General features: G+C 72.7%; 82 protein-coding genes, 1 tRNA gene and 2 pseudogenes (2 of these 85 only partly in view). 45 read left to right on the forward strand and 40 right to left on the reverse strand.

Annotated features, from left to right (window positions below):
* On the forward strand, positions 1–3,803 hold the 3' portion of the coding sequence (locus WME83_RS50440; RefSeq protein WP_437316861.1) for a DNRLRE domain-containing protein. The gene continues 2,860 nt to the left of window position 1, outside the view; 3,803 of the gene's 6,663 nt are visible here — the last part of the coding sequence; its start codon lies off the left edge, out of view; the stop codon is at positions 3,801–3,803.
* A 15-nt stretch (positions 3,804–3,818) separates the two neighbouring features.
* Entirely contained in the window at positions 3,819–4,232 is a 414-nt protein-coding gene (locus WME83_RS50445; RefSeq protein ID WP_437316862.1) for a hypothetical protein, read from the forward strand.
* A 128-nt stretch (positions 4,233–4,360) separates the two neighbouring features.
* On the opposite strand, the gene WME83_RS50450 is transcribed toward WME83_RS50445, so the two are convergent.
* Both WME83_RS50450 and WME83_RS50455 read right to left on the reverse strand, forming a co-directional pair.
* Positions 4,361–5,644: an adenylosuccinate synthase gene (locus tag WME83_RS50450; RefSeq protein WP_437316863.1), complete on the reverse strand. Its 1,284-nt coding sequence runs from the start codon at positions 5,642–5,644 to the stop codon at positions 4,361–4,363.
* A gap of 112 nt (positions 5,645–5,756) precedes the next feature.
* Positions 5,757–7,046 carry an ATP phosphoribosyltransferase regulatory subunit gene (locus WME83_RS50455; protein WP_437316864.1) on the reverse strand — a complete coding sequence of 430 codons (1,290 nt, stop codon included), beginning with the start codon at positions 7,044–7,046 and terminating at the stop codon, positions 5,757–5,759.
* A 282-nt stretch (positions 7,047–7,328) separates the two neighbouring features.
* On the opposite strand from WME83_RS50455, the gene WME83_RS50460 reads away from it, so the two are divergent.
* Entirely contained in the window at positions 7,329–8,048 is a 720-nt protein-coding gene (locus WME83_RS50460) for an RNA polymerase sigma factor (RefSeq protein WP_437316865.1), read from the forward strand.
* A gap of 104 nt (positions 8,049–8,152) precedes the next feature.
* Here WME83_RS50460 and WME83_RS50465 read toward each other — a convergent pair whose 3' ends face one another.
* Positions 8,153–8,848 (reverse strand): HAD family hydrolase, encoded by a 696-nt coding sequence (locus tag WME83_RS50465; RefSeq protein WP_437316866.1) that lies wholly within the window; start codon positions 8,846–8,848, stop codon positions 8,153–8,155.
* A 150-nt stretch (positions 8,849–8,998) separates the two neighbouring features.
* Positions 8,999–9,898, reverse strand: coding sequence for an Rpn family recombination-promoting nuclease/putative transposase (locus WME83_RS50470; protein ID WP_437316867.1), 900 nt, complete (start codon positions 9,896–9,898; stop codon positions 8,999–9,001).
* A 128-nt stretch (positions 9,899–10,026) separates the two neighbouring features.
* Here WME83_RS50470 and WME83_RS50475 point away from each other — a divergent pair, with 128 nt between their 5' ends.
* Positions 10,027–11,112, forward strand: a complete 1,086-nt coding sequence (locus WME83_RS50475) for a hypothetical protein (protein WP_437316868.1) — start codon at positions 10,027–10,029, stop codon at positions 11,110–11,112.
* Between the two features lie 71 nt (positions 11,113–11,183).
* Positions 11,184–12,422: a phosphatase domain-containing protein gene (locus WME83_RS50480; RefSeq protein WP_437316869.1), complete on the forward strand. Its 1,239-nt coding sequence runs from the start codon at positions 11,184–11,186 to the stop codon at positions 12,420–12,422.
* A gap of 72 nt (positions 12,423–12,494) precedes the next feature.
* Here WME83_RS50480 and WME83_RS50485 read toward each other — a convergent pair whose 3' ends face one another.
* From WME83_RS50485 to WME83_RS50495, 3 genes are all read right to left on the reverse strand, one after another.
* Positions 12,495–13,076 carry a hypothetical protein gene (locus WME83_RS50485; RefSeq protein WP_437316870.1) on the reverse strand — a complete coding sequence of 194 codons (582 nt, stop codon included), beginning with the start codon at positions 13,074–13,076 and terminating at the stop codon, positions 12,495–12,497.
* Between the two features lie 100 nt (positions 13,077–13,176).
* Positions 13,177–14,349 carry an aminotransferase class V-fold PLP-dependent enzyme gene (locus WME83_RS50490; RefSeq protein WP_437316871.1) on the reverse strand — a complete coding sequence of 391 codons (1,173 nt, stop codon included), beginning with the start codon at positions 14,347–14,349 and terminating at the stop codon, positions 13,177–13,179.
* 78 nt (positions 14,350–14,427) lie between these two features.
* Positions 14,428–15,180, reverse strand: a complete 753-nt coding sequence (locus WME83_RS50495; protein ID WP_437316872.1) for a helix-turn-helix domain-containing protein — start codon at positions 15,178–15,180, stop codon at positions 14,428–14,430.
* A 42-nt stretch (positions 15,181–15,222) separates the two neighbouring features.
* On the opposite strand from WME83_RS50495, the gene WME83_RS50500 reads away from it, so the two are divergent.
* Together WME83_RS50500 and WME83_RS50505 are read left to right on the forward strand one after the other, a co-directional pair.
* The gene (locus tag WME83_RS50500) at positions 15,223–16,416 is read left to right on the forward strand and encodes a cytochrome P450 (RefSeq protein WP_437316873.1); all 1,194 of its coding nucleotides are present in this window, start codon (positions 15,223–15,225) and stop codon (positions 16,414–16,416) included.
* A 389-nt stretch (positions 16,417–16,805) separates the two neighbouring features.
* A complete protein-coding gene (locus tag WME83_RS50505; RefSeq protein ID WP_437316874.1) occupies positions 16,806–17,588 on the forward strand; it encodes a hypothetical protein in 783 nt (260 codons plus the stop codon).
* A 58-nt stretch (positions 17,589–17,646) separates the two neighbouring features.
* On the opposite strand, the gene hisC is transcribed toward WME83_RS50505, so the two are convergent.
* From hisC to WME83_RS50520, 3 genes are read right to left on the reverse strand one after another with little or no spacing between them, the layout of a single operon-like run.
* The gene (gene hisC / locus WME83_RS50510) at positions 17,647–18,732 is read right to left on the reverse strand and encodes a histidinol-phosphate transaminase (RefSeq protein WP_437316875.1); all 1,086 of its coding nucleotides are present in this window, start codon (positions 18,730–18,732) and stop codon (positions 17,647–17,649) included.
* Between the two features lie 42 nt (positions 18,733–18,774).
* A complete protein-coding gene (locus WME83_RS50515; RefSeq protein ID WP_437316876.1) occupies positions 18,775–19,635 on the reverse strand; it encodes a hypothetical protein in 861 nt (286 codons plus the stop codon).
* Positions 19,626–20,738 (reverse strand): AAA family ATPase, encoded by a 1,113-nt coding sequence (locus WME83_RS50520; protein ID WP_437316877.1) that lies wholly within the window; start codon positions 20,736–20,738, stop codon positions 19,626–19,628. Before WME83_RS50520 ends, WME83_RS50515 begins: the two co-directional genes overlap by 10 nt.
* A gap of 601 nt (positions 20,739–21,339) precedes the next feature.
* Here WME83_RS50520 and WME83_RS50525 point away from each other — a divergent pair.
* The 4 genes from WME83_RS50525 (at position 21,340) to WME83_RS50540 (ending at position 30,761) form a co-directional block, all read left to right on the forward strand.
* Positions 21,340–25,281 (forward strand): protein kinase domain-containing protein, encoded by a 3,942-nt coding sequence (locus tag WME83_RS50525; protein ID WP_437316878.1) that lies wholly within the window; start codon positions 21,340–21,342, stop codon positions 25,279–25,281.
* Positions 25,282–25,609: 328 nt separating this feature from the next.
* On the forward strand, positions 25,610–26,956 hold the full coding sequence (locus tag WME83_RS50530; protein WP_437316879.1) for a phenylacetate--CoA ligase family protein: 1,347 nt from the start codon (positions 25,610–25,612) through the stop codon (positions 26,954–26,956).
* A complete protein-coding gene (locus WME83_RS50535) occupies positions 26,953–28,140 on the forward strand; it encodes a glycosyltransferase family 4 protein (RefSeq protein WP_437316880.1) in 1,188 nt (395 codons plus the stop codon). Before WME83_RS50530 ends, WME83_RS50535 begins: the two co-directional genes overlap by 4 nt.
* A 566-nt stretch (positions 28,141–28,706) precedes the next feature.
* Positions 28,707–30,761, forward strand: a complete 2,055-nt coding sequence (locus WME83_RS50540; RefSeq protein ID WP_437316881.1) for a M12 family metallopeptidase — start codon at positions 28,707–28,709, stop codon at positions 30,759–30,761.
* Between the two features lie 137 nt (positions 30,762–30,898).
* Here WME83_RS50540 and WME83_RS50545 read toward each other — a convergent pair whose 3' ends face one another.
* Positions 30,899–32,311, reverse strand: a complete 1,413-nt coding sequence (locus tag WME83_RS50545) for a sigma 54-interacting transcriptional regulator (RefSeq protein ID WP_437316882.1) — start codon at positions 32,309–32,311, stop codon at positions 30,899–30,901.
* 330 nt (positions 32,312–32,641) lie between these two features.
* Between WME83_RS50545 and WME83_RS50550 the strand changes: the two genes are divergently transcribed.
* The 3 genes from WME83_RS50550 to WME83_RS50560 are packed head-to-tail and all read left to right on the forward strand — an operon-like array spanning position 32,642 to position 38,987.
* Positions 32,642–34,996 (forward strand): glucosyltransferase-I, encoded by a 2,355-nt coding sequence (locus tag WME83_RS50550; RefSeq protein WP_437316883.1) that lies wholly within the window; start codon positions 32,642–32,644, stop codon positions 34,994–34,996.
* Entirely contained in the window at positions 34,993–37,950 is a 2,958-nt protein-coding gene (locus WME83_RS50555; RefSeq protein ID WP_437316884.1) for an nSTAND1 domain-containing NTPase, read from the forward strand. The genes WME83_RS50550 and WME83_RS50555 overlap by 4 nt, the downstream gene beginning before the upstream one ends.
* A gap of 32 nt (positions 37,951–37,982) precedes the next feature.
* Positions 37,983–38,987 carry a tetratricopeptide repeat protein gene (locus WME83_RS50560; RefSeq protein WP_437316885.1) on the forward strand — a complete coding sequence of 335 codons (1,005 nt, stop codon included), beginning with the start codon at positions 37,983–37,985 and terminating at the stop codon, positions 38,985–38,987.
* Between the two features lie 13 nt (positions 38,988–39,000).
* On the opposite strand, the gene WME83_RS50565 is transcribed toward WME83_RS50560, so the two are convergent.
* Positions 39,001–40,191 (reverse strand): hypothetical protein, encoded by a 1,191-nt coding sequence (locus tag WME83_RS50565; RefSeq protein ID WP_437316886.1) that lies wholly within the window; start codon positions 40,189–40,191, stop codon positions 39,001–39,003.
* A 264-nt stretch (positions 40,192–40,455) separates the two neighbouring features.
* Between WME83_RS50565 and WME83_RS50570 the strand changes: the two genes are divergently transcribed.
* Both WME83_RS50570 and WME83_RS50575 read left to right on the forward strand, forming a co-directional pair.
* Positions 40,456–42,693 (forward strand): substrate-binding domain-containing protein, encoded by a 2,238-nt coding sequence (locus WME83_RS50570; RefSeq protein WP_437316887.1) that lies wholly within the window; start codon positions 40,456–40,458, stop codon positions 42,691–42,693.
* 40 nt (positions 42,694–42,733) lie between these two features.
* The gene (locus tag WME83_RS50575; RefSeq protein ID WP_437316888.1) at positions 42,734–43,507 is read left to right on the forward strand and encodes an SRPBCC domain-containing protein; all 774 of its coding nucleotides are present in this window, start codon (positions 42,734–42,736) and stop codon (positions 43,505–43,507) included.
* Positions 43,508–43,602: 95 nt separating this feature from the next.
* On the opposite strand, the pseudogene WME83_RS50580 reads toward WME83_RS50575, so the two are convergent.
* Positions 43,603–43,815 (reverse strand): annotated as a pseudogene (locus tag WME83_RS50580) (LysR family transcriptional regulator); the annotation flags it as partial.
* Between the two features lie 384 nt (positions 43,816–44,199).
* On the opposite strand from WME83_RS50580, the gene WME83_RS50585 reads away from it, so the two are divergent.
* The gene (locus tag WME83_RS50585) at positions 44,200–44,829 is read left to right on the forward strand and encodes a hypothetical protein (protein ID WP_437316889.1); all 630 of its coding nucleotides are present in this window, start codon (positions 44,200–44,202) and stop codon (positions 44,827–44,829) included.
* Between the two features lie 220 nt (positions 44,830–45,049).
* Here WME83_RS50585 and WME83_RS50590 read toward each other — a convergent pair whose 3' ends face one another.
* Positions 45,050–46,057 (reverse strand): glycoside hydrolase family 11 protein, encoded by a 1,008-nt coding sequence (locus WME83_RS50590; RefSeq protein ID WP_437316890.1) that lies wholly within the window; start codon positions 46,055–46,057, stop codon positions 45,050–45,052.
* Positions 46,058–46,675: 618 nt separating this feature from the next.
* Between WME83_RS50590 and WME83_RS50595 the strand changes: the two genes are divergently transcribed.
* From WME83_RS50595 to WME83_RS50605, 3 genes are all read left to right on the forward strand, one after another.
* On the forward strand, positions 46,676–48,982 hold the full coding sequence (locus WME83_RS50595) for a substrate-binding domain-containing protein (protein ID WP_437322139.1): 2,307 nt from the start codon (positions 46,676–46,678) through the stop codon (positions 48,980–48,982).
* Positions 48,983–49,092: 110 nt separating this feature from the next.
* Positions 49,093–50,193 carry a hypothetical protein gene (locus WME83_RS50600; protein ID WP_437316891.1) on the forward strand — a complete coding sequence of 367 codons (1,101 nt, stop codon included), beginning with the start codon at positions 49,093–49,095 and terminating at the stop codon, positions 50,191–50,193.
* A gap of 294 nt (positions 50,194–50,487) precedes the next feature.
* Complete coding sequence (locus WME83_RS50605; RefSeq protein WP_437316892.1) at positions 50,488–51,837, forward strand: YciC family protein; 1,350 nt, start codon at positions 50,488–50,490, stop codon at positions 51,835–51,837.
* Between the two features lie 493 nt (positions 51,838–52,330).
* Here WME83_RS50605 and WME83_RS50610 read toward each other — a convergent pair.
* Positions 52,331–52,417: pseudogene (locus tag WME83_RS50610) on the reverse strand (hypothetical protein); the annotation flags it as partial.
* Positions 52,418–52,712: 295 nt separating this feature from the next.
* Here WME83_RS50610 and WME83_RS50615 point away from each other — a divergent pair.
* The 6 genes from WME83_RS50615 (at position 52,713) to WME83_RS50640 (ending at position 59,659) form a co-directional block, all read left to right on the forward strand.
* Entirely contained in the window at positions 52,713–53,831 is a 1,119-nt protein-coding gene (locus tag WME83_RS50615; protein ID WP_437316893.1) for an NAD-dependent epimerase/dehydratase family protein, read from the forward strand.
* Complete coding sequence (locus WME83_RS50620) at positions 53,828–54,928, forward strand: NAD-dependent epimerase/dehydratase family protein (RefSeq protein WP_437316894.1); 1,101 nt, start codon at positions 53,828–53,830, stop codon at positions 54,926–54,928. Before WME83_RS50615 ends, WME83_RS50620 begins: the two co-directional genes overlap by 4 nt.
* Positions 54,925–56,217 (forward strand): TIGR04295 family B12-binding domain-containing radical SAM protein, encoded by a 1,293-nt coding sequence (locus tag WME83_RS50625; RefSeq protein ID WP_437316895.1) that lies wholly within the window; start codon positions 54,925–54,927, stop codon positions 56,215–56,217. Before WME83_RS50620 ends, WME83_RS50625 begins: the two co-directional genes overlap by 4 nt.
* Positions 56,204–57,394 carry a glycosyltransferase family 4 protein gene (locus WME83_RS50630; protein WP_437316896.1) on the forward strand — a complete coding sequence of 397 codons (1,191 nt, stop codon included), beginning with the start codon at positions 56,204–56,206 and terminating at the stop codon, positions 57,392–57,394. The genes WME83_RS50625 and WME83_RS50630 overlap by 14 nt, the downstream gene beginning before the upstream one ends.
* Positions 57,385–58,584 carry a CgeB family protein gene (locus WME83_RS50635; protein WP_437316897.1) on the forward strand — a complete coding sequence of 400 codons (1,200 nt, stop codon included), beginning with the start codon at positions 57,385–57,387 and terminating at the stop codon, positions 58,582–58,584. Before WME83_RS50630 ends, WME83_RS50635 begins: the two co-directional genes overlap by 10 nt.
* A gap of 64 nt (positions 58,585–58,648) precedes the next feature.
* Positions 58,649–59,659 (forward strand): UDP-glucuronic acid decarboxylase family protein, encoded by a 1,011-nt coding sequence (locus tag WME83_RS50640; protein ID WP_437316898.1) that lies wholly within the window; start codon positions 58,649–58,651, stop codon positions 59,657–59,659.
* 34 nt (positions 59,660–59,693) lie between these two features.
* On the opposite strand, the gene WME83_RS50645 is transcribed toward WME83_RS50640, so the two are convergent.
* Complete coding sequence (locus tag WME83_RS50645; RefSeq protein ID WP_437316899.1) at positions 59,694–60,272, reverse strand: SgcJ/EcaC family oxidoreductase; 579 nt, start codon at positions 60,270–60,272, stop codon at positions 59,694–59,696.
* 135 nt (positions 60,273–60,407) lie between these two features.
* Here WME83_RS50645 and WME83_RS50650 point away from each other — a divergent pair, with 135 nt between their 5' ends.
* Complete coding sequence (locus tag WME83_RS50650) at positions 60,408–62,024, forward strand: carboxylesterase/lipase family protein (protein WP_437316900.1); 1,617 nt, start codon at positions 60,408–60,410, stop codon at positions 62,022–62,024.
* A 16-nt stretch (positions 62,025–62,040) separates the two neighbouring features.
* On the opposite strand, the gene WME83_RS50655 is transcribed toward WME83_RS50650, so the two are convergent.
* Positions 62,041–63,066: an aldo/keto reductase gene (locus tag WME83_RS50655; protein ID WP_437316901.1), complete on the reverse strand. Its 1,026-nt coding sequence runs from the start codon at positions 63,064–63,066 to the stop codon at positions 62,041–62,043.
* Positions 63,067–64,027: 961 nt separating this feature from the next.
* Between WME83_RS50655 and WME83_RS50660 the strand changes: the two genes are divergently transcribed.
* On the forward strand, positions 64,028–65,278 hold the full coding sequence (locus tag WME83_RS50660) for a glycoside hydrolase family 5 protein (protein WP_437316902.1): 1,251 nt from the start codon (positions 64,028–64,030) through the stop codon (positions 65,276–65,278).
* A gap of 70 nt (positions 65,279–65,348) precedes the next feature.
* Here the strand turns inward: WME83_RS50660 and WME83_RS50665 are convergent, their stop codons facing one another.
* From WME83_RS50665 to WME83_RS50685, 5 genes are all read right to left on the reverse strand, one after another.
* On the reverse strand, positions 65,349–65,945 hold the full coding sequence (locus WME83_RS50665) for a 50S ribosomal protein L11 methyltransferase (RefSeq protein WP_437316903.1): 597 nt from the start codon (positions 65,943–65,945) through the stop codon (positions 65,349–65,351).
* Positions 65,946–65,988: 43 nt separating this feature from the next.
* Positions 65,989–66,660, reverse strand: coding sequence for a DUF4291 domain-containing protein (locus WME83_RS50670; RefSeq protein WP_437316904.1), 672 nt, complete (start codon positions 66,658–66,660; stop codon positions 65,989–65,991).
* Between the two features lie 171 nt (positions 66,661–66,831).
* Entirely contained in the window at positions 66,832–67,866 is a 1,035-nt protein-coding gene (locus WME83_RS50675; RefSeq protein WP_437316905.1) for an NADP-dependent oxidoreductase, read from the reverse strand.
* Between the two features lie 171 nt (positions 67,867–68,037).
* Entirely contained in the window at positions 68,038–68,640 is a 603-nt protein-coding gene (locus WME83_RS50680; protein WP_437316906.1) for a TetR/AcrR family transcriptional regulator, read from the reverse strand.
* A 124-nt stretch (positions 68,641–68,764) separates the two neighbouring features.
* Entirely contained in the window at positions 68,765–69,097 is a 333-nt protein-coding gene (locus tag WME83_RS50685; protein WP_437316907.1) for a hypothetical protein, read from the reverse strand.
* Positions 69,098–69,464: 367 nt separating this feature from the next.
* Here WME83_RS50685 and WME83_RS50690 point away from each other — a divergent pair, with 367 nt between their 5' ends.
* The 4 genes from WME83_RS50690 (at position 69,465) to WME83_RS50705 (ending at position 75,264) form a co-directional block, all read left to right on the forward strand.
* Positions 69,465–71,612: a beta-propeller domain-containing protein gene (locus tag WME83_RS50690; protein WP_437316908.1), complete on the forward strand. Its 2,148-nt coding sequence runs from the start codon at positions 69,465–69,467 to the stop codon at positions 71,610–71,612.
* A gap of 701 nt (positions 71,613–72,313) precedes the next feature.
* Positions 72,314–73,612 (forward strand): group II intron reverse transcriptase/maturase, encoded by a 1,299-nt coding sequence (gene ltrA / locus WME83_RS50695; RefSeq protein ID WP_437313606.1) that lies wholly within the window; start codon positions 72,314–72,316, stop codon positions 73,610–73,612.
* Positions 73,613–73,734: 122 nt separating this feature from the next.
* The gene (locus WME83_RS50700; protein ID WP_437316909.1) at positions 73,735–74,664 is read left to right on the forward strand and encodes a phosphatase PAP2 family protein; all 930 of its coding nucleotides are present in this window, start codon (positions 73,735–73,737) and stop codon (positions 74,662–74,664) included.
* 378 nt (positions 74,665–75,042) lie between these two features.
* Positions 75,043–75,264 (forward strand): TOBE domain-containing protein, encoded by a 222-nt coding sequence (locus WME83_RS50705; protein WP_437316910.1) that lies wholly within the window; start codon positions 75,043–75,045, stop codon positions 75,262–75,264.
* Between the two features lie 30 nt (positions 75,265–75,294).
* Here the strand turns inward: WME83_RS50705 and WME83_RS50710 are convergent, their stop codons facing one another.
* On the reverse strand, positions 75,295–76,815 hold the full coding sequence (locus tag WME83_RS50710) for a Do family serine endopeptidase (protein WP_437316911.1): 1,521 nt from the start codon (positions 76,813–76,815) through the stop codon (positions 75,295–75,297).
* Between the two features lie 627 nt (positions 76,816–77,442).
* On the opposite strand from WME83_RS50710, the gene WME83_RS50715 reads away from it, so the two are divergent.
* On the forward strand, positions 77,443–81,324 hold the full coding sequence (locus tag WME83_RS50715; protein ID WP_437322140.1) for a DUF4215 domain-containing protein: 3,882 nt from the start codon (positions 77,443–77,445) through the stop codon (positions 81,322–81,324).
* A 47-nt stretch (positions 81,325–81,371) separates the two neighbouring features.
* On the opposite strand, the gene WME83_RS50720 is transcribed toward WME83_RS50715, so the two are convergent.
* Positions 81,372–83,123, reverse strand: coding sequence for a sensor histidine kinase (locus tag WME83_RS50720; protein WP_437316912.1), 1,752 nt, complete (start codon positions 83,121–83,123; stop codon positions 81,372–81,374).
* Between the two features lie 415 nt (positions 83,124–83,538).
* Between WME83_RS50720 and WME83_RS50725 the strand changes: the two genes are divergently transcribed.
* The 5 genes from WME83_RS50725 (at position 83,539) to WME83_RS50745 (ending at position 88,855) form a co-directional block, all read left to right on the forward strand.
* A complete protein-coding gene (locus WME83_RS50725) occupies positions 83,539–85,548 on the forward strand; it encodes a methyl-accepting chemotaxis protein (RefSeq protein ID WP_437316913.1) in 2,010 nt (669 codons plus the stop codon).
* A gap of 34 nt (positions 85,549–85,582) precedes the next feature.
* Complete coding sequence (locus WME83_RS50730) at positions 85,583–86,614, forward strand: FHA domain-containing protein (protein WP_437316914.1); 1,032 nt, start codon at positions 85,583–85,585, stop codon at positions 86,612–86,614.
* A 70-nt stretch (positions 86,615–86,684) separates the two neighbouring features.
* A complete protein-coding gene (locus WME83_RS50735; protein ID WP_437316915.1) occupies positions 86,685–87,134 on the forward strand; it encodes a 1,2-dihydroxy-3-keto-5-methylthiopentene dioxygenase in 450 nt (149 codons plus the stop codon).
* A gap of 14 nt (positions 87,135–87,148) precedes the next feature.
* Complete coding sequence (locus WME83_RS50740) at positions 87,149–87,517, forward strand: cupin domain-containing protein (RefSeq protein ID WP_020742051.1); 369 nt, start codon at positions 87,149–87,151, stop codon at positions 87,515–87,517.
* Between the two features lie 174 nt (positions 87,518–87,691).
* On the forward strand, positions 87,692–88,855 hold the full coding sequence (locus WME83_RS50745; protein ID WP_437316916.1) for a flavin reductase: 1,164 nt from the start codon (positions 87,692–87,694) through the stop codon (positions 88,853–88,855).
* 67 nt (positions 88,856–88,922) lie between these two features.
* On the opposite strand, the gene WME83_RS50750 is transcribed toward WME83_RS50745, so the two are convergent.
* From WME83_RS50750 to rnr, 9 genes are all read right to left on the reverse strand, one after another.
* On the reverse strand, positions 88,923–89,834 hold the full coding sequence (locus tag WME83_RS50750) for a methylenetetrahydrofolate reductase (protein WP_437316917.1): 912 nt from the start codon (positions 89,832–89,834) through the stop codon (positions 88,923–88,925).
* Positions 89,835–89,849: 15 nt separating this feature from the next.
* The gene (locus WME83_RS50755; protein ID WP_437316918.1) at positions 89,850–90,137 is read right to left on the reverse strand and encodes an MSMEG_0570 family nitrogen starvation response protein; all 288 of its coding nucleotides are present in this window, start codon (positions 90,135–90,137) and stop codon (positions 89,850–89,852) included.
* Positions 90,138–90,149: 12 nt separating this feature from the next.
* Positions 90,150–91,367, reverse strand: a complete 1,218-nt coding sequence (locus WME83_RS50760) for an MSMEG_0565 family glycosyltransferase (RefSeq protein WP_437316919.1) — start codon at positions 91,365–91,367, stop codon at positions 90,150–90,152.
* Positions 91,364–92,389 (reverse strand): sll0787 family AIR synthase-like protein, encoded by a 1,026-nt coding sequence (locus WME83_RS50765; protein ID WP_437316920.1) that lies wholly within the window; start codon positions 92,387–92,389, stop codon positions 91,364–91,366. Before WME83_RS50765 ends, WME83_RS50760 begins: the two co-directional genes overlap by 4 nt.
* A complete protein-coding gene (locus tag WME83_RS50770) occupies positions 92,389–92,895 on the reverse strand; it encodes an MSMEG_0567/Sll0786 family nitrogen starvation N-acetyltransferase (RefSeq protein ID WP_129580773.1) in 507 nt (168 codons plus the stop codon). Before WME83_RS50770 ends, WME83_RS50765 begins: the two co-directional genes overlap by 1 nt.
* A complete protein-coding gene (locus tag WME83_RS50775) occupies positions 92,792–94,144 on the reverse strand; it encodes an MSMEG_0568 family radical SAM protein (RefSeq protein ID WP_437316921.1) in 1,353 nt (450 codons plus the stop codon). The genes WME83_RS50770 and WME83_RS50775 overlap by 104 nt, the downstream gene beginning before the upstream one ends.
* The gene (locus WME83_RS50780) at positions 94,089–95,117 is read right to left on the reverse strand and encodes a Nit6803 family nitrilase (RefSeq protein ID WP_437316922.1); all 1,029 of its coding nucleotides are present in this window, start codon (positions 95,115–95,117) and stop codon (positions 94,089–94,091) included. The genes WME83_RS50775 and WME83_RS50780 overlap by 56 nt, the downstream gene beginning before the upstream one ends.
* A 14-nt stretch (positions 95,118–95,131) precedes the next feature.
* Positions 95,132–95,614, reverse strand: coding sequence for an MSMEG_0572/Sll0783 family nitrogen starvation response protein (locus WME83_RS50785; protein ID WP_437316923.1), 483 nt, complete (start codon positions 95,612–95,614; stop codon positions 95,132–95,134).
* Between the two features lie 346 nt (positions 95,615–95,960).
* Positions 95,961–98,342 carry a ribonuclease R gene (rnr, locus tag WME83_RS50790; protein ID WP_437316924.1) on the reverse strand — a complete coding sequence of 794 codons (2,382 nt, stop codon included), beginning with the start codon at positions 98,340–98,342 and terminating at the stop codon, positions 95,961–95,963.
* A 92-nt stretch (positions 98,343–98,434) separates the two neighbouring features.
* Here rnr and WME83_RS50795 point away from each other — a divergent pair, with 92 nt between their 5' ends.
* The gene (locus tag WME83_RS50795) at positions 98,435–99,826 is read left to right on the forward strand and encodes a vitamin K epoxide reductase family protein (RefSeq protein ID WP_437316925.1); all 1,392 of its coding nucleotides are present in this window, start codon (positions 98,435–98,437) and stop codon (positions 99,824–99,826) included.
* A gap of 63 nt (positions 99,827–99,889) precedes the next feature.
* Complete coding sequence (gene add, locus WME83_RS50800) at positions 99,890–101,071, forward strand: adenosine deaminase (protein ID WP_061622452.1); 1,182 nt, start codon at positions 99,890–99,892, stop codon at positions 101,069–101,071.
* Positions 101,072–101,125: 54 nt separating this feature from the next.
* Here add and nadE read toward each other — a convergent pair whose 3' ends face one another.
* Complete coding sequence (gene nadE / locus WME83_RS50805; protein ID WP_437316926.1) at positions 101,126–103,045, reverse strand: NAD(+) synthase; 1,920 nt, start codon at positions 103,043–103,045, stop codon at positions 101,126–101,128.
* Between the two features lie 11 nt (positions 103,046–103,056).
* A complete protein-coding gene (locus WME83_RS50810) occupies positions 103,057–104,028 on the reverse strand; it encodes a hypothetical protein (RefSeq protein WP_437316927.1) in 972 nt (323 codons plus the stop codon).
* A gap of 223 nt (positions 104,029–104,251) precedes the next feature.
* Between WME83_RS50810 and WME83_RS50815 the strand changes: the two genes are divergently transcribed.
* From WME83_RS50815 to WME83_RS50825, 3 genes are all read left to right on the forward strand, one after another.
* A complete protein-coding gene (locus tag WME83_RS50815; RefSeq protein WP_061622455.1) occupies positions 104,252–105,115 on the forward strand; it encodes a Crp/Fnr family transcriptional regulator in 864 nt (287 codons plus the stop codon).
* Positions 105,116–105,332: 217 nt separating this feature from the next.
* A tRNA-Leu gene (locus WME83_RS50820) sits at positions 105,333–105,415 on the forward strand.
* 241 nt (positions 105,416–105,656) lie between these two features.
* A complete protein-coding gene (locus WME83_RS50825; protein WP_437316928.1) occupies positions 105,657–106,484 on the forward strand; it encodes a DUF721 domain-containing protein in 828 nt (275 codons plus the stop codon).
* Here WME83_RS50825 and WME83_RS50830 read toward each other — a convergent pair.
* The 4 genes from WME83_RS50830 to purD form a co-directional block, all read right to left on the reverse strand.
* The gene (locus tag WME83_RS50830; RefSeq protein ID WP_437316929.1) at positions 106,375–107,223 is read right to left on the reverse strand and encodes an FHA domain-containing protein; all 849 of its coding nucleotides are present in this window, start codon (positions 107,221–107,223) and stop codon (positions 106,375–106,377) included. The genes WME83_RS50825 and WME83_RS50830 overlap by 110 nt on opposite strands.
* Positions 107,224–107,226: 3 nt before the next feature.
* Positions 107,227–108,105, reverse strand: coding sequence for an FHA domain-containing protein (locus WME83_RS50835; protein WP_437316930.1), 879 nt, complete (start codon positions 108,103–108,105; stop codon positions 107,227–107,229).
* Between the two features lie 177 nt (positions 108,106–108,282).
* On the reverse strand, positions 108,283–108,732 hold the full coding sequence (locus WME83_RS50840) for a hypothetical protein (protein WP_437316931.1): 450 nt from the start codon (positions 108,730–108,732) through the stop codon (positions 108,283–108,285).
* A gap of 190 nt (positions 108,733–108,922) precedes the next feature.
* Positions 108,923–110,215 (reverse strand): phosphoribosylamine--glycine ligase, encoded by a 1,293-nt coding sequence (gene purD / locus WME83_RS50845; protein ID WP_437316932.1) that lies wholly within the window; start codon positions 110,213–110,215, stop codon positions 108,923–108,925.
* Between the two features lie 310 nt (positions 110,216–110,525).
* Here purD and WME83_RS50850 point away from each other — a divergent pair, with 310 nt between their 5' ends.
* Positions 110,526–110,966 (forward strand): deoxycytidylate deaminase, encoded by a 441-nt coding sequence (locus tag WME83_RS50850; protein ID WP_437316933.1) that lies wholly within the window; start codon positions 110,526–110,528, stop codon positions 110,964–110,966.
* Between the two features lie 79 nt (positions 110,967–111,045).
* Here WME83_RS50850 and WME83_RS50855 read toward each other — a convergent pair whose 3' ends face one another.
* Positions 111,046–112,452, reverse strand: coding sequence for a sigma 54-interacting transcriptional regulator (locus WME83_RS50855; protein WP_437316934.1), 1,407 nt, complete (start codon positions 112,450–112,452; stop codon positions 111,046–111,048).
* A 345-nt stretch (positions 112,453–112,797) separates the two neighbouring features.
* On the opposite strand from WME83_RS50855, the gene WME83_RS50860 reads away from it, so the two are divergent.
* Positions 112,798–115,343, forward strand: partial view of a protein kinase domain-containing protein gene (locus tag WME83_RS50860; RefSeq protein ID WP_437316935.1) — the 5' portion only. Its footprint extends 1,777 nt past the window's final position; 2,546 of the gene's 4,323 nt are visible here — the first part of the coding sequence; its start codon is at positions 112,798–112,800; the stop codon falls past the right edge of the window.

Genomic DNA, 115,343 nt, shown 5'->3' on the forward strand with positions numbered 1-115,343 from the left:
TCCGCGAACCCGGCCGCGTCCGGCGGGTGGCTCCCGACGGGACCATCACCACCGTCGCTGGAAATGGCGATACAAGCATCACGACGGCGGAGGATGTCCCCGCCACCTCGGGCGCAGTCGGTGGGTATATCGAGCTCATCGCCTTGGCTCAGGACGGCAGCCTTTACACCGTTTCGGGCAGGCGCATTCGCAAGGTGGACCCCGACGGGATCATCACCACGGTGGCAGGCACCGGAGCGCAAGCATACTCCGGGGACGGCGGCCCGGCGCTGCAGGCCTCGTTCTGCGACATCCAGGGTCTAGCGATCGGGCCGGATGGCAGCCTCTACGTCGCTGAGGCCTCGGGCAACCTCGGAACCGAAGGTCCTGGCTGCCGGAACAGCATCCGGCGCATCGACGCGAACGGCATCATCACCACGATCGCGGGCGGGAACTGGAGTGGACCCACGACGGACGGGACGCCGGCGATGGACGCCTGGATCGGGATCCCCCGCAGCCTCACGCTCGGCCCCGATGGGAGCATCTATTTCGGTGTGCTGGCTTCCTTGGGCCCAACGAACGGCTCGCCAGTCGTCCGCCGCATCTCACCGAGCGGCCTCATGTACACCGTCGTCGGGAGCACTGCCTCCCGCACTGCCACCGATCCTTGTCGCATCAAGCATTGCAATCTCGGCGCTCCGGCGACCGTCGCCGCGATCCTCATGCCCGAGGCGCTTCTGGTATCGCCGGACGGGAGCCTCCTGATCGCCGACTCCCACCACGATGACAGCGGGCTCATCGCCCGCGTCGGCGCGCCGCTCCCGGGGCTCTCGACGAGCAACGTCGCTGTGGCCAGCAAGGACGGGTCCGAGCTCTACGTGTTCACCGACAAGGGGCGGCACCTCTCCACGCTCGACACGCTCCTCGGCGTGACGCGCTACCAGTTCGGCTATGACGCCGGAGGGAGGTTGACGACGATCACCGACGTCGACAACCAAGTGACACAGATCGTGCGCGACGCGAGCGGCGCGCCGACCAGCATCGCGGCGCCGACCGGGCAGATCACCACGCTCGCGCTGGACGCGGAGGGCTTGCTCTGGACGCTGACGAGCGCCGCGAACGAGACGACGACGCTCGAATACTACCCGAACAACGGCCTCCTCCGATCCTTGCGCGATCCGCTGAATCGACTCCATGAGTTCGAGTACGACGCGGACGGGCGCCTCACGAGCGATTCCGATCCGGCGGGCGGCTTCAAGGCGCTGAGCAAGACGGGGACGAAGACGAACTACCAGGTCACGATCGCAACGGCGGAGGGGCGGACGGAGGCGTACGGGATCGAGAAGCTCTCCGGCGGTGGCGAGCGGCGCACGCACACCGGCGCGGACGGCCTCACGACCGTGGTGCAAACCGCGACGAGCGGCGCCCAGACGATCACGAGCCCCGACGGCGTCGTGATCTCCGTCGAGGTCAAGGGGGACTCGCGCTTCGGTATGCAGTCGTCGTTCGTCAGCAGCGAGATCACGACGACCCCCCTTGGACGAACAAAGCAGATCACCAGGTCGCGCTCGGCGACCCTCTCGGATCCGCGTGATGCGCTAACCGTGAGTTCGACGACCGAGACCCTGACGATCAACGGGCATACGTTCTCCCAGGTATTCAACAAGGCCGCGAGGACGATCCTGTCCACATCCCCGGTCGGGCGACACTCGACCCTCTGGCTCACGGACCGAGGGCGGCCGGAGCGCGTCGAGATGCCGGGGATCTTGCCGATCGAGCTGACGTACCACGCAGACGGCCGGCTGCACACGCGCTCTCAGGGCGCCAGGACCTGGACCTACACGTACGAAGACAACGGCTGGCTCACGACGGAGCTCGACCCTTTGAACAATCTCGTCTCGTACCTTCACGATCCGGTCGGCCGCGTCACGCAGGTGACGAGTGCGGACGGCGAGGAGATCGGGAAAAGCTACCATCCTGGCGGGCGCTTGCACACGGTGACGCCTCCCGATCGATCCGCTCACACATTCAGCTACACTCCAGCAGACCTGCTGGATGCCTACCTGGCTCCGGACATCGGAGCGGCTCCGAGGACGGTGGCCTGGTCCTACGACCTGGACCGGCTGCTCACGGGCTTGTCCCGCGCCGGGGAGCCCGCGACAACCTACGTCCGGGACACGTCGACTGGGCGTCTCAGTCAGATGAACCTCCCGTTGGGGATGGGCACGGTCGTCACCGGGTACAGCCCGACGACTGGCAACCTCACAAGCTTGAGCGGCCCCGCGGGCATATCGCTCGCCTATGGCTACGACGGCGCGCTGCTGACGAGCCGGACGTGGACAGGCGCCGGGTTCGGGAGCGGCTCGCGCAGCGTGCAGTGGATCTTCAACAACGACTTCCGCGTCAGCAGCGAGACGGTGAACGGCGGCGCTCCGGTGAGCTTTGGGTACGACGCCGACGGCGCCTTGAACCAGGCCGGCGGCCTCACGGTGCACCGTCACCCCCTGAACGGGCTGTACACGGGGAGCACGATCGGCGTCGTCAGCGAGACGGTCACCCCCGATGCCTACGGCGCCACGGGGACGCACGTGGCGCAGGCGAACGGCGCAGCGATGTACGAGGCGACGTACGTGCGCGACGCGCTGGGCCGTATCGAGAGCAAGACAGAGGCGATCCGGGGCGTGACGCATACGTACGCGTATGTCTACGACCTCGCCGGCCGTCTCTCTGACGTGCACCGCGACGGCGTGCTCGCCGCCCACTACGACTACGACTCCAACGGGAATCGTTTGGCGCGGACGTCGTCGTCAGGGACAGAGGGAGGCACGTACGATGGCCAGGACCGCCTCGTGAGCTACGGGTCCAGGACGTACCACATGAGCCCGGCCGGCGACATCGCGAGCGTGACCGACACGCCCACGGGAGACACGACGGCGTTCACGTACGACGCGCGCGGGAACCTGCGGCACGTCGAGCTCCCGGATGGTACGCAGATCGACTACTTGGTCGACGGCGAGAACCATCGTGTCTGGAAGCAGAGAAACGGGGTGATGGTGCAAGGGTTCCTCTATCGAGGCGAGCTCCAGCCGGTGGCGGAGCTCGACGGCGCTGGAGACGTGCAGGCACGCTTCATCTATGGTCGAGATCGGAATGTCCCCGACGTCATGATCAAGGGTGGCTCGGCGTACCGCATCGTGACGGATCACCTCGGCAGCCCGCGGCTCGTGGTGGACGCGGCGACCGGCGAGGTGGCTCAGCAGATGGATTTCGACGAGTTCGGCCGCGTGCTCGTGGACACGAGCCCGGGGTTCCAGCCCTTCGGCTTCGCCGGTGGGCTCTACGATCGCGACACCGGGCTCGTCCGCTTCGGCGCGCGCGACTACGATCCCGAGACGGGGCGCTGGACGGCAAAGGATCCTATCCTGTTCGACGGCGGCAGCCCGAACGTGTATGAGTACGTCAAGAGCGACCCGGTAAACCATCGCGACCCCTCAGGGTTGACCGTGTACCAATGCGAGGCGCCGGCCGTCACGTTTGGCCCCCTTGGGGAATACATGCCTTATCACACGTGGGTATGCACCGATGACATATGCGCCGGCCTCAGCGGCGCGCCGTGGGCCACTGAAGTCGCGATTCACAGCGAAGACATCGTCGAAGACCTCTATCCAGACTCCAGATGCCACGAGATCCCTTCCGCCGACGAGGAATGCGTGACCCGACTCTTGCGGGAGGACGTCGCGGCGGGCGACACCCAGGGCATCTTCGCGCCGTGGAACAATTGTCAGGTGTATGCAAACGACGTCATATTCGCCTGCTTCAACTAGGCTTACCGCTGTTCTATGCTGAGCCTACTCTGGCCTATTCCGATCGGGATCGCGGTCGTGGCCGGGCTCCGGCTCCTGCGGCGATCCTGGGATCCGACGTACCGTTTCCGAGCGGTATCGTGGGTGTTCGCGGCGGTCGTCGGCGTTGCGCTTAGCTACGCGCCGCTCTCCCACGAGGACAAGCTGGCTGTGGGTCTGCCGTTCCCGATCGCGTACAGCTCTCAGCACCACGGGTTCCGCGAGCTGGCCTCGCTGGGCCCGATAGGCCTGCTGTCCGTTGTCGGGAACGCGCTGTTCGCGCGGGAGATCTGGTGGCTCGTCTCTCGCGGGAGACGGGCAGCCAAGGGGCGCCGCCAGGACGCGCCGGCGTCGCGTCGTTCGCCGGGCCCGCGGCGCTCTCGTCGGGTCGACTCAGCGCACGAGGATTGAATCAGCGCCTCGCCCCGCGCGCCCCCGGGAGCGCGCGGACGAGGCGTCTGCGCAGCTCACCTCGTCGCGATCCGGAGGCGGAGAGCCGGGCGCCCGCCTCGACAGCGGCGCCCTCCGCCCTGCCCCCCTCAAGCGAACGCGTTGCGCCGCACGATGGTCGCGTCGCGGTCCGCGCCGACCGACACCACGTCGACCGGCACCCCCGTCTCCTTCTCGACAAGCTCCACGTACTGCCGCGCCGCCGCCGGCAGCTCGGTCATCGAGCGGGCGGCGTCGATCGGCTCGCTCCACTCGGCCACCGGCTCGAGCACCGGCTGCGCCGTCGCGATCTCGTCGATCGGGAACTCCCGCGTCCGCCCCGACGGCGTGTCGTAGGCGACGCACACCTTGAGCTCCGGCATGCCCGTCAGCACGTCGAGCTTCGTCAGCGCGATGCCGTCGAGGCCGTTCACGCGCGCCGCGTAGCGCAGCGCCGGCAGGTCGAGCCAGCCGGTCCGCCGCGGGCGCCCGGTCACCGAGCCGTACTCCCCGCCGACCGACCGCAGCCGCTCGCCGAGCGGGCCGCCGAGCTCCGTGGGGAACGGGCCCTCGCCCACGCGCGTGCAGTACGCCTTCGCCAGACCGAGCACCCGGCGGATGCGCGTCGGGCCGACCCCGGCGCCCACGCACGCGCCGCCCGCGATCGCCGACGACGACGTGACGAACGGGAACGTGCCGTGGTCGATGTCGAGCAGCGTCCCCTGCGCCCCCTCGAGGAGCACGCGCTCGCCGCGGCGGAGCGCCCCGTCGATGAGCTGCGACGTGTCCGCGAGCAGCGGCGTGATGCGCTTCGCCAGCGGGGTGAGCTCGTCGATGATCGCGTCGAGCGACGGCGGCTCGCCGCCGAGCGCGCGCAACGTCGGCGTCCACGCCTCGAGCGACCGCGAGACCAGCTGCGCCAGCCGCTTCATGTCGCGCAGGTCGCCGAGCCGCGCCCCGCGCCGGGACGCCTTGTCCTCGTAGCACGGGCCGATGCCGCGCTTCGTCGTCCCGAGCCGCGTCCCGTCCGCCGCCGCCGCCTCGCGGAGCGAGTCGACGAGCGGATGGTACGGCAGGATCAGGTGCGCGCGATCCGACACGAACAGCCGCCCCTGCGTCGAGCAGCCCCGCGCCTCGACCGCGTCGATCTCGGAGACGAGCACCCCCGGGTCGACCACCATGCCCTGCGCCATCACGCACCGGGCGTTCGCGCGGAGGATTCCGCTCGGGATGAGCCGTACGATCAGCTTCTCCCCGCCCACCACCAGCGTGTGTCCGGCGTTGGGCCCGCCGGCGTAGCGCACCACGAGGTCGGCGCTCTCCGTATAAAGGTCGACGACTTTACCCTTGCCCTCGTCGCCCCACTGCGCGCCGACGATCACGATCGCGGTCATTCCGAAGCTCCTCCCGAATCACCTGGCCCGTCCTCGGCCCGCTCGTCCCTCCGAGCGGCTCCGTCCGGGTCCACGTCCGCCTTTACCCCAGGCTCGCGTGCCGAGCGAGCGTCTACTTGCCGCCCGGACGCCGCCCCCCCGTCTTCAGCACGATCGCCTGGGCGGCCGCGGCGTCGTCGAGGCCCGCCGGGACGACGCCCGCCTCGATTCCCCCGCCGCCGGCCGCCGCCTCGACCACGAGCGCCCCGTCCCGCTCGCGCACCAGGTGCGAGAACCGCCAGGACAGCGCGTACCCCTCCGGATCCTGGTCCGGCGCGTGCGTCACGACCGGGACGCCGAGCCCCCGCAGCGCCGCCGCGAGCGGCTCGGCGCGCTCCGCCCGCATCGCGAGGAGCACCCGCAGCGCCGGCTCGTCCGCGGCGCCCGCCACGTCGCGCGCCCACGCCACCGCGTCGAGGTTCAGGCCGAAGCCGACGGCCGGCATCGGCAGCCCGAACCGCGAGAGCAGCATGTCGTAGCGCCCGCCCGCCGCGATCGGCTCCCCGGGTCCGTCGGCGAGCACGTGGAAAATTGCGCCCGTGTAGTAGGCGAGGCCGCGGAGCTCGCCGAGGTCGACGCGGAGCGCCGGGCCGAGCTCCGGGCTCTTCCGCGCCGCGTCCCAGAGCGCGCGCAGCTCGGCGAGCGGCGCCTCGGCGGGCGTGCCGGCGAGGAGGCGGCCGGCGCGCTCGAAGACAAGGGCGCCGTCCGGGTCGGCCTCGCCGCCGCCCGCGAGGTCGGGGAGCGCGGCGATGGCGGCGACGATGCGGCGCGGGACGTCGGTCGCCCGCGGGCTGGCGAGCACGGCGGCGAGGCGCGACGCGTCCTTGAGCTCGAGCACCTCGGAGAGCTCGGCCGCGAGCCCTGCCGGGACCGCGTCGAGCAACGCGCGCGCGATCATCGCGTGGCCGAGGTCCACCACGACGTGCTCGAGGCCGGCCTCCCGCACCGCGGAGGCGGCGAGGCGGAGGATCTCCAGGTCGCCGTCGAGCGTGCCGACGCCGTACAGCTCGACGCCGGCCTGCGGGATCTGCCGGTGGCGCCGCGCGCGGCCCTGGCGCCGCCTGAGGACGGTGCCCTCGTAGCAGAGGCGGATCGGGCGGGGCGCGTCGGCGAGCCGCGTGGCCACGAGCCGGGCGATCTGCGGGGTCATGTCCGGGCGCAGCGCGGCGACCTCGCCCGACTCGGGCTCGATGAAGCGCAGCACGTCCGCGGCGTCGAGGGTGCCGAGGCCGCGCTCGAGCACCTCGGCGAACTCGAACGCGGGCAGCGAGACCGGCTCGTAGCCGTACAGGACGAAGTGATCGAGCACGCGCTTCGCGAGCGCGCGACGGCGCCGCGCCTCCTCCGGGAGGAGATCGCGCATGCCGGCGGGCAGCGGGTGCGCAAGCGCGCGCGGCGGCGCGGACACGGACGGCGCTGGCCGGTCCACTTCGGGCGTCGGAGCGTGGCGGTCTTCCCCTCGGGGGGCATCCCATCGCGGAGCGTCGCTGGACATGGTGGCCCCGCTTATACCGGCTGAGCACGCGGTGCGCACGCGGCGCGCACGTCCGTTGAGCTTGCCGTGGCAAGCGGTTTGCTCATCGGAGCGCACCACCGGGCCCGTGGGCCGGAAGCGCACGCGGCGCCCTCGACGGAGAGATGGCTCATGGCTCTGACCGCCGTTCCGACCGATGTTCCGAGCGCCAGCACGAGGCCCGAGACTCCTCTGGCGCCGTGCGGTCTCACCCCGCCGGGCGCGGTCGGTCCGCGTCCGGCGCCGCGGGCCGCGAGCGCGGGCCCGCTGGCCGAGGTGATCGGCAGGGCGAAGGAGGGGGACCGGGAGTCGCTCGACGAGCTCACGCGGCTCATCCGCCCGCACGTGGAGCGGCAGCTCGCGCGCTACCCGGTGTCCGATGAGGATCGTCTCGACCTCGTGCAGTCGACGCTGCTGCAGGTGGTGCGGACGATCCGCTCGTTTCGCGGCGACTCGAGCTTCACGACGTGGCTGTTCCGGGTGACGGCGAACGAGGCGCTCATGCTGATGCGGTCGCAGCGGCGGCAGCGCGCGCGCATCGTCGAGGGGCTCGACTTCGAGGAGCTCGGCCTGCTCCCGACGATGCGCAGCACGATCGGCGAGGACGACGCCGCGTCGGCGGCGGAGCGGGAGGCGTACGTCCGCGAGGCGCTCTGCGAGTTGCCGGAGGACTACCGCGACGTGGTGCTGGCGCACTACCACGAGGATCTCGGTCTGCAGGAGATCGCGCAGAAGCTCGCGGTGAGCGAGAGCGCCGTGCGATCGCGGCTCCACCGCGCGCGCGTGCGGCTGCGCGCGATCCTCAACGCGACCGCGTTCGGCCGGGAGATCGCCGAGGGCGTCGCGGCCTGAGGGCGGCGTGGACGGAAAGGCCGCGCGCGGCCTGAGGGGCGGCGCGGGCGGAAAGGCCGCGCGCGGCCTGAGGGGCGGCGCGGGCGGAAAGGCCGCGCGCGACGCTAGCGCAGGACGGAGATCCGGGCGGTCGCGTCGCGCCAGCGGCGGAGGACGTCCCAGAGCTCGTCCAGCGTGCGGAGGACCACATCGGGGTGGGCGCTGAGCAGCTCCTGCTCCGAGGCGAAGCCGCCGAGGACGGCGATCGACCGCGCGCCTGCGCGGCGCGCGCACTCGATGTCCTGGGGGCCGTCGCCGACCATCACCATCCTGCGCGGCTGGACGCCGAGGAGCTCCGCGAGGTGGAGCAGCGGCGCGGGCGACGGCTTCTTGTCGGCGACGTCGCCGCCGGCGACCACGGCGTGGAACCGCGCGCCGACGCCGAGCGCGGCGAGCACCGCGTCGGTGGTCGAGCGCGGCTTGTTGGTGCAGACGCAGAGCGAGAGATCGCCGATGTCCGAGAGCTTCTCGATGATGTCCTGCGCGCCCGGCATCCAGCGCGTGAAATCGAGCGGGTGCCGCTCGTAGTAGGCGAGGAAGTGCCGGAGGACCTCGTCGACGTCGTCGGACGACTCGGAGAGCCTGGCCGCGCGCGCGCACAGCGCGCGGGCGCCGTCGCCCACGTACCGGACGATCACCTGCCCCGGCAGCGGCGCGCGCCCGGTCGCCTCCAGCGCATGGTTCACCGCCGCCACGATGTCGCCTCGGCTGTCGATCAGCGTGCCGTCGAGATCGAACACGACCGCTGTAGGAGCCATCATCGCCCCGGAGCCTACGCCGGCGCCCTCGCTGACGGAAGGTGTGGCGAGCACCGAGGTCACAGCTCCGGGGAGTGAAATGTGGCGGGACGATTCGAGCGCAGCTGCCACGCTACGGCTGAGCTCGCGAGGGGGGCCGCGCGGCTCCGGGGCTCAGGGGCCCCAGCCCTGGCGCGCCTTGATCCGGGCGAGCAGCGCCGAGAGCCCCGCCGCGTCCAGCGCCGCCATCTCCTGCCGCCGCGCCTCGGTCAGCGCGATCCCCAGCACCTCGCAGAGGGCCTCGATGCCCTGCCGGAGTCCCTCCTCCTGCCCCTCCCTCCGACCTTCCGTCCGCGCCAGCGAGAGGGCCCCTCGCTCGTCCTGGAGCGCCATGCCCGCCCGGAGGTAGGCGTCCCACTCCTCCTCGGTGAAGCCAGCGGTCCTCGCGGCCTCGAGCGCGTCGACATAGGGCGGCTGCGCGAGCACCTCGGGGACCATGGTCAGGTTCTCCGCTTCGCGGAAGAAGTAGGCCCACCTCTCCACGACCGTCTGCGGCGGCCGGCTCACATCGTACTTGGGCAGCTCGAGGAACACGAACTGGAGCTGCCCGAGACCCCTCTCGCCGCCGTGCTGTTCCTGCATGCGCCAGCGGCTCAGCATCGGAACGCGGCGGCCCTCGCCGCTCGGCCAGAGCTCGAAGTCGCAGATCGTGATCCCGATGATGTCGTTGAGCTCGGGGTAGAGCTGGCCCCGGCCGAGCTGGCCGACATAGGCCTTCGCGACGTTGTACACGACGCGCTTCTCGAAGCCCTCCACGTTGAGCACCTGCATCTCGACCACGTACGTGACCCCGCGCGCATCGCGGCATTTGACGTCGACGATCGAGTGCTTGAGCTCGGCGACCGCGGGGCGCTGCTCCGGGGCGAGCAGCTCGACCGACACGATGCGGTGCGGCCCGTCCAGCTCGAGCAGCCCGTTCAGGAGCGCGACGATCAGGTCCTTCTGCTCCTCGCTGCCGAACAGCCTCTTGAACACGAAGTCGGTCTTGGGATCGGCGAAGACGGGTCGCGCCATCGGGCACCTCGGGCCGGCCGCGCCGCGGGGCACGCCGGCGGCGAAGGATACCGCGTCCTCCCGAGCCCGGAAGCGGGTCGCACGGGCCTTGGGCCGGCGCCACGTGGGGGCGTAGACTGCCAGGCACCATGGACGGTGCGGCACGCCTGCTCGCGTGGTTCCACGACGCCCTCGCGCGCCACCAGCCGGACGACGCGGCCTCGTTCACGGAGGCGCAGGCGCGCTTCACCGCGGTGCTGAAGGGCCTGATCGCGGTGGAGCGCGGCGGCGGGATGCTGTTCGGGATGGTCCTCGGCGGCGAGCACGTCGACGCGCTCGTGCGCGCGGCGCTCCCGGCGCTCGCGGAGGCGGCGCAGGCCTTCCGCGCGCACTTCGAGCGGCGCTACGGCGAGCGCGGCCGCAAGGAGGTCGCCCGCATCGCCGCCGACCTCCGCTACGCCCCGTTCCTCGACCGCGGCCCCCTCCGCGCCGACCCGGCCGTCGACGAGGCGCTCGCGCAGCTCATCGACGCTTGCCTCGACCCGCGCCGCGCCGCGCCCGGCGCGGGCGGGCGGGGCGCGGCGCCCGCGGACGACCGGCTGGACGACACCCTCCGCAGCGCCCTCGTGCGGGGCAGCTTCGCCTCCTCCGCGCCGCGCGCCGGCTGGTCCGTCGCGGTGAAGACCCCCTCTCCGGATCGCCGGCGCGAGGTGGCCGAGGTCGAGGCCCAGCGCGGGGCGCTCCACCCGCAGATCGAGGCGCTCTATGCCGCCATCGACGGCCTCGCCCTCCTCGACGCTGGTATTGCGCCCTCCCGGGTGCCGTGGCCCGCGGCGCTCCCGCCGGCGGCGATCGTCGTCCTGTCGCCGCTCGCGTGGGGGACCGTCCTCCGCAAATCGAGCTCGTCGAGCAGGATGGGAGCGATGGAGCTCCTCACGCTCGCCCGGCTGCCGGGGCACATCGTGCACACGGAGTCCGACCGCGGCGTCGAGATCGAGCACACGGTGGCGATGTACCTCGCGGTCCGCGCGGGGACCGCGGAGATCTACCTGACCGCCGGCGACTACGCCTCTCCAGCGCACTTGCTCGCGCCCGATCTCGTGACCTTCCTGCGCGCGCTCCGCGGCGCGGCGCCGCGCCTCGACGGCGTCCTCGTGGCCCTCTCGGAGGTGCTCGGCGGCGGCGCGTCGGCCCTCGCGGAGGTGCTCGGCGGCCGCGCGCCGGCCGGCGGGTGAGCCGGCCGCGCGCCCTCGCGGCGCCGCGGTCGGACAGGGCGCCGGCAGATCCGTTATCGTGCAGGGGCGCCATGACGATCGACGCCGCCCCTGACGCGCCCATCCCGTCGGTGCTGCCGAAGCTCGACGAGATCCGGCAGCGCATGGCCTCGCACACCGACCGGCAGGACGAGCGGCGGATCCTGGAGATCCTCGCCGGAGCGACCGCCGCCGAGCTCGACGAGCTGCTCGTCCTGCTCGATCTGCCCGCGTTGCTCGGCGACATGGACGATCGCCTCCTCGGCCCCGACAACCGCACCGCGCTGCTCGATCTCTTGACCGCCGAGCGCCTCGGCGACCTCGGCGTCCCGGCGCGCGCCGCGCTCGCCTCGGCGCTGCAGCGCGGCCGCACGGGCCGCCGCGACGAGCAGGCGCTGCGCCGCCTCTGGCTCGGCACGCGCGGCGCCGACCTCACGCGGCTCAAGAACGCGCTCGACGGCCGAGGCCGCTACCACGACCTCCACCAGCTCTTTTATCACGACATCGACGACGACGACCTGCGCGAGGAGCTCCTCGCGCACGTCGCGGCCGAGGCCGTCCCGACGGGCGAGGTGAAGATCCTCTCCGACATCGACGACACCTTCTATGCGAACTGGAAAGACGCGCGGTATCCGAAGAAGACCGTCTATCCCGGCGTCCTCCAGTTCTACGCGGAGCTCGACCGCGGGCCGGGCCCGGAGCCCGGGCGGGCCGGCGACCTGACCTTCGTCACGGCCCGCCCCGGCGACCGCCTCGGCCTCGTCGAGGACGCGACGCTGAGGGCGCTCGCCGCGCGCGGCCAGCTCGCCGCGACCGTGCTCGCGGGCTCGTTCACGCGACTCATCGGCAATCGCGCGATCGCGGAGAAGAAGCTCGAGAACTTCCTGGAATACCGGCGGCTGTATCCCGAATACGGCTTCGTCTTCGTCGGCGACAGCGGGCAGGGCGACATCCATTTCGGCCAGCGGATGCTCGAGCTCGCGCCGGAGTCGGTCCAGGCGATCTTCATCCACGACGTCGTCGCGACGCCCGAGCGCGCGCGGCAGGAGCTCGCGGTGGGCGGGGTGCACCTGTTCGACACGTACGTCGGCGCCGCCGCCGTGGCGCTCGAGCGCGGCCTCCTCGGCCCCGAGGGCGCGGCGCGCGTGGCCGAGGCCGCGCTCGAGGCGTTCGCCGCGATCCCGTTCCCGTCGCACGAGGGCCGCGAGCCGTGCCGACTCGAGGTGATGCGCGACGTCGCGCGGCTGAACGAGCTCCTGCCGCCGTCGCTGCGGATAGCGACGAGCCCGTGAGCCGCGCTCCGAGGGATTCGAGCTCGACGCGAGGAGGGAAGACGGCGATGTCGTCCTCCTCGAGGTGAACGATCAGGGGAGGTTGAAGAACTCCTGACAGCAGCCCTTCCTCACCCCGCACCAGTCGGGTAGGGGTTCTTCACAGGTCCCGACCTCCACGCTGTTGACGAGGCAGACGCACGTCGTCGTGCCGCCAGCGGGCGTCTCGCACCGCATCTCGTGCCGCTGGCCCAGGCACGTGGCCTCGCACGAGCACGTCGTCTCGCCGTCCACGCCGCCTCCGCCGGAGCACAGCTCGCCGCCGGCGCATCCGTGCGTCTCCATGCACGTCTGCACCTCGGCCATCTGCTCCTGGCACGAGGGGGGCACGTCGCGCGGACACGTGGAAGCGTAGGACAGGGCGCACGTGAAGAGCACGGCGGCCTTGTCCTCGCACAAGGCACCAGCGTCCTCCATCACCTCGTCGCAGAAGTCCTCGCAGTCCGACTCCGCATCTTCGCAGCCGTTCGCGTTGACCGCGTTGCAGTAATTCATGCACGCCTGCCGGGCGTCCAGGCCGTTTGCGCCGCCGCCACCCGAACCCGCAGGCTCCTTGTCGTCATCGACGGAGCCGCACGCCGCGAGCAGGCCCAGCGCGCCCACGCACAGCGTCATCCGAAGCTCATTCAGAAAGTTTCGCATCGCGCGATGCTAGCCGGGGCCGCGCGCGCCGAGAACGCCGAGCAACAAGCGGACGCCGCGCCGCGCGTCCCCCTCAGGCCGCGCCGACCGCGGCGACGAAGCGATCCACCTCGGACTCGTCGTTGTAATAATGGACCGAGGCGCGCACCAGATCGGGAATCCCGCGCGCCTCGAAGTCGAGCAGCGTCCCCGCCGCGGTCGACACGCTGACGTGGATCGCCCGGGCGCCGAGCCGCGCCTTGACGGCCGCGGCGTCCTCGCCGTCCCGGGTGAAGGTCACGATGCCGCAGCGCTGCTCCCCGAGATCGCGCACGGTGACCCCGGGGAGCTCGGCCAGCCGCGCGCGCAGGCGGTCGGCCAGCGCGCAGACCCGGTCGCGGATCGCCGGCAGGCCCAGCCGGAGCGCGTACTCGGCCGCCGCGCCGAGCCCGAGCCGGCCGGCGACGTAGCTCTCCCAGTTCTCGAAGCGCCGGGCGTCCGGCCGCAGCTCGTAGCGGCCCGGCGCGGTCCAGGTGGCCGCGTGGAGGTCGAGGAACGGCGGCTCCAGCCGGTCGAGCAGCGCGCGCCGCACGTAGAGGAAGCCGGTGCCGCGCGGCCCGCGCAGGTACTTGCGCCCCGTCGCCGAGAGGAAATCGCAGCCGATCGCCTCGACGTCGATCGGCAGCTGCCCCACCGACTGGCAGGCGTCGAGCAGGAACGGCACGCCCGCCGACCGGGCGCGGCGGCCGATCGCCTCCGCCGGGTTGACCAGCCCGCCGTTCGTCGGCACGTGGGTGATCGCGATCAGCTTCACCCGCTCGTCGAGCAGGCGATCGAGCGCGGGCAGCGAGACCGCGCCGCGCTCGTCGCTCGGGATCGGGACGATCTCCGCGCCGGTGCGCCGCGCGACCTGCAGGAACGCGATGTAGTTCGAGGCGTACTCGGCCCGCGCGGTCAGGATGCGATCGCCCGGGCCGAAGCGGAGCGCGTAGAACGCCATGTCCCAGGCGCGCGTGGCGTTCTCGACCAGCGCGATCTCGTCCGGCGCCGCGCCGACGAGCCGCGCGATCGACCCGTAGACCGCCGCGAGCCGCTCGCCCGCCTCCGCCTCGGCCTCGTAGCCGCCGATGGCCGCCTCGCGCCGCAGGTGCTCGACCACCGTGTCGACCACCGCGGCCGGGGGCAGCGACGACCCCGCGTTGTTGAAGTGCAGGACGCTGGCGCAGGCCGGGGTGTCGCGGCGCAGCGCGGCGATATCCATCGTCATGACGTCATCTCCTCGCCAGGCCGACACGCTGCCGGCAGGGCGGCACCCCGTCAACCGCAGAGGCCCCGCCGGCGCCGGCTACTCCATCAGCCCGGTGCGCAGCTCGGTCGGGGAGTAGCCGAGCATGCGGCGGCAGGTCCGCGAGAAGTGCGCGAGGTCGGCGAACCCCGCGGCGTGGGCGGCGCCCGTCGCGTCGAGGCGGGCGAACGCCGCCAGCGCGACGAGGAGCCGGCGCCAGAGCTGGAAGGTGCGGATCGGCACCCCCACGTCGCGCACGAACAGCGCCTGCAGGTGCGCCTCGGAGATCCCGGCGCGCGCGACCGCGCGCCGCCGGTCCCCCGCCGGATCGCGCAGCGCCTCGAGGACGCGGGCGACGCGCCCGTCCGGGGCGCGCCGCGGCGCCTGCTGCGCGAGCCAGGCCGCGACCTCCCGGGCGAGGCCGTCGAGGACGTCGGGGCGCGACAGGGACGCGCGGTGGGCCGCCACGGCCCCGTCGACGCGCGCGAGGAGGCGGCCCTCGAGCGGGCAGGCCCCGCCGCGCCGGCGCGTGTAGCCCGCCACGTGCGGCACCTCCTCGGGGTCGTACAGGAGCCCGATCGTGGGCCCGGGGCTCGAGGCGGCGTGCCAGAGGTCCGGCGGCACCACGACCACGCGCCCGCGCACGACGGCGCCGCCCGGCTCCGGCACGGTCACCGTGACGTCGCCCTCCAGCCCGACCAGGACCGCCGCGCCGTGCTCGGCGTGGAGGGACGACGCCATCGCCGTCGAGGCGCGCACCGCGAAGGACTCCGCGATCACGGCGCCGATCCGGGATTCGTTCAAGCGGCCCACGCCCCCGAATCCTACCCTGGCTCGCGACGGAGGTCGTGAGCGATGAACCTGTTCTCGGACGAGATGCGCCGAAACCCTTACCCCCTGTACGACCAGCTCCGGAGCGGCTCTCCCGTGCTCCATTACCCCCCCTCGGACACGTGGATGATCTTCGATTACGACGGGGTGAAGCGGGCGCTCCACGACCATGAAGCGTTCAGCTCCGTCGTGTCGCCGCCGGGCAACAGGACCTCCGAGTGGCTCATCTTCATGGACCCGCCGCGCCACACGAAGCTGCGCGCCCTCCTCCAGCGCGCCTTCACCCCGCGGGCCGTGGCGGCGCTCGAGCCGCGCATCCGCGAGCTGTCGCGCGGGCTCCTGGACGGGGCGATCGAGCGCGGCGAGATGGATCTCGTCGAGGACTACACGGTCCCGCTCCCCCTGCTCGTCATCGCCGAGATGCTCGGCGCGCCGATCGAGGACCAGCCGCGGTTCAAGCGCTGGAGCGACGTGATCCTCGACCTCAGCACCACGGTCTCGGGCACCGAGGAGGGGGCCCGGGCGATCGCCGCGTTCACCGCGGTCAGCGTCGAGATGCAGGCCTACCTGAGGGGCCTCATCGCCGAGCGGCGGGAGGCGCCGAGGGACGATCTCCTGACCCGGCTCGTCGACGCCGAGGTCGACGGCGAGCGGCTCGGCGAGGACGAGATCCTGGGCTTCTTCCAGCTCCTCCTCGTGGCCGGCCACGAGACGACCACGAACCTGATCGGCAACGCCGTCCTGTGCCTCCTCGAGGACGGGGTCGCGCTCGCCCGCGTCCGGGCCGAGCCCGCGCTCCTGCCCGCCGCGATCGAGGAGGTCCTGCGCTACCGCTCGCCGGTCCAGGCGATGTTCCGCGTGACGAAGCGCGACGTCCCGATGCACGGCCAGGTGATCCCGGCCGGCAAGCCGGTGCTGGCGATGATCGGCTCGGCGAACCGGGATCCCCAGCAGTTCCGCGATCCCCACCGCTTCGACATCGCGCGCGATCCGAACCCGCACGTCGCGTTCGGGCACGGGTTCCACTTCTGCCTCGGGGCGTCGCTCTCGCGCCTCGAGGCAAGGATCGCGCTGTCGGATCTCGTGACGCGGCTCGCGGACCTCCGGCTCGCGAGCGACGCGCCGTGGGAGCCGCGCCGGGCGATCCACGTGCTCGGCCCGACCCGCCTGCCGATCCGCTTCGCGCCGGGGCCGCGCCTCTCCCGGTCCGAGACGTAAGCGCCCCTCGACGCGCGGCGCGTCCGGCTCTCCTGAGGTCTGCCGGCCTGATGCCTGCGGGACGCACCCGCTCCGCCGCGCGATCCGGCCGGAGCGGCCGCGCCTCGACGGCCCGCATGTCCGGCGCGCCGCCGAGCGCGTTCAGCGCGGCGCGTGGCGCCCGCGGCGGCGACCCCTGCGCCGCCGACGGCACGATCGCGGGTCGCACACGACGCCTCCCACCCCTGGCACCTCCATTGCTGAACCTCGCTGACGCCGATGGCGCGCTCGACGCGGCGGCGACGGCGCGGCCCTCGGCGGCGCTCTCGTCGCTCGCGGCGCGAGGGCGCCGGCGAACCGCCGTCCCGCCGCCGAGGCGGCCGACAGGATGGGCAGGGATCGAGGAGTCCATGAGCGAGCAGACCTCCATCAAGGTCGTGGTTCCACGCGAGATGACGCCGGACGAAAAGCAGATCCTCGTCGACGAGCTCTACGCCCTCCGCCGCCGGGTCTTCGAGGGCTCGCAGCGGAAGCGGAGCTTCGCGAGCCACGTCGTGGAGGCCGGCGCGGAGCACGGCGCGGTCGTGCTCCACCGGGGCGCGGGCGGTCAGCTCGTCGGCTACTTCGCGATGGAGATCCTCGAGCGGGAGTGCGCCGGCGCGACGGTCGCGATCTTCCGCGGCGAGTCCGGCGCGCTCGGCGGGCGCTCCGGCGGGCGCTCCGGCGGCGACGGCGCCCTGCGCCTCGTCGGCGATGTCGTGCTGCGCCTCGTCCTGGAGCGGCTGATCCGCTACATGCTCGCCCACCCGGGCCGACCGGTCCATTGCCTGTGCTCGCTGGCGCACCCGTCGAGCTACGCGCTGTTCTCGCGGTTCGTCGACATCACCCACACGGGCCCGGTCGAGGGCCAGGTGGCGGCCGCCGACGCGCTCATGTCGGAGCTCGCCGCCTCGTTCGATCTCGAGTCGAGCGAGCACGGCAGCCCGCTCGTCTTCGAGGCCGGGCGGGCGGACGAGCCCGCCGACGACTGCGGCTTCCTGCACCTCTACGAGAACCCGTCGGTCCGTTGCTTCGTGTCGGCGCACCCCGGCGCGGCGGAGGGGCGCGGGCTCGTCACGCTCGTGCCGCTGAGCCTCGGCGGCATGGTGCGCGCGGCGGCGCGTTATCCGGGGCCGGCGTCGAGGCGCTGGTAGGGGGCGCCTCGCCGAGCGCGCTCCGGCGCGCCCGGCGGGCCGGCGCGCCCGGGGGGCGTCACTTCAGCACGTCCGCCAGGCTGTCGAGGAAGCGCTGGTTCTCGCGCTCGGTGCCGATGGTGACGCGCAGGCTGGTCGGCAGGTTGCCGAACGGCCGCACGATGACGCCCTTGCGGAGCAGGGCGTCGTAGACGGGGCGCGCTGGCCGCCCCACGTCGACGAGCACGAAGTTCGCCTGGCTCGGCGCCACCGACAGCCCGAGCCGGGTGAGCTCGCGCGTGAGCCGGTCGCGCTCGCGGAGGTTCAGCGCGCGGCTCTTCTCGACGTGCTCGGCGTCGTCGAGCGCCGCGAGGGCGGCCGCCTGCGCGATCGCGCTCACGTTGAACGGCGCGCGCGTCCGGTTCATGTAGTCGATGAGCTTGGCCGGGCCCACGGCGTAGCCGACGCGGAGGCCGGCGAGGCCGTAGATCTTCGAGAAGGTGCGCACGACGAGGAGCCGCTCGCGGAGGTGGCGGAGGCGCATGGAATCCGGGAAGTCCGGCGCGTCGGTGTACTCGACGTACGCCTCGTCCAGGACGATGACGACCTCGGGCGGCACCTCCTTGAGCAGGCGCTCGACCGCGCTGCGGCCCACGTGGGTGCCGGTCGGGTTGTTCGGGTTCGCGACGAAGAGCAGGCGCGTCTTCGGGGTGACGGCCGCGGCCATGGCCTCGAGGTCGTGGCGCAGGTCCCGCAGCGGCACGGCCGTGAACGGGACGCCGTACGCGAGCGCGGCGAGCTTGTAGACGACGAAGGCCGGGTCGCCGAAGACGATGTGCGCCCCCGGGGTCGCCGCGAAGGTGTGCACCATGAGGTCGAGCAGCTCGTTCGAGCCGTTGCCCTGGACGATCTCCTCCATGGCGACGCCGTGGACGGCCGCGAGCCGCTCGCGGAGCCGGTAGGCCGACGCGTCCGGGTAGAAGTGCATGTTCGCGATCTCCCGGCGCGCCGCCTCGAGGGCGCGCGGGCTCGGGCCGAGCGGGTTCTCGTTCGAGGCGAGCTTCACGGCGTCGGTCACGCCGAGCTCGCGCGCGAGCTCCTCGATCGGCTTTCCCGCCTCATACGGAGCGAGAGTCTCGACGGTAGGCAGAACAAGCGCAGACATGGGGGCGCACCGTATCACACCTCTGAGGCGTGAGCGGCGAGATCAAGCGCCCGCGCTCGTCGCCTCGGTTTCCGGCGCGGGCATCCAGGCCTCCACGGCCGACCGGAGCGCCGCCCACTCGGGGAGCCACGAATGGGGCTCTGCGTCGCGCTCCAGCGCGTCGAGGATGCGCTCCTCGAGCTCGGGTTGCCTCTTCAGCATCGGGTCGAAGGCGAAGCCCGGTGTGCTCTGGATCTTCGCGAGGATGTTCTTCCCGGCGAACACCTCCAGCGCGTGCTGACGGAAGCGCCCGCCGGTCAGGCAATCCGGCACATGACGTTCGAAGACCTGGAGCAGCCTGTCCTTGTCGAGCCGAGCACGCTCGGTGTACGTGTCGGCTTTCTTTCGAAGCTCCTCCGCGAGCTCCTCCTTGGTGGCGTCTAGGCGTACCTGGGTCTCGAGCCGGTTCCGTCGCGGCGCACAGCAGGTCAACGCGATGCGCGCCGCGGTGACGTGAGAGAGCGCATCGAAGACGCGCTCGAGCTGCACCACGTAGCGACTCTTCGCGGCTGCATCCCACCGGAGGGCGCGCGCCAGGACGTCGGGGTCGAGCAAATAATTCTCCACCTCTTTGCGCCGCCACATCCATCCGAGCACGAGCCGCTTCTCGCCGTGACGCACGGTCCACCGACGAGGGCCGGGGTCGGTGGCCTCCGCCCAGGTGCCGGGATCCCTGGGGAAGTCACCATCGACGAGCCCGCAGACACCAGGGTTTTGGCGGCGTCGGCCGCGGATCAAGCCTGCGAAGGCGTCCTTGCCGCCCGAGGGCTCGACCTGAACGCCGGTACCTCGGAGGATCGCGTGGAGGAGCCTGACGTCGGGACCGTTGTCTTCGCCCTCGCACAGCAGGACGCTCACAGGCACGGCCGTCCCTCCGGGAGCCGGTGGATGGTGTGAGGGCTGACGAGCGTCGAGACCGCGCGCGCGTGCGTCGTGAACAGGAATTGATTGTCCTCGCCGAGGCGGGGCAACAGGCCGAGCAGCGTCTGCGCGAGCGGCGGGTGCAGGTTCAAGTCGATCTCGTCGATGAGCACCACCGATCGGTGGATCTGCTGCCTCACAAACTCGAACAGGACTGGAAAGACGGATTGCTCGCCCGCCGACATCTCGCTCAGCGTGTAGGTGCGGCTTCCGTCCTTCAGCACGAAGCGATCGTCCGCCGGCGTGGGTCCGTCGAACAGGGTCTCGAGCCCCGCGAAGCTGCGACCCGGGAACGCCGTCCGGTAGAGAGCTTCCAGCTCGCCGAGGTAGTCGCGCTCCGGGTGCGGCCCGCGCTGCTCGCGGTTTCGATGCCAGATCTTGAGGATCCTATCGAGCCGCTCGACGGCGGTCTCGAACCGGACTCCCATTTCGTTCGGCGGAGCGGGGTCGGACGCGTCGCGCTCCGGCGGCTCGCGAGCGCCGGACAGCGCGATGTTGCGGAACTGGTCGTACCAGAACACCCCCGGTAGCCGAGAGAAAAGCGCGCGGAGCTTGGCGTCGTTCCGGAGCGAGGCTGCGACGTAGGAGCGCCCTCGGAACTGATAGAGCTCGCGCGCGGAGCCGGTGGTCCTCACCCGTGCTCCCTCGAGGCGCAGCGTCACGACCCGGCTGTCACCGGGCTCCCTGAACGACTCATGGCTGGTGGGGCTCACGAGGTCCCACCAGCGCCTCGCGGCTTCCTGCGTCGCGGCGATCTCGTCGTCCTCGAACTCGACCGTGAGCTCGACAACCGGATCTCCGTGCACGAAGTACCGCTCGGGTGCCCACCCGGTCCAGCCGAAATGGCGTATGTCGGGGATCTTCCGCTGCGCTAGCGAGAGCGTGAGTGCGATGGCTTGCAGGATCGTCGTCTTCCCTGACGCGTTGTCGCCAAGGATCAAGTAACGATCGGCCACATCCCCGGTCGCCTTGTTCTTGAAGTCCAGCTCGACGCCGGGAGGAGCGAATTTCTTGAAGTTCTCGATCGTCGCTCGGCTGATCTTCATGGAGAGAACCTCGTCACGGAGAACCGACGGCGCGACGTCTTACCACGCTCGATCGGGGCGGCCTACCAGCGCAGGGCCTCGCAATCGGGCAGCGCGCTGCCGCGGCGCCGCTCGGGCTCCCTCGACGAGGGCCGCGGCACCGGCGCGACCTCGGTCGACAGGCGCGACGCTCCGCGCCGAGCGGCCGGGCTGCTCGCGAACACCGTCACGACGACGCCGTCGAGCAGCGATGCGGCGCCCGCCGGGGGGCGCTGGACACGACGGAACGCAGCCCGTGTCACTTCGCAGGCCGGGCTGTAAACAGCGGGGCACACGTAGGGTCATTTTGCAGGCCCAGCTGTAAACGGCGGGGCACACGTAGTGTCATTTCGCAGGCCGCTCTGTAAACGGCGGGGCACACGTAGTGTCACTTCGCAGGCCCAGCCGTAACCCGCGGGCGTACATCGGTCACCCCCCGCAGCCCGGCGGCGCTCCTCCCACCTCCCCACGGCTCCACCGCCCTCGGCTCCCCGCGCCGCAAGGCCGCCGGCGGCCTCGTCCCGCGCCCGGACGCCGGGATCTCGCCTCTCGGTCCGCCCTCCGTGTGATACTCGCCGTCCCGATGAAACCCGGGGACATCGTCGCCGACCGCTTCCTGATCGAGCGCCTCGCCGGGTCGGGGGGGATGGGCTCCGTCTACCGCGCCCTCGACCGGCACACCGGCGAGACCGCCGCCCTCAAGGTCATGTCCGGCCGCGGCCTCGAGCACAGCGAGCGCTTCGCCCGCGAGGCGCAGGTCCTCGCCGAGCTCAGGCACCCGGGCATCGTCCGGTACATCGCCCAGGGCGCCACCGAGAGCGGCGAGCCGTGGCTCGCGCTGGAGTGGCTCGAAGGCGAGAGCCTCGCCGACCGGCTCCGCCGCCGCGGGCTCACCGTCGCCGAGAGCGTCACCCTCGGCCTCCGCGTCGCCGAGGCCCTCGCCGAGGCCCACCGCAACAACGTCGTCCACCGCGACCTCAAGCCGAGCAACCTCTACCTCGTCGACAAGGCGGTCGAGCACGTCAAGCTCCTCGACTTCGGCATCGCGCGCCTCACCTCGCTCGCGCCCCTCACCATGACCGGCGTCGTCATGGGCACGCCGTTCTACATGGCGCCCGAGCAGGCGCGCGGCGAGCGCGCCGTCGGGACCCCGGCCGACGTGTTCGCCCTCGGCTGCGTCCTGTTCCACTGCCTCACCGGACGCCCGCCGTTCGTCGGCGACGACATCCACACCGCCCTCCTCCGCGTCGTGCTCGACGAGGCGCCCCGCCTCCGCGACCTCCGCGCCGACATCCCCGAGAGCATCGACGCCGCCGTCGCGCACATGCTCGCCAAGGACCCGGCCCAGCGGCCCGCGAACGGCGCCGCCGTCGCCCTCGAGCTGCTCCGCGTCGGCGAGATCAAGAGCACCCCCCCGGCGCCCGTGAGCCGGCGCGCGGGCGCGCTCACGACCGGCGAGCGCCGGACCCTCTGCCTGATGCTCGCCCGGGTGGGCCAGCCGGAAGCGCCGGCCTGGCAAGGGCCCACCATGCCGATGACCCTCCCGATGACCATGCCCCTCGCGCGCACCGTCTCGGAGGACGAGGTGAAGCGCGTGGCCACCCGCTTCGGCGGGACGCTCCAGACGCTGGCCGACGGGCTCCTGCTCATCACCCTCGAGGGGCGCGGCCTCATCACCGACCAGGCGGCGCGCGCGGCCCGGTGCGCCCTCGAGGTGCGCGACCTCCTGCCCGGCGTCCAGATGGCCCTCGTCGCGGGCCGCGGCTCCGCCGACGACCGCCTCCCGATGGGGCCGACCATCGACCGCGCCGTGCGCCTGCTCGACCGCGCCGACGGCGGCTCCATCCGCCTCGACGAGGTCATGGCCGGCCTGCTCGACGCCCGCTTCGACGTCGGCGGCGACGCGACCGGGCTCGTGCTCCGCGCCGAGCGCGACCTCGTCGAGGCGGCGCGCACCCTCCTCGGCCGGACCACGCCGTTCGTGGGGCGCGACCACGAGCTCGCCATCCTCGACGCCGTGCTCGACGAGTGCCTCTCCGAGCCGACCGCGCGCGCCGTGCTCATCACCGCGCCCGCGGGGCTCGGCAAGAGCCGGCTGCGCTACGAGTTCCTCCGCCGCGTCGAGGAGCGCGAGCAGCGCGTGCAGGTCTGGCTCGGCCACGCCGACCCGATGAGCGCCGGCTCGCCGTTCGGGATGCTGCGCCAGATGCTCCGCCGCGAGGCCGGGCTCTCCGGCGGCGAGCCGCAGGAGGTCCGCGAGCAGCGCCTCCGCGCCCGCGTGGGCCGCACCCTCTCGGGCGGCGACCTCGCCCGCGTGACCGAGTTCCTCGGCGAGGTGGCGCGGATCCACTTCCCCGACGAGGGCCGGGTCGAGCTGCGCGCGGCGCGCAGCGACCCGATGCTCATGGGCGACCAGATCCGCCGCGCCTGGGAGGACTTCGTGCTCGCCGAGTGCCGCGACGAGCCGGTGCTCCTCGTGCTGGAGGACCTCCAGTGGGGCGACGTGCCCACGGTCAAGCTCATCGACGCGGCGCTCGCGCTCCGGGACCAGCCGCTCATGGTGCTCGCGCTCGCGCGGCCCGAGGTCGAGGCCGTCTTCCCGAAGGTGTGGGTCTCGCGCGGCGTGCAGGAGATCCGGCTGCGCGAGATCGGGCGCCGGGGGAGCGAGCGGCTCGTGCGCGAGGTGCTCGGCGACGCGGTGACGCCCGACCTCTGCGCGCGGCTGTGCGAGCGCGCCGGCGGCAACGCGTTCTACCTGGAAGAGCTCATCCGCGCCGCCGCCTCGGGGCGCACCGAGGCGCTGCCCGAGACCGTGCTGTCCATGGTGCAGGCCCGCCTGGAGTCGCTCGACGGCGAGGCGCGGCGCGTCCTCCGGGCGGCGAGCGTCTTCGGCCAGAAGTTCTGGCGCGGCGGGCTGATGGCGCTGCTCGGCGGCGAGCGCCGGGCCCCGCAGGTCGACGGGTGGCTCGCGGTGCTTGTCGATCGCGAGCTCATCGCGCGCCGCGGGGAGGGGAAGTTCCGGGGCCACGACGAGTACGCGTTCCGGCACGCGCTCGTGCGCGAGGCGGCCTACGCGACGCTGACCGACGCGGACCGCGCGCTCGGCCACCTGCTCGCCGGCGAGTGGCTGGAGGCCGCGGGCGAGCGCGACGCGGCGCTCCTCGCCGACCACTTCGAGCGCGGCGGCGACGCCGAGCGGGCGGTCATCTGGTTCCGCCGCGCGGCGGAGCAGGCGCTCGGGGCGAACGACTTCCGCGCCGCCATCCAGCGCGCCGAGCAGGGCGCCGCGAGCGCCGAGGTGGACGGGGAGCTCTACGCGGCGCTGCGCCTCGTCCAGGCCGAGGCCCACAAGTGGCTCGGCGAGGCCGCCGAGGCCGAGCGGTGCGCCGTGATGGCGATGAACGGCTTCCCGAGGAAGAGCGCGCTCTGGTACGCGGCGGCCGCGGAGGCGGCGTCGATGCGCGTGCGCCTCGGCATGGGCGAGAAGCTCGCGGACCTCGTCGACGAGCTCCGGGGCGGGCGGCCGAGCGGCGAGCGCGGCGGGCCGCCGGAGCTGCTCGACGAGGCGACCGGCGCCTCGGTGAGCGCGCTGGCGCGCATCGCCGGGTCGCTCCTGCACGGCGGCCAGTACGCCGCCGCCGAGGAGATCGTGCAGGAGCTCGCGCGGGTGGCGATGCCGCTCGCCGAGCGCGACGCGGCGGTGGCGGCGCGCATCCATGCGCTCCGCGCATCGCAGGCGCTCTGCTACGGCGACCCGGCGGCGTCGCTGGAGTGGACCGAGCAGAGCATCCCGGCGTACCTCCAGACGGGCGACATCCGGAACGCGTGCCTGAGCCGGGTGAACGCGGCGCACTGCCTGGTGCAGCTCGGGGCGTACGGCCGCGCCGAGGCCGAGCTGCGCGACGCGCTCGCCGAGGCGGAGCGGATGGGGCTCTACAACGTGGCGGCGTTCGCGAAGCAGAACCTGGGGCTGCTCTGGATCCAGCAGGGCGATCTCGGCGCGGCGCGCGCGGTCACGGCCGAGGCGGTGGAGGCGTTCACGGCGCAGGCGAACCGGCGGCAGGAGGCGCGGTCGCGCGCCTACCTGGCGGCGATCCTGACCCGGCTCGGCAGCCTGGGGGCGGCGGACAACGAGGCGGGCGCGGCGGTGGCGATGCTGGCGCACGTGCCGACGCTCCAGGCGCTGGCGCTCGCGGTGCGCGCGCGGGTGCTGCTCGAGCAGGGCCGCGCCCACGAGGCGCTCGAGGCGGCGCGGCGCGGGCTCGGGCTGCTCGTGTCGGTCGGCGGGACCGAGGAGGGGGAGGCGCAGATCCGGCTCGTGTACGCCGAGTCGCTCCGGGCCGCCGGCCACCACGACGCGGCGCGCGAGGCGATCGCGGTGGCGATGCAGCGGCTCGTCGCGCGGGCGCAGTGGATCCGCGACCCGGCGCGGCGGCAGAGCTTCTGCCAGGCGGTGCCGGAGAACGCGAAGACGTTCGCGCTGGCGGCGCTCTGGCAGCAAGAGGCGGAGCCCACCCTGCAATGAGGCGCCGAGTCGCGGGCCGGGCGCCGCGCGTCGCGTGCGGCGTGCGGCGTCGAAGCCCGACGAGCCCGTTCGCCCGGCCGCGCAGCGATGGCCGGCAACGCAGCGGTGGCCAGCCGCGCAGCGGTGGACGGAGCGCCCCCCGTAGCGGGCGTGTGCTTTCGCCGGCGCTGGAACAGCCGTGATCGGAAGTCCATCGACGACACTTCGGTTACCGTCCGCGGGCGCGCACGAAACGCGCGCGGCGCGGCGGCCAAGGCAGCTTGACTGTTTGTCGGAGCTCCGAAAGAATCGTCCGACAGCGGATATGTATTCAGTACTCTTTCGGAACGTGCTCTTTCCTGTTTACGAGACGAAACTCCGAAGGAGGGCGACGCTGACGTATCTCGAGGAGCTGAAGCGGTCCCAGTGGCGGCCAGAGAGCGAGCTGCGCGAGCTCAACTGGCGAAAGATGCTGGCGACCCTCCGCTTCGCCGAGCAGAAGGTCCCCTTCTACCGGCGCCGCTTCGCCGAGTACGGCGTGCGGGTGAAGGACGTGCACGCGCCCGAGGATCTCGTGCGCTTCCCCGTCCTGACCAAGGCCGATCTCCGCGCGCACGGCGACGAGCTCATCGCGGAGGGCTGGAACGGCAAGCTCTTCAGGAGCGGCACGGGCGGATCGACCGGGGAGCCGGCGCGGTTCTTCTACGATCACACCACGTACGAGTGTCGTCAGGCCGCCGCCCTGCGCGCTGACGCGTGGGCCGGCGGCCGCATCGGGGACAAGGAGCTGTACATCTGGGGCATACCGACCCACGAGCCCCGATGGAAGAAGGTGAAGCGCACGCTGCACGAGGCGTTCATCCGGAAGAAGACCGTCAGCGCGTGGAACCTGTCGGAGGCGCGGCTCGCGGGGGTGGTGGACGAGATCCTCCGCTACCAGCCGAACCTCGTCGTCGGGTACACGAGCCCGCTCTACTACACGGCGCGCTACGCGCTCGAGGCGGGGCGCAGGCTGCCGACGCCGAAGGGGATCATCGCCACGGCGGAGCGGCTCTTCCCGCACCAGCGCGAGGTCATCGAGAAGGCGTTCCAGGCGCCGGTCTACGATCGCTACGGCTGCAGGGAGATGATGCTGATCGGCGCGGAGTGCGAGCGCCGCGAGGGCAAGCACCTCAACATCGAGAACATCTTCGTCGAGGTCCAGTGCGGCGGCCGGCTCGCGCGGCCCGGGGAGCCGGGCGAGGTGATCCTGACCGACCTCCTGTGCCGGTCGATGCCGCTCATCCGCTACAAGAACGAGGACGTGGTGATCGCGGCCGACAAGTCCTGCTCGTGCGGCCGCGGGCTGCCGCTGCTCGCCTCGGTCGAGGGGCGGGTGCTCGACATGATCGTCGGGCCGGACGGCCAGCTCCTCTCGGCCGTGTTCTTCCCCTACTTCTTCAAGGACAACCCGACGGTGGAGCGGTACCAGGTCCACCAGGACAAGTCGCGGGCGATCACGATCCGGATCGTCCCCGGCGCGGGCTACCAGGCGGAGACGTCGCACGCGATCGAGCGCGATCTGCGCCGGTTCCTCGGCGAGCGGGCGGACATCCGGGTGGAGCTCGTCGACGAGATCCCGGTCACCGCGGGGGGGAAGTTCCGCTTCACGGTGTCCGAGGTGCCGATCGAGTTCGGGCGCGAGGCCGCGGCGTGAGCGGTGCCCCCGAGGTCCGGCCGGCGGGCGGCGAGGGGCCGCGCGCCGCGCCGGGCCAGCCCGCGAAGGTCGCCCACGTCGTCCTTTCGCTCAACGTCGGCGGGCTCGAGCGGGTGGTGCTGCGGCTGCTCGAGCGGACGGCGCGCGACCGGTTCGCGCCGATCGTGTGCGCGCTGGAGGAGCCCGGCGCGCTGGCCGAGGAGCTCGCGCGGCTCGGGGTGCCGCTCGTGGTGCTGCCGCGGCGGCCCGGGCTCGACCCGGGGCTGCCGGTGCGGCTGTCGGCGTGGCTGCGGCGCGAGGGGATCCGGCTCGTGCACACGCACAACCCGGGGCCGCACCTCTACGGCGCGCTGGCGGCGGGCCTCGCGCGGGCCGCGCGCCTGCCGGGGGGCGGGGGGCCGCGCGTCATCCACACGAAGCACGGGCGCAACTACCCGAAGCAGAAGCGGAAGGTGCTGGTCAACCGGCTGGCCGCGGCGCTCACCGACCGGGTGGTGGCGGTGAGCGACGACGCCCGCGCGGTGGCGCTCGAGGTGGAGCGGGTCGATCCGGCCAAGGTGGTGACGATCCTGAACGGCGTGGACACGGACGTGTTCCGGCCGGGCGGCGCGGGCGCGGCGCGGGCGCGGCTCGGGGTGCCGGCGTCGGGCTACCACGTGGGGTGCGTGGCGCGGCTGTCGCCCGAGAAGGACCACGCGACGCTGCTCGCGGCGTTCGCGCGGCTCCGGGAGGTGCGGCCGGACGCGCACCTCACGCTGATCGGCGACGGCCCGCTGCGGTCGGCGCTCGAGGAGCAGGCGGCGCGGCTCGGGCTCGGCGGGGCGGTCGCGTTCACGGGGACGCGCGGCGACGTGGCGGAGCTCTTGCCGGCGTTCGACGTGTTCGCGCTCGCGTCGCTGACCGAGGGGATCTCGCTGACGCTGATCGAGGCGGCGGCGGCGGGGCTGCCGATCGTGGCGACGCGGGTGGGGGGCAACCCGGAGATCATCGAGGAGGGGTCGACGGGGCTGCTCGTGTCGCCGGGGGCGCCGGAGACGCTGGCGGCCGCGCTGGAGGCGGTCGCGGTGCGGGACGACCGGGCCGCGATGGGGGAGCGCGGGCGGGCGCGGGTGATCGAGCGGTTCGGGCTGGACCAGATGGTCCGCGCGTACGAGGAGCTCTACGCCGAGGTGCTCGGGGGGTAGGGCGGCCGAGGCGGCGGGCCGAGGAGATGCCGGTCTCCTCGGGCCTGCCGTTACCCGACAGGATGTCGAGACGGCGGACCACGCCAGCGAGACGGCGTGTCCGCATGCCCGTGAACCGAGTTGCCCGCGTGCCCGTGTGCCCGTGTGCCCGCGTGTCCGTGAACCGAGTTGCCCGCGTGTCCGTGAATCGAGTTGCCCGCGTGCCCGCGTGCCCGCGTGCCCGTGTGCCAGCGTGCCCGCGTGCCCGCGCGCGCCCGTACTGCTGGTAAGTCCGCGGATTTGGGGTTCGGTACCTCGATAGAACGGCGGTCGCCGTGGTTGCGCCTCGTTCTCGCGCGCGGTGCGCCGATGGCACACGACTTGTTATAGCGGGCGCCGGCGCTGCCAGCCGAGGGGTGATGCGGCTCGCCGCGCCATGTCGTGCCTGCCGGAGCGGCCGAAACGACCCTGTTCACGAGAGCGCAGGGCCGCCCGGCGAGGAGCAGCTCGTGCCGAGGGGCTCGTGCTGCTCTCGTCATTGCTTTACCGAACGATCGCCATTGCGATCCCATTGAGGAGATTGGATTATGAAGAGGTCCAAAGGCATTATCTTGTCATCCATGCTCGTCCTCGGCGGAGGCCTCCTGGGCGCAGCATGCGGCGGCGACGGCGCGACGGAGGTCGCCGCGCCGGAGGAAGGCCGGTGCGGGATCGACTCGACGAGCCCGGAGTGCGCCGGGTCGCTGTCGGCCGAGCTCGGCGTCAAGCGGAAGGGCGAATGGCGATCGCTGGTCGTGCAGGGCAAAAACGGACCCGAGGAGCTCCATTACGAGGTGATCGACGGCAAGGCCATCTTCGAGGGCGACATCGTCCTGGGCAACGCGGACGAGCTGGAGTCGAAGGGGGTCGGCATCCGCGACAGAGACCTACGCTGGCCGAATCGGCAGGTCCCCTACGTGATCGACTCCGCGCTGACGCCGGAGAGGCAGACCAGCGTGGCGGACGCCATCGCCCACTGGGAGGCGAACACGGATTTCGATTTCTACGCGATCACCCTGCCGACGACCGAAGAGAACTACATCCACTTCATCAACAGCAACGGCTGCTGGTCCTCCGTCGGCATGCAGGAGGGGCCGCAGGAGATCGGGCTCGGCACGGCGCAGAGCGCGACCGATATCGTGGGGATGGGCATCGCGAAGTCGTCCGACAAGGTGTACGCCTGGTACAACGACGGCTACGTGTCCGCGGGGAGCAGCACGATCCTCGACTCGGAGCGGCCCCTGTATCCGTACACGCTCCCGACCGGCTACACGACGGCCGACATCGTCGGCATCTCGATCTCGCCGAGCGATCAGGTCTACGCCTGGTACGACGACGGCAAGTACTCGATCGGCACGTCGTGGGATCTCGACGCGCACCAGGGCCCCACGAGCTACTCGCTGCCTCCGGGCTACACCGTCGGGAACATCCGCGGCATCGGCATCGCGAGCAACGGCCGCGTCTACGCCTGGTACTCGGACGGCAAGCGCAGCGCTGGCACGGCGTCGGACCTCGACGCGGACCTCGCGCCGGCCACGTTCAGCCTGCCGCCGGGGCAGACCGTGAACACGATCGCCGAGATCGACATCTCCTCGACCGACGTCACCTACGCCTGGTTCACCGACAGGACGAGGACCTCCGGGAGCACCACCGATCTGGACTCGACGAGCGCGGCCCAGAGCTACACGACGCCGGGCGGGTGCGGCTTCGGCGCCACCGTGCACGAGATCGGCCACGCCATCGGGCTGTGGCACGAGCAGAGCCGCTGCGACCGGGACGACCACCTGACCGTCAACACGGCGAACATCCAGTCCGGCAAGGCGCACAACTTCGACAAGCACTGCGAGGGTCGTGATCTCTACCAGTTCGACTGGGGCTCGATCATGCTCTACAGCTCGTACTCCTTCTCCATCAACGACACGAGCCCGACCCTCGTCAAGGCGTCCGACGGCTCCACGTTCTCCGCGCAGCGGACCTCGCTCAGCGCCGGCGACATCCGCTCGGTGCAGGAGCTGTACGGCTACTCGCCCCCGTCGAGCAAGGTGCCCGGCGACATCGTGGCGATGGCCGTCGCGAGCAACGATCACATCTACGCCTGGTACTCGAACGGCACGAAGAGCTCGGGGTCCAGCTTCGATCTCGACGCCCACACCGCCGCCTCGTCGTTCTCGCTCCCGCCCGGGAAGACCGTGGCCGACATCATCGCGATCTCGATCGCGAAGTCGACCGACCACGTGTACGCCTGGTACGATGACGGTACGGTGAGCTCCGGGAGCAGCGGGGATCTCGATCTCCACACGTCCCCGACCAGCTTCTCCCTCCCGCCGGGCAAGACGATCTCCGACATCGTCGAGATCGGGATCACGCCCGATGACGACGTCTACACCTGGTACGACGACGGCACCGTGAGCGTCGGCACGTCGACGGATCTGGACAGCGAGTCCGCGCCGTACGCGTACAGCCTGCCGCCGGGCAAGACGGCGGGGAACATCCGGGGCATCGACATCACGGGCTCGAACTCCCTCGTCTACGTCTGGTACAGCGATTACTCGCTGTCGATCGGGACGAGCTCGGATCTCGATTACCACAGGGCGAACTGGTGAGTCGAACGGCGGCCTGACGGCGCGGGGGCGGCCTGAGCGGCGCTAGAGCCGCCAGGCCGCCCTGCGCCCGCGAGGCCCGCCGGCCCGCCGGGACGCGAGCGGCGCCGCCGCGCAGGCGGGGCATCCGCGCTGCGCGCTCAGCCCCCCGCGTCCTCGTCCCCGCCCGCCGCGCGCTGCGCGAGCCAGCGGCGGAGCTGGTTCCTGTGCATGCCGAGCGCCTTGGCCGCGCGCGTCACATTGCCCATCTCACGGCGCAGCGCCGCCTCGATCTCCTCCTCGGCGGGCCGCGACGCTGCCCGCCGCGAGGGCCGCTCCTCGGCCGCCGGCGGCCGCTCCTCGGCCGCCGGCTGCCGCTCCTCGGCTGCCGGCTGCCGCTCTTCGGCCGCCGGCTGCGGCGCTCGCGCGGCGGCCTTCGCCGCCCCGGCCGCGGCGACGGCGGAGACGACCGCGGGCGGCCCGGGGTCGGCCAGCCGCCCCGCCGACGGGGAGAGGTGCCGCTCGTACACCACCGGGCTGCCCGCGAGGTGCGCCTCCTGCGCTGCTGCCCGGATCTCCGCGGTGAGCTCTCGAATGTTCCCTGGCCACGCCCGCAGGAGGCACGCCTCGATCAGCGACGCATGCGCCCGAGGGGGCGCGCTCGCCTCGGCGCGCGCGCCGGCCGCCGCATGTCGCAGGGCCGCATCGACGAGCCACGGGACGTCCTCCGGTCGCTCGAAGAGCCGCGGCATGCGGACCGAGGGCCGCCCGATGCGGAAGAAGAGGTCGTCGCGCAGCTTCCCGGCGGCGATCTGCGCCCGCAGGTCCTTGTGGGTCGCCGACACCAGCGCGAAATCCACGCTCACCGGCCGCGAGGCGCCGAGCGGGATCACCTCCTTCGCCTCCAGCGCTCTCAGGAGCTTTGCCTGCACGCCGAGGTCGAGCTCGGCCACCTCGTCGAGGAAGAGCACCCCGCCCTGCGCGGCCTGCACGTACCCTTCGGCGTCGGCCGCGGCGCCCGAGTACGCCCCTTTGCGGGCGCCGAAGAGCAGCCGCTCGGCCAGCCCCGTCGGGATGGCCGCGCAGTTCACGGGGACGAACGGCCCGTCGCGCCGCGGGCCGAGGGCGTGGAACGCCCGGGCCGCGTGCTCCTTGCCCGTTCCGCTCTCGCCCGCGATGTGCAGCGTCGTCCCGAGGTGCGCCGCCCGGTCGATCGCGTCCCACGTGCGGGCGAGCGTCGCCCCGAGGATCGTGCCGCCGTTGCGCGAGACCCCCACGCGGAACGGCTCGACGTCGTCCAGGAGCAGGAACACCGACCAGCCCGTGCGCACGATCCGGAAATCGGCGCCGGCGCGCGCGCCGATCAGCGGGACGCCGTCGAGCCAGGTGCCGTTCCGGCTGTCGAGGTCCTCGACCTGCCACGCGCCGCCGAGCCGGCGCACGCGCGCGTGCCTCCGCGACATCCGCTGGTCGTCCAGGTGCACGCCCGCGACCTCGCACCGCCCGAGCTCGATCTCGCCGTCCTCCAGCGGGAGCACGTCGCAGCGGGGGCCGTCCGCCGAGAAGATGAGCAACAGCCCGGGTTTTGGCTCCCTGGGTCCGAGGTGCTCCGAAGGGAGGCCGGCAGCGTCTTCGAGGGTCGTGTTCCGTGCAGGGGGCACCACGTCCCTGCGGAGTGTAACGCGGCTCGCACGCCCTGTGCAGGGGGGCATCCGCCGCGGTGCAGGAGCGCAGCGCCGTCGCTGCCGTGCCGCGAGCGCGCGCGGGCTGCCCCGGACCCGGCCGTGTGTGCCGGTGCCCGTGTGCCGGTGCCCGTGTGCCGGTGCCCGTGCCCGTGTGCCGGTGCCCGTGCGCGTGCCATCCGACGTGCCGGCGCGCGGGACGCGGCGCTCGGGCTCGCTCCCGTGCAGGCATCCGCGGCACATGGATTGCTGTGGACTTGCCGCGGCTCGGAGAGGCACAGCGCCGGAGGCGTTCCGAGCCACGAATCACCCTCTGTTCTCGATCGAGCCATGACCCAACGCCTGTCCTTGATGTGGAGCCTCCTCGCGGCGCTCGCGGCCGCGTGTGCGGGCGACGCGTCCACCCCCTGCGGAGACGGCTACTGCCTCGGCGCCTACAGGTGCGTCACCCCGATCGGCGGAGCGCCGCAGTGCGTCTCTCCCGATACGCCGCGCGACGTTTGCGGCAACGGGATCCAGGAGAGCGGCGAGGAGTGCGACGAGGGCGATGTCGAGCCGGGTGACGGGTGCGGCGCGAGCTGCCGGCGGGAGATCTGCGGCAACGCGATCCTCGATCCCGGCGAGGAGTGCGACTGCGGCGCCGACGCCGCCGCGCCCCGGGACGCGTCATGCCGCGACCGCCAGAACGCGTCCGCTGGTGGGCTGTGCCGCCCGGACTGCCGGCGTCATTGCGGCGACGGCGAGGTCGCGGAGGAGGAGCTGTGCGACCCCGCCGCTCCGGCGGCCGTCTCCTGCGTGGATCTCCGCTTTGACTTCGGTCGCCCCACCTGCGCGCGCGCCTGCGACGCGCTGGACGTCGAGGGCTGCGGCGAGTTCGGTTGGCGATTGATGCGTACGGCGGGGTCACGCTTCAGCGACGTGTGGGGCAGCGGGCCGAACGACGTCTACGCCGCCGGGTGGGGCTCCCTGCTGCACTACGACGGCAGCTCCTGGACACCGGAGTCGATGCCGATCGAGGCGCGCCTGTCCGGTGTGTGGGGCAGCGGCCCGAGTGACGTCTTCGCCGTCGGCGACTCCGGCCCCCATGCCCCCGGCGTCCTGGTGCATCGTGAAGGCAGCTCCTGGACACCGGTGGATCTGCCGGCCGCTCTGCCGGGCAATGTGCATCTCTTCGACGTGTGGGGCAGCGGTCCGAGCGACGTCTTCGCCGTCGGAGGCTTGGGCCCCTATGGCACCGGCGCCGGCGTCGTGCTGCGCTATGACGGCAGCTCATGGACGCCGATGGATCTGACGTCCGGCCATGCCCTCACCGCCGTGTGGGGCAGCGGCCCGAGCGACGTCTTCGCCGTTGGGAGGGCGAAGACCTTGCTGCACTATGACGGCAGCTCCTGGAAGCCGATGGCTCCGCCGGTCGACTCGACGGACTATGTGCATCTCTCCGGCGTGTCGGGCGGCGGTCCGAGCGACGTCTTCGCCGTTGGGGAGCGGGGCGCCGTGCTGCACTACGACGGCGGCGCGTGGATCTCGATGGCTTCGCCGGTCGATGTGACCATCAACGACGTGCAGGGGGGCGGGGCCAATGTCTTCGCCGTCGGAGACTCCGGTGTCGTGCTGCACTATGATGGCGGCTCCTGGACGCGGATGGCCTCGCCGACCGATGCAGCTCTCCATGGCGTATGGAGCGATGGGGCCGATGATGTCTTCGCCGTCGGCGTCGGCGTCGTGATGCATTTTAGCGGTATGGAGCCGATGGAGCTGCCTTCCTCGGACCCTGCGCCGTCCGCTCTCCGCGGCATATGGGGCAGGAGATCGAGGGACGTCTTCGCGGTTGGGGACGCCACCTTGCTGCACTTCGACGGCAGCGCCTGGACCTCAATGCCTTCGCCGAGCTCTGGCCGTTTCCACGACGTATGGGGCGACGGCCCCAGCGACGTCTTCGCCGTTGGGGAGCTCGGCAGCTTGCTGCACTTCGACGGCAGCGGTTGGGACAGGATGGCTTCGCCGGTCGATGCGCCTCTCCACGGCGTATGGGGCAGCAACCCGAGCAACGTCTTCGCCGTTGGGGAGTTCGGCACCTTGCTGCACTTCGACGGCAGCGCCTGGACCTCGATGGCTTCGCCGGTCGATGCGTCGCTTTACAACGCATGGGGCAGCGGTCCGAGCGACGTATTCGCCGTCGGGGAGGAGGGCACCGTGCTGCACTATGACGGCAGCGCCTGGACCTCGATGGCTTCGCCGGTCGATGTTCCGCTCAGAGGCGTGTGGGGCAGCGGCCCGAGCGACGTCTTCGCCGTCGGCGCGGAGGGCACCGTGCTGCACTATGACGGCAGCGTGTGGACGTCGATGGCTACGCAGGGCGATGATGATCTCCACGACGTATGGGGCAGCGGCCCGCGCGACGTCTTCGCCGTTGGGGAGTGGGGCACCGTGCTGCACTTCGACGGGGTATCCTGGCTGCCGGTGCGATGGGACCTCGTGGATTTGACGGCCGTATGGGGCACCTCCACCGGCGACGTGTTCTTCGTGAGCGCGCAGGGGCGCAGCTACCGGCTCGTCCGAACGGCGCTCCGCCCATGAAGCCGGAGGACGGAGGCTCGCCGACCCTGATCACCGACGCGCCGCCGCCACGCCCGGCGCCGTCCGCCCACGATCCACGCGCCGACGAGCGCGCCGCGGCGATGGCGATCGGCGCTTCGCGACCAGCGCCGCAGGAGCTGCCCGTCGCCGCCGGGACGTTCCTCGGCCATTACGAGCTCATTCGCGAGCTCGGCCGCGGCGGCATGGGCACGGTCTTCCTGGCCCGCGACGTCCGGCTCGGCCGCCTCGTGGCCATCAAGCTCCTCACCACGCTGACCGGTCCCCGGCTCGATCGATTCCTCGTGGAGGCCCGCGCCACCGCGCGCTGCAAGCACGAGAACATCGTGACCATTTACGATGTCGACGAGCACGACGGATACCCCTACATGGTGCTCGAATACATCGAAGGCCAGAGCCTCCGCGCGTGGATGAAGCAGCGCAGGCCGGCTGGCGCGGCGAGGGGCGCCGCCGCCACCCCGCTGTCGACGAGCGCGGCGGCGGAGGTGATCGTGCCCGTGGTGCGCGCCCTCGCGTGCGCCCACAAGCTCGGCATCGTGCACCGCGATCTCAAGCCGGAGAACATCATGCTGGAGGCGTCCGGCGCCATCAAGGTGCTCGACTTCGGCATCGCCAAGCAGCTCGACGCCGCCCCCGCGCGCGACGAGCGCGCTCCTCCCGCGCTTCACGCCCCCACCGATCTCGCGGGCGCGCTTCCCCTGACGCGCGACGGCGCCGTCATGGGCACGCTCGCCTATATGTCCCCCGAGCAGCGGGCCGGCGAGGCGATCGACCACGCCACGGATATCTGGGCCGTCGGCATCATGCTCCACGAGCTCGTGACCGGCGCGCACCCGTTCGACGAGGCGGGGGCGCCCGGCGCCGCGCGTCCCGCCGCGCTCGACGCGCCGGCCCGGGCGCTCGGCGCGGGGCGGGGCGACCTCGGCCCGCTCGGCCCGATCGTCGAGCGGTGCCTGCGCCGGCGGCGATCCGAGCGCTTCGCCTCGGCCCAGGAGCTCCTCGCCGAGCTCACGCCGCTCCTGCCCGGACGTCGCGAGATCGTCCTCGGCGCCGCCGAGAGCCCCTTCGCCGGCCTGTCGGCCTTCCAGGAGGTCGACGCCGACCGCTTCTTCGGCCGCGAAGACGACATCGCCGGCATGGTCGCGCGCCTGAAGAGCCAGCCGCTCCTCGCCATCGTCGGCGCCTCGGGCGTGGGGAAATCCTCGCTGGTGAGGGCGGGGATCATCCCGGCGCTCAAGCGCTCCGGCGCCGGCTGGGCGTCGCTCGTCATGCGGCCGGGCCGCGCGCCGATGGCCGCGCTCGCCGATCTGCTCGGCCATCCAGCCCTCCGGGAAAAGACCGAGGCCAAGACCGATGACGGCGCGCCCGCGGCGCTCGCCCGCGACTCCGCGCGCGGCCAGCGGATCGAGCGGCTGCGCGCCGAGCCCGGCTACCTCGGCGCCGCGCTGCGCGCGTGGTCGGCCCGGAACCAGCGCCGCGTCGTGCTGTTCGTCGATCAGTTCGAGGAGCTCTACACGCTCTCGTGCGACGCGCGCGATCGCGCCGCCTTCTTCTCGTGCCTCGAGGGCGTCGCCGACGACGCGTCCTCGCCCCTGCGCGTCATCCTCTCCACCCGCTCGGACTTCATCGAGCGCGTCGCCGAGGACAGGCGCTTCATGGCGGGGGTGACCCGCGGGCTCGTGTTCCTCTCGCCCATCGGCCGGGAGGGGCTGCGCGACGCGCTCCTGAAGCCGATCCAGGCGGCGCGGTACGAGATCGAGGACCCGGCGATGGTCGACGGCATCCTCGATATGCTGGAGACGACCCACGGCGCGCTCCCCCTCCTGCAGTTCACCGCGGCCCGGCTGTGGGACATGCGCGACCGCGATCGGCGGCTCCTGACGCGGGCGAGCTACGAGGCGATCGGCGGCGTGGCCGGCACGCTGGCGAGCCACGCCGACGCGGTGCTGGCCGGGCTCGGCGGCCGCCAGGCGAAGCTCTGCCGCGCCATCCTCGAGCGCCTGGTCACGCCCGAGCGCACGCGGGCCATCGCCAGCCTGGAAGAGCTCCGCGAGCTGCCCGGAGACGGCGACCCCGACGAGCTCGAGAGCGTCGTCCACCTGCTGGCCGACGCGCGGCTCCTCGCCATCGAGACCGGGCGCGACAACGCCGGCAGCAAGGTGGAGATCGTGCACGAGTCGCTCATCGCGCGCTGGCCGACGTTGCTGCGCTGGCTCGACGAGAACCAGGAAGACGCCGTGTTCCTGGACAAGCTGCGCGCCGCGGCCCGGCACTGGGCGTCGAGCGGCGGCGCCGACGACCTCCTGTGGCGCGGCAAGCTCGCCGAGGAGGCGCGCCGCTTCCGGGAGCGCTCCGAGCGCCGGCTGCCCGAGCGCGAGCAGCGCTACCTCGACGCCGTGATCGGGCTGGCCGGCCAGGCGCAGCGCAGGAAGCGCAACCTCATCGTCGGGACCATCGCGAGCCTGGCCCTCCTGGTCGTCGGGGCCACCGCGGGCATCGTCACGGTGGTCCGCCAGAACCGGGTCATCAGCGCGCAGCTCGCGGACATCCGCCGGACCGAGGAGAGCCTCGAGGAGGCGCTCGCGAGAGAGACGGCGTCGCGGCAGGCCGCCGAGCAAGCGAGGATGAGCACGGAAGAGCAGCGGGAGCGGGCGGAGCTGCTGCAGAAGGAGGCCGAGGAGGCGAGGGACAGGGCCGAGGCCGAGGCCGAGCGGGCGCGCGCCGCGGCCGGCGAGGCGCGGACGGCGCGCGACGAGGCGCGGACGTCCGAGGCCGAGGCGCGGCGCGCCGAGGCGCAGGCCGACGACGAGCGGGCCAGGGCCGGCGCCGAGGCGCGGAAGGCCAAGCAAGCCGCGGACGACGAGCGACGCAGCAAGGAGGAGCTGGAGCAGCTCATCCAGCGCTCCGTCGGGCGGATCCGGGAGCGCTTGAGGTAAACAGCGCCCCGGGAGATCATCGAACATCCCCCGTGCAGAGGACGCCGACGAGCGCGCGCGCCGCGATCCGTTCATGGCTCTCGATCGCGATCCTCGCGTCCCGGGCCGCGCCCGCGTGGGCTCAGGCCGAGGCGGCGCTGCCCCCCTGGCACGAGGGCGTCCCGGAGGCGCGCAAGCAGGCGGCGCTGGAGCTCTTCATGCAGGGGCGGGACCTGCACCGGAGGATGGTGCTCGGCGACGCCAAGAAGAAGTACGAGGAGGCGCTCGCCCTGTGGGAGCACCCGGATCTCCGGTTCTACCTCGGCCGGGTGCTCAAGATGATGGGCATGCCGCTGCTCGCCTACGAGAACCTGCGCCTGGCGCTCCGGTGGGGGCCGGCGTCGCTCGATCCGGAGGACCATGAAGAGGCGCGCGCGCTGATGAAGGAGCTCGTCGAGCGGGAGCTGGCCGTCGTCGAGATGCGCTGCGATGAGCCCGGCGCCGCGGTGCTGCTCGACGGGAGGCCGTGGTTCGTCGGTCCGGGCTCGGCGCGCCGGTTCGTGACGCCCGGAGAGCATGTCATCAGCGCGCGGAAGGAGGGGTATTTCCCCCTCGTCGAGCCCGTCGTCGTGCTCGCGGGGGCGCAGGCCTCGGGCGCGCTCACGCTGAGCGCCGACGGCATCGTCACGGTGCGCCGGTGGGCCGCCTGGAAGCCGTGGGCCGTGGTCGGGGCCGGCGCGGGCCTCGGGCTGGCGGGCGCGGTGTTGCGCTGGCAGGCCGACGAGCACCTGGAAGGGGCGGAGCAGCGGTTCGAAGAGTCGTGCACGTCGAGCTGCGCTCCGACGGCGACGGACACGACCAGCCGGGGGCTCACGGAGGGCCGCGTCGCCACCGGCCTGTTCATCGCCGGCGGCGCGACCCTGGCGGCAGGCGCGGTCCTGGTGTTCTTCAACATGCCGCGGACCTATCGCAGCGAGGATCGCGGCGGCGTGAAGCTCCGGATCGTGCCCGCGGCGTCGGGCGCGATAGCCGGGCTGTCGGCGCGGCTCTCTTTTTGAGCCGCCGAAATGCCTATTCGCCGGGATCGAGCGTGATCCCGACGGTCCACGCGCCGCCCTTCCCCTCGTCGCGCAGGGTCGCCCGCGCCGCGGCCACGTCGAGATCGAGCGCCGGATCCCCGCCGTTCTGGGTCGTGTTCCCGTCGTGGACGCGGACGACCCGGCCCTCGTCCACCGCGCACCCGGACATGCCGGTCGTGCCGGCGCCGTAGAGCATGCGGCCGCCGCACTCGATGCGCGTGCGGCACTTGTCGGACCGCGGGATCGGCGACGCGCGCAGCGCGCATTTCGCGCCCGCCTTCACCGGGCTCGGGCCCGTGGCCTCGGTGACGCGCGCCGACCGGCGCAGCGCCTTCCCGGTGGCGTCGAGGAGCGGCTCCCCGCCCACGGGCGCGCTCTGCGGAGACAGCGTGAGCTCGACGCGGTACGCGGGCGCCGAGTCGCGCCAGACCGCGCCGGTCTTGCCGAGGCTGTCGAGCGAGACCTCGGCCCTCTCCCCCGCGCGCGCTCCCTTGTCGTCGTAGGAGAGCGCATAAACATAGGTGCCGGGCGCCGCGCCCCAGTCCTCCTCCACGCCGCTGCGGAACATCGACATGCCATTGAGCGGATCGCTCGATCGGTAGATCGCCCTCCCGCCGCAGACGACGTCGAGCGCGGGCACGCGGAGGTCGTCGCCCGAGCTCGTGAGCTTCGCCTCGACGGTGCACGGCGCGCCGGCCGAGAGGGGGAGCCCCGTGGCGCGCGCCACGGTCGCCTTCCACGTCGCGGTCCGGGTCCGCAGCGGCGCCTCCGGGGCCGGCGCGGGCTCCGGCGGCGCCGGCGCGCGCTCGGGCGGGGGCGCCGGAGGCACGGGGGCGGGCTCGGGCGGCGGGGCCGCGATCGGCCGCGGCGGGCCGTTGATCGCGTAAGACTCCGGCCGCATCATCGCGTAGCCCGCGACCATGGCGCAGAAGCCCAGGCCCGCGATCGTCGCCAGGACCGGCACGATCAGCGAGCGCCTCGGCCGGCCCCGCAAATCGTCGAGCTCGCGGCCGAGCTGATCGAGCACGTGGCGGGCCTCGTCCATCTGACGCTCGAGCTGCTCGACGCGCGCCGCCCGGCCGTCGTCCCGCTGATCCTCGAGCTCCTTCCTGGCCGAAGCGAGCTGCTCCTCGAGGCTGTCCACGCGCCCGCGCAGCGCGTCCCGTTCGTCGCGGTACCGCATCGCACGACGATAGCACCCGCGGCTCGCCCGACGCGCGGGCGCGCGGCTCGCCCGACGCGCGGGCGCCGGAGCGCCCCTCGCGCCGCGGGGCGACGGCGGCCCGGTATCGTGGGGTGGCCGTGTCCGCGGTCTGACGGTTCGCTCCGGATTCCACGGCAGAATGCCAGACTTCTCGCCCGGGCCCCCAGTCCAGCGTGTACGCTGGAGGGGTCCGCAGCCGTCGTGGGGAGGGCGACCAGGCATGACAGCAGGAGGCCGTCGGAAATGGGTCAGGGTCGCCAGCGCAGTGGGGTGCCGTTGCCGGAGCAGTGGGGCGACCTCCCCGGCACCGCGTCGCGGCAGGCCAGGGGGACCTCCGGCGCAGCGGCGCGCCGGTCCGACGTCCCGCGCGGGGCGGCCGGCCCTCGCACCATCGGCGTCGTCGCCCCCTTTCTCTCGGGCGCGTTCTGGGGCCCTGTCCTGATCGGCATTCACGAGGCGGCCCAGCAGCGCGGCCATCGCACGCTGGTGCTGCGCGGCACGCCGTCCGAGGTCCAGGCGCCCTCGCTCGGCAGGGACCAGGTGGACGGGTGGATCGTCATCATCGAATTCGACGGCCTCGCGGAGCTCGCGCGCGCGGGGGTGCCGTTCATCACGCTCGGCGCCCGTCCCGCCGACATCGTCTGCCCGGCCGTGCTCCCGGACAACCACGGCGGCGTCCGGAGCGCGGTGCTCCACCTGATCGAGCACGGGCACCGGCGCATCGCGTTCGTCGGCAACTTCGCCGCGTACGACGTGCGCGAGCGCCGCGACGCCTACAAGGACACGCTCGCCGAGGCGGGGATCCCCTTCGACCCCGATCTGGTCATCCCGTGCGATAACAACATGTACAGCGGCGGCCGGGCCGTCGCGCCCGAGCTCCTCGCGCGGCTGCCCGGGTGCACGGCGGCGGTCTTCGGCACGGACAAGAACGCGCTCGGGATGATGTCCGCGCTGAAGGCGGCGGGCGTCCGCCTCCCCGAGGATTTCGCGATCATCGGCTTCGACGACGTCGCGGAGGCGCAGAGCGCCGATCCGCCGCTGAGCACCGTGCGCCAGCGGTTCGAGATGATGGGGAGCGCCGCGTGCGAGCTCATGTTGACGATGATCGCCGGCGACCCCTTCCCGGCCGAGGGCGTGCGCACGGCGAACGCGCTGATCCAGCGGAGCTCGTGCGGATGCAATGTGATCCAGAACTTCCTCGACGCGAGGGACGAGGCGCCCGAGGAGGACGCCGTCGACGCCGTCGCCCGGCAGATGGTCGAGCTCTTGATCCTGCCCCGGCCGCTCCCGCCCGACACCCCGCCGACCGACGTATGGCCGGCGGTCACGCGGGTTGTCGACATGTATTTCTCGGCGCTGCGCGGCGCCGCGCCGGCGCCGGCCGCCGAGCTCGAGCGCGCTTATCGGCAGGCGGTCGACATCACCCCCGATCTGGGCGCGCTGCTGGCGACGGCGCGGCTCCTGGGCCAGCTCCCCGAGCGGCGCCGCGCGCCCCTGGACGCGGCGGCCAGGCGCCGGGTGGAGGACTTCCTGGAGCTCGCGCGCCTCGCGATCGCGCGGGCCCGGCTCGCGGCCGAGACGCAGTATGTCCACCAGCTCGGGGTGCTCGCGAGGACCAATTACGAGGTGAGCTTCGCCCTGCTCGGCGGCACCCAGCAGGAATACCGGTCGCTCTCGTGGCTCGAGACGACCACGGCGGTCTGGGGCTGCCTTGCCTTATGGGACGATCCGGCGGCGCGCGCGGAGCTCGTCATCGCCGGCGCGTACAGCCGCGACGGCAGCCCGGTCCCCCCGGACGGCAGCCGCTGCCGGCTGGAGGCGTTCCCGCCGGAGACGATGCTGCCGCCCGCGGCCACGGACGGCACGTATTCGGTGTTTCTCTTGCCGATCCGCTCTGCGCAGCGCGATTGGGGGATCCTGGCGCTGGTCGGCCCGACCATCGTCGCGATGACCGGCGACGAGGGCACGGTCGCGATCTGGGGGACGCTGCTCGGCGCGGCCCTGGAGCGCGACGCGCTGGTGGAGTCGCTGTCGGCGCAGCACGTCGACCTGCAGAAGGCGTATGCGAGCGAGCGCGCGCTCTCGGAGACGGTGCGCGAGCTGGGCTGTCCGCTCATCCCGCTGCTGCCCGGCGTGCTGCTCGTGCCGCTGATCGGGATGATCGACGCCGGTCGCGCCCAGCAGGTGCTCGAGAAGGTGGCCGAGGGGGTGAGCCGGCACGAGGCGCTGTGCGTGCTGCTCGATCTCACGGGCGTGCCGTTCGTGGACGCCCAGGTCGCGCATTCCCTCGGCATGACGAGCCGCGCGGCCGCCATGCTCGGGGCGCGGGTCTATCTGGTCGGCGTGCGGCCCGACATCGCGAGGAGCCTCGTCGACGTCGACCTCGGCGCGCTGGCCACGTTCTCGTCGCTGTCGGCGGCGCTCCGCGAGCTCGCGCCGGCGGGGGGGCGCTCGCTCAAGGCCCGGCGGGGCGCGCGCTAGCTCGCAATCTCGAATCGCTGCAGCGTCACCTGGAGGAACCATGACATCCAAGAGCATCCAAGCCTGTTCGATCGCCGATGTCGCGCAAGGGACGATCCTCGCTCGCGTCGAGATCGCCGCGCCACCGGAGCGCGTTTTCCGCGCGCTGACCACCGACGAGCTCACGGCGTGGTGGGGTCCTGCCGAGATGGTTCGCGCGACCGCCTTCACGATCGACCTTCACGCCGGAGGGGCCTGGCGGAGCGAGGGCGTAGGGGCAGACGGGAAGCCATTCCATGTCGGCGGCAGCGTCCTCGAGCTCGATCCGCCGCGAAAGCTCGTCCAGACATGGGAGCCGTCGTGGGACGCGCACGGGCCCCCGACGACGATTTCCTATCTCCTCGACGCGGTCGGGACGGGTACGCGCCTCACGGTCCGCCACACCGGGTTTGGCGCTCGTGCGGCGTCGTGCGAGAGCCATGCGGCAGGCTGGGAGCGTGCCCTGGGTCGGCTCGCGAGCCACGTCGCGCCGCAGCCGGAGCTGCGCTTCTATCTCTGCCGGCTCCTGCCGTCGCGCGCGACCTTCATGCAGGACATGACGGCCGACGAGCGCGCGGTCATGCAGGCACACGGCGGGTACTGGCGCGGCAAGCTCGCCGAGGGCCGCGTGATCGCCTTCGGGCCCGTCGCCGACCCGGCGGGCGTATGGGGCGTCGGCATCGTGGCTGTCCGCGACGAAGCCGAGCTCCGTACATTCCAGAGCGAGGACCCTGCGATCAAGGCAAACATTGGGCTGCGGTACGAGGCGCTGCCCATGATCACGGCCGTGTACTGACGGCCCATGCAAAGGCGGGCTGGCCACGTGGCCTCGCGCGGTCGAGCCATCTTCAACGAAACGCTGAAACTGTTTCCGCGTGCAGGTGGCGGGGAGGCGTAGTCCAGGAGGATCTGGCCCTCCGGCGTCAGGCGCAGCGCGCGCGTGGACCGCTCGAACAGCCGCTCGCCGAGCTGCGTCTCCAGCCGCTTGAGCATGGCGCTGGCCGCGGCCGGCGTGACGCCCAGGACCCGCGCCGCCGCCGTCAGCGTCCCACGGCGGGCCGTCTCCACCAGCAGGCGCAGATCTTCGATGTTCTCGATGCTCACGTGGATAGCTTCGCCCGGGGAGCGCTCCAAGGCGAGCGCGGGGCGACGCCGAGGACGGCCCAGCAGGTGGGCCCGGGGAGTTCGCGATGGTCGATCCGTCGCCTCGGGCGGCCGTCGTCGTCTCGCTCGCCAGCGGATCATCGGCTGAAATAACCCGTGTGTGCGGTCTGTAAGGGTTCCTCGCTGGCCCCGGCACAACGACGTACAGGCGACGCTTCGGGCATCTCCAACTGGTACGTAGATTGCTGAAAACGACATGCGATCCGTCTTCCTAGAAAATGAATCGCTACAGACGAGCTCGCTATGGTAGCGTCGGCGTGCGACCCGTCTCCCTGGGAGGTGAGTCGCTACAGGCGAATTCGCTACGCATCAACGAGGAAACGAATGAGAGCTTTGTTTTTGACGATCACGGCGGCGATGGCCGCGCTTACCATGGGCTGCGTCGAGGGTGGATCGCGCGAGTCGGAGCCCGCTGGCGATGAGCTCGGCGAGGCTGATCAGGCCTTCGGCGAAGCTGGATGCGGGACCATCAGCATGACAGGCCTGGATCCCGAGGATGGGATCAGCCTTTCGACCCTCGTTGCACAGGACAGCCCGGACTGGACTTACAACCCGGGCACCACTTGTCCTTATCAGTACATCGTGGAGTACACGAATTTGCCTGCTGACGACCCTAACAAGGCCCTGCGCATCATGCCCATGCTCGGCGGCGGAGTAACGTTTCCCGCTATCACGAACCAGGCGGACTGCGAGCGTACCCACCTCCAGGTGGGCTACTATGTCTGGAACACCAGCAGCAGCAGCCCCACCGTCACCACCTATGAAGAAGACGGCTTGTGGAGCGGCAGCACTTGCCTCAGGTGGCCCGTCCAAGGCGCGCTGCCGGCAGCCGACGGGAAGTTCAAGATTCGAGCCGCCGTGCGCGTGCTCTTCTGCGCTTTCTCCGATGGTTGCACGGCGACCCAGCGCACGAATCTCAAGGTGGGAGTCGACCCGCAGTGGTTTCAACTGTAGTACTGGTCCCCTCGCTGAACAGCACGCGTGATCGGGCGTGGTCGCGAGTGCGCCCGAGCGCCTGATTCGCGCGAGGCCGACGAGCCCTGGCCCGTTCCGCCGAGCCCTGACCGTCAGCGCGCCGTCATTCCCCCGTCGACACGGTAGCCATGCCCGCTCCGGCGGGTGCTGCGTTTGCCCCGCTCGCCCCATTGTGGATTGAGGCGCTCGGGACAGACGCTCAGTCCACGACGACCTTCGCCGTCGTGAACTTGACCGTCCCGCTGTTGTTCTGGGCCTCGACCAACAGCTTGACCTCGTGCAGGTTCCCCAGGGGGAGGCCGAGCGCCTCCCACTTGGTGAAGTGTTCGGAGATGGAGATGGTGCCGCACGTGCGCGCCGTCCGCCGGATGCTGAAGTACTGGTCGAACGTCTCGTTCGGACCCGTGATGGCCGGCTTGTTCACGCGGGTCTTCTTCCACACGTCGTAGGTCTCGCCATCGGCGGTGAGCGTGCCGACCTCGTCCCGCGGCGTCCCGTCGGAGGAGAAACCCGCCGGCTTCACGCTCCCCCAGTCGTCGAGGATGTAGAACTCGCGCAGCGGGTTGACGGTCCAGCCGTAGATGCCGATGTACGTCAAGCCGCCGCCCTCCTCCGTCTTGGTGTGCGCGAACTCCGCCGAGAAGGTGCCGATTTGGGCGTGCTTCTGGGTTTGGTTGAAGTCGAGCCCGACGCGCGCCAGGAAATCCTCGACGCCGTTCCATTCCGCGCTGAACGTCGCGTCGACGCCGTGCACGGTCATGCAGCCCGACCCGCCCCCTTCCGCCCAAAGCTCGTAGCCGTAACCATGGCCCGCATCGCCCCGGCGGTTCGAGCAATACTCCATGCCTCCGGTCAGGGGTGTCGCCGGCGGGCAGGCGTCCGCGCCGCTGCCCGTGGACCCGCCGCCGTCGCCGGTGGAGCCGCCGCCGTCGCCGGTGGAGCCGCCGCCGCCCGCGCCACCGAGCCCGCCGCTGCTGCTCGCGCCGCCGCCGCTCCCCGTGACGCCTCCGGTCGTGGCGGTACCGCCCGCGCCCCCGGCGCCCGGTTGACCTCCGCTCCCGCCTTCGCCGGTGGATCCTGCGATCGATCCGCCGCTCCCGCTCCCGTCCTTCCCCTCCCCAGAGTCGGAACAGCCCGTGAAGGCCGCGGCAGCCAGGCAAGCGGCGAGGGTACCCTGCGACCAACGGGACCGGACGAACACCTTCATGGGCGGAGCATGCCGGTTATGCACATTTTGATCAAGCGAGGCGAACCGTTGAAAGGATAGCTCGTCGCCGGGTTGCCGTATCGGGCAGAAGTTTCCATGTTAGCGCGAACATCCACGTCATTTCGTCGCTCCCGACACTGCCGAGCGAAGACCCAAAGGTCCTCACGCACCTGAAGCGGACGTGACCCTGGGCAAAGCATCGTTTCCTCCGGCGGCTACAACGGCAAGGTGGGCTCGTCCGGGTTCGAGGGTCCAAGCTTCGACAGCGCGGATGACGTCGTCAGACTCGGGTCTCGTCGACAATGCCATCTCCGTCGTCGCGTTCGCGCCGATCGACGTGGCGGGTGTCGTGTCCTCGATCGGAGCCGAGGCGGCCGCGAAGCGGACGCCGGGGCGCGGAGCGGGGCGGAGCCCCGAGGCAACAAGGCTGGGTCTGCCCGCGCAAAGCCGCGCGGAGCGGCGCGGAAGCCCGGCCATCCCCGGCCGGACTTCCGGCGAGCACGATGAGGGCATCGCTGCGTGCCACACCGCCCGCCCGAGATCGGCTAGGGATCGCGCTGGCCTCCGGGCCGGAGGCTGAGCTGGATGGGGTCGAGCAGACCGCGAGGGGGCACGGGGATGGGTCAGGGCGGGCGGGACAGCGGCGTCGCGGTGCCGGAGCAGTGGGGCGAGCTCCCCAGCGACCCGGGGCAGGGCTCGGGACGAGGGGCCAGCTCCCTCCCTCCCGCGCGCAGCACCCTCCCTCCCGCGCGCAGCACCCGCCCTCCCGCGCGCCGCACGACCGCCCCGCCGCTCCAGGGCACGGCAGCCGCCGCCGCGGCCCGCCCGCTCACCGTCGGCGTCATCACCCCCTTTCTCGACGGGTCGTTCTGGAACCCCGTCCTGATGGGCCTCCATGCGTCGGCCCAGGAGCGCGGGCTCCGCACGCTGGTGCTGCGCGGCACGCCGTCCGAGGTCCAGGCGCCGTCGCTCGCCCGGGAGCAGGTGGACGGGTGGGTCGTCGTCATCGAGCTGCACGGCCTCTCGGCGCTCGCGGCCGCGCGGGTCCCGTTCATCACGGTCGGCACCCGCGCCGCCGAGGTCGACTGTCCGGCCGTGATCCCGGACAACCGCGGCGGCATGCGGGGCGCGGTGCGCCACCTGATCGAGCACGGGCACAGGCGCATCGCCTTCGTCGGCTACTTCGACGCGTACGACGTGCGCGAGCGCTTCGCGGCCTACAAGGACACGCTCGCCGAGGCGGGCATCCCCTTCGATCCCGAGCTGGTCGTCCGGAGCGACAACAACTGGTACAGCGGCGGCCAGGGCGCCGCGCCCGCGCTCCTCGCGCTGCTGCCCGGGTGCACGGCGGCGGTCTTCGGGACCGACAAGAACGCGCTCGGCATGATGCCCCCGCTGAAGGCGGCGGGCGTCCGCATCCCCGAGGATCTCGCCATCGTCGGCTTCGACGATGTGGTGGAGGCGCAGGGCGTCGATCCCCCGCTGACCACCGTGCGCCAGCGGTTCGAGATGATGGGGAGCGCCGCGTGCGAGCTCATCTCGTCGATGATCGCCGGCGAGGCCTTCCCGGCCGAGGGCGTGCACACGGACAACGCGCTCGTCGTGCGGAGCTCGTGCGGGTGCCACGCGGTCGAGGACTTCCTCGACCGGGAGGACGCGGCCTCCGAGGAGGACGCGCGCGGCGCCCTGGCGCGGCAGATGGTCGAGCTCCTGCTCCTTCCCCGGCCGCTCCCGCCCGACACCTCGCCGAGCGACGTCTGGCCGGCGGTCGCGTCGGTGATCGACGGCTACTTCGCGGCGGTCCAGGGCGCCCCGCTGCCCTCGGCGGCCGAGCTCGGGGTCGCCTGTCGGCAGGCGGTCGGCATCACGCCCGATCTGGGCACCTTGCTGGCGGCGATCCGCCTGCTGGGCCAGCGCCACGAGCGGCGCGGCGCGCCCCTCGACGCCGCGGCCAGGCGGCGGGTGGACGCCTACCTGGAGCTCGCGCGCCTCGCGATCGCGCGGGCCCGGCTCGAGGCGGAGACGCACGTCGTCCAAACGCTCGGGGTGCTCGCGAGGACCAATTACGACGTGAGCTTCGCCCTGCTCGGCGGCACCCAGCAGGCGTCGCGGTCGCTCGCGTGGCTCGAGACGACCACGGTGGTCTGGGGCTGCCTCGCCTTGTGGGAGGACCCGGAGGCGCGCGCGGGCCTGGTCGTCGCCGGCGCGTACAGCCGCGACGGCAGCCCGACCCCGCCGATCGGCAGCCGCTGCCCGGTGGAGGCGTTTCCGCCGGGGGAGATGCTGCCGCCCTCGGCCACGGACGGCACGCACATGGTGCTGCTCTTGCCGATCCGCTCCGCGCGGCGCGACTGGGGGATCCTGGTGCTCGTCGGCCCGACGCACGTCGCGATGGCCGGCGACGAGGGCACGGTCGCGATCTGGGGGACGCTGCTCGGCGCGGCCCTGGAGCGCGATGCGCTGGTGGAGTCGCTCTCGGCGCAGCACGCCGATCTGCAGAAGGCGTATGCGATCGAGCGCGCGCTCTCGGAGACGGTGCGCGAGCTGGGCTGTCCGCTCATCCCGCTGCTGCCGGGCGTGCTGCTCGTGCCGCTGATCGGGATGATCGACGCCGGTCGCGCCCGGCAGGTGCTCGAGAAGGTGTCCGAGGGGGTGAGCCGGCACCGGGCGTTTCGCGTGCTGCTCGATCTCACGGGCGTTCCGTTCGTGGATGCCCAGGTCGCCGACACGCTCGGGTTGACCAGCCGCGCGGCCGCGCTGCTCGGGGCGCGGGTCTACCTGGTCGGCGTGCGCCCCGAGATCGCGATGAGCCTGGTCGGCGTCGACCTCGGCGTCCTGGCCACGTTCTCGTCGCTGTCGGCGGCGCTCCGCGAGCTCGCGCCGGCGGGGAAGCGCGCGCGCAAGGCGGCGCGGCGGGCGCGGTGAGGGCGGCCGCGGCCGCGATCCGGTCGAGGCCGCGCGATCGCGCGCCGCTGCGCCTGGCGCGCGGCGGGGCGCCTTGACGCGCCGAGACGCGGCTGGCGTAGAATCGGGCGATGCTCGCCGTGCACTGCCCGCGTTGCGGGCGTCCTGCGCCGGTATCGCTCGCCAGCCCGGATCTCATGGAGTGCGCGGCGTGCCACTACCGCGGTCCGCCGCCCGCGGAGGCGGCGCAGGGCCTGCGCGCCGCGGCGCACGTCGTCTTCCAGACCGACGCTCGCCGGCGCCAGCTCTCGGACGCGCTGCGGCGGACGCTGGTCACGGCGTCGCGGCGGCACGCGCGGCTCCTCGTGGTGTTCTCGCTCGCGTCGGTGCCGATCACGGCGCTTGCCGCGGTCATCCTGCTGGGGATCTGGGTCAGCCCCGATCCCGAGGGGAACCTGGTCACCGGCGGCATGGTGGTGGCGGCGTGGCTGGGCACGGTCGGGACGGGCGCGGCCGTGCTCGCGCTCGTGCGCCGGCGGCAGCGGCGGATCGAGGAGGCGTGCGCCGCGCGCCCGCCGGCGGCCCCGGGCGAGCCGGCGGCGTGCCACGTGTGCGGCGCGCCGCTCGGCGGCGGCGACGGCGCGATCGCGCGGTGCGGCTTCTGCGCCGCCGACAACCTGATCGCGCCGGCGGTCCTCGAGCGCGTGCGCGCGCGGCAGGTGGTGATCTTGCGGTCGTTCGAGCAGGCCGTGAGCGCCGAGCTCGCCTCGTTCGGCCGCGCGACGTCCGGCGCCGCCGCTGCGGTCGTGGCGACCGCGGTGGTGGTCCCGATCGCCGCGTTCGTCCTCGCCATCGCCGCCGTCCTCGTGGGCGAGTCGCGGCGGCGGCCGATCGACGCCACCGTGCGCTACGCGGCCGTCGGCACCCCGGTCGGGCAGTGCATCGGTAAAATTGTGCCACAGCCGGATGGCGGTACGGTGGTGCGGTTCGGGGGGTTCCGGCGCGCGGAGCTGCCCGAGGAGCAGGCGATCGCGCCGGGGGCGCCGGTCGAGGCGGTGTCGCCGGGGGCTCTCGTGGGCCGCTTCGTGACGGCGAAGCAGGGGGCCGGGGTCGTCGAGGGGGTGTTTCTGTCGCCGCTCACGGGCAACTCCGCCGCGGTGAAGCGCGAGGACGGGACCTCGTTCACGAGCAGCGTCGCCGGGCTCTGCCTGGGCGGCGTGCTGTCGAGGTGATCCGTCACCGTTTCGTGCTCTTCCGTCTCGTGCTGTTCCGTTTCGTGTGCGTGTCCCGCAATGGACCTCGATGGGTCGATTGCCGTCCGTCGAGAAGCGCCCTGCGCAATCTGTCGTGACGGCGCTGCTCGCAATGCCGGCAGGCTTTCGACGGCCGATCCTCCGCGGCGGTGCGGGGGGCTACGGGGCGCTGGCTGCGTAGGGAGAAGTTAGTTGTTCCGTGCCGGCGCCCTCCACGTATAGTGGCGGTGGTTGGGTCGGGCATCGTTGGAATTCACACCCGGTGGAGACAAGATGAGCCAAGGTGGCTGGGGCGGGGGATCAGGGGGCGGTCAGGGCGGTGGTGGTTACGGCCAGCCGCCGGGCGGCGGCGGTTACGGTCCACCGCCGGGGGGCGGTTACGGTCAGCCGCCGGGGCAGCCGGGGGGCGGTTACGGTCAGCCGCCGGGGCAGCCGGGGGGCGGTTACGGTCAGCCGCCGGGGCAGCCGGGGGGCGGCTATGGCCAGCCGCCGGGGCAGGCGGGCGGTGGTTACGGCCAGCCGCCGGGACAGCCGGGGGGCGGCTATGGCCAGCCGCCGGGGCAGGCGGGCGGTGGTTACGGCCAGCCGCCGGGACAGCCGGGCGGTGGTTACGGCCAGCCGCCAGGGCAGCCGGGGGGCGGTTACGGCCAGCCGCCGGGGCAGCCGGGCGGCGGCTACGGTCAGCCGCCGGGCGGTAGCTACGGCCAGCCGCCGGGGGGCGGCTACGGCCCGCCTCCTGGCGGCGGGCCTCCTGGCGGCGGCTACGGCCCGCCTCCTGGCGGCGGGCCTCCTGGCGGCGGCTACGGCCCGCCTCCTGGCGGCGGGCCTCCTGGCGGCGGCTGGGGCCCGCCTCCTGGTGGTGGCGGCGGCTGGGGTCAGCCGCCTGGCGGAGCGTTCGGCGCGCCTCCTGGCGGTGGGGGCTACGGTCCGCCGCCGGGCGGCGGCCCCTACGGTGCGCCGCCTGGCATGGGCGGCCCGACGTCCTGGGGAGCGGGAGATGCGGCGTCGTTCGGCTGGGAACGGGTGAAGCGCGACCCCGGGGTCATCATCGGCGCCGTGGCCGTCGTCGGGCTCGCGGCGAACGTTCCCAACGGCATCGGCACGGGCATCCAGGCGGCGCTCGCGAACGACGCGCCCGGCGTCGGGTCGGCCATCCAGCTCCTCATGCAGCTCTTCGCTTTCGTGGTCGGCAGCTACTTTGCCGGAGGCATGTCCAATTTCATCCTGAAGGTGGCGCGCGGCCAGCCGTACTCGTTCAACGACATCTTCAGCGGTGGGCAGTGGTTCATGTCGATCCTGGGCGCCCAGTTCCTGACCTTCATGGCCACCGCGGTCGGCATGGTCTTCCTGATCGTCCCCGGCGTCATCCTCGCGCTCGGCCTGAGCATGACGAACATGTGCATCGTCGATAAGAACCTGGGCACCATCGACGCGATGAAGGAAAGCTGGCGCATCACGACCGGGCACAAGGGCGGCATCTTCGTCTATGGCCTGCTCGTCTTCGCGCTCGTGCTGGCGGGCTTGCTCGCGTGCTGCGTCGGCACGCTCGTGGCCGGGCCGATCGCGGCCCTCGGCTACGCGTACATCTACCTTCGCCTGACCGGCCAGCCGACCGCGAGCTGAGCCTCGACGGCGCGCGTCCGCCCCTCTCCGCTCACCCCGAAGCCCGCTCTCCTCCAGCGCAGTCCCGGTTGATGTTCGGAAGGCCCGACCATCGCCGTCCGGGCTGAACGTTCCGCGCTGGTCGCTTCGATTCCGCTTCCCCCGAGCCCATCGCCGGTTGCGCGAAGGCGGCAGGGCAAGAAACGGGTTGAAATCGCCTGAAACGAGCAGAATTTCGAACCGCCGAGGCGCCAAGGACGCCAAGAAGCAGACAATGACTTGGCGTCCTTGGTGTCTTGACGGTTCATTTCTCGCTCGATCAGGGGATCGGTGTTCTAGAGCGGTTTTCGCTCGGGCTTCATGCAGACGTCGTCCGCCTTTCGTCTCCCGTCCCCCGTCTCCCGTCCCCCGTCTTCCCTCTTCCGTGCTCGTCCTTCGTGCGCGTGCGCGTGCGCGTGCGCGCTGACTCCGGGGGAATCGCGCACGCGCACGCGCACGCGCACGAAAGAGGGGAGATGGAAGAGGGAAGACGGAAGACGGAAGACGGAAGACGGAAGACGGAAGAGGGAAGAGGGAAGCGGGAAGCGGGAAGCCGGAGGGCGAATGACGCAGCCGAGAGACGGAGGACGGCGCACCGTCCGGCGCCTCCGTACCCCCGCTAAGGCCCGCGCCGCCCCGAGCTCCCTCCCGAGACAAAGCGCCTTCGATCGGTTTGCGACCCCAGACACCGCATGTTAATCGGTGTCCCCTCGGAGACTCCAGCGCAGCGAGGCGCGGAGCCGGGGGGAAATCGCGGCGCGCGGGCGCTCTGTCCGCCGCGCCGTCCTGCGCCCGCCCGCTCGCGAGGTGCTCTCTCGCGCCGCCCGCTGCTCGTCCAGACCGGAACGGAGCATGATATGCCTGACCATGTCCTGATCACGGGTGGCGCCGGATTCATCGGCTCCCACCTCGCCGACGAGCTGCTCCGCGCAGGCCACCGCGTCCGCGCCCTCGACTGCCTCGTACCCCAGGTCCACGGCCCCGACCGGCGACGCCCGGCGCACCTCGACCCGGCCGTCGAGCTCATGGTCGGCGACGTCCGCGACCGCGACGCCGTGAGGCGCGCCCTCCACGGCGTCGACGCGGTCGTCCACCTCGCCGCCGCCGTGGGCGTCGGACAGAGCATGTACCGCGTCGAGCGGTACACGTCCGTCAACACCGTCGGCACCGCCGTGCTCGCCGAGGCCCTCGCCGAGCAGCCGGTGCGGCGGCTCGTCGTCGCCTCCAGCCTGAGCGTCTACGGAGAAGGCCTCTACCGCCGGGCCAGCGGCGAGCTCGTCGCCCCGCGGAGCCGGCCCGTCGAGCAGCTGAAGCGCGGCGCCTTCGAGATCTGCGCCGCGGACGGCGAGCCCCTCGTCCCCGTGCCGACGCCCGAGGACAAAATTCCCGCCCTCGAGTCCGTCTACGCCCTCTCCAAGTACGATCAAGAGCGGCTCTGCTTCATCGCCGGTCGCGCCTACGGCATCCCCGTCGTCGCGCTCCGCCTCGCCAACGTGTACGGCCCGCGACAGGCGCTCTCCAACCCCTACACGGGCGTGATCGCCATCTTCGCCTCGCGCCTGCTCAACAACCGCCCTCCGCTCGTCTTCGAGGACGGGCTCCAGCAGCGCGACTTCGTGAGCGCGCGCGACGTCGCCGAGGCCTGCGCGAAGGCGCTCGACGAGGACGCCGCCGCCGGCAAGGCGCTCAACATCGGCGCCGGCCGCCCGCGCTCGATCCTCGACGTCGCCGAGGCGCTCTGCAAGGCGCTCGGCAAGCGCGAGATCGAGCCCGAGATCACCGGCCGGTGCCGCGTGGGCGACGTCCGGCACTGCTTCGCCGACACCCGCGAGGCGCGGCGCGTCCTCGGGTTCGCGCCGTCCGTCCCGTTCGAGCGCGGGCTCCTCGAGCTCGCCGGCTGGATCGAAGGGCAGATCGCGCGCGACGGCGCCGCCCAGGCGCGCGCCGAGCTCGAGGCGAGGGGGCTCTCGCTGTGAAGCCGCCCGTCCTCATCACCGGAGGGGCCGGCTTCATCGGCTCGAGCCTCGCCGATCGGCTCCTCCGCGAGGGGGAGCCGGTCCTCGTCCTCGACAACCTCTCGCGCGCCTTCGTCGAGCGGAACGTCGATCTCCTCCGGGAGCGCCACGCCGACGGCGTGGAGGTCCTCCTGTGCGACATCCGCGACGAGCAGGCCGTGAGCGACGCCGTGCGGCGCGCCTCGTTCGTCTTCCACCTCGCCGCGCAGGTCGCCGTCACGCGCAGCGTCGCGGACCCGGCGCTCGACTTCGAGGTGAACGCGCGCGGCACGCTCAACGTGCTCGAGGCGCTCCGCAGGCTCGATCGCCCGCCGCCGCTCCTCTTCGCCTCGACCCACAAGATCTACGGCGCGCTGGCCCACCTCCCGCTCGAGCGGCGCGAGGACCGGTACCAGCCCCTCTGCGAGCGCGCGCGCGAGCACGGCATCTCCGAGGCGCAGCCGCTCGACCTCCGGAGCCCCCACGGCTGCTCCAAGGGCGCCGCCGACCAGTACGTCCTCGACTACGCCCGCACCTTCGGCCTCCGCGCCGCGGTGCTCCGGATGAGCTGCACCTACGGCCCCCGGCAGTTCGGCAACGAGGACCAGGGGTGGATCGCCCACTTCGTCGCGCGCGCCATCCGCCGCGACCCGATCACCCTCTACGGCGACGGGCTGCAGGTCCGCGACGCGCTGTTCATCGACGACCTCGTCGACGCCCTCCTGCTCGCGCGGCGCGACCTCGAGCCCGCCTCGGGCCGCGCCTTCAACATCGGCGGCGGCCCCGAGCGGGCGGTGAGCCCGGTCGAGCTGCTCGATCTCATCGCCGAGCTCGACGGCCGCCGCCCGATCGTCTCGCTCGCCGCGTGGAGGCCGGGCGATCCGCGCTACTACGTCTCCGACTGCCGCGCCTTCCAGGCGCTCACCGGCTGGACGCCGCGCGTCGCGCTCCGCGACGGGCTGCGCGCGCTCTATCAATGGCGCCTCGGGGTCGAGGAGCGCCTCGGGGCCGTCTACGGGGACGTGCCCGCGTCCGTCCGGCTGAGCCGCGCGGACCGGCGGCTGGGGGTCGCCTCGTGAAGGTCGCGCTGGTCAACCCGCCGTGGCGCTTCGAGGGCAGCGTCTACGCCGGCTGCCGCGAGCCGCACCTGCCGCTCGAGCTCGGGTACGCGAAGGCGCTGCTCGAGCGCGCCGGCCACGAGGCCGCCCTCATCGACGCCCAGGCGCGCGGGATCGACCTCGGCGTCGTGCGCGCCGAGGTCGCCGCCCTCCGCCCGGACATGACGGTGATCACCACGGCGCCGAGCTACCTCCTCTGGCGCTGCCCGCCGCCCGAGCTGCGCGTGCCCATGGCGGCGGCCGCCGCGCTGCGGGCCCACGGCGGCCTGCTCGTCGCGGTGGGGCCCCACGGCTCCGCCACGCCCCGCGCGGCGCTCCGCAAGCTCGGCGTGGACGTCGTGGTCCTCGGCGAGTGCGAGGAGATCCTCGTCCTGCTCGCGGGCGCGACCGAGTCGCGCTTCTGGCAGATCCCGTCGATCGCCTACCGCAGGAACGGCGTCGATCACGTGCAGGGCGCCCCTTACGCCGCCTGCGTGAGGGCGCTGCCGGCCCTGCGGTGGGACGCCGCGACGATCGCGCGCCACGCCCACCACCACCACCGCTTCGACGCCGTGCCCGACGGGCCGAGCGCCGAGATGGAGGCCTCGCGCGGCTGCCCCCACCCCTGCGCCTCCTGCGCGGCGGCGCGCCTCCGCGACAAGCCCCGGCGGCGCCCGCTCGCGACCGTGCTCGACGAGCTCGACGCGCTCCTCGCCCAGGGCGTCCGCCACGTCTACTTCATCGACGAGCTCTTCCTGCCCGACCGGGCGCTCCTCGAGGCGCTCTGCGCGCGCGACGTCGTGTTCGGCGTCCAGATCCGGATCGACGGCTGGTCGCGCGAGATGCTCGACCTCCTCGGCCGCGCGGGCTGCGTCTCGATCGAGGCCGGCGTCGAGCGCGCCTCGGGGGAGGGGAGCGACGCGCCCGGAAGGCGGCGCGGCGCGTCGGCCGAGGAGCTCACCGGGCTGCTCGTCCACGCCCGGCGGAGCGTGCCGTTCGTCCAGGCGAGCCTCGTCCACGCGGACGCCGACGATCCGGCCGAGGCGGCGTCGTGGCGGCAGCGCCTCCTCGGGCTCGGCGTGTGGGCGAACGAGCCGGTCCCGATGTTCCCGTACCCCGGCTCTCCGGCGTACGCCCGGCGGTGGGGCGCGCCCGACGACGGCGCCTGGGAGCGAGCGCACGCCCATTACATCGCCGAGCACCGGGCGCTCAGCGACCTGCAGGACGGCCCGCCGCTGCCGCTCTCGGAGCTCGAGCATGGCGCGTGGTGACGGCGACCTCCCCGGCGCGGCGGCGCCGCGGCCCGGCCGGGTGCTCATGACGGCCGACACGCAGGGCGGCGTGTGGACCTACGCGCTCGAGCTCGCCGCCGGGCTCGCGCGCGCCGGCGTGGCCACGGCGCTCGCGGTCATGGGCGGGCCGCTGTCGCCCGCGGCGCGCGCGGCCGCGGCCGCGATCCCGGGGCTCGAGCTCGTCGAGAGCGCCTACCGGCTCGAGTGGATGGACGACCCCTGGGACGACGTCGCGGCCGCGGGCGACTGGCTGCTCGACCTGGAGGAGCGGACGCGGCCCGACGTCGTCCACCTGAACGGCTACTGCCACGCCGCCCTGCCGTTCCGGGCGCCGCGCGTCGTCGTGGCGCACGCATGCGTGCTGTCGTGGTGGCGCGCCGTCCACCGCCGGCCGGCGCCGGTCCGCCACGACCTCTACCGGGCGCGCGTCGCGGAGGGGCTCCGCGCCGCCGAGGCCGTGGTCGCGCCGAGCGCGGCCATGCTGAGGGCCCTCGCGGGCGAGTACGGCGCGCTCGGCCTGGGGCGCGGCCACGTCATCCCGCACGCGCGCGACCGCCGGCGGTTCGTGCCGGCCCCGAAGGAGCGGTTCGTCTTCGCGGCCGGCCGGCTCTGGGACGAGGCCAAGAACCTCGCGGCGCTCGAGAAGGTCGCGCCGCGCCTCCCGTGGCCCGTGCTCGTGGCCGGGAGCGACGTCGCGCCGGGCGGCGTCGGCCGCCGCGCCGGGGAGAGCCTCTGCTCGCTCGGGTGGATGAACGAGGGCGAGCTCGCGTGGTGGATGGGCCGCGCCGCGATCTACGCCTTCCCGGCGCGGTACGCGCCGTTCGGCATGTCGGTCCTCGAGGCCGGCCTCTCCGGCTGCGCGCTCGTGCTCGGCGACCTGCCCAGCCTGCGCGAGCTCTGGCGCGACGCCGCGGTCTACGTCCCCGCGGACGACCCGGGCGCGCTCCTCGGCGCCCTCGACCGGCTCATCCGGGACGCCGCGCGCCGCGACGCGCTCGGCGCGCTCGCCCGCCGGCGCGCGGTGCGCTTCAGCCCGCACGCCATGGCCCGCCGCTACCTCGAGGTCTACGCCGTCGCGCTCGCGGCCCGGCCGGAGGCCGCCGCGCGGGCCCGCCCTCCCTCGACGCCCACGCCTTGCGGGACACCATGCGAATAGCCCTCTTCTGCCACTCCTTGCTCTCCGACTGGGACCACGGGCACGCGCACTTCCTCCGCGGGATCGCGGCGGAGCTCGACGCCCGCGGCCACGACGTCCTCGCCTTCGAGCCGGAGGACGCCGCGGGCGCCGACGGCCCCGCGGCCGCCGGCGGCCCGGCCGCGCCATGGGAGGCCGCTGCCGTGTACCCGCGCCTCTGCCCGCGCCGCTACGCGCCCGCGGCGCTGGACCTCGACGCCGCGCTCGCGGGGGTCGACGTCGTGCTCGTCCACGAGCGGAACGACCCCGAGCTCGTGCGGCGCCTCGGCGAGCACCGCGCGCGCACCGATCGCTACCGCCTGCTCTTCCACGACACGCACCACCGCCTGCTCACCGATCCGGCCGCGATCGTGCGGCGCGATCTCTCGGGGTACGACTGCGTGCTCGGCTTCGGAAAGAGCCTTTGCGATCTCTACCTGCGCCGCGGCGTCGCGCGGCGCGCCGTGGTGTGGCACGAGGCCGCCGACGCGCGCGTGTTCCGGCCGCTGCCGGGGGTGGAGAAGGAGCGCGACCTCGTGTGGATCGGCAACTTCGGCGACGGCGAGCGGACGGCGGAGCTCCGCGAGTTCCTGATCGAGCCGGTGAGGGCGCTCGGGCTGCGCGCGCGCGTGCACGGGGTGCGCTACCCCGACCACGCGCTCGCGGCGCTCGCGGACGCCGGCATCGAGTACGCCGGCTGGCTCCCCAACCACCTCGTCCCCGACGCCTACGCGCGCGCGCGCGTCACCGTGCACGTCCCGCGGCGGCCGTACGCCGCGCTGCTCCCCGGCATCCCCACGATCCGGCCGTTCGAGGCGCTCGCGTGCGGGATCCCGCTCGTGAGCGCGCCGTGGACCGACGCCGAGCGCCTCTTCTCGCCCGGCCGCGACTACCTCGTCGCGCGCACCGGCGCGGAGATGGCGGAGCACCTGCGCGCGCTCCTCGCGGACCCCGGCTTCGCGCGCGGCGTCGCCGAGCACGGGCGCCGGACGGTGCTCTCGCGCCACACGTGCGCGCACCGGGTCGACACGCTCCTCGACCTCGTCGACGAGCTGCTCCTGCGGCCGTCGTCCTGGCTCGCCGGCGACGAGGAGGACGAGCTCGAGCGGAGCGGCGCGGCGTCCGGGGTCCGCCGCTGCGACCCCGCGCATCACCGGAGCCCGCTCGCGTGAGGCGCGGGCGGGCGTGGTCTCGGCGCCCCGCGAGGGGCGGGCTTGCGACAACGGAGGTGTTCCGATGGTGGACGCGAACGGGAGAGCGGTGGGGAGGAGCATGCGCATCCTGGTGACGGGGGGCGCCGGCTTCGTGGGCTCGCACCTGTGCGAGCGGCTCCTCGCGGATGGCCATGAGGTCATCGCGCTCGACGACTTCTCGACGGGCTCGCCGGCCAACGTGGCCCACCTGATGCGGAGCAGCCGCTTCTGGCTGGTCGAGCGCGACGTGACGCTGCCCTTCGATTACGAGATCGACCGGGTCTACAACCTCGCGTCGCCGGCGAGCCCTGCGCGCTATCAAGGCGATCCGGTGCGCACCACGATCACGAACGTGATGGGCACGCTGCACGCGCTCGAGTGCGCCGAGCGGCACGGCGCGCGGCTGCTCCAGGCGTCGACGAGCGAGGTGTACGGCGACCCGGAGGTGCACCCGCAGCCGGAGAGCTACCTCGGCCGGGTCAACCCGATCGGGGTGCGCGCCTGTTACGACGAGGGCAAGCGCTGCGCGGAGTCGCTGGTGATGGACTTCCACCGTCAGGGCCGGGCGTCGGGGCGGATCGCGCGGATCTTCAACACGTATGGTCCGAGGATGGCGCTCGACGACGGGCGCGCGGTGAGCAACTTCATCGTCCAGGCGCTGCGGGGGGAGGAGCTGACGATTTACGGGAGCGGGGCGCAGACGCGGAGCTTCTGTTATGTCGACGATCTCGTGGAGGGGTGTGTGCGGCTCATGGAGCACCCGGTGGAGGTGGGGCCTGTCAACCTGGGGAATCCGGTGGAGGTGACGGTGCTCGAGCTGGCGCAGGAGATCGTGCGGCTCACGGGCAGCGCGAGCCGGATCGTGTTCCGCCCGCTGCCGGAGGACGATCCGCGGAAGCGGCGGCCGGCGATCGATCTGGCCCGGCGGGCGCTGGGGTTCGAGCCGCGGGTGGCGCTCCGGCAGGGGCTCTACGCGACGATCCAGAGCTTCCGCGCGGCGCTCTCGGGGGCGGGGGAGGGGCCGCGGCGCGGGGAGGCGGCGCTGGCGAGCTGACGGCTCGGCGCGGCGGGCGCCGGCGGAGGCGGCCCTACTGGGCTGGTCCGGCCTGCGGCTCCGCGCCGCGCACCGCGCGGAAAGCGTCGGCGGTCGCCTGCGTGTTCTGCGTCGTCACGAGCCGGAGCCGGTCGCCCTCGAGCCGCGCCACGTGGACCAGGATGCCCTGCATGTCGGGCACGGGTTTGCCGTCGGGCGTGAGGATGCCTGTCAGCACCCATGCCCATCGGACCACCGCGACGTCCGGCGCCACGAAGCGCGTCTCGACACGCACGCTCTCGAGGCGGCTCTGCCGGAAGACGGTCTTGTGAATGCCAGCGTGATTTTCCCGGATGGTCGCGCGCCCGTGCCACCACATCCCGAAGATGTTCACGAAGTCCGCGTCCTCGGCGTGCAGGGCGGCGAACGCATCCATGTCGTGCCGGTTCCAGGCATCGTTGAACGCGGCGACGAGCTGCTCCCCCAGCGCCTGCTGCGCGCGCGCGTCGGGCGCTGCCGCGGCCGCAGCTGGCGCGGGCGCTGCGGGCGCGGCCGGCGCGGAGGGCGGCGGCGAGGCGGTTGCGCACGCGAGCAAGAGGAGCGGCAGTGCAGCGGTGGCGAGGATGCGATGCATCGCGTGCCATTACCTCCAGGCGGCGCGAGACGTCAACCAGCGTCGCGCGGCGATCCTCGTTCGCTGCGTGGGGGGACGGCGGCGCTGCGCCGGCGTGCGTGTCATGCTCTCGAACCCCGCGACCCGGAGGCCACGATGACGACCCACCGACAAGCGACGAGCACAGCAGTGCTGATCGGCGCGCTGGCGACCACCCATTGCGCCGACGGCCCGCCGACGACGGTCGAGTCGCCGCCGGAGCTCGTGCGGATCGACGCCGGGCCGGTGAGGGGCGCATTGCGCGACGATCATCGCCTGTTTCAGGGGATACCCTATGCCGCGCCGCCGCTGGGCGCGCTGCGCTGGCGCGCCCCGCAGCCGGTGTCGCCCTGGACCGAGCCGAGGGACGCGACGCGGCCGGGCAGCCCGTGCCCGCAGACACCGACGACGTACAGCCCGCTCGGCAGCGACGACGAAGATTGCCTGTTCCTGGATGTCGTCACGCCGCGTTCGGCGGCTCCAGGGCGCCTCCTGCCGGTGATGGTGTGGCTGCACGGGGGCGGCGAGGCCACGGGCGCCGGCAGCGTCTTCGACGCCCGTCGGATCGCGGTCGGCGGCGACGTGGTCGTCGTGACGATCAACTTCCGGCTCGGCATCTTCGGGTTCCTCGGTTATCCGGGCCTCGACGGCTCGGGGACGTTCGGTCTGCAGGATCAGCAGGCGGCGCTGCGATGGGTGCAGCGCAATATCGCGGCGTTCAGCGGCGACCCGGGCAATGTCACCCTGTTCGGCGAGTCGTGGGGCGCCTTCGCCGCGAGCGCGCAGCTCACCTCGCCGGCGGCGGCTGGGCTATTCCATCGCGTCGCGCTGCAGAGCGGCTTCGCGCTGGCGGACTATCCGGCGGGTACGTTCTATCCGGAGCTGCCCGCGCTGCCGCCGTTCTGGTCGCCGCTCGCCGAGCTGCAGTCGACGGGGGAGGCGCTCGCGGCCGAGCAGGGGTGGGTCGAGCCGGCGAGCGAGGCGGCGGTCGCGATCGAGCGCTTGCGCGCGCTGCCGGTGGCCGACCTCCTGCCGCACACGGCGCGCTTCGTGGCGCCCGCGTTCGGTGGCGACGTGCTGCCCGAGAGCCCGGCGGAGGCGCTGCGGGCGGGGCGATTCCATCGCGTGCCGGTGCTCTCGGGCGCAACGCAGGACGAGGGCCGGCTGTTCGTCGCGCTGTTTTACGAGCTCGCGGGCGCGCCGGTGACGGCGGAGCGATATCGCGAGCTGCTCGTCGAGGCGTTCGGCGAGGCGGCCGAGCAGGTCGAGGCGCGCTATCCCCTCGAGGCGTACGAATCGCCGGCCCTCGCCTGGGCGGCGGTGATCACCGACCGCGTCTGGTGGCGCGCCACGCAGGAGCAGAATCGCGCGCTGGCGGCGCACGCGCCGGTGTTCGCCTTCGAGTTCGCCGACCGCGGCGCCCCGGCGGCAGTCCCCGCGCCGCCGAGCTTCCCGCTCGGCGCGCATCACGCGTCGGACGTCGTGTACCTGTTCGATTTCGTCGGGGAGGAATCCGGGCTCGCGCCCGAGCAGCAGCGGCTATCGCAGCAGATGATCGCGTACTGGTCCCAGTTCGCGCGCGCGGGGGATCCGAACCGCACCGATCTGCCGCCCTGGCCGGGGTTCCGCGCGGGCGACGCGCCGCACGTGCAATCGCTCGCCCCGGGGAACGGCGGGATCCGCGGCGTCGACGTCGAGGCCGCGCACCAGCTGGATTTCTGGTCGGAGCTGTGACGCGCCCTCGCCGCGCTCACCAGCGCTTCTGGATGTTCCCGATGAAGTTGTAGGGATACCCGATCTCGAACGCGCTCGCGTCGTCCAGCTTCTGCACCTCTTCGGTCGAGAGCTTCACGTCGGCGGCCTTGAGGTTGTCGTCGAGCTGCTCGAGCGAGCGCGCGCCGAAGATGACGGACGTGACCGTCGGCTTGGCGAGCAGCCAGGCGAGGGCGATGGCCGCGGGCGTGGTCTGCTTCTCCTTCGCGATCGCGTTCACCGCGTCGAGCGTCCGCCAGCCGCGGTCGTTGTCGTAATCGGCGAAGCGCTGCTTCCATTTCTCGAGGCGCCCGCCTTCCGGCGGCGGCTGGTCCCTCGCGTATTTCCCGGACAGGAAGCCGGCGGCGAGCGGCGACCACGGGAGGACGCCGATGCCGAACTGCTTGCACACCGGGATATGCTCGCGCTCGAGGTCGCGCACGAGCAGGCTGTATTGCATCTGCAGCGCGACGAACCGATGGAGGTGCTCGGTCTTCGAGATCCACTGGCTGTCGGTGAGGCGGTACGCCGCGTAGTTGCTCGCGCCGAGGTAGAGGACCTTGCCCGCCCTCACGAGATCGTCGAGCGCGCGGAGGGTCTCCTCCTCCGGCGTGTCGATGTCTTGCATGTGGATCTGGTAGAGATCGATGCGATCGGTCTTGAGGCGCCGCAGGCTGTCTTCGACCGTACGGACGATGCGGTAGCGGGAAGCGCCGGAGGAGTTCGGCCCTTCGCCCATGCGGAAGCGGAACTTGGTGGCGAGCACCACGCGATCGCGGCTCTTGGCCTCCGCCATCCACGCGCCCACGATGCGCTCGGACAGCCCGTCTTGGCCGTAGACGTCGGCGGTGTCGATGAAGCTCACGCCCCGCTCGAGCGCTCGGCTCATGATCGCAAACGACGTCTTTTCGTCACAGCCGACCTTGTGCATGAACGACTTCTCGTCGGCCTCCCCGAAGGTCATGGCCCCGAGGCAGAGCACGGGGACCTTGAGCCCGCTGGTTCCTAGCGACCTGTACTCCATGGCGAGCAATCTCCTTTGAAATGCGCGGGAGTATAGCGCTGGGCCACGCGGCGTCGACGCGCGCATCGAGGCGCCCTGCCTCTGCGCCTGCCAACCGCTTACCTCGAGCTTCGCCGCCCGCCCCTGCGGCCGCGCCGGTACGGCAGACCTGCGCCGCATCGCGTCGGTGTGGCTGGCGTCGGTGACGCGAGCAGGAGGCTCGAGGGCGCGTCATGCCGCGCCACGAGATCCGTTCACCAGGCGCGGACCTCGCGCCCGCGGGCGACCGCCGCGCGCCAGTTTGTGATTGACGCCGGCCATGTTAACGTTCACATTCCGCATTACGGAACTCCTCCTCGCCTTGCCCTGAAAGGCCCTCACGCGCACCGGGCCCTGCGCCCTCATGCGCGTTCACCTCGACGGTCGCGCCATGGCCCCAGACGAGGCGCACCCAGGGGGAGGAGCAGCAGTTGGGGTCGGCTGGGACGATATCCGGGCGCACTCCATGGTGGAGCGCCTGGGAACCATCTTTCTGCCAATCTCGCCATCGTCGGCCTGAAGCGAGCGCTTCGCGCTGGCGTGACGCGACCAGAGAGGTCGTCAGGCGCTTCCATGTCTTCTGCTTGCTCTCGAGCGTCGCGCTGTTCTCGTGCGACGAAGATTCCGGCGACGCGGCGCGGCGTCCAGCGACCTGCGATCGTGGCCTGGCTCCGTTACTGGATCTACAACGACACCGGCGGGAAGCATTATTTCTATGGCGATGATTGCGTCATGTGCACCTCGCCCTGGGTGAATCCCCAGCGCAAGAACTGGGAGTGATCTCGCGTGGAGGGGGCTGGAGCGCCAGCTCCCGGCACCTCCGCGCTGCCAGGGGCGAGCTTGTACTTCGCGGCGGACTTCGGTATCCATGTCGTTCATGAACTGCTTGCAACTCTGCCGCTCTGCAGCCACGTTCTGGCTCAATCTCACTGCCCCCTTGTTGATGCTCGTTGCACTGGGGTGCTCCTCGGAGAGCAGCACGAGCGGGAACGCCGGCGGCAGCGGCGGAGGCATGGACACGAGCGGTGTCGGCACGGGCGGCGCGGGCACGGGCGCCGCGGGCACGGGCGGCGCGGGCACGGGCGGCGCGGGCGGCGCGGGCGCTGGCGACGCCGGCACGGGCGGCGGCGGCGCGGGGGGAACCGGGGGCTCCGGCGGGAGCGGCGGATCCGCGACGCCGATGGACGCCGCAGCCATGGTCCCCGACATGGGCATCGGGACCAACATCGGCAACACGCTGGAGAACACCACCGCGTGGGAGACGGGCTGGGGCCAGCCGCTGATCACGCAGGCGTTCATCAACGGCATGGCCAGCCATGGAATCAAGACGGTGCGCGTGCCCGTGGCCTGGGACACCTACGCCGTCAACGGCATGATCGACGCCGCCAAGATGGCCCGGGTCAAGGAGGTGGTGGGCTGGATCGAGGCGGCGGGCATGTACTCGATCGTGAACATCCACTGGGACGGGGGCTGGATCTTCAACGAGGCCAACGCCAACAAGTACAAGCTCACCGACGACGTCAAGACCAAGTTCGCGTCCTACTGGACCCAGATCGCCACGGCCTTCAGCGACGTCGGTCACAAGCTGATCCTCGAGGGGATGAACGAGGAGGGGAACTACTGGGTCAACGGCGTTCGCGACGGGGGGACGCCGGACTACGCCGCCCTGAACGAGATGAACCAGCTCTTCGTCACCACCGTGCGCGAGCAGGGCGGCTACAACGCGAGCCGCGCCCTGCTCATCTCCGGCTTCGTGACGGACATCGACAGGACCTGCGTGAGCGATTTCAAGGTGCCGACCGATCCGGCCGGCACGGGTAGCCTCTTCCTCTCGATCCACTATTACACGCCCTACACCTTCTGCGGCCTCGACACGGTGGAGTCCTGGGGCTCGCCCAAGACGACGTGGGGCACGGACGCCGAAAAGGCGGAGCTGAAGGGCCTGTTCGACAAGCTCGGCGCGTTCAGCGCCGAGCGGAGCATCCCGATCATCCTCGGCGAGTTCGCCGTCACGCTGGGCGAGAAGTACCCCCGTGAGCCGGCGTCGCGGAGGCTGTGGATGCAGTCGGTGGTGGAGGCGGCGCAGTCTCGCGGCATCGTCCCCGTGCTGTGGGACACAGGGTCGGAGATCAAGCGCACCGACGGCTCGTTCTCGCCGGAGTGGCAGGCCGTCATGGACGCCGTCGACCGTTAGCACCCCTCCGGGAAGGTCGCCCCTGATCAGCAGAAGAGCCTCCAAGGCGCCAGGGCGAGCGGGGAAGGAGCTAGGGCGCTCGCCGGTCGGCCAGGCGCCACACGAGCGTACGCCACGCGCCGCGCTCGAAGATCTCCGGCCTTCGTCCGGCGAGGAGGGGCGCATACCGCGCGACGATCTCCGGGACGTCGGTGGACACGAGGCCCGAGAGGATCAGCGTGCCGAGCGGCGCCAGGCGGGCCGCGATGAGCGGGGCGAGCTCGGTGAGCACGTCGCGAAGGATGTTGGCCACGACGATGTCGAAGCTTCCATCCGGCCACGTCGTCGCGAAGCGCACGCGCGCCTCCACGGCGCTCCGCCGGGCGTTCTCCGCCGAGATGGCGATCGCGGCGGCGTCGATGTCGACCCCGATCGCCTCGCCGCCGAGCTTCGCGGCGGCGATCGAGAGGATGCCGGTCCCGCTCCCGACGTCGAGGAGGCGGAAGCCGCCTCGCGGCGCGAACGCCGCGAGCGCCTGAAGGCACATCCGCGTGCTCTCGTGCCGGCCGTCGCCGAAGGCGTGGCTCGGGCCGAGGACGATGGTGCGCTCGTCGGCCTCCGCGTCCCACGGACCGGTGACCACGCGAAAGCGCGGCGGTACTTCGACGATGGTCGGACGGTCGCTCATGCGTCGCCGAGGCCTGCCGCCGCGCGGGCGGCCCTCCCGCCGTTCATCGACCTCGCTCCTCTCCGCCCGCCCAGCGCTCGAGCCCGACCCGCCTCGCCCCCTCCGCCTCCGCCGGCCAGTACACCTCTTCCCGCGGGGTCACGAGCCCCGAGGTGCCCCGGCCCCTCAGCGCCTCTCGCTGCTCTGCCACGAGCTCCGAGATGTCCTCCACGCCCACCGTCCACTCCTCGGCGAACCGCCGCAGCGTCGCCCCGCGCAGGCCGAGCTGGATCGCCCTCCGGTTGACCGGCGCGCCCGAGGGATGGTGATCCGGATCCCACTGGAGCCGCACGTCCGAGCGCTTCAGGTCGCGATTCCACGCCTCCTGGTCCGGGTGCAGCTCGGGGACGAAGCTCGACGGCACCGCGGCGGCCAGGATCGCGTCGAACCCCGCGCGCCGCAGGCGGATGGCGAGCACCGCCTCCTGGTCGGGCTTCGTGCCCCAGCCCGAGCGGTACATCATCCAGAGGAAGTTCGGCTTGATCCAGCTCATGCGGCCGAAGCTGAACTCCGGGCCTCCGAGGCGCTGGTGCAGCGCCGCGTGGCGGGCGATCGAGGGCCGGTACGCCTGGTAGACGACGATGGTCTCGGCGTCGAACTGCGCGAGGATGTGGCGCCCAACGGCGGGCCAGCGGGCGGCCTGCGCAGCGTACGGCTCGAGGACCAGCTTCTCCATCGCTCCCTCTCTCGTCCCTCTCCGGCTTCCCCGGCGAGCCGACGTCGGTCGCGCGAGGCCGCCAGCATAGCGCACCCGCGCTGCGGATGGCGCCGTGCACGGCAGAGCTGGCGGACCGAATCAGCGTCGCCGCGGATGGCCAACGTCGCGGCGCTCGCCGGCGGCGGCGCGTCAGCCGGCCGCGACGCGCACCACGAGCTTGCCGAAGTTGCGCCCCTCGAGCAGGCCGATGAACGCCTCCGGCGCGTTCTCCAGCCCGTCGACGAGGTCCTCGCGCAGCTTCACCCGGCCGGCGGCGACCCACGCGCCCATGTCGCGGCGGAAATCCTCGAAGCGGCCTTCATAGTGATCGAGGATGACCAGGCCCTGCATGCGGATGCGCTTCTGCAGCACGGCGGTCATCAGCAGCGGCAGCCGGTTCGGGCCGGGCGGCGGCGTCTCCTCGTTGTAATGCGCGATCAGCCCGACCACCGGCACGCGCGCGCCGACGTTGAGCCGCGGCAGCACCGCGTCGAACACCGCGCCGCCGACGTTCTCGAAATAGACGTCGATGCCGTCCGGGCAGGCGACGGCGAGGCGCTCGGCGAGCTGCGGATCGCGGCGGTCGAGGCACACGTCGAAGCCGAGCTCCTCGACCGCGTAGCGGCGCTTGTCGGCGCCGCCGGCGATGCCGACCACGCGCGCGCCCTTGAGCTTGGCGATCTGCCCGACCACCGCGCCGACCGCGCCGGTGGCCGCGGCCACGACCACGGTCTCGCCCGGCGCGGGCCGGCCGATGTCGAGCAGGCCGACGTAGGCGGTGAACCCGGGCATGCCGAGCACGCCCAGCGCCAGCGACGGCTGCGCCAACTCGCCGAGCTGGACCAGATCCTGACCGTCCGACAGCGCGTAGTCCTGCCAGCCGGCGTTGCCGAGCACCAGGTCGCCGTCGCGGAACCGCGGATGTTTGGAGGCGATGACGCGGTTGACCGTGCCGCCCACCATGGGGTCGCCCAGCCGCACCGACGGGGCATAGACAGGTCGGGTTTCGTCCATCACCTGACGCATGTACGGATCGAGCGAGAGGTACAGGGTGCGCAACAGCACCTGTCCTTCGCTCGGCGTCGGTATGGCGACCTCCTCGAGCCGGAAATCCTGCGGCGTCGGCAGGCCGCGCGGACGCGCGGCGAGGAGGACACGGCGGTTGACGCTATCGCTTCGAGGCATGGGCTACTCCGGGGGTGAGGTGTGGTTGACGTGGGGTGGAACATCGTTCTGCTCGCTCGCTCCGGCGCGCCCTCGGCGCGCCGGCACGGGCGAGGCGAGCAACTTCGAGTAGACCGGTCGTCTAGAAGACGGGCGCAGCGAGAGGCGGGGATGCATGCTCCTCATCCCGCCTCAGGCCGTCTGCGCCAGACCCAAGAGCTGCCGCGTGCCGGCCATGGCCGTGTCCAGCGGCGCGCGGTCGCGGGCGATCTTGGCCAGCAGACTGGCGCCGAGCCAGCTCTGGTAGAGCGCGATCGCGACCGCGAGCGCGTCCGGCGCGGCCGCCAGCGAGCCGTCGGCGCTGCCCGCCTCGATGCAGCGCGCCAGGCGTTGGGTGATGCCGCGGGTACCGCGCTCCAGCGCGGCGCGCATGCTCTGGGACAGATCGGAGACCTCCGCGCCGAGCTTGACCACGAGACAACGGCTCTGCGCCTCCTCGCCGGTCTGCGAGTCGAGCCAGTCGTGGAAGTAGGCGATCAGCCGCTGCGCGGCCGTGCCCGGCTGCGCCAGGAGCGCGTCCATCCGCGCGAGGTAGCCGGCGAAATAGGCCTCGAGCACCGCCTCGCCGAAGGCCTCCTTGGAACCGAAGTAGTGATAGAACGAGCCCTTCGGCACCTGCGCCGCCGCCAGCACCTCGGCCAGGCCGACGGCGGTGAAACCCTTACGGAGCAGCAGCGGCTGGGCCACGTCGAGGATGTGCCGGCGAACGTCGGTGGCGGCGGCGGTCCCGTTCATGACGCCCCACCGTAGCAGCTAGTAGACCGGTCGTCTAGGGAGACGGACCCGACCCCGGTTGAGGCACCCCGGGGCGGGACGAACTCGACCCCGGTTGAGGCATCCCGGGGCAGCGTCCCGCGCGTCAGGGCGAGGCGTCCCCCTCCTGACAGCGGCCCGCGGTGCACTCGAGCGGGCCCGGCGCGACGCACTCGTACGCGCAGTACCGCCCAAAGCTGTTGTAGTCCTCGATGAGCGCGCGCGCCTCCTCTTCCACATACGCCTTCTTGGCGCTGTTCACGGCCACGAAGCACCCGAGCGGGCAGCCGGGCGTCGCATAGACGCATTCCGAGGCGTCGTTGCAGGCGTTCGACTCGGCGACGATCGCGTCGAATTCTTCCTGGATCTCTTCCTCGCTCTTCGCGCAGCCCGCGCCCATGAGGCCGATGATAAAGGGCACCATCCCTTTCGCGCGCATCGACATGCTCCACCTCCGGCAAGAGACCGCGAGCCCCACGCCTTCAAGGAGCGTTCGCCGCGGCGCTCTGTCCGGAATACATCACCCTTCTCAGCCCGAGCCTCGCCAGCACGAAAGCGGCACGTGAGGCGGCGAGGCGTTCAGCCCTCCAGCCTGGCGCGCCGCCGGCGGCGCACACCGGTGAGCCCCGAAAGCGCCTGTGCCGCCGTGTGCCAGCTGGAGCCGACGGGGTGTGCCAGCCGGGGGATGCTAACCCTTCACAACCGCTCATGATGTGGCCGGCACGTCGCGTGCCTGTCTGCCGCCCATCGCTTCTGAAGACGGACTGACAGGGAGGCTTTTCATGCGCTCGTTCCCCAGGACAACCGTGCTCGTTCCTCTGCTGGCGCTCGGCGCCGGCTTCACCGCCTGTTCGGTCGGATCGAGCGAACAGGGCAAGCCCCCGCAGACGACCGTCGCGCAGAGCGCCCTCACGCCCGCGGCGAGCTGCGATGACGTCGAGGGGATGCTGCGCGAACGGCTGAAGCAGGACATGCTCGACACGATCGAATCGAGGCGGAAGCTCGCCCTGGAGGAGCTCGAGACCGGGTGTTTCTGGTGGGGCGCCGGCGGCGGCTCCGCCGACGGCGCCTCGACCGGGGCGGGAGGCCCGGTTCCGGACGACCTTCCGTCCCCGCCCGCGGACGACGACGGGGCCGCCACGGAGCACTCGACGACGAACACGCAGGAGGCGGACGTCGATGAGGCGGACTTCATCAAGAACGACGGCGAGCACGTCTACCTCCTCGCCCACGGACAACTCCAGATCTTCGACGCGTGGCCCGCCGCCGACACACACCGGATCGCGGCGGTGCCGATCGAGGGCGAGCCGAAGAAGCTCTTCGTCCACGAGGATCGCGCCCTCGTGTATTCGTCGGCGCCCCCAGCGCCCAACGAGCCCGCCGAGTACCGCGAGACCGCGGAATGCACCTATGGATACGACTGCGACTTCACGGGCGACGGCACGCCGCTCCTCGTCACCGAGCTCGACATCAGCGATCTCACGGCGCCCACCGTCGTGCGGACATTGAAGTTCTCCGGGTCGTTCATCAACGCCCGGCGCATCGGGAGCGCGGTGCACACGGTCGTATACTCCCCCGGGCCGACGGTGGAGGGGCTCGCGCTCTCGCCGGAGGGGCTCGACCTCTGCGCCATGGCCGAGGAGGGGCCGACCCCGCAGAACGTCGCCCTCGTGAACAGCGCGTTCGACGCGATGGCGCAGAAGAACCTCGAGGTCATCGACGCGGCCCCGATCGAGGTCGATCTGCCCACCGTCGAGGAGACGGTGTACCGGGACGGCGAGGCGATCGCGACGGGCGCCGAGCCGTTCGCGGGCTGCGAGGGCTTCTATCTGTCGAACACCGGCGACGGGCAGAGCTTCCTCTCGGTCGTCTCGACCGAGCTCGGCGGCGAGGCGATCGGCCAGGCCACGATCGTGGGCAGGCCCGGCGCCGTCTACGCGACCGCGGCGTCGCTCTACGTGGCGAGCCGGCACCAGTTCGGGAGCACGTACGGCTGGTTCTACGAGGACGGGGGGACGACGCCCGACGCGACGACGATCCACAAGTTCGCCCTGAGCGATCGCGCGCTGCCGAGCGCCTACCTCGGGAGCGGCGTCGTGAAGGGGCGCGTGCTCAACCAGTTCGCCCTGAGCGAGCACAAAGGCTATCTCCGCGTCGCGACCACGACAGGCCGCCTCCCCGACCCGGACACGCACAACACGGTCGCGTCGCTGAAGCTGGAGGGCGGCGAGCTCGTGGTCAAGGGCATGGTGGACAACCTCGCTCCCGGCGAGGACATCCGGTCCGCGCGCTTCTACGGCGACGTCGGGCTCGTGGTGACCTTCAAGAAGACCGACCCGCTCTTCACGCTCGATTTCTCGGATCCCGAGTCCCCGAGGGTGCGCGGCGAGCTGAAGATCCCCGGGTTCTCGACGTACATGCACATGATCGACGAGGGGCACGTCATGAGCATCGGCTACGACGCCGACGATCAAGGGGAATTCGCCTGGTTCCAGGGGATCATGCTCCAGATCTTCGACGTCACGAACCTCGACGCGCCGAAGCTCATGCACAAGGTGGAGATCGGGACGCGCGGCTCCACGAGCGACGCGGCGACCAACCACCTCGCGTTCAACTACTTCGCCCAGCGCGGCCTCCTCGGGATCCCCATGGTGATCTGCGAGGGCGGCGACGGCGGAGAGTACGCCGACACGATGACGTTCAGCGGGCTGCTCGTCTACAAGGTGGACGTCGGCGAGGGCTTCACCTCCATGGGCGGCGTCGCCCACCCGCTGCCCGATGCGAGCGCCGACCCGTACACCAGCTGCGGGAACTGGTGGACCCGGGGCAGCTCGCACGTGAAGCGGAGCGTCTTCATGGAGGACCACGTCTACTCCGTGTCCGACGACGAGATCCGCGTCGCCGACGTGCGCGATCTCTCGGCGCCGGAAGCCATCGTGCCGCTCACCCCGTGAGCGCGACCCGCCGCGCGCGCTGCGCCGCAGCGCCGCGCGCCGGCGAGGGGCGCGGCCGCGCCGGATCGGGCGGGCCGCGTGCTAGAGCTCCGGCCATGGTGCGTCGTGACGAGACCGAACCCGGACCCCGCTCGCGGGGCGAGGGAGCGGTCTCACGCTGCACGTCTCCAGCGGGTGCGAGTCCCGTCCGGGTAAGCGCCGGAGCGCCCGGTAGCAGGCCCCAGGTTCGCGGGGGAGACCCCGCGGCCCGAGCGGGGCGTCGAAAGCCTCCACGGAGGGAGCAAGAACGCGGGCCGCAACATGAAGTGAAGCCTGCCGCCTCGACAGAGAAACAACGAGGGAGCCGAGCCGCGCATGCCACGGCGAAGGCCACGTCCGCCGCGCCGCAGTCCGGAGCAGAACGCGCGGCGGGTCCCTCCGGGGTACGGGGAGCAGCACGCGTTCAGGGAGAGGTGCGGAACACGGGAGACCCGTCTGCGTTGCCGTCGTCGCGGCAAGGTGGCTCGTATAAGCCGAAGGTGAAGTCGAGCGCTGCGCAGCGGGAGTCCGAGGGGGCCGTAGTACCGTCGAGGGCCGCGACGAACAACGCGGTCGGAGGGAGAGGCCCCTGCGGTGGTCGCGTCGGTCGAGGAGGTAAGCGCGAGGGCATGGCCGGCAAGACCGGTCCCAACCACCCCCGCGGGCGCGAGCCCGAGGACAAAGTGCGACAACTCCAACGCCGGCTGTGGGTCGCGGCCAAGCGGCATCCGGGGCGCCGGTTCCACGCGCTGTATGACCGCATCGCGAGGCGTGACGTCCTCGCGGAAGCGTGGAAGCGGGTCAAGCGGAACCGAGGTGCGGCGGGCGTCGATGCCCAGACGCTCGCCGACATCGAGCAGCACGGCGTGGAGCGCTTCCTCGAAGAGCTCGGCGTCGCGTTGCGAGCAGGCACGTACCGGCCAGCAGCGGTGCTGCGCCGGTACATCCCGAAGGCGGACGGAAAGAAGCGGCCGCTGGGCATCCCGACGGTCCGGGACCGGGTGGTACAGATGGCGGCGAAGCTTGTGCTGGAGCCGATCTTCGAGGCGGACTTTCGCCCGAGCTCGTACGGCTTCCGGCCTCGTCGCAGCGCGACGCAGGCGCTGGAGACCCTCCGCAGGCTGGGAGCTCGCGGAGGCAACCACGTGCTGGACGCGGACATCCGCGACTACTTCGGCAGCATCGACCACGACAAGCTGATGAAGCTGGTCGAGCGACGCGTCTCGGATCGGCGGGTGCTCAAGCTGCTGCGCCAATGGCTCCAGTGCGGGGTGATGGAGGAGGGTCGCGAGGTAGCGACGCTCTCGGGTACACCGCAGGGCGGCGTGATTTCGCCGCTCCTGTCGAACATCTTCCTGCACGTGCTCGATGCGGCGTGGGAGCGCCACGGTGCCCATCTGGGCACGCTGGTGCGCTACGCGGACGACTTCGTGATCGTGTGCAGCACGAGGTTGGCATGCGAGCAGGCCGAGAAGCGCGTGCGCGAGGTGCTCGCGCGGCTCGGGTTGGAGCTGCACCCGGACAAGACGAGGCGGGTGGACCTCTCCTGGGGCAAGGAGGGCTTCGACTTCCTCGGCTGCCACCTGCGCAAGCGGCTGAGCGGGCGGATCTGGGAGCAGTCACGCCGACGCGTGTACTTCCTCCAGCGCTGGCCCTCTCAGCGCAGCATGAAGCGGGTGCGGCAGCGCGTGAAGGAGCTGACCGGTCGAGCCAGGAACGGGGTGAAGGACGTGCGGGTGTTGATCCGCGACCTGAACCCGGTGCTGCGCGGCTGGGGCAACTACTTCCGCACCGGGAACGCGGCGGACAAGTTCAACCAGGTCGACGGCTACGTGTGGCGGCGTCTCCGCGGCTTCCTCGTGAAGCGCAAGGGGCGCAACCTGCGCGCGGCCGAGGCCGAGGGGTGGACGAGCGACTTCTTCGTCGAAGGCCACGGGCTCTACCGCCTGCGCGGGACCGTCCAGTACCCGGAGGCTGCGTAATGCAGCGGCCCGAGAGACCGCCGGTAAGCCGTGTGCGGGAAATCCGCACGCACGGTTTGAAAGGGGGTCTTGCCCTTCATCGCCCGGCTTCGCAGCCGGTCAGGAGAAAGTAGGATCTACCAATGGAAGCGCTGGATCTCCGCGCGGAACAGCTCGCCTCGGCGGTCGGCGCGCGGCCCGTTCTGCTGCTCGCGTTGCTCTTGACCGGGACCGTGGGGGTCCTCCTCGGGCTGGTGGCGGTCGCGCGCCTCTCCGAGCGCCACGCCCGCGCGCTGTGGGGGCGCGCCGCCGGGGCTTACCGCGCGGCGGCCGAGCACCCGATCACGCAGCGGCTCTCCGCCCGGTTCCCCGCGATCGCGCGGGTGCTCCGCGATCTCTCTGCGTCCGAGTACCTCGTGATCCACCTCGGCCTCGGCCTCGCGCTCACCCTGGCCGCGCTCGTGTTCGTCGCGATCGCGCAGGCGGTGAGCGGCAACGCGTGGATCGTTCAGGTCGATCTCGCGCTCGCGCGCGCCCTTCATGCGTCGTCGAGCAGCACCGGCGTGACGGCGCTCGGCGCCTTCACCCACCTCGGCAGCGGCTGGGCGCTCACGGTGCTGGCCCTCGTCGTGGCCGCGCTGCTGCTGAGCCGGCGGCAACGCGTCCTCGCGGTCGGCTGGCTGATCGCCCTCGCCGGGGGCGGGCTCCTCAACCAAGCCCTCAAGGCCCTCTTCGCGCGGCCGCGGCCGCTGTTCGACGAGCCGCTCGCGGTCGCCGCCGGGTGGAGCTTCCCGAGCGGACACTCGATGGGCACGTTGGTCACGTTCGGCATGCTCTCCTACCTCGGTCTCCTGTTTCTCCGGACGCTCCGCGCTCGCCTCGCGCTCGTCGCGTTCGCGCTCAGCTGGACCGTGGCGATGGGCTTCAGCCGGATGTACCTCGGCGTGCATTACCTGAGCGACGTGCTCGCGGGGTTCGCCGCGGGCAGCATGTGGCTGGCCGTCTGCATCTCCGGGATCGAGGTCGCGCGCCGCCGGCCGGGCAGGGCCGGCAGCCAGCCGCTCCCGGCCTGAACGCCCGCGGCGCCCGTCGGCCGTCGGCGCCGCGCGCGGGAACAATCAGTTAGGCATCCTAACTTACTCGCGGCCGCGAGACTCCTGGCGGCGCTCCGCGCATGGCTACGGCCTGCGCGGGACAATCAGTTAGCCATCCTAACTGACTGGTGGCCGTGAGGCCTCTCGACGGCGGCCGCGCGTGCCGACGGCCTGCGTGGTACAATCAGTTAGCCATCCTAACTGACTGGTGGCCGTGAGGCCTCTCGGCGGCGGCCCGCGCGTGGCGACGGCCTGCGCGGAACAATCAGTTAGTCATCCTAACTGACTGCTGGCCGTGAGGCTTCTCGGCGGACCGCGCGGGGACGATCGGACCGCTCGGCACTACGATCCCCCCAGGTGAGGGTGGGGATGCAGATCAGCGGCAGGAACAAGATTCCCGGGAAGATCACGGAGATCGTGGTCGGCGACGTGATGGCCAAGGTGGTGATGGAGGGACCGGGAGGTACGGAGCTCGTCGCGGTGATCACGAGCGATGCGGTGAAGGAGCTCGGGCTCTCGGTCGGCAAGGAGGTGCAGGCGCTCATCAAGGCGACCGAGATCATGGTGATCGCCGGGTGAGCGGGGCCGGCGCGGGGCGCGCGTCCGGGCTCACCGCTCCACGAGCACGAACCGCGTCCGCCCTTCCCGCCACGCCAGGAGCAGCACCGGCCGCTTGTCTGTGGCGTCGACCTCCTGCTTCAGCTGCTCGGGGCTCGTCAGCGTCTTCCGGTTCACCTCCAGGAGCACGTCCCCCGGGCCGAGCCCCGCCCGCGCGGCCGGGCTGCCCGGGCTCAGCCCCACGACGAGCGCGCCCTTCACGTCGCCGGGGATCTCGAACCGCCGCCGCAGGTCGTCCGAGAGCGCGGCGATCTCGAGCCCCAGCGCGCCCGTCGGCGCCGGCGCGGGCGTGGGCGCCTCCGCCTTCGGCTCCGGCAGCTCGTCGAGGGTCGCGGTGAGCTCCAGGCTCCGCCCGTCGCGGAGCACGCGCAGCTCGACCCGGGTGCCCGGCTTCGCCTCGGCGATGCGCATCCGCAGGTCGCGTCCGTCGTCGAGATGCTCCCCGCGCAGCGCGACGATCACGTCGCCGCGCCGGAGGCCGGCCTTGTCGGCGGCGCTCCCCTCGGACACGTCGCTGACCACCGCGCCGCGCGTGTCCGGCGGCAGCCCGAGCGCCTCGGCGAGCCCGGGCGAGACGTCCTGGATCGCGACGCCGAGCGCGCCGCGGATCACGCGGCCGTGCTCCACGATCTGCTCCATCACCGCGCGCGCGAGCTTCGAGGGCACGGCGAACCCGATGCCCTGGTTGCCCTGCGCGCCGCGCGCGAGGATGGCCGTGTTGATCCCGATGAGCTCACCCGCCATGTTGATGAGCGCGCCCCCCGAGTTGCCCGGGTTGATGGCCGCGTCGGTCTGGAGGAAGTCCTCGTAGTCGACGATCCCCATGTTGCCGCGGCCGACGGCGCTGATGATCCCCTGCGTGACGGTCTGGCCGATGCCGAACGGGTTGCCGATCGCGAGCGCGAAGTCGCCCACGCGCACCGCGTCCGAGTCGCCGAAGGGCGCGAACGCGAACTCGCCCCCCTCGAGCTTCAGCACCGCGACGTCGGTCTTCGCGTCCACGCCGACGACGGTCGCCTTCATCTCCTGCCGCCCCGGCACGGCGACGCGCACCTGATTGGCGCCCTCGACCACGTGCGCGTTGGTGATCACGTGGCCCTCGCGCGACACGATCACGCCCGATCCGAGGCTCTGCTCGCGCTGCACGAGCGGGCCCGGCGCCTGGCCCTCCTGGCCGCCCCTGTCGTCGCGCCCGTCGCGCCCGTCGCCGCCCATCCCGAAGAGCTCGCGGAAGAACGGGTTCGAGAAGAACGGGACGCGCTCGGGCGCCGGCGGGCGCACGAACCGCACCGAGGAGACGTTCACGACCGCGGCGCTCACGCGCGAGACGATCGGCGCGAAGCCTTCCTGGAGCGAGACCGCCTCGCGGGCAGAGGGCGGCACGTCGAGCGGCCCCGGAGCGGGCCGCGGGGTCGCCTCGGCGATCTGCTCGACCCGGCGCTCCGCCCGATCCAGGCAGCCGAGCGGAAGCGCGGTGATCACGGCGAGAGAAAGGGCCCAGCGTGCATGCATGCCGGCGCGGTATTCATCTCCCGTGCCCCCGGGCGCCGCGCCCGACCGCCGGCGCGGAACATGGATGAGCTGGCCCGCGGCGCGAGGCGGCGGCGTATGCATGTCCCTCCGTCCTCCGGCGCGAGCCAGAACGACGCGGCCCCCGGCCGACTTCGCCGCGGCGATTTGTCTCAAGCTCCCCCCGCTGCTCGCGGCACTGTGGCGCGAACGCCGCGCCGCGCGCGGGCGCACCGAAACGCCGGCGCTGTCAAGCGCGAACCCCTGCCGCGCTCGCCTCAGCAGCTCTCCGTCAACCCCCGTCAGCACCCTGCGTCGCGTCAGGTGCGTCATCCCTTCGCACGGCTCTCGGCCTACGTGGGTAGGACGCACGCACGCACGCACGACGATCACGACGACCAGGAAAGGCCGAGGGCGGCGAGGCGCGCCGAGCACAGCCGCACGGGCACGGCGAAACGGCGCAGAAACGGCGAAGACGAGCGAAGATAAGCCGGTGTGATTTACCGCTAGAGGTGTGAGGCGCGTTTACGATATGGTGCGTCCTAGCGCCGTTGGCCTCTGCTGAGCGCAACGTGCGTTATCGAGGTGGCTGTGGGCTTGAGAACCTCTTATCTGGCTTTGGCGTTGGGATTGCTTCAAATCACGGCGGCTTGCGGCGGGGACGTCTCGTCCCCGGGCGACGCCACGGGCTCCGGGAGCGGCGCGGGCTCCGGGACCGGCGGGCCCGGCTCCGGCGGCGCCGGCGGCGAGCCGGAGTTCACGGTCGGCAGCGGCCCTGGCCTCGGCGGCAGCGGCGCGGGCGAGCCGGATCCGTGCGACGTCGATGAGCCGCCGCCCGAGTGCTTCCTGCCGCCCGATCCCGCGTGCGGCGACGGGGCGAAGAACCAGGAGGCCGAGGCCTGCGACGACGGCAATACGCTGCCGGGCGACGGCTGTTCGGGGCAGTGCCAGGTCGAGCCTTACTGGGAGTGCACGACGCCCGGCCAGCCCTGCCGGCTGACCATCGCGTGCGGCGACGGCATCCTCCACCCCGGCGAGTTCTGCGACGACGGCAACACCGCGGACGGCGACGGCTGCAGCGCCGATTGCCTCTACGTCGACTCCTCGTACGTGTGCCCGAGGCCGGGCGAGCCGTGCATCCTGCTCTACGACTGCGGCGACGGCCGCGTGAACGGCTCGGAGGAGTGCGAGGACGGCGACGATCCGCCCGCGTCCGGCGACGGTTGCGACGCCGAGTGCAAGCGCGAGGCGGGGTATCAGTGCAGCCGGCCCGGTCTGCCGTGCACGCCGCTGCCGGTCTGCGGCAACGGCGACAAGGAGACCGGCGAGGGGTGCGACGACGGCAACGCGACGAGCGGCGATGGCTGCTCGAGCCTGTGCCGGCAGGAGCCCTATTACTACTGCCCGACGCCCGGCTCGCCCTGCGAGCGGCTGATCGAGTGCGGCGACGGCGAGGTGCAGCCGGGAGAGCTCTGCGACGACGGCAACGCCGCGGGCGGCGACGGCTGCAGCGCCGACTGCCAGGTGCGGGACCCGAACTACGTGTGCCCGGAGCCGGGCGAGCCGTGCATCCTGCTCTACCGGTGCGGCGACGGCCGCGTGAACGGCGCGGAGCAGTGCGACGACGGCGAGGCGGTGCCGGAGAGCGGCGACGGCTGCACCGCGGACTGCCGCCTCGAGGAGGGCTGGGTCTGCAGGCCGGGCCAGCCCTGCACCGTGAGGACCTTCTGCGGCGACGGGGTGGTGCAGGTCGGCGAGCAGTGCGACGACGGCGGCGGGGCGTCGCCCGCGGGCGGCGACGGCTGCACCGCGCAGTGCAAGATCGAGCTCGGCTGGACGTGCCCGCCGGCCGGCGGCGCCTGCACGCCGCCCCCGCCCCCCGTGTGCGGCGACGGCGTGATCGGCGGCGACGAGGTGTGCGACGACGGCGACGACACGCCGGCCGGCGGCGACGGCTGCAGCGCCGATTGCCGGACCATCGAGGAGGGGTGGGACTGCTCGCGCGTCGGGTTCGCCTGCAAGACGGTCTGCGGCGACGGGATCAAGCTCGGCGCCGAGCAGTGCGACGACGGCGACCTCGTCTCCGGCGACGGCTGCGACAATCGGTGCCGGATCGAGCCCGGCCGGGTGTGCGACGACGGCGAGCCCCAGGACTGCACGGGCCGCTCCGTGTGCGGCGACGGCGTCCGCGAGGGCACCGAGGTCTGCGACGACGGCAACGGCGACTGGCGCGACGGCTGCACGCCGGACTGCAAGCGCGAGCCCAACTGCGGGGGCGGCGCGTGCCTCTCGATCTGCGGCGACGGCATCCTCCTGCCCGGCGACGCCACCGAGCAGTGCGACGACGGCAACACCGAGAGCGGCGACGGCTGCTCCGCCACGTGCCGGATCGAGGCGGGCTACACCTGCTCCGTGGCGCCCACCGAGATGCGGCTGCCGATGGTCCTCCGCGACTTCATCGGCTGGTGCCCGAGGGAGACCACCGCGAGCAACACCGAGTGCGACGCCCGCCTGACGGACCGCCTCATCGGACACTTCGATTTCGAGATCACGCCCAGCGGTACCACCTTGCAGACCGACGGCACCGTCGAGTCGACGCTCGACGCCGACGGCAAGCCGGTGAACGCCCACGGTGACGGCTACTTCGAGCCGGCCAGCACCAACGGCTGGACCACGGGGCAGGAGAACTTCCAGTGGTGGTACCGGGACAACCCGGACTTCAACAGGACGCTCGTCACGAGCATCCAGCTGACCGAGGCGCCCGCCGGCAGCGGCAGGTACGTGTACCAGCGGAACCCGTTCTGGCCGGTGGACCTCGACCCCCCCGGCGCCGATCCCGCGCTCGACAGCCTCGTCGCCGACGGGCTGGAGCGGACGCGCGACAGCGGGCACAACTTCTACTTCACGAGCGAGGTCCGCTACTGGTTCCAGCACCGCTCGGACGCCAACGCGAGCAACAACCCGGTGCTCACCTTCTACGGTGACGACGACGTCTGGGTGTTCATCAAGAACACGCTGACCGCGGACATCGGCGGCATCCACGGGCAAGCCCAGGAGAGCGTGACCATCCTCGACAACGGCGACGCCCAGGTGACCCCCTGCCCCACCTCGTCCGGCTGCCCGAACCGCGCCGCCTACACCGTCGACCTCAACCTCGAGAACGGGAAGGTCTACGAGATCGTGGTGTTCCAGGCCGAGCGCCACGTCACCGGGTCGAACTACCAGCTCACCCTGGCGGGCTTCAGCGCCGGCAAATCGGTCTGCACGCCGCAGTGCGGGGTCAACCCGCCGGTCGTGACGCCCGGCGAGGAGTGCGACGACGGCACCGCGAACGGGACCGGCTACGGCCAGTGCAACAACTGCCAGCTCGGGCCCTACTGCGGCGACGGCGTGAAGAACGGCCCCGAGGCCTGCGACAACGGCGTCAACAACAGCACCTACGCCAACTCCTCGGGCGCCTGCGCCCCGGGGTGCGTGGCCCCGCCCCGCTGCGGCGACGGCCTGGTCAACGCGCCGTACGAGGCGTGCGATCTCGGCTCCGGCAACACGGCGAACGGCTACGGCGGCTGCACGACCGAGTGCGAGATCGGGCCGTCGTGCGGCGACGGCGAGGTCAACGGCCCCGAGCAGTGCGACGACGGCAAGAACGACGGCTTCTACGGCACCTGCAACCCGAACTGCACGCGCGCCCCGCTGTGCGGCGACGGCCGCGTCGACGAGGAGTGGGGCGAGGAGTGCGACGACCCCACCGACGCGAACTGCGTGGGCTGCCAGCTCGGCGTGCATTGCGGCGACGCGGTGGTGCAGTCGAACTACGGCGAGGAGTGCGACGACGGCCGCAACGACGGCGGCTACGGCGAGTGCGCCCCGATGTGCCTCTACGGCCCGCGGTGCGGCGACGGCGTGGTGCAGCCCGACGAGGAGGACTGCGACCTCGGCGAGGGGATGAACACCGGCGCGTACAACGGGTGCAACGCCTCCTGCACCTACGGTCCGTACTGCGGCGACGCGGTCATCAACGGCGCCGAGACCTGCGATGACGGCGTGAACGACGGCTTCTACGGGAGCTGCTTCCCCGACTGCACGCCGGCGGCCCAGTGCGGCGACAGCCGCGTCGACGAGGCGTGGGGCGAGCAGTGCGATCCCCCGAACGAGGCGACCGGCTGCAGCGACAACTGCCGCCTCGGCGCCCAGTGCGGCGACTCCGTGGTGCAGGCCCACCTCGGCGAGCAGTGCGACGACGGCAAGAACGACGGCGGCTACGGCGAGTGCGGCCCGCAGTGCAAGTACGGGCCGCGCTGCGGCGACGGCGTGGTCAACGGCGCCGAGCAGTGCGACGACGGCGACGGCAACAACACCGGCGGCTACGGCAAGTGCGCGCCGGGGTGCAAGTACGGGCCGCACTGCGGCGACGGCGAGCGGCAGAGCGCCTACGAAGAGTGCGACGACGGGAACAACAAGAGCGGCGACGGCTGCAGCTCGGCCTGCGAGTACGACAACCAGCCGCTCTAGTCACAGCGCCGCGTGACAGGGGCGCGCGCCCGCGGGCGGCGCCCCTGTCACGGCACGTCCGGCGCCCTCGGCCGCACCGTGGTGTCCCCCGGCGGCTTCTCCAAGAGCGGCGGGCCCCCGACCGGCAGCCAGATCTCGAAGACCGCGCCCCCCTTCTGGGCCTTGCGGTAGCCGATCTCCCCCCCGTGCTCGAACACGATCCGCTGCGCGATCGCGAGCCCGAGCCCCGTCCCCTTCTCCTTGCTCGTCGCGTACGGCTCGAACAGGCGCGGCACCATGTCCTCGGCCACCCCCGGCCCGTTGTCGCGCACCACGATCCGCACGCGATCGTTCGGCAGCGGGCCGATCGTCACCGAGACGCGCGGGTCGCGCCGGACCGCGGCCGCCGCCTCCAGCCCGTTCTGGACCAGGTTCGTGAGCACCTGGATCAGCTGGTCCCGGTCCGCGGAGACCTTCGGGATCGGCTCGGCCACGAGCTCGACCCGCGGCGACGCCGCGCCGCCCGTCCCGCCCGTCTCCTCGCCCGCCGGCGCGGCGTGCAGCGTCACCACCCCGCGCGCGATCGCCACGAGATCGACCGGCTCCGGGTTGGGCGCCGGCAGCCGGGCGAACCGCGTGAACTCGGTCACGATGTTCGCGATCCGGTGCACCTCGTTCAGCACCGTCGACGTCGCCTCCTCGAAGTAGTCGTCGAACGCCGGGTCCTCGCGCTGCCGCAGCCGGCGCAGCGTCTCCACCGCCGCCCGGATGGGCGCCAGCGGGTTCTTGATCTCGTGGGCGATCTGCCGCGCGACCTCGCGCCGCGCCGCGATCCGCTCCGTCGCCGCCAGGCGCTTGCGCATCGCGGCGAGCTCGTCGATGGTCGCGTTGAACGCCGCCGCGAGATCCGCGATCTCCCGCCCCCCGCGCCCCTCCACCCGCCGCGGCGCGCCGCTCATCACCTCGCGCGTCTCGCGGGCCAGCGCCGCGATCGGCCGCGACAGGCTGCGCGCCAGCACCACGGCGATCCCGAGGGCGATCGCCAGCACCGTGGCGCCGGTCAGCGCGATCGAGCGATCGAGCCGGGCCAGCGCCTGCCTCAGCGGCTCGCGCGACACCGAGGCGACCACGTCGAGGCCGGGGATCTCGGGGAAGTCGAGGACGCGCACCACCTCGGCCTCGCCGCTCCGGGGCGCGGGCCCCCCCTCGGGCGCCGCCGTGAGCCGCACGTGGTACGCGTCGCCGATGCGCGCGAGCACCGGGCCGATCCGCCGCGCCCCCACGAGGCCGATCGTCACCCCGTGCCGCGACAGGGCGCAGTGGACCTCCAGCGACGCCTCGCCGCCCGCCTTCGCCGGCCGGAGCCGCGGCGCGCCCCCCGGGGCCTTGATCGCCTCCGCGAGCCGCGGGTCGCGGGCGCCGATGCGCGAGGCGTCCTCGGCCGCGAGGACGCTCCCGTTGCCGGCCACGAGCGACAGCGCGTCGAGGCGCAGCGCCTTGGCCTGGCTCGGGACCAGGCGGCGCAGCGCGATGCGGCTCGTCGGGTCCATCGCGTCCGGGTCGCCCTTGGCCCGCTCCAGCTCGACGTGGGCCTTGTCGACGAACGTGTCGTGCTGGCAGAACGGCGGCAGGAGATCGCGCAGCGCCTCGGCCTCCCACGCGAGCTGCTGCCGGACCCCGGCGTGCGCCGCGTCGATCCGATCGGCGAAGCCGCTCTCGATGATCTCGCGCGACGCCTCGCGCAACGTCAGGCCGACGAACGCGGTCGCGATGATCGCGACGAGCCCGAAGGCGAGCAGGAGGCGAGCGGCGAGGGGCATGGCGGGGCGGCCACGGCCGCCCGGCCGCGTGGCCACCCCGGCGGCCAGGACGGCCGGGCGGCCGCCGCGGTCTGCGGCGGTGTTCAGGGTCGAACCAAGAGGAACCGGCGCCCGCGCCGAGCCCCCGCGGCGGTCCTTCTCCGCCGCGTCTCCGTGCATACGCCATCGGGTCGAGGTCGTCCAAATTCATCGCGACTTCCCCACCCGCCGGCCCTGGCCGCGCGGCCGCCCCTGCGCCCCTGCCCAGGAGCGCTCGGTCCGCGGCTCGCCTGCCCGCGGCCCCTCGGCGCGCTTCTGCCGCGCGCTCTCCTTGCACCAGGGGGCACTCGCCTCTTACGCTCGGTCGTCCTCGGGGTCGTCGGGTGCGCGCTGGCCCACGCGCGCGCCGCCGCTCGACCGCGCTGGAACGCACGAAATGAACTCCAAGCAGCTCTCCATCCCCATCGCCGTAGTCCTCGCGCTCGTCGGCCTCGGGTTGAGTTTCGCGTCGAGGTCGCTGGCGGAGTTCTCGGGCCAGCTGTTCATGTTCTTCGGCTTCTCCGCGGCGGTGGCGGTGGTGTACGCGAGCCTCGCGGGCAAGGGAGGCGTCCCCCTCGGGGGCCTGCGCGACGCGCTCCGCGCGGCCGCGCGGGGCAAGCGGCCCAAGCTGCCCGAGGGCGCCCCCGCCGACATCGCGGAGACCTACGAGCAGATCGCCGAGCTGGCCGGCCGGCAGGCCGAGCTCGCGGAGGAGCGCCACGCGCTCGCCGAGGAGCGCGACAAGCTCGCGCGGGAGCGGGACGGCCTGAGCCGCGAGCGCGACGGGGTCGAGCGGCAGCGCGACGCCCTGGAGCGGGAGCGGGACAGCCTGAGCCGCGAGCGCGACGGGCTCCTGAAGGAGCGCGACGGGCTCACGAAGGAGCGCGACACCCTCGAGCGGGAGTGCGCGAACCTCACCCGCAAGGTGAACGACCTCGCGCAGCGCGGCCCGGACATCGACGTCGACGCCCTCGTCGACGCCGTGCTGCGCGCCACCGCCGGCGAGCGGGTGCGCGTCCCCCCGGGCGCGCCGCCGGAGCTCTCGCGCCTCTACTCGGAGCTCACCGGCATCGCGGAGCGGGTCACCCAGTCCGAGCTGCGCGACAAGCAGCGCCGGTCGGAGCTGGCCCAGGCCACCGTGCTGCTCGACGAGCTCCTGCCCAAGCTGAGCGACGGCGTGAGCAGCGTCATGCACGCGAGCGAGCAGGCGACCGTGTACATCCGCGACATGACGACCGCCCTCGCCAACATCGCCCAGTCGGTCGAGTCGCTCGCGTCGAGCGCCGAGGAGTCGAGCTCGAGCATCCTCGAGATGACCGCCACGAACGAGGAGGTCGCCGAGAACGTCGGCGAGCTCGGGTCGAGCGTGCGCGAGACGGTCTCGTCGATCGAGGAGATGGCCTACTCGATCCGCGAGGTCGCGAAGAACGTCGACGCCCTGGCGCTGACGGCCGAGGAGACGAGCTCCTCGATGAACCAGATGGACGTCTCCATCGACCAGGTCCAGTCGAACGCGAACGAGACGGCCCGGCTCTCGGAGGAGGTGGCGACCGACGCCGAGAAGGGCGCCGAGGCCATCCTGAAGACGATCGGCGAGATCTACCGCATCAAGGAGTCGAGCCAGGAGGCCGTGGCCGTCATCTCGAACCTCGGCTTCCGGATCGAGGCGATCGGGCAGATCCTGGCCGTCATCGACGACGTCGCCGAGCAGACGAACCTGCTCGCGCTGAACGCCGCGATCATCGCCGCCCAGGCCGGCGAGCACGGCAAGGGCTTCGCCGTCGTCGCCGACGAGATCAAGGACCTCGCCGAGCGCGCCGGCGGCAGCACGAAGGAGATCGCGGAGCTCATCAAGACGATCCAGTCCGAGTCGAAGAACGCGATCGCCGCCGTCGAGCGCGGCGCGCACAACGTCGACCGCGGCGTCGAGGTGTCGAACGAGGCCGAGCGAGCCCTGAAGAAGATCCTCGAGAGCTCGCAGAAGTCGACGAACATGGTGCGCGCCATCGCCCGGGCCACGGTCGAGCAGGCCAAGGGATCGAAGCAGGTCACGGACGCGATCGGCCGCATCGCCGAGACGGTGCAGCAGATCGCCGCCGCCACGGCCGAGCAGGCGCGCGGCTCGGAGCTCATCATGAAGAGCGCGGAGAAGATGCGGACCATCACGCAGCACGTCGAGCGGTCGAGCCAGGAGCAGGCGCGCGGCGGCCGCCAGATCACGAGCGCGATCGAGCAGATCTCGAACCAGGTCCACAGCCTCAACGCCTCGCACCGCAGCCAGACGCGCGGCGGCGAGCAGCTCATCGAGGCCGGCAAGCGCATCGAGGAGGCGGCGCGGCAGCAGGATCAGGCGGTGCGGCAGCTCGTCAGCGCCACCGAGCGGATGCGTCGCACGGCGGCGATTTGACCCCCCGCGGCCCTTCCGCGCAGAGGCAGCGTCGATGGCGCTAACGATCGTGGTGCTCTCGCCCGGCGGGGCGGGGAATCCGCCCGGCGGGGCGGGGAAGGAGGGCGAGCTCTCGCTGACCCTGGACGCGCCCCGCATCATCCTCGGCCGCGCCGAGGGCTGCGAGGTCCGCCTCCCCGACACGAGCGTGAGCCCCCGGCACGCGTCGATCCGGCAGCGCGGCGCCACCTACCTGCTCCTCGACGAGGGCAGCGAGAACGGCACCTTCCTCGGCAAGACGCGCATCGCCCCGCGCACGGCCATGCCGCTGCGCACCGGCGACCGCATCCGCATCGGGCGCGTGTGGCTCGCGCTCCGGATCGAGCCGGCGGTCCCGAAGGCCTCCCCCGCCGCGGCCGCCAAGGAGCTCGCCCTCGAGCTCGTCGCCCGCGGCCTCGCGGCCCAGGGCGAGGATCCCACGCCGCGCGTCGTCGTCGTGGACGGCCCGGACCGCGGCCGCGCGCTGCACGTGGAGGCGCCCGGGCGGCCCTACTTCGTCGGGCGCGCCCAGGACGCCGACTTCACCCTCGACGACCCGGACGTCTCCCGCCGCCACGTGGCCATTACGCGCAGGGGCGACCAATTCTCAGTTCAGGATCTCGGATCGCGCTCCGGCGCCTCGCTCGACGGTGTTCCGGTGCCTCAGTTCGATACGGTCTGGCGGCCTGGACAGGTGCTGGCGATCTCGGCCGATCGGCTTGTGTTCGAGCATCCGGCCGCCGAGGCGCTCGCGGAGATCGAGCGCAGCCCGTGCGAGCCGCTCCCCGCGGACGCGGCCGTCGAGCCTCCTTCGGCCGCTGAGCCGTCCGCGGCGTCATCCGCGGCGTCATCCTCGCCGACTTCCACGCCGACGCCTTCGCCTGCCTCCGCGAGCACGTTATCGCCGCTCGCGCGGCCTGCCGCGGCGGCGCCGCGCGTTGCGCAGGGCGGCGGGTGGGGGTTCACCGAGGCGCTCATTGCGTTGCTCGCGCTGGGTGTGCTGGCTCTCAGCATCGCGGGTCTGATGTGGCTGCTTGGACGCGGTTAGCGTCTTGACGTCGCGCGCGCGCAGAGGTCGAAGAGCCCAGTCCCGGAGGGTGCGCATGCGTGCGATCCGAATGAGCGCTGAAGGCGAGATCGAGTTCACCGAGGCGGAGCTCCAGGCGGAAGGGATCCGGTGCGGCACGTTTGACCCGGGCGCAGCTGCGCTGGCCTTGCAGCGCGTGCACGCGGAGCGCGGGTGGACGGAGCACGACGAGGTCCGCCGCGACACGAGCAATCCTCGCGATGAGGCGGAGAGCGCGCGGGAGGCGGACGAGCACTGCCACCTCGGCGACGAGGTGCGGCTCTTCCTCGAGGGGCAGGCCCTTTACGACATCCGCTGCATGAACGACGAGTGGATGCGGATCTGGGTCGGCGCGGGCGATCTCGTGGTCGTGCCCGCGCGGCGCTACCACCGCTTCGTGGCGAGCAAGGCCGAGGCGCTCCGCTACCTGCAGCCGTACGGCGGCCGCCACCTGCTCATGCAGCTCTACCGCGTGTCCGACGATCGGACGCGCGCGTTCTGATCTGGAGGTCCCCGATGGCGCGCCCTTACCGTCTCGTCACGTCCGCCACCCGCATCCCCGTGCCTGGCGGCAAGCTGATCGAGGAGCTCTTCGGCCGCGTGAACACCGGCACGGACGGCTTCAGCCTGGCGCACATGGTGGCGCCGCCCGGGTGGAGCGAGCCGGCGCAGACGCCCGCGTTCGGCGAGCTGACGCTGATGATCCGCGGCCGCATGCGCGTCGAGATCGCGGGCGAGACGGTCGACCTCTCCGCCGGGCAGGCCATCTGGACGGAGCCCGATCAGCGCGTCCGCTACAGCAATCCGTTCGACGAGGAGAGCGAGTACTTCGCCCTCTGCATACCGGCGTTCGCGCCGGACCTCGCGCGGCGCGACGCGGGGTGAGGTGCGCGCGGGGCGGCGATGGCCGCGCGGGGCGGCGATGGCCGCGCGCGGGCGGCGATGGCCGCGCGCGGGGGACGATAAACGAGCGCCGCCCGCGCGGGTGGCGATGGACGAGAGCGCGCGCGCGGCGCAGATCGTGGATCCCGGGTGCGCGCCGAGCGCGTACTATGGCCTATGCTCTTCGATCCCGCGGAGTTCCGGAAGGTGCTGGGCCAGTTCGCGACCGGGGTCACGCTCGTGACCACGGTGCAGGACGGCACGCCGCAGGCGATGACGGTGAACTCGTTCAGCGCGGTCTCGCTCGATCCGCCGCTCGTGCTGTTCTGCGCGGACCGGCGCTCGCGCACGAGCGCGGCCATCGAGGCGTCGGGCGTCTTCGCGGTGAACATCCTGCGGGAGCAGCAGCGGGACCTCTCGGATCTGTTCGCCGGCAAGGGGACGGACATCGATCGGCAGGCGGTGCTCACCGAGGCGCACGTGGCCGAGTCCGGCAGCCCGATCCTCAAGGACGTGCTCGCCTTCATCGACTGCAAGGTGGAGCACGCGTACGACGGCGGCGATCACATCATCTATGTCGGCCGCGCGCTCTCGTCCGGCCGGGGCGAGGCGGGCGCGCCGCTCCTGTACTACCGGGGCACGTACCAGGCGCTCGACGACGTCTGGCGGTGGCGTGACCGGTACGCGGCGAAGGAGCAGGCGACCCCGTTCCACGAGCTCGTCGACTTCTTCGATCGCATGCAGGCGGAGGGCCCGTACGCGACGCTCATCGACGAGCTCGTCACGCTCGTCGATCCCGGCGTCGAGGAGCGGTGCCTCGATCTCGGCTGCGGCACCGGCCGCCTGACGCGCGAGATGGGGCGCCGGTGCCACGAGGCGGTCGGGATCGACGCGACCGCGGCGATGATCGAGCGCGCCGCGCAGCGGGCGAAGGCGCTCGGCCTGGACAACGTGACCTTCCGGGAGGCGCTCGCGACGCGGCTCCCGTTCCCCGACACCTCGTTCGACGTGGTGACCGCGTCGAACCTGCTCCTGCACGTGCCCGAGCCGGGCCCGGTGCTGGCCGAGGCGGCGCGCGTGCTCCGCCCGGGCGGCCGCCTCGCGCTCCTGGAGCCCGCGCCCGGGATGAACCGCGGCGCCATGGCCGGCTACCTGCGCGGCCACCGGTACAACCCGCCGACCGCCCACGCGATGCTCGCGTGGGCCGACGCGGCGGAGGTCACCTACCGCCACACCGAGGACCGGCTCAACGCCGATCTGGGCGGCACGGGCTTCGCGATCGATCGCCGCGAGCGCCGGATGAACGGCCTCGCGCTGCTCTGGATCGCGCACAAGGGGTGAGCCCCCGGCCGGAGGGGCTCACGCCGCCCGCCGGCTCACGCCGCCCCGGCTCACGCCGCCCGCCGGCTCACGCCGCGCGGCGGAGCCCCGCCTCCTCGACCAGCCGGGGCACCCAGTCCTCCGCGCCGATGGAGCGCATGTGGATGCCCGAGAGCCCGGGGACGTCGCGGAGCCCGCGGATGAGCTCCAGCGTGATCCGGTAGCTCTCCCCCTCGGCGTCGCCGCTCTGGCGGACGCGCTCGATCAGGTGCTCCGGCACCACGAGCCCCGGCACCTTCTGCAAGAAGCTCAGCCGGTCCACGCCGGCGAACGGGAAGATCGCCGCGATGAAGTGGGCGCGCTCGTGGAGCCCGCGCTCGACCACCGCGGCCATCCAGCGGCGCATCGGCGCGAGCTCGAACACCGCCTGCACCTGGATGAAGCTCGCGCCCGCGTCGATCTTCGCGCTGAGCCGGTCCATCGCCCCGGCGATCGCCTGCTCCCCGCACGGGAAATCGATGGTCCCGACGTGGAAGTAGGGCGCCGGCGAGATGACGTCTCCATTGTAGAGCTTCCCCTCGCGCGTCATCCGGCGGGTCAGCTCGATCGCCGCGTAGCTGTCGACGTCGCTCACCTCCTTGGCCTCGGGATCCGAGCCGATGGCGCACGGATAGCCGCCCAGGATGATGATGTTCGAGAGCCCGAGCGCCGCCATCCCGAGCAGGTCGCCCTGGAGGGCGATCCTGTTCTTGTGGCGGAGCGAGAACTGGAGCACCGGCTCGAGCCCCTCCTGCTTGACGAAATGGCCGACTGCCATGTTGGCGCAGCGCGCCTGGGAGAGCAGGTGATCGTTGATCTGCACCACGTCGACACACCCGGCCATGTTCCGGGCGTGCTTCAAGAGCTTCTCCAGGTCGTAGTGACGCGGGGGCGTCAGCTCGGCGGACACGAGGAACTGGCGCTCGCTGAGGAGGCGCTCCATCTTCGACTTCGACACCATACCGTGCTCCTTCCGTCACTCGACGAACTTGAGGACCCGGACCTTGGCCCCGCTCTGGCCGTGGAATCGCGCGGCCGCGCTCGCGATGCGCGCCGCCTCCGCCCGCGCCAGGCTGCAGGGGAACCCGTACTTCTTGAAGACCCGCTCGCTCGCGATCTCGAGCGCCTTCCGGCAACGCGACACGAAATCGTCGATGAAGTAGCTCTCCCCGACGTCGAGGTGCTCTTTCACCACGAGCGACGGAGAATAACAGACCTGCTGCTCGCCGCTCGGCCACTCGATCACGAAGCGCATCTCCGGCATACGTCGCTCGTCCTAGTTTTGGCGGGATCCGAGGAACTCGCGGTAGACGCCGGCCGCGATGCGCGCCGAGCGCTCCCACGTGTACCGCGCCGCGGCCTCGATCGCCGCCGCGCGCAGGCGCCGCCTCACGCCTCCCTCCAGGATAGCCTCCATCGCGGCCGCGAGATCGTCTGTTCTCGAGGGATCGACGAGCAGCGCGCTCTCCCCGTCTCGGAGGAACTCGGTGAAGGGAGGTTGAGCAGAGCTCACCACCGGCGCGCCCGACGCCATCGCCTCGAGCAGGACGAGCCCGAACCCCTCGCGGACGGACGGAAAGACGAACGCGTCGGCGAGGCGGTAGAGCGGCGGGATCAGCGCGTCGGGGAGCACGCCCGCGAGGACCAGCGGCGGCGGCGCGCCCGCGGCCTGCGCCCTCGACGCGGCCGCGGGCGCGGGCCAGACGCCGTGCTCCCGCGCGATCGCCTCGAACTCGCGCTGGTAGGGCGCGTAATCGAACAGCGTCTCTCCGCCCGCGATGATCAGCTGGGCTCCCGGCAGCCGCCTCCGGACCGACAGGAACGCCTTGAGCAGACCGATCGAGTTCTTGCGCGGCTCGACGCCGCCCACGGTCACGTAGAGCGGCGCCCCGGTCGCGTTGAGCCGCGCCCGGAGCTCCGCGTCGCGCGCGTCCGGCGCCGGCGAGTACCGCCGCAGGCTCACGCCGTTCGGGACGATCGCCGCGTCGACGCCGAGATCGGCCCGGAGCGTCCTCCGCCACGCCTCGCTGACGACGAGGCACGCGTCCGCCTCGCGCACCGAGCGCTCCTGGCAGGCGCGCAGGTAGGGGCTGTCGTAGTCGTCGAGGTGGTGCACGGTCCGGAGGAAGTGGGGCACGCCCCCCTCGGCGCGCAGCGCGGCGAGCGCGTTCGCGCTGATGCAGTCCTGCGAGTGCCAGATGTCGTGCCGCGCCCCGAGGCGGCGCAGCCCGGCCTCGAACTCCGCGATGCGCTGCCGCACGACCGCGTCGATCCCCTCCGGCGGGGGCGCGGCGGGCACGAGCACGGCGGGGCAGCGCGGCGGCCGGTAGAAGCCGCCCTGGTCCTTGTTCAGCGCGTAGATGCAGACCGAGACGCCGAGGTCGTGGAGCGCCTCCGCGAGCTCCACCGTGTGCACGACGCCGCCGCGCGGCTTCGTCGAGTAGGTGAGCAGCGCGACCGAGAGCGGCGCGCCGGGCGCGGCGCCGGCGCTCATCGCGCGCCCTCGCCCGCGAAGCCGGTGAGCGGCTCGGCCGAGAGGTCCCAGAGCGTCTGCCGCTCGCCGGCGGCCTCCAGCGTGAGCCGCCGCGAGCCGTCGACGGCGCCGACCGCGGCGCTCGCGATGCCGCGCCGGGCGAAGGCCGCGAGGACCGCGCCGGCGGCGTCGGGGCGCACGCTGAGCAGGAAGCCGTAGCTCGGGAACGCGAGCAGCCAGCGCGCGATCGAGAGATCGCGCACGTCGCCCGGCCGCGGGACGGCCGCGACGTCGAGCACCGCGCCGACGCCGGACGTCTCCAGGAGCATGAGCAGCGTCCCCGCGACGCCGCCCATGCTGATGTCCTTGCCCGCGTCGCACAGGCCGGCCTCGGCGAGGGCGGGCAGGACCTCGAGGTCGCCGCGGAGCCGCGCCGGGTCGGCCCCCGTCGAGGCGTTCCAGAAGGGGTGCTCCGCGTGCATCCTGCCGCGCAGGTCGATCGCCGCGACGAGCACGTCGCCGGGGCGCGCGGCGAAGCTCGTGATGAGCCGCCGCGCCCGCCCCGCGATGGCCACCGCGAGGGCGTTGTAGGGGCTGCGCGCGCTCGTATGACCTCCGACGATCGGCACCCCGTAGGCGCGCGACGCGGCGACCATGCCCTCCCAGACCGGCTCCAGCGCGCCGGCCGAGGTCCCCCAGACGACGTCGACCACGGCGATGGGGCGGCCGCCCATCGCGTAGATGTCGCTGACGTTGACCATCACGGCGCTGTAGCCCGCGAACCGCGGGTCTCCTTCGAGGAACGTCGGCCAGATCCCCTCGGCGGCGAGGAGCAGGTAGCCGTCGCCGTCGGGGATGGCCGCGCAGTCGTCGCCGAGCGCGGCGGGCCGATGGACCGCGTCGCTCGCGCCGGCCACGCCGCTCGCGCCGGCCACGCCGCCCGCGCCCGGCTTGCCGGACAGGTACCGCGCCGGGATCTGCACGTCCCGCTTCGCGAGGATGCCGAGCGCGCCCCGCAGCTCGGCCGCGATGCCGGCGAGCATCAGCGGAACCTCTGCCCGGGCGGCGGGCGGGGCTCGTCGCTCGGCGGGTAGCTCGCGAGGTCGGCCTCCATCAGGTGGTGCGGGCGATCGCGGAACGACCGCTCCTCGAGGGAGCGCCAGTGGATGCTCTCGAAGAACGGCACGTTGGCCGCCTGGACGAGCGCGAGGAACCGCTGGCACCCCCAGCCGTGGGCGGTGGTGACCGCCTTGTGGACGAGGCCGCGGCCGACCACGCCCTGCTTGCGGTGGGCGCGCTCGACGGCGAGCCGGCCGCCGTACCAGAGGCCGGGCTCCGCCTCGTAGATGCGCACCGTGCCGACGACCGCCTCGCCCCCCGGCGCCCCGCGCAGCACGGCCGCGATGGGGAACGCCGAGGCGTCCCAGTCGTCCTCGTCGGTGGTCTTAAACAGCCCTTGCTCGTCGCAGAAGGTGGCCCGGCGCAAGCGGAGGTACGCGAGATACGTGTCCCGCGTCTGCACAAGCTCGAAGCTGTACTGAGGCGTCATCGGAGCTCTCCGAGGTTGATGTCCATGCCGCGCCCGCGTCCGGCGGCGCCGCGGCCCGGCCCTCCGCCTCGAAGCCCGAGAGCCCCGAGCAGGCGCCGCAGCGGGCGCAGCCCGCCTTCACGTCGTTCGATCGCAGCCCCGCCCGCGCGAGCAGCGGGCCGATGTGCGCGTAGAGCGCCCGCATGAACTCCCCCGAGGGCGGCGCGCGATCGGCCGCGGGCGTCCCCGGGATGGGCACGAGCGGGACGAGGAACGGGTAGACCCCCATCGCGATGAGCCGCTCGCTCGCGTCGAGCAGCGACGCCAGCGAGTCGCCGAGCCCCGCGATGAGGTAGGTCGACACCTGGCCGCGGCCGAACACGCGCACGGCCGCCTCGAACGCCTCGAAGTACCGGGCCACGCTCACCTCGGCCTTGCCGGGCATCGCGGCCGCGCGCACCTCGTCCTCGACCGCCTCGAGGTGCATGCCCAGGCTGTCGACGCCGGCCGCGCGCATCCGCTCGAACCAGGCGAAATCGTCGGGCGGCTCGCACTGCGCCTGCACCGGCAGGTCGACGCGCGCCTTGATGCCGCGCGCGCAGTCGGCGAGGTGCGCCGCCCCGCGATCGGGCGACCGCGGCGTGCCCGTGGTCAGCGTCACGTGCCGCACCCCGTCGAGCCGCGCCGCCGCCTCGGCGACCTCGCCGAGCTGCTCCGGCGTCTTCTTCGCGGTGGTGCGCCCGGCCGCGAGCGACTGCCCGATCGCGCAGAACGTGCAGGCCTTGTCGCGCTCCGTGTACCGGATGCACGTCTGGAGCACCGTCGAGGCGAGGACGTCCGCCCCGTGCAGGAGCGCGATCTTGGGGTAGGGGATGCCGTCCTGGGTCGAGAGGGCGTAGAAGCGCGGCGCCTTCACGAGGGCGATCGGCGCGAGCTCCCTGCCGTCGCGCTCGACGGTCCCCGCGCCGTCGCGCCCGATCCGCGCCACGAACGGCGACGCCGCGGCCTGGTCGGTGTGGATCGGGATCATCACCGTGGCGCCGCGGAGCGTGGCCGCCACGTGCTGGGTCGGCCCCGCCCCGCCGCGGCGCGAGGTCCACGCCGCGCGGCCCTCGCCGTCGGTCGACGTGGGCGACGTGGGCGACGCGGGCGACGCGGGCGACGCGGGCTCGCCCGGCGCCGCGGCGCCCGCGCCCGGGGCGCCCTCGGGGGCCTCAGCCAGCCTCAGGCCGAACGACTGGAGCTCGGTGATCAGCGTCTGGGTATCCATGGTCCACCGCCGCAGGATCGAGGGAGGAGGCCTTGGGGCTGCCCGCGCCGAGCACCATCGGTCGCTCTGCCGTGTCCATCCAAAGCCGCAGCAAGTCGGGCCGGGCGTAGTGCCCCGCCGCATCCATCATCCGTTTTCGCTTCGTGATCAGGGCGAAGTCGAGGTCCGCGACGGCCATCCCCTCGCCGTCGGTCACCGGCGGGCACGCGTGCGCGCCCTCCGGCGTCACGATCGCCGTCATGCACCCGCCGCGCAGCACGCCCTGGAGCTGCTCGTTCGGCGCGACCTCCCGGACCTGCTCCGGCGTCAGGAAGGCCGTGGCGTTCACCACGAAGCACCCCGACTCCAGCGCGTGGTGCCGGATGGTCACCTCCATCTGCTCGGCGAAGATCGGCCCGACCAGGGAGCCGGGGAACTGGCTGCAATGGATCTGCTCGTGCTGCGCGATGAGCGCGAACCGCGCGAGCGGGTTGTAGTGCTCCCAGCACGCGAGCGCGCCGAGCCTCCCGACCGCGGTGTCCACGGTCCTGAGGCCCGAGCCGTCGCCTTGCCCCCAGATCATCCGCTCGTGGTAGGTCGGCGTGATCTTGCGCCGGTGGAGCACGAGGGCGCCGTCCCTGTCGAAGACGAGCTGCGCGTTGTACAGCGTGCCGTGATCGCGCTCGTTCACGCCGAGCACCACGACCACCCCGTGCGCGCGCGCGGCGGCGGCCACGGCCCGCGTCACCGGGCCGGGGACGGTGACCGCCTCGTCGTAAAGGCGCATGTGCTCCTTGCCCATGGCGGGCGGCGGGAGCACGAAGGAGAAGTACGGGTAATACGGGACGAACGCCTCGGGGAAGACGCAGAGCTCGGCGCCCTCCTTCGCGGCCCTGGCGATCGCGGCGACGACTCGCTCGGTCGTCCCGTCCCTGCTGCCGAGGACGGGACTGGCCTGCACCGCGGCCGCCCGGACTTTGCGGTTGTACTCCATGGACGGCGCTCGGGTCAGAGCGTCCAGGAGTGGACCATGAACGCGTTCTCCCGGCGGTGGATCAGCTGGATGTCGAGCACGTCGAGCGGGCTGATGGGCTTGATTCCCGGGATCAGCGCGTGCTCGCCGTGGCCGTAGAGCGCCTGCAGCGCGAACCGACACGCGTACACCTTGCCGCCCTCCTCCATGAACCGTCCGAGCTGCTGGTTCACGGCGAGATGCCCGGAGAACGCCTCGCTGCCGAGCTTCGGAAAGCCGCGCTGCAGCCCCAGCGTGACGCCCGGCCCGTACAGCAAGATGGATGTCTCAAACCCTTTACGCTGAAGGCGGATCGCCGTCAGCACGTTGACCAGGCCGATCGATCCCTCGAAGGCCACGGTGTGAAAGGTGACCAGCGCCTTCTCTCCCGGCTTCGCCTTGACGTCTTCGAAGACCTTCTCCTCGTAATCGACCAGGAAGTCACCAGCGTTGTAGGCGGGATACGTCGGCTTCGGCATTGGTTACCTCTCTCCTAGAATGATTAAGTTGAGACCATAGTGATTTTCTGAACGCAAGGAAAATGCAGGAGCCCGTCCTCTTTTGATCGGGACTCGGTTCTGAAGGAGGCGCGGAGGAGGTGCGATTGTGGATCTCGCGTCGACGGTCGATGCGAGCGAACCGAGCCGCGCGCGGGGCGGGCTCGCCTCGTTGATTTCGAGGGCCTATCTCTGCGATTTCGAGGAGGTTTCGCGCGCTTGTCCGCGCGCGTGAGCGCGGCTCGATCGGTGTCGCGCGCTCGTGCGTCCGAGCGGCAAAGGCCGCGGGGATGAATGCCGGCGGGGCGTCGCGCCCCCGGGCGCCCTGCTATCGCTGCTTCTTTCGCCCCTTGGCGCTCTTGCCGCCCTTGCCACCGCTGCCGCCCTTGCCGGCCTTCATGCCCTTGGCGGGCTTCGTGCTCTTGCTGGTCTTGACACGACGAGTTGTCCGTGCGTCCGCCGCGTCGCGCCGCAGCCGGCGCGGCTTCGGCTCGTCCGACATCCCGTCTCCGGCGAGCCGCCGGCCGTAGATGGTGCGCCGGAGGATGGCCACGTCCTCGATCTGCACGAGCATCGCGTCGCCGATCGCGATCCGGTCCCCCGAACGGCGGCCGATGACGCGCAGCCCCTCGTCGTCGATCTCGTAATCATCCGGGCCGAGCGACTCCATGCGGACGAGCACGTCGACGAAGGGATCCTCGATGTTGACGTAAACGCCCGTCCCCACGATGCCCGTCACGGTGCCCTCGAAGGTGTCCCCGAGCCGGGAGCGCATGACCAGCGCGCGGTGCAGATCGACCACCTCGCGCTCCACCTCCATCGCCTTGCGCTCGCGCTCCGACGCCAGGATGGCCGCCTCGCGCAGCCGCTCGAGCGCCGCCTCGCTCCGGTCGACGCGCTCGCCGCGCAGCACCGCGCGGATCGCGCGGTGGGCGGTGATGTCCGGGTACCGCCGGATCGGCGAGGTGAAGTGCAGGTACGCGCTCGAGGCCAGCCCGAAGTGGCCCACGTTGGCCACGTCGTACACCGCCTGCTTCATGGCGCGGAGCAGGAGCATGTGCAGCACCTGCTTCTGCGGGTGCGCGTCGAGCTTCTTCAGGAACACCGACAGCCGCTTCGGATCGGCCGCGTCCTCCGGATCGAACGCGAGCCCGAGCTCCCCGCACATCGTCGCGAAGCGCTCGAGCTTCGCCTGGTCCGGGGGCGCGTGGTACCGGAACACGGTGGGGATGCCCTGGTCGACCACGAACTGCGCGCAGGTCTCGTTCGCCAGGAGCATCAGCTCCTCGATGAGCTGGTAGGCCTTCGCCACCCCGGGGTCGTGGCTGCGCTTCTGCACGTCGACGGGCGCGCCCGTCGACGGATCGAGCACCACCTTCGCCTCGGGCAGGTCGAGGTCGAGCGCGCCCCGCCGCATCCGCCGGCCGCGGAGCAGCCGGGCGAGGTCCCACATCACCTGGAGGTCGTTCCGGAGCGCCTCGGCCTCCGGGCTGCGCGGCGGATCGGGCGTGAAGCCGAGCGCGCGCGCCACGCCGGGGTAGGTGAGCTTCGCGATCGACCGGATGTACCCCTCGATGACGCGCGCGCGCCGCACCGTCGCCGTCGGGTCGAGCTCGACCTCGACGCACAGGCAGAGCCGGATCACGCCGGGCAAGAGGGAGCAGAGGTTCGACGACAGCGCCCGCGGCAGCATCGGGATCGCGCGATCGGGCAGGTAGATCGAGTTGCCCCGCCCGAGCGCCGCCTGGTCGAGCGCGCTGCCCGGCCGCACGTAGTGCGACACGTCGGCGATCGCGATCCAGGCCCGGTACGAGCCGTCGTCCTCGCGGATCACCCAGACCGCGTCGTCGTGGTCGCGCGCGTCCTCCGGATCGATCGTCGGCATGGGCAGGTGGGTGAGGTCGGTGCGCCCCTCGAGCGCCTCGGCCGGCACCTCGCCGCCGAACGCCTCGGCCTCGGCGATCGCCTCCCGCGTGTGCTCCTCCTCGATCCCCTCGCGCAGCAGGATCTTGGCGACCTCCACGTTCGGGTCGCCGGGCGTCCCGAGCACGGCCTCGAGCACGCCCTCCGGGTTCTCGTCGGGCAGGTCCGGGAAGCGGGCGATCGACACGACCGCCGCGGCGCCGTCCTCCGCGTCGGGCGGCGCGATCGGCCCGCCCGGCTCGCGCGGCACGATCACGATCGGCCCGCGGACGCGCCCGTCGTCCGGCTCGAGCCACGCGCTCCTGCCTCGCCGGCGCAGCACGCCCGCCACGCGCGCGTGACGCCGCTTGACGACGCGGACGATCTCCCCCTCCACGCCGCGCCGCGAGCGCGTCGCGATGCGCACCGCGACGGTGTCGCCGTGGAGCGCGCCGCCCATCGCCTCGGGCGAGATGTAGACGTCCTCGGCCGCCCCTCCGAGCGACACGAACCCGAAGCCGCGCGGGTGCACGGTCAGCGTCCCCTCGTGCTCGGCGCCGCGCGCCTCGACCTGCTGGCGGCTCACGCGGAACCGCTGGCCGGGGAGGGCGACGATGCTGCCCTCCGTCGACAGCTCCTCGAGCAGCCGCTGCAGCTTCGTGTAGCGGCTCGGCTCGACCCCGAGGCGCTCGGCGATCTCGTTGGCGTGCAGGGCGCGCTTGAATGACGATAGCAGATCGACCACGGCCTCCCGGCGCCGCGCGCCGGAGCCGGTCGTCGGGGAATCTCCGCGAGATGAGGAACGCATGAAACTCGACTAGCACGAGTCTCCTCTCGCTGGCTGTCGCCGCCCGGGTCCGGTATGCCTCGAACCCACGCCTCTAGCGCCGCCACCGACCGATGCTGCTGAACTCGATCGCCCTGCTCCTCGCGCTGATGCTCCTCGTCTTCCTCGCCGGGAGGGGCAACGTCTTCGCGGTGCGTCCGGCGCGCGACAGACATGACGCGCGTGATTCCTCGGAGGCGCATCGGGCCGGCCCCGAGGGGCCGCCCCGCGAGGGGCCCGCGACCCAGGCCGCGGGGCCCGCGACCTCGACCGGCGAGGCGCAGGCCGGGCGCGCCCGGTTCGTCGTCACGCTCTTCCGGCTCGCGCTGTTCGTCGCCATCGCGGCGAGCGCGGCGCTCGTCGTCGAGTACCAGAACGCCGGCGACCCCGCGTTCTGCGGCGTCAGCTCGGGCTGCTTCGCCGTCCGGGTGTCGCCGTACAGCCGGCTCTTCGGGGTCCCGCTGCCGAACCTCGGCCTCGCCGCCTTCACCACGCTCCTCGCCGCCTCGCTGCTCGCGCGGGAGCGCTGGCACCACGTCGCGATCGCGGCGGCCTCGGCCGTCGGCGGCCTCGCCGCCACGGTGCTCCTCGGGCTGCAGGCCTTCGCGATCGGCGCGTTCTGCGCGTGGTGCGTCGCGGTCGACGTCGCGGCCCTCGCCGCCGCGATCACGTCCGCGCTCGTCGCCTGGCAGGCGTGGCGCATGCCGCGCGCGGCGTTCGATCGCGCCGCGCAGGGCGGGCTGCCCGGCACCACGGTGTGGGGCGCGGCCGCCGTGGCGGCGATCGGCCTGCCGTTCCTCTGGGGCAGCTACCCGGTCATCCCGCCGCTCCCGCCGGAGCTCGCGGCGCTGCAGGAGCCCGGCAAGATCACGGTCGTCGCCTTCACCGACTTCGAGTGCCCCTTCTGCCGCCGGCTGCACCCCGAGATGAGCCAGATGGAGGAGCCCTACGGCGACCGGCTGCGCCACGTGCGCAAGATGGTGCCGCTGCCCAGCCACCCCGGCGCGCTCCCCGCGGCGAAGGCCTACGTCTGCGCGCCCCCGGACAAGCGCGAGCAGGCCGCGGCGCTGCTCTACAGCGCGTCGCCCGGCAAGCTCACGGACGACCGCGTCGCGTCCGTCCTCGCGCCGCTCGGGCTCCCCGCCGACTTCGAGGCCTGCCTCGCCGCGCCGGAGACCCAGGCCACGATCGACGCGGACGTCGCGCTGTATGGGCGGATGGAGGCGCGCGGGCTCCCCGCCACCTACGTCGGGCGGCGGCTCGTGGTCGGCTACAACCCCGATCGCCTCCGCGATGCGCTGCGGCGCGAGGCCGCCGGGGATCCGCTCAGCCTGCCGCTGCCGCTGCTCTTCGTCGCCCTCCTCGGGGTCTCCGCGGCCGCCGTGGTCGTGGGCAGCCGGGATCGCTCGCGCGGCGCGTCGGGCGGGGCCGCCGCGCCGCCCCCGTCATCGGCGGCGGCGCCGTGAGCATCGCCGCGCCGCGCCCGGCTGCCGCCTTTCGCGGCCGGTCGGCGGGTGACAGAATAGCTCATGAGTGATCATCCCGAGCTAGCCGGCAAGCTCCCGCTGGAGTTCTTCCGGCAACTACCCAAGACCGATCTGCACGTCCACCTCGACGGCTCCTTGCGCCTCGAGACGATCATCGATCTCGCCCGCAGCAACCGCGTCGAGCTCCCGACGTACGAGCCGTCGGAGCTGCGCCGGGTGATGAACCTGGGCCAGAACTGCGGCTCGCTCGTCGAGTACCTCAAGGCGTTCGACATCACGCTGCGCGTCCTCCAGACCGAGGAGGCGCTCTACCGCGTCGCCTACGAGCTCGCGGAGGACGCCGCGCGCGAGAACGTCCGTTACATGGAGGTCCGCTACTCGCCGATGCTGCACACCCGCCTCGGCCTGCGCCTCACGAGCGTCGTCGAGGCGGTGCTCTCGGGGCTCCGGGCGGCGCGCGACGCGCTGGGCATCGAGAGCAACGTCATCGTCTGCGGCATCCGGAACATCTCGCCGGAGTCGTCGCTGGAGATGGCGGAGCTCGCGGTGGCCTACAAGAGCCGCGGCGTGGTCGGGTTCGACCTGGCCGGCGCCGAGTACGACCACCCGGCGAAGCACCACAAGGCGGCGTTCCAGCTCGTGCGCCAGAACAACATCAACTGCACCATCCACGCCGGCGAGGCCTACGGCCCCGAGTCGATCGCGCAGGCGCTGCACGTCTGCGGCGCGCACCGGATCGGCCACGGCTGCCGCCTGCGCGAGGACGGGGGCCTGCTCCATTACATCAACGATCACCGGATCCCGCTCGAGTGCTGCCCGTCCTCGAACGTGCAGACCGGCGCCGTGCGCGACCTCGCCTCGCACCCGCTCAAGCTCTACCAGAGCCTCGGGCTGCGCGTGACGGTCAACACCGACAACCGGCTCGTCACCGACACGACGGTGTCGCACGAGCTCTGGCACTGCCACACGAAGATGGGATTCGGCCTGAAGGAGATCAAGTCGACCATCGTGGCCGGCTTCAAGAGCGCCTTCCTGCCGTTCCACATCAAGCAGGGCTACCTCCGCCGCGTGACCGAGGAGCTCGAGCGCTTCTCCGCCGACGGCTCGATCCGCCCCGCCCCGCCGCCGGCGCCCCCTGGCCACGAGATCCTCGAGCTCACCCCGATGGACGGGAAGGACGGCCGGCAGGCGGCGCAGACGCCCGTCGAGAAGGCCCCCAACTGACGCGCTGGCCGCCCCGCGCGGCGAGGGCGGCCGCCGGGCGCGCCCGGGTGGAGCTCAGCCGCCCTTCCACTCGGTCCGCTGCACCACGGGCAGCTGCAGCGCGCGCTCCCGGTCGAGATCGAGCGATCCGAGGTGGATCGCGATCGGCGACTGCACCCACTTGAAGATCGATCTCGAGAACAGGGTCGCGAACTTCTCGGCCCACGCCCGCAGCGCGGCGGGGTCCTTGTCCGGGAACAGGCTGGGGAGCGCGGCGGCCAGCTCGTCGGCGGCGAGCTTCTCGGCGCCGTAGAGGTAGAGGCACGCGTCGAGCACCTCGAACGGCATGAGCTCGGCTTCCCCCGACTGGTTCTCGGCGAGCTCCGGCCCCGCCGTCGTGGCGAGCGTCTGCTGGATCCCCTTGAAGCCGAAGCGCTGCGAGAGGCGCTCGATCAGGGCGATGACCACGGTCTTCGGGAGGTTGGCGATCACGCTGAACGCCCCCTCGAGATCGCCGCCCACCGTGGTGTAGCCGAGCGCCTTCTCGCTCATGTTCCCCGTCTGCAGGAACAGCGCGCCGCTCGTGTTCGCCCAGTTCCACATGCGCCCGCCGCGGATGCGCGCCTGCACGTTCTGCCGCGTGAGCTCGGTGAGCTGCCGGCCCTCGCCGACCATCGCCTGGGCGGCCTCGAGCTCCCGGGGGAACGCGTCCTCGATCGGGATCACCGCGAACGAGGCGCCGAGATCGTCGGCGATCTGCGCGGCGGCCCGGTGCGTCGCGTCGCTGGAGTAGCGCGACGGCATGAAGAACGCGTGGAGCGACGCCTTCATCTGCGCGCGCAGCGCCTCGCCCTCGAGGCCCGGGTGGAGGAGCTGCACCGCCCGCCAGGCGACGAGCAGCGTGAGGAGCGAGTCGCGGCCGCCCGAGAGCGCGAGGCCGATGCCCTTGAAGGCGCCGATCTTGCGGTAGTAGTCGGCCACGCCGAGCGCGAGCACCTCGTAGAAGTCGTCGAGCAGCTCGTCGCGCGCCGAGATCGCCGGCAGCGCCGCCGAGGGCAGGAACGGCGTCGTGCCCGGCGGCGGGGCGGGGTAGGCGAGCCGCGAGCGGTCCGCCGTCTGCCCGGGCGCCCGGAGGACCTCCACCATGTGCGGGGAGGCGCGGCGGAACTCCTCGAGGTCGCTGCGCCAGGTGCTCGCCTCGCGGCGGCAGCGCGTCGTCCGGTCGAGGTCGACCACGGCCGCGGCGTACCCCTCGCGGAAGCGCGGCGCCTCCAGCATCGGGCGGCCGTTCTGGTTGATGAACCCGCCGCCGTCGAAGACGAGCCCGTCGTTGCCGCCGACCAGGTTCGCGTAGGCGATGGTGCACTGGTTGTCGGCCGCGCGGGTCGCGATCATCTCGCGCCGGGTGCCCGTCACCCCGGCGCGGAACGGCGACGCCGAGATGTTGCAGACGATCTCGGCGCCCGCGTAGCAGCGGCGCCGCATCGGCCCGTCGGGCGACCAGATGTCCTCGCACACCTCGACGGCGATCGTCCCGAAATCGAAGGCGAGGATGCGGTCGCCGCAGATCACGCCGTCGGCGTCGAGCTCCATGAACGGCATGCCGCGCGAGAACGTGCGCGCCTCGTAGAAGATGTTGTAGGTGGGCAGCTTCTCCTTCGGGGAGAAGGCGAGCACCTGGCCGGCGTGGACGATCGCGCCGGCGTTGAAGAGGTCGCCCCCCACGCCGACGGTCACGCCGATGACGAACACGGTGCGGAGCGACGCCGTCTCCTCGGCGAAGCGGCGGAGCTCGCGCTGCTGGCTCGCGACGAACGCGGGCCACTGCACGAGGTCCTCGGACGCGTAGCCGCCGATCACCTGCTCCGGGAAGACCGCCAGGGTGACGTCGTCGCGCGCCATCGAGCGGGCGAGCGCGAGGCACCGGTCGGTGTTCGAGCGGACGGCGCCGACGGTCGCGTTGACGTTGGCGATTCCGATCTTGACGAGTCGCATCGGGCGGCAGCCTAGCGCGGCAGCACGGCGCTGAGCAGGGCGAAGAGCTTGTCGATCTCCCCGGGCGTCACGCGCCGGTTCGCCTTCACCCGGTCCCCCTCGGCGAAGAACTCGACCGGGTCGACGACCCGGACCGTCACGATGGCGATGCGGAACGAGGTCGCGCGCTCGATCTCCGCGTTGAGGAAGGCCGCGTCGCGGGCGGCGTCCTCGGGGCTCGCGCTCGCCCCGTCGAGCGCGACCTTGGCGCCGCCATCCTTGGTCAGCGTCACGGCGGCCTCGAGCGACCTCAGCGTCGGCGGCACGCGGGGCGCCTCGCGCGGCCCCCGCAGCGTCCGCGCCGGGTCGATGGCCGCGGCGAGCGCGGCCTCCTCGCCGACCGGCTCGGGGAAGCCGCCCGTGCCGATGAAGCGCCGCGCCTCGCGCGCCCGCGAGACCGGCAGCACCACGAGGAAGTTCGGCTCCACGGTCGCCACCACGCGCGTGTGCCCCTTGAGGGTCACGCGCACGGCCGGCACGCCGAGCCCGCCCTCCTCGGCGCCCGGCGGCTGGCTGCGCGAGAGGAGCGTGTCGAGCCCCGTCTTCAGCCGTTCGGGCGGCACGTTGTGCTCGAGGACGATCACCGCCTCGTGGGCCGCGTCCGCGCGCGGCGCGGTGATGAAGGCGCGCTCGAGGTCCCGCTCCGGATCGAGCCCCGTGCCGGTGAGCACGGGGCCCCACAGATCGAGCGCCGCGAGCCGCGCCATGATCGGGTGGCCGCGGGTCCGGTCGGCGAAGACGAGCACCGAGACCTTCCCGCCGGCGATCGACTGCGCGATCGCGGCCGCGTTGCGCGGCTTCGGCGGCGGCGGCGCCTCCGCGCCGACCGGCGCCGCAGGCGACGCGGAGCCGCACGCGACGGCGGCGAGGGCGAGGCCGAGCGCGAGGAGCCGCAGCGGCAGGAGGCGCACCGCGGCGAAGAGCCCTTGACGAACGGACGGCATCACCCACGCGACGTTACCGGCACCCACCCGATCCCGCCAGCGGGCAAGCCTCCCCGCGGGCGCGCGCCGCTCGGCGAGGCGGCCATCCCTCTTCCTCGCGACGGGACCTGGAGTAGGATGCCCCTCCCGCGGTCCACGCCGAGCTCGTGCGCGCCGCATGGATCCGTGTCTCGCAACGCGGCGGACGCGGAGCCCGACCCACGTTGAAGAGGAGTGTCACCCCATGGCGGTCCGTCCATCCGACCTGCACGCGATCCCCCTGTTCGAGAGAATCACGGAGGACCACCTCGACGAGCTGATGAGGGCGTTCCAGCGCCAGGAGGTCCCGTCCGGCCACGTGCTCTTCGAGGCCGGGAGCGCGCCGGCGCACCTGTTCCTCCTGGTCCAGGGCGAGGTCGCGCTGCTCGAGGGGGGCGAGACGCGCTTCCGCCTGAGCCCCATCTCGCCGATCGGCGAGCTCGGCGCGCTCACCGGCTTCCGGCGGACGACGACCGCGGTGACGACGCAGCCCTCGGAGATCTGGCGCATCGGCGTCGCCGAGCTGCAGGACTTCTTCGAGGGGCACGGCGACGTCGCCTACCCGTTCTACAACAACCTGCTCAACGTCGTCGCCGGCAAGATCCGCCGCGACGCGCGGCGGCTCGAGGAGGTCCGCGCGAACCTCATCCGCACGCAGCGGGCGATGAAGCGGCTGCTCGAGCTCGTGCTCGACAGCGAGGAGACGCCGCTCAGCAAGGTCATCTGCGCGACGCTCGAGGAGCTCATCGAGAAGAACCGGCGCTCGCACTACATGGTCGAGCCGGCGCACACGCTGAAGAGCTCCGTCCGCCTGGACAGCGGCGCGCTCGTCCCCGTGGTCGAGCTCTCCGACGGCTGGCTGCGCCTCGCCGGCCTCCGCGACGCCGCGAAGGGCGCGCACTGGAGCGGCGTGCTCATCCTGCCCGCGCGCGAGATCCCGGTGAGCGGGACCATCGACGCGATCGACGATCACGGCGCGCTGGTGAGGCTCGATCTCCTGATCGACGAGTACGCCGCCGCGCTCCAGGATTACCTGACGCGCCTCCAGATGCTGGATTTCGTGGTGTGAGCTCGCGCCGCGCGGCCGCGCTCCGCGGCCGCCGCGCGCCCTCGCCGCGCCTCGCCGCGCCTCGCCGACCGCTCCCTCGCGCGCGTCGCCGCGCCTCGACCTCGCTTCGATCGCCCTCGGACCGCGATCGGACCCGTCGTCAGACCGTCGACGACCGTTGCCAGGATCGCGCCGGGTGATCTACGGTTCCCCGAGCGCACGCTCCTCGGAGCGCTGAGCCGAAGTGGCGGAATGGCAAACGCGGCGGATTCAAAATCCGCTGTCCTCACGGGCTTGTGGGTTCGAGTCCCACCTTCGGTACCGATGCGGAATCCCTGGACGAAGCGCCTCTGCGCGGAGCTCGTCCTCTGCTGGCGAGCGCGCTCGCGGCTCCGGGCCATTCCGGCGAGGTGAGGCGCCTGCGATCGATCGTCGGCTGTCTTGGTCGTAGGACGGCGGGGGGCCACGGCGCGGCGGGGGCCGGCCGTCCGTGACGTCGGGCGAGCGTGGACGCCGCGGTCCGCCGGAACAAGCCGCCAACGGGCTGCTACGCTCGGCGCGCATGTCGCGTCGGAGCGGAGGTATCGAGCGGCTGGGCGCGTTGATCCAGCGGGCGTCGTCGCTGTCGGCGCCGACGGAGGTCGACACCGCGCCGATGCCGTTCCGCGATTGGGAGGCGGCCGTCGGGTCCCGGATCGCCGCGCGCGCGCGGCCGCTCAAGCTGGAGCGCGGCGTCCTTCACGTCCGCGCGGCGAGCTCGACGTGGGCGCAGGAGCTCTCGATGCTCGGCGACGTGATCACCGCGCAGCTCCGCGCGCGCGGCCTCGCGGTGCAGTCGCTCCGGTTCCGCGTCGGCAAGGTGGAGCCGGTCGCGCGCCCGCCGTGGCGCGAGGAGGTCCGCCCCGCGCCGAAGGAGGCGCCGCTCCCGTCCGAGGTGCGGCGGGAGCTCGGGAAGGTCGCCGATCCCGATCTGCGCGACGCGATCGCCAAGGCCGCCGCGAGGAACCTCGGCTGGCAGGAAGCGGAGGCGAGCGCGAGCGCGAGCGCGCGCCCTCGCAACCCGCCGCCGGCCCCCGCCGCGGCCCCGCCGCAGCCCTCCCGGGCGCCGGCGCTGGCGACGCCGTCGACCTCTCGGCCGACCGCGCGCGCAGCCGCTCGCGACGCCGCGCCGCCGGCCCCGCGCGCGTCGCCGCCGGCCCCGCGCGCGTCGCCGCCGGCCCCGCGCGCGTCGCCGCGGGCCTCCGCGCCGGCGACCGCGGCGCCGGGCGACGAGGCGGCGGCTACTTCGCCGCGACCAGCCGCTCGAGACCCTCGATCCGCTGCATCAAGAACCGCTCGGTCGGACCGAACGAAGGAGCCATCCGGCGCAGGTCGTCGAGGTAGATCCTGAGCGGCTGGATATCGAGCGACTTCACGCGGCGGACCACGGTGTAGAGCTCGTCGACCACGGGGCCGGGCAGCGGGCGGCGCGCGATCGTGAAGAGCTCGAACGCGTAGTTGACCCACGTGCCCTTGGTCGTCGCGCCCGCGAGGCGGGCCGCGTAGCGCGCGGCGAGCTCCGCGGCCGGCATCTCCAGCGGCACGTTCGTCCGCGCGCGGCTCAGGATGTCGATCAGCACGGTCTGCAGGATGCGCTCGGCCTCCTCGCTCCGCCCCATCGCGAGCGCCTTGTCGGCGAGGCTCGCGAGCAGGCGCAGCGACTGGAAGCCCTTGGAGCCGCCGTCGCCCGTCGGGCTCGTGAGCTCCGTCGGGTCGTCCGACATCTTGCGCATCTCGGTCATCGCCAGCGCGCCGAGCGTCGCGGTCGCGCGCCGGAACTCGACCCCGTAGGCGTCGTGGGGCCGCGACTCCTCGCCGCCGTAGAGCAGCATCTCCTGGCTGCCGATGATGATGCGGTCGCCGTCGACCAGCTCGCGCTGGCCGGAGATGCGCGTGCCGTTGACGTACACGCCGTTCCTGCTCTCGAGATCGAGCACGGCCACGCCGTCGCTGCGCACCTGCAGCGTGGCGTGGCGCCGGGACACCAGCGGATCGTCGAGCGAGAGCTGGCAATCGCCGCTCCGGCCAATCACGAAGGGCCCTTCGGGGAGCTCGAAATCGTGCGCCAAGTACCGGAGGCGGAAAGGCATGGTCTATTTCAGTGCGCCGAGGCGCTCGAGCCCTTCGATTCGCTGGAGGATGAACCGCTCCGCCGGGGTACGTTCTCCCGCACGCTCGCGGAGCCGCTTCGCGTAGCCACGAAGGATGGACATGTCGACGGCCTTCACCTTGCGCAGGACACTATACAGCTCATCGACGAGGTAGGCGGGAAGCAGGAGCTCGAGCCGCGTGTTCAGCTCGAAAATATAGTTGATCCACGACCCCCGGGTGGTGGCGGCGGCGAGGCGGGCGGCGTACGTGCTGGCCTTCTCGACCAGCTCGGGCTGGACGGCCCCGACGCCCCCCTCCCGCGCCTTGGTGAGGATGTCGTTGAGCGAGCGCTGGAGGATGCGCTCGGCCTCGTCGACGCGCCCCAGGGCGAGCGCCTTGTCGGCGACGCTTCCGATGAGGCTCAGCGCGTGCACGCGCTTGTCGGGGTGCTGCGGGATCAGCCCGGGCAGCGACCTGCGCGAGGCGATCGCCGTCGCGCCGTCGTCCTCGCCCGAGGACATCTCGCTCATGTCGACCGTGCGCGCGTTCTGCTGCCGGGTCCATATCGGCGCGCTCCGCGGCGAGTGCGTCGAGCTCGGCTCGATCGCCCCGAGCAGGAACATCTCCTGCCCCCCGATCGCGATCTTGTCGCCGTCCGACAGGATCTGGCGGCCCGTGATCCGGGTCCCGTTGATGAGCACGCCGTTGCGGCTGCCGAGATCCTCGATCGCGACGCCGCCCTCGCCGACGGTCAAGAGCGCGTGCCTGCGCGACACCAGCGGGTCGTCGAGCGACAGCTGACAATCCGCGCTCCGTCCGATGAAGAACTCGCCGAGCGGCACCTCGAGATCGTGGGCGAGGTAGCGCAATCGGATGCCCATGATCGAGCCATACCAACAGCCCAACAGGCCGTCAAAAGCCAGCTTCCGGGCCGCGTTGCAAAGGTTTGCAAGCCCACAAGAACGCCCGTCGAGCGCGGACGGTGAAGTCCGCTTCCGTCGTACAGTATCACACCGTCATCACGCTGGCGGGCCCTGCGCGATCGACCTGGTCGGACCTCAGGGGTGGCTCGAGAGGACCCGGAGCAGCGTGAGGATGAGCCGCGGGTGGGCGAGCAGGCCATAGATCTTGAGGTCTCCGCTCGCCACGAGCCGCGCGAGCTCGCGGAGGGGGCCGCTCTGGCGGCGGTGCAGGAGGCCGAGCTTCGGGAGGCTCAGCCAGCGGTGGAACGCGATGTCCGGGAGCCGGAGCAGCGCCGCCTCGTCGCCGCAGAACGTGACGGAGGGGATGCCGATGGCGCCGTCGTGGATGGTGAGGCGCCCGTGATCGAAGCGCATCGTCATCGACGTGCCGGTGTCCTGCGCGACGACGAGCACCGAGCCGCGCAGCGCTCGGAAATCGGACACGCGCCTCGGATCGCGGCCGAGGTGCTCGCGGACGAGCCGGCCGAAGTGGGCGGCGAGGGCGTTGTCCTCCGCGCCCGGGGCAAGATCGACGATGGGCTCCATGGTGTCGCGCTCTCGCGTCGGGGGTGGCGCAGCGCCGCCCCCCGTCTCTCTGTGGCCGATGCGCTCCCCGGCAAGCCGCGTCGCCGCGCGCATCCGGCGGACGGCCTGGGCGGCGGTGGCGCGCCCTCGTGAGACGATAGGCACGACCGGCCGCCGAGGGTCAAGCGCGGCGCCGCGCGGGCGCCGCGCCTCACCCGGCGGCGCGCGCTCCGTCCACCCCGATGTCGCGGCGGAGCACCTTGCCGTCGAAGTCGATCGCGCTCACGGCGCGGAACGCGCGCTCCCGCGCCTCCGCGAGCGAGCCGCCCGCGGCGGTGACGGCGAGCACGCGGCCCCCGGCGGTCACGATCGCGCCGTCCCGCTCCGCCGTGCCCGCGTGGTTCACGAAGGCGCCCTCGACCGCGGCCGCGGCGTCGAGGCCGCGGATGACGTCGCCGGTCACGGGCGCCGTCGGGTAGCCGCGCGCCGCGAGGACCACGGTGAGCGCGTGCCGGCCGGGGGCGACGCGCGCCGCCCCGGGGTCGAGCGCGCCCGCCGCGGCCGACGCGCAGAGCTCGGCGACGTCGCCCTCGAGGAGCTCCATCAGCGCCTCGCACTCGGGATCGCCGAAGCGGACGTTGTGCTCGAGCAGGATGGGGTCCCCCGCCGGCGTGATCATCAGGCCCGCGAACAGCACGCCGCGGAAGGGCCTCCCCTCCGCCCGCATGCCGTCGATCGTCGGCCGGAGGATCTCGCGCTCGACGCGGGCGGTGAGCTCGGGGGTGACGCGGGCGCTCGGGGCGAACGCGCCCATGCCGCCGGTGTTCGGCCCGGTGTCGCCCTCGCCGACGCGCTTGTGATCGCGCGCCGCCGGCAGGACGAAGATCGCCTCCCCGTCGCTGAGGGCGTGCAGGCTGGCCTCCTCGCCGACGATCGCGTCCTCGAGGATCACGGTCGCGCCGGCGTCGCCGAAGCGGCGGTCCACGAGCATGTCCTTCGCCGCCGCGAGCGCCTCGTCGACGGTCGCCGCGACGACGACGCCCTTGCCGGCGCAGAGCCCGTCGGCCTTCACGACGATGGGCGCGCCGCGCTCGCGGATGATGCGGGCCGCCTCGTCGAAGGAGCGCGCGATCTGGAACGGCGCGGTCGGGATCCCGTGGCGGGCGGCGAACTCCTTGAGGAACGCCTTCGACCCCTCGAGGCGCGCCGCCTCGCGGCTCGGCCCGAACACGGCGACGCCCGCGGCGGCGAGCGCGTCGGCGACGCCGGCGCAGAGCGGCGCCTCGGGGCCGACGACGACCAGGTCGGCGCGCTCGCGGACGGCGAGCCGGGTCGCCTCGTCGGGCGACAGCGAGGCGAGGTCGGCGCGGCGGATCGGGGCGCGGCCCGGGCCGCCTTGCGCCTTGGTGCCGGCGTTCCCGGGCGCGACGATGACCTCGGCGACCGAGGGCGATCGGGCGAGCGCGCGCGCGAGGGCGTGCTCGCGCCCCCCCGAGCCGAGCACGAGGATGCGGCGATCTGACCGGCGTGGTTTCGCAGTGGAGCTCACGCACGCGCGCTACCACGCGGCGGCCCTCGCTGTCGAGGCGCCTCGCGCGGTCGCCCGTCCGGGAGGGGCTCCGCGGCGCCCGACATCGTGATAGAAGCGCCCGCAGGGCGCGCGGCGCGGCTCGGCCAAGGCCGCGAGCGCGCGCCGCCGGGCCCCCTCAGGCGGGGACCGGAGGGCGGATCCCTGAACATTCTGGAGGGGACAGCGGCGCGAGCCCCGGTGTCGAGAGGGCAGCGGGCGCGGATCCCCGCCGTGGAGACGAGCGATGACTCACCGGGCTTCGTGGGATGAATACTTCATGCGCATCGCCGAGGTCGTCGCGTCCCGGGCGACCTGCGACCGGAAGCACGTCGGCGCGGTGATCGTGCGCGACAAGAGCATCCTCGCGACCGGGTACAACGGCTCGATCCGGGGGCTGCCCCACTGCGACGAGGAGGGGCACCTCATCGAGGACGGCCACTGCGTGCGCACGATCCACGCGGAGGCGAACGCGATCATCCAGGCCGCGCGGAACGGGGTGCGGATCGACGGCGCGACGGTCTACGTCACGGCCTCTCCCTGCTGGGGGTGCTTCAAGATGATGGCGAACGCGGGCATCTCGCGCGTCGTCTTCGGCGAGTTCTACCGCGACGAGCGCATCTTCCGGTTCGCCACGGAGCTCGGGATCGAGCTCGCCCCGCTCACGCGGCGCGAGACGCCCGCCTGAGGCGTTGCGCGCGCGGGCGCGCGGTTGCGCGGGCCCTCGCGCAACTTGCGCGACGTCTCGCGCAACGCTCGGGCGACGCTCAGGCCTTGCGCGGCCGCGGCAGCCCGTACACGCGGATGCGCTCCACCAGCGTGCGCCGCGAGATCCCGAGCAGCGCCGCGGCGCGCGTCTGGTTGCCCATGCACTGCTCGAGCGCCTGGACGATGCGCTCGCGCTCGTGGGCCTCCATGGCGTCGCGCAGCCGCGTGGGGCCGGGGCCCGCGCCGTCGAGCGCGCCCTTCGCGCCGTCCGGCACGCCCCTCGCATTCCCGTGCGGGGAGCTCGGGGACGCCGCCGCCGGGGCGGGCGCCTGTGACGGTTGCACCGGAAGGGTAGGCTCATGCAAGGGACGGGCGGGATCGGCCAGCGGGGAGAGGAGCAGGTGCTCCGGCCCGATGGGCGCCCCGTTGGCGAGGATCACCGCGCGCTCGATCACGTTGCGCAGCTCCCGGATGTTGCCTGGCCAGCTGTGGCGCTGGAGCGCGACCAGGGCGGCGGGCGAGAGCGGGACGGCCGCGGCGCCCGCCTCGCTGGGGAAGAGCTCCTTCGCCGTGCGCTCCGCGAAGAGCTGCGCCAGCGCCGCGACCTCGCCGGGGCGCTCGCGCAGCGGCGGGAGGGTGAGGGTCACGCCGTTCAGCCGGAAGTACAGGTCCTGCCGGAACGCGCCGCGGCTCACCTCGGCCTCGAGGTTGCGGTGCGTCGCCGAGATGAAGCGGACGTCGATCTTCGTGGGGGTCAGGCCGCCGACCCGCATCACCTTCCGCTCCTCGATGACCCGGAGCAGCTTGGCCTGGATCGAGAGCGGCAGCTCGCCGATCTCGTCGAGGAACACCGTGCCCCCCTCGGCCGTCTCGAGCAGCCCCGGCTTCGCCCGGACGGCGCCGGTGAAGGCGCCGCGCTCGTGGCCGAACAGCTCGCTCTCGAGCAGCGATTCGGAGAGGGCGACGCAGCTGAGGCGCAGGAGCGGCCGGCCCGCGCGCGGCGACGCCTTGTGGATCGACTCGGCGAGCACCTCCTTGCCGACGCCCGTCTCGCCGAGGAGCAGGATGTTGATGGGGCCCTTCGCGACGCGCTCGGCCAGCGCGTAGACGGCGCGCATCGCGTCGTCCTTCACGATGACGTCCTTGCGCGCGCCCCGCTCGCCGTCCTTCTGCCGGAGGATGACGCGCGCGGCGCCCAGGTAGATCACGTCGCCGGGCGCGAGCTCGACGGCGCCGCGCGCGGGCGCGCCCTTGCCGACGTCGATGAGGCGCTCGGTCGCCGCGCTGCTGTGCCGGCTGCGCACGCGGGTCCCGTTGCTGCTGCCGAGGTCCTCGATCCGGAGCGGCGGGCCGAGGTGCAGCACCGCGTGCCGGCGCGACACCGAGGAGTCCGGGACGCAGATGCCGGCGTCCTCGTCCCTGCCCAGGACGACGCTCCCGGAGCGCGGCAGCTGCCGCGTGCTCATCGAGCTCTGGGTGATGATCAGGACCTCGAGCGGGCCACCATCGCGGGAAACAAACTCCGGCTCAGCCACATCGCACCCCAGAGTCGCGCCGGGCGCCTGAGGGCGCCCTTCCACCGCACGCGTGCGATCCGTCCCGGGGACCGTTGCGTCAGCTCGCGCAGGACGGCGGCCAGGACCGAGGGCGCGCCTTGCAGGCGGCTGCGTAGCATGGACGCGCGCGCAGGGCGACCGCTGTCGCGCTCGCTTCGCCTGCTCGACCTCCGGCGGCGGCGCAGGGCGGCGATCGTCGCCCCGCGGCGGCGGCGCGCTCCCGGCGTGGCGGCCTGGGCGGTAGAATTTGCGCGGATGATCGCGGGAGACCCGTTCGGCTGGGTGGGCAGCACCATGGGCGGCAAGCTGCTGGTGGACGCCGTGGCCGGGGAGGGGGCGTTCGGCGTGGTCTACCGGGCGACGCACCTCGGCTTCCAGGAGCAGGTCGCGGTCAAGTGCTTGAAGATCCCCGCGAATCTCTCGCTGGAAGAGCGGGGGGCGCTGCTCGACACGTTCGAGCGCGAGGCGCGGCTGCTGCACCGGCTCTCGCGCCGGACGACGGGCATCGTCCAGGCGCTCGACGTCGCCGCGGCGACCTCGCCGGAGGGCCACTGGACGCCGTACCTCGTCATGGAGTGGCTCGAGGGGGAGACGCTCGCGCAGCACATCGACGCGCGGAGCGCCGCCGGGCGCGGGCCGCACCCCGTCGACGAGGCGATCGAGCTCCTCGCGCCGGCGGTGTCGGCGCTCGCGATGGCGCACGACGAGCGCGTCTCGCACCGCGACGTCAAGCCGGCGAACCTGTTCCTCGTCGGGTCGCCCGGCGCGACGACGATCAAGGTCGTCGACTTCGGCATCGCCAAGGTGATCGACGCGTCGATGCCGCTGTCGAGGGCGCTCGTCGAGACGAGGCGCTCGGCGGCGCCGGCGCCCGGCGGGGCCGCGACCGACACGACGCAGGAGCTCGCGGCGTCGCGGACGCTGCACGCGTTCACCCCGCTCTACGGCGCCCCGGAGCAGTTCGACCCGAGGCTGGGCGCGACCGGGCCCTGGACCGACGTGTTCGCGCTGGGGCTCATCCTGCTGCAGCTCGCCTCGGGCAAGCAGCCGCTCGACGGGAGCGACTGGGCCGATCTCTACCTCGCCGCCGTCGACCCGCGCAGGCGGCCGTCGTTCGCGGGGCTGGGCGTCGCGGCGAGCCCGGCGCTCGAGGCGGTCATCGAGCGCGCCGTCGCGGTCGAGCCCGCGGCGCGCTTCCGGGACGCGCGCGAGCTCGGCGAGGCGCTCGCGCGCGTCCCGGAAGCGCGCCGCGGCGCCGCGCCGAGGCCGCTCGATCCGCTTTCGGCCGCGCTGCCGAACGCCGCCTCCGCGCCCGCGCCGGGGCGAGCGCCGCTCCCGGCCGCCGCGGCGCCGGCGCGCGCCGCGGGGGCCGCGCCGCCGGCGGGCGAGTACCGCGTCTGCACCGTGCTCTCGGCGGAGATCGTGGTCGGCGGCGACGCGCACGCGCCGCTCGATCCGGAGCAGGAGCTCGAGCTCCGCGAGGCCTGCTTCGCGCTCGTCCGCGCGCGGGTCGAGGGCCTCGGCGGCGTCGTGAACGGCCGCGGCAGCGGCGCCGTCTCCGCGCTGTTCGGCGCGCCCCGGGCGAGCGACAACGACGCCGAGCGGGCGGTCCGCGCCGGGCTGGAGCTCGCCGCGATCGACGCGGCGTCGCTCGGCGCGGAGCTGCCGCCGGGGTGCCGGCCGAGGCTGCGCGTGGGCATCAGCACGGGGAGGCTGTTCGTGAGCGGCGCGGCCGGGTCGAGCGCCCCGGTCGACGCCTCCGGCGAGGCCTTGCGGGCCGCCGCGCAGCTCCAGCAGGCCGCCGCGCCGGGCGCGGTGCTGATCGCGCAGCCCACGTTCCGGCAGGTCGCCGGCCTCTTCGAGGTCGAGCCGCTGGGCGGCGACGCGCCGAGCTTCCGCGTCCTCAAGGTCGCGAGCGGATCGATCGCCGGATCCGATTTCCTCGGGCTCGCCACCCGCTTCTTCGGGCGGGCGGCGGAGCTGCAGCGGCTCTCCGAGGCGCTGGAGACCGTCGTCGCCGAGCGGCGCGCGATGTTCGTCTCCGTGATCGGCGCGGGCGGCGTCGGGCGCACCCGCCTCCTGTCGGAGATCCGGTCGATGGCGCCGCCTCTCGCGAACCCGTGCGTCGTGCTCGGCGCGGCGTGCTCCTCGCTGTCGATGGATGCGAGCTACCACCTCGCCGCGTCGCTCCTGCGCGCCCACTTCCGCGTCCAGGACGACGACGCGCGCGACGTCGTCCTGCGCAAGCTCAGGGCCGGCGTCTCCGGGGCGGGCGCGGCCGAAGGCGCCGGCGGCGCGCCCCACCCGCTCGCCCTGGAGGACGCGCTGGCCGAGGTCGCGGCCGTGCTCTGCCCGCGCCGCGCGGCGCCGGTCGCGTCCGCGACCGCGATCGTCCCCGACGAGGGCGGCGCGGACGTCAAGAAGCGGGTGGCCGCGGCCGTCGCGGCGCTGCTGCGGGCCGTGGCCGCGCGCGGGGCCGTGGTCGTCCTGCTCGACGACATCCACTGGGCGGACGACGCCAGCCTCGACCTCTTCGACGACCTCGCCGTGCGCCTCTCGGACGCGCCGCTGCTCCTCGTCGGCGCCGCGCGGCCCGAGCTCTACGAGCGGCGGCCGCACTGGGGCGAGGGGAAGGCGAGCCACGCGCGCCTCGAGCTCGGCCCGCTGTCGCGGCGGCACGTCGAGGACATGGCGCGCGATCGCCTGCGCCTCGCCGCGCGCTGCTCCGCGGAGGCCATCCGCGCCCTGGCCGAGCGCGCGGAGGGCAACCCGCTCACGCTGACCGAGACGCTGTACCTGCT

The organism is Sorangium sp. So ce385 (genome assembly GCF_051474135.1).
GTDB lineage: Bacteria > Myxococcota_A > Polyangia > Polyangiales > Polyangiaceae > Sorangium > Sorangium cellulosum_D.

Coding starts and splice junctions, on each gene's coding strand:
- WME83_RS50445 (WP_437316862.1), top strand. CDS start 3,819: ATGCTGAGCCTACTCTGGCCTATTCCGATCGGGATCGCGGTCGTGGCC.
- WME83_RS50450 (WP_437316863.1), bottom strand. CDS start 5,644: ATGACCGCGATCGTGATCGTCGGCGCGCAGTGGGGCGACGAGGGCAAG.
- WME83_RS50455 (WP_437316864.1), bottom strand. CDS start 7,046: ATGCGCGATCTCCTCCCGGAGGAGGCGCGGCGCCGTCGCGCGCTCGCG.
- WME83_RS50460 (WP_437316865.1), top strand. CDS start 7,329: ATGGCTCTGACCGCCGTTCCGACCGATGTTCCGAGCGCCAGCACGAGG.
- WME83_RS50465 (WP_437316866.1), bottom strand. CDS start 8,848: ATGATGGCTCCTACAGCGGTCGTGTTCGATCTCGACGGCACGCTGATC.
- WME83_RS50470 (WP_437316867.1), bottom strand. CDS start 9,898: ATGGCGCGACCCGTCTTCGCCGATCCCAAGACCGACTTCGTGTTCAAG.
- WME83_RS50475 (WP_437316868.1), top strand. CDS start 10,027: ATGGACGGTGCGGCACGCCTGCTCGCGTGGTTCCACGACGCCCTCGCG.
- WME83_RS50480 (WP_437316869.1), top strand. CDS start 11,184: ATGACGATCGACGCCGCCCCTGACGCGCCCATCCCGTCGGTGCTGCCG.
- WME83_RS50485 (WP_437316870.1), bottom strand. CDS start 13,076: ATGACGCTGTGCGTGGGCGCGCTGGGCCTGCTCGCGGCGTGCGGCTCC.
- WME83_RS50490 (WP_437316871.1), bottom strand. CDS start 14,349: ATGACGATGGATATCGCCGCGCTGCGCCGCGACACCCCGGCCTGCGCC.
- WME83_RS50500 (WP_437316873.1), top strand. CDS start 15,223: ATGAACCTGTTCTCGGACGAGATGCGCCGAAACCCTTACCCCCTGTAC.
- WME83_RS50505 (WP_437316874.1), top strand. CDS start 16,806: ATGAGCGAGCAGACCTCCATCAAGGTCGTGGTTCCACGCGAGATGACG.
- hisC (WP_437316875.1), bottom strand. CDS start 18,732: ATGTCTGCGCTTGTTCTGCCTACCGTCGAGACTCTCGCTCCGTATGAG.
- WME83_RS50520 (WP_437316877.1), bottom strand. CDS start 20,738: ATGAAGATCAGCCGAGCGACGATCGAGAACTTCAAGAAATTCGCTCCT.
- WME83_RS50525 (WP_437316878.1), top strand. CDS start 21,340: ATGAAACCCGGGGACATCGTCGCCGACCGCTTCCTGATCGAGCGCCTC.
- WME83_RS50540 (WP_437316881.1), top strand. CDS start 28,707: ATGAAGAGGTCCAAAGGCATTATCTTGTCATCCATGCTCGTCCTCGGC.
- WME83_RS50555 (WP_437316884.1), top strand. CDS start 34,993: ATGAAGCCGGAGGACGGAGGCTCGCCGACCCTGATCACCGACGCGCCG.
- WME83_RS50565 (WP_437316886.1), bottom strand. CDS start 40,191: ATGCGGTACCGCGACGAACGGGACGCGCTGCGCGGGCGCGTGGACAGC.
- WME83_RS50570 (WP_437316887.1), top strand. CDS start 40,456: ATGGGTCAGGGTCGCCAGCGCAGTGGGGTGCCGTTGCCGGAGCAGTGG.
- WME83_RS50575 (WP_437316888.1), top strand. CDS start 42,734: ATGACATCCAAGAGCATCCAAGCCTGTTCGATCGCCGATGTCGCGCAA.
- WME83_RS50585 (WP_437316889.1), top strand. CDS start 44,200: ATGAGAGCTTTGTTTTTGACGATCACGGCGGCGATGGCCGCGCTTACC.
- WME83_RS50590 (WP_437316890.1), bottom strand. CDS start 46,057: ATGAAGGTGTTCGTCCGGTCCCGTTGGTCGCAGGGTACCCTCGCCGCT.
- WME83_RS50595 (WP_437322139.1), top strand. CDS start 46,676: ATGGGTCAGGGCGGGCGGGACAGCGGCGTCGCGGTGCCGGAGCAGTGG.
- WME83_RS50600 (WP_437316891.1), top strand. CDS start 49,093: ATGCTCGCCGTGCACTGCCCGCGTTGCGGGCGTCCTGCGCCGGTATCG.
- WME83_RS50605 (WP_437316892.1), top strand. CDS start 50,488: ATGAGCCAAGGTGGCTGGGGCGGGGGATCAGGGGGCGGTCAGGGCGGT.
- WME83_RS50615 (WP_437316893.1), top strand. CDS start 52,713: ATGCCTGACCATGTCCTGATCACGGGTGGCGCCGGATTCATCGGCTCC.
- WME83_RS50630 (WP_437316896.1), top strand. CDS start 56,204: ATGGCGCGTGGTGACGGCGACCTCCCCGGCGCGGCGGCGCCGCGGCCC.
- WME83_RS50635 (WP_437316897.1), top strand. CDS start 57,385: ATGCGAATAGCCCTCTTCTGCCACTCCTTGCTCTCCGACTGGGACCAC.
- WME83_RS50640 (WP_437316898.1), top strand. CDS start 58,649: ATGGTGGACGCGAACGGGAGAGCGGTGGGGAGGAGCATGCGCATCCTG.
- WME83_RS50645 (WP_437316899.1), bottom strand. CDS start 60,272: ATGCATCGCATCCTCGCCACCGCTGCACTGCCGCTCCTCTTGCTCGCG.
- WME83_RS50650 (WP_437316900.1), top strand. CDS start 60,408: ATGACGACCCACCGACAAGCGACGAGCACAGCAGTGCTGATCGGCGCG.
- WME83_RS50655 (WP_437316901.1), bottom strand. CDS start 63,066: ATGGAGTACAGGTCGCTAGGAACCAGCGGGCTCAAGGTCCCCGTGCTC.
- WME83_RS50660 (WP_437316902.1), top strand. CDS start 64,028: ATGCTCGTTGCACTGGGGTGCTCCTCGGAGAGCAGCACGAGCGGGAAC.
- WME83_RS50665 (WP_437316903.1), bottom strand. CDS start 65,945: ATGAGCGACCGTCCGACCATCGTCGAAGTACCGCCGCGCTTTCGCGTG.
- WME83_RS50670 (WP_437316904.1), bottom strand. CDS start 66,660: ATGGAGAAGCTGGTCCTCGAGCCGTACGCTGCGCAGGCCGCCCGCTGG.
- WME83_RS50675 (WP_437316905.1), bottom strand. CDS start 67,866: ATGCCTCGAAGCGATAGCGTCAACCGCCGTGTCCTCCTCGCCGCGCGT.
- WME83_RS50680 (WP_437316906.1), bottom strand. CDS start 68,640: ATGAACGGGACCGCCGCCGCCACCGACGTTCGCCGGCACATCCTCGAC.
- WME83_RS50685 (WP_437316907.1), bottom strand. CDS start 69,097: ATGCGCGCGAAAGGGATGGTGCCCTTTATCATCGGCCTCATGGGCGCG.
- WME83_RS50700 (WP_437316909.1), top strand. CDS start 73,735: ATGGAAGCGCTGGATCTCCGCGCGGAACAGCTCGCCTCGGCGGTCGGC.
- WME83_RS50710 (WP_437316911.1), bottom strand. CDS start 76,815: ATGCATGCACGCTGGGCCCTTTCTCTCGCCGTGATCACCGCGCTTCCG.
- WME83_RS50720 (WP_437316912.1), bottom strand. CDS start 83,123: ATGCCCCTCGCCGCTCGCCTCCTGCTCGCCTTCGGGCTCGTCGCGATC.
- WME83_RS50725 (WP_437316913.1), top strand. CDS start 83,539: ATGAACTCCAAGCAGCTCTCCATCCCCATCGCCGTAGTCCTCGCGCTC.
- WME83_RS50730 (WP_437316914.1), top strand. CDS start 85,583: ATGGCGCTAACGATCGTGGTGCTCTCGCCCGGCGGGGCGGGGAATCCG.
- WME83_RS50735 (WP_437316915.1), top strand. CDS start 86,685: ATGAGCGCTGAAGGCGAGATCGAGTTCACCGAGGCGGAGCTCCAGGCG.
- WME83_RS50740 (WP_020742051.1), top strand. CDS start 87,149: ATGGCGCGCCCTTACCGTCTCGTCACGTCCGCCACCCGCATCCCCGTG.
- WME83_RS50745 (WP_437316916.1), top strand. CDS start 87,692: ATGCTCTTCGATCCCGCGGAGTTCCGGAAGGTGCTGGGCCAGTTCGCG.
- WME83_RS50750 (WP_437316917.1), bottom strand. CDS start 89,834: ATGGTGTCGAAGTCGAAGATGGAGCGCCTCCTCAGCGAGCGCCAGTTC.
- WME83_RS50755 (WP_437316918.1), bottom strand. CDS start 90,137: ATGCCGGAGATGCGCTTCGTGATCGAGTGGCCGAGCGGCGAGCAGCAG.
- WME83_RS50760 (WP_437316919.1), bottom strand. CDS start 91,367: ATGAGCGCCGGCGCCGCGCCCGGCGCGCCGCTCTCGGTCGCGCTGCTC.
- WME83_RS50765 (WP_437316920.1), bottom strand. CDS start 92,389: ATGCTCGCCGGCATCGCGGCCGAGCTGCGGGGCGCGCTCGGCATCCTC.
- WME83_RS50770 (WP_129580773.1), bottom strand. CDS start 92,895: ATGACGCCTCAGTACAGCTTCGAGCTTGTGCAGACGCGGGACACGTAT.
- WME83_RS50775 (WP_437316921.1), bottom strand. CDS start 94,144: ATGGATACCCAGACGCTGATCACCGAGCTCCAGTCGTTCGGCCTGAGG.
- WME83_RS50780 (WP_437316922.1), bottom strand. CDS start 95,117: ATGGAGTACAACCGCAAAGTCCGGGCGGCCGCGGTGCAGGCCAGTCCC.
- WME83_RS50785 (WP_437316923.1), bottom strand. CDS start 95,614: ATGCCGAAGCCGACGTATCCCGCCTACAACGCTGGTGACTTCCTGGTC.
- rnr (WP_437316924.1), bottom strand. CDS start 98,342: ATGCGTTCCTCATCTCGCGGAGATTCCCCGACGACCGGCTCCGGCGCG.
- WME83_RS50795 (WP_437316925.1), top strand. CDS start 98,435: ATGCTGCTGAACTCGATCGCCCTGCTCCTCGCGCTGATGCTCCTCGTC.
- add (WP_061622452.1), top strand. CDS start 99,890: ATGAGTGATCATCCCGAGCTAGCCGGCAAGCTCCCGCTGGAGTTCTTC.
- nadE (WP_437316926.1), bottom strand. CDS start 103,045: ATGCGACTCGTCAAGATCGGAATCGCCAACGTCAACGCGACCGTCGGC.
- WME83_RS50810 (WP_437316927.1), bottom strand. CDS start 104,028: ATGCCGTCCGTTCGTCAAGGGCTCTTCGCCGCGGTGCGCCTCCTGCCG.
- WME83_RS50815 (WP_061622455.1), top strand. CDS start 104,252: ATGGCGGTCCGTCCATCCGACCTGCACGCGATCCCCCTGTTCGAGAGA.
- WME83_RS50825 (WP_437316928.1), top strand. CDS start 105,657: ATGTCGCGTCGGAGCGGAGGTATCGAGCGGCTGGGCGCGTTGATCCAG.
- WME83_RS50830 (WP_437316929.1), bottom strand. CDS start 107,223: ATGCCTTTCCGCCTCCGGTACTTGGCGCACGATTTCGAGCTCCCCGAA.
- WME83_RS50835 (WP_437316930.1), bottom strand. CDS start 108,105: ATGGGCATCCGATTGCGCTACCTCGCCCACGATCTCGAGGTGCCGCTC.
- WME83_RS50840 (WP_437316931.1), bottom strand. CDS start 108,732: ATGGAGCCCATCGTCGATCTTGCCCCGGGCGCGGAGGACAACGCCCTC.
- WME83_RS50850 (WP_437316933.1), top strand. CDS start 110,526: ATGACTCACCGGGCTTCGTGGGATGAATACTTCATGCGCATCGCCGAG.
- WME83_RS50855 (WP_437316934.1), bottom strand. CDS start 112,452: ATGAGCACGCGGCAGCTGCCGCGCTCCGGGAGCGTCGTCCTGGGCAGG.